General features: G+C 62.9%; 110 protein-coding genes, 1 tRNA gene and 5 pseudogenes (1 of these 116 running past the window's edge). 53 read left to right on the top strand and 63 right to left on the bottom strand.

Translation table 11 applies throughout. The features are described from left to right. The 5 genes in view from ctaD to LB523_RS00565 are tightly spaced (at most 1 nt apart) and all read left to right on the top strand, a layout consistent with a single transcriptional unit that may run on beyond the window. Positions 1 to 807: the 3' portion of a cytochrome c oxidase subunit I gene (ctaD, locus tag LB523_RS00585; protein WP_224600534.1), read on the top strand. Its footprint begins 1170 nt before the window's first position; 807 of the gene's 1977 nt are visible here — the last part of the coding sequence; its start codon lies off the left edge, out of view; the stop codon is at positions 805 to 807. Then, on the top strand, positions 804 to 1409 hold the full coding sequence (locus LB523_RS00580; protein WP_224600533.1) for a heme-copper oxidase subunit III: 606 nt from the start codon (positions 804 to 806) through the stop codon (positions 1407 to 1409). Before ctaD ends, LB523_RS00580 begins: the two co-directional genes overlap by 4 nt. 1 nt (position 1410) lies before the next feature. Next, on the top strand, positions 1411 to 1752 hold the full coding sequence (locus tag LB523_RS00575) for a hypothetical protein (RefSeq protein ID WP_095768540.1): 342 nt from the start codon (positions 1411 to 1413) through the stop codon (positions 1750 to 1752). After that, a complete protein-coding gene (locus tag LB523_RS00570) occupies positions 1749 to 2627 on the top strand; it encodes a cytochrome c oxidase assembly protein (protein WP_224600532.1) in 879 nt (292 codons plus the stop codon). The genes LB523_RS00575 and LB523_RS00570 overlap by 4 nt, the downstream gene beginning before the upstream one ends. Beyond that, on the top strand, positions 2608 to 3024 hold the full coding sequence (locus LB523_RS00565; protein ID WP_224510172.1) for a c-type cytochrome: 417 nt from the start codon (positions 2608 to 2610) through the stop codon (positions 3022 to 3024). The genes LB523_RS00570 and LB523_RS00565 overlap by 20 nt, the downstream gene beginning before the upstream one ends. Here LB523_RS00565 and LB523_RS00560 read toward each other — a convergent pair whose 3' ends face one another. The 12 genes from LB523_RS00560 to LB523_RS00500 all read right to left on the bottom strand — a co-directional run bounded on the left by LB523_RS00560 (position 3025) and on the right by LB523_RS00500 (position 11886). After that, a complete protein-coding gene (locus LB523_RS00560) occupies positions 3025 to 3831 on the bottom strand; it encodes an ABC transporter permease (protein ID WP_224600531.1) in 807 nt (268 codons plus the stop codon). It abuts the gene before it with no gap. After that, complete coding sequence (locus tag LB523_RS00555) at positions 3828 to 4553, bottom strand: ATP-binding cassette domain-containing protein (RefSeq protein WP_224600530.1); 726 nt, start codon at positions 4551 to 4553, stop codon at positions 3828 to 3830. Before LB523_RS00555 ends, LB523_RS00560 begins: the two co-directional genes overlap by 4 nt. Next, positions 4550 to 5512: a PQQ-dependent catabolism-associated beta-propeller protein gene (locus LB523_RS00550; protein WP_224600529.1), complete on the bottom strand. Its 963-nt coding sequence runs from the start codon at positions 5510 to 5512 to the stop codon at positions 4550 to 4552. Before LB523_RS00550 ends, LB523_RS00555 begins: the two co-directional genes overlap by 4 nt. After that, positions 5500 to 6720: an ABC transporter substrate-binding protein gene (locus LB523_RS00545; protein ID WP_224600528.1), complete on the bottom strand. Its 1221-nt coding sequence runs from the start codon at positions 6718 to 6720 to the stop codon at positions 5500 to 5502. The genes LB523_RS00550 and LB523_RS00545 overlap by 13 nt, the downstream gene beginning before the upstream one ends. Positions 6721 to 6902: 182 nt before the next feature. After that, positions 6903 to 7412, bottom strand: a complete 510-nt coding sequence (locus LB523_RS00540) for a ferritin-like domain-containing protein (RefSeq protein ID WP_095768533.1) — start codon at positions 7410 to 7412, stop codon at positions 6903 to 6905. Positions 7413 to 7487: 75 nt separating this feature from the next. Beyond that, positions 7488 to 8321 (bottom strand): DUF3618 domain-containing protein, encoded by an 834-nt coding sequence (locus tag LB523_RS00535; RefSeq protein WP_224600527.1) that lies wholly within the window; start codon positions 8319 to 8321, stop codon positions 7488 to 7490. Then, positions 8318 to 8710: a phage holin family protein gene (locus LB523_RS00530; RefSeq protein WP_095768531.1), complete on the bottom strand. Its 393-nt coding sequence runs from the start codon at positions 8708 to 8710 to the stop codon at positions 8318 to 8320. Before LB523_RS00530 ends, LB523_RS00535 begins: the two co-directional genes overlap by 4 nt. Further along, positions 8707 to 9321 carry a hypothetical protein gene (locus LB523_RS00525; RefSeq protein WP_224600526.1) on the bottom strand — a complete coding sequence of 205 codons (615 nt, stop codon included), beginning with the start codon at positions 9319 to 9321 and terminating at the stop codon, positions 8707 to 8709. The genes LB523_RS00530 and LB523_RS00525 overlap by 4 nt, the downstream gene beginning before the upstream one ends. A gap of 161 nt (positions 9322 to 9482) precedes the next feature. After that, on the bottom strand, positions 9483 to 9938 hold the full coding sequence (locus LB523_RS29430; RefSeq protein WP_224600525.1) for a hypothetical protein: 456 nt from the start codon (positions 9936 to 9938) through the stop codon (positions 9483 to 9485). Further along, entirely contained in the window at positions 9935 to 10360 is a 426-nt protein-coding gene (locus LB523_RS00515) for a hypothetical protein (protein WP_224600524.1), read from the bottom strand. The genes LB523_RS29430 and LB523_RS00515 overlap by 4 nt, the downstream gene beginning before the upstream one ends. 242 nt (positions 10361 to 10602) lie before the next feature. Then, positions 10603 to 11550 (bottom strand): alpha/beta fold hydrolase, encoded by a 948-nt coding sequence (locus tag LB523_RS00505; protein ID WP_224600523.1) that lies wholly within the window; start codon positions 11548 to 11550, stop codon positions 10603 to 10605. Positions 11551 to 11640: 90 nt separating this feature from the next. Next, entirely contained in the window at positions 11641 to 11886 is a 246-nt protein-coding gene (locus LB523_RS00500) for a hypothetical protein (protein WP_095768528.1), read from the bottom strand. Positions 11887 to 12123: 237 nt separating this feature from the next. Here LB523_RS00500 and LB523_RS00495 point away from each other — a divergent pair, with 237 nt between their 5' ends. After that, a complete protein-coding gene (locus LB523_RS00495; RefSeq protein ID WP_140839317.1) occupies positions 12124 to 12318 on the top strand; it encodes a hypothetical protein in 195 nt (64 codons plus the stop codon). Between the two features lies 1 nt (position 12319). Here LB523_RS00495 and LB523_RS00490 read toward each other — a convergent pair whose 3' ends face one another. Further along, positions 12320 to 12646: a DUF768 domain-containing protein gene (locus LB523_RS00490; RefSeq protein ID WP_095768527.1), complete on the bottom strand. Its 327-nt coding sequence runs from the start codon at positions 12644 to 12646 to the stop codon at positions 12320 to 12322. 236 nt (positions 12647 to 12882) lie between these two features. Here LB523_RS00490 and LB523_RS00485 point away from each other — a divergent pair, with 236 nt between their 5' ends. From LB523_RS00485 to pqqE, 7 genes are all read left to right on the top strand, one after another. Further along, positions 12883 to 13212 carry a low affinity iron permease family protein gene (locus tag LB523_RS00485; protein ID WP_095768526.1) on the top strand — a complete coding sequence of 110 codons (330 nt, stop codon included), beginning with the start codon at positions 12883 to 12885 and terminating at the stop codon, positions 13210 to 13212. Positions 13213 to 13356: 144 nt separating this feature from the next. Further along, on the top strand, positions 13357 to 13875 hold the full coding sequence (locus LB523_RS00480) for a ferritin-like domain-containing protein (RefSeq protein WP_095768525.1): 519 nt from the start codon (positions 13357 to 13359) through the stop codon (positions 13873 to 13875). Positions 13876 to 13934: 59 nt separating this feature from the next. After that, positions 13935 to 14030 carry a pyrroloquinoline quinone precursor peptide PqqA gene (locus tag LB523_RS00475; RefSeq protein WP_108702850.1) on the top strand — a complete coding sequence of 32 codons (96 nt, stop codon included), beginning with the start codon at positions 13935 to 13937 and terminating at the stop codon, positions 14028 to 14030. A gap of 126 nt (positions 14031 to 14156) precedes the next feature. Beyond that, a complete protein-coding gene (pqqB, locus tag LB523_RS00470; protein ID WP_224600522.1) occupies positions 14157 to 15095 on the top strand; it encodes a pyrroloquinoline quinone biosynthesis protein PqqB in 939 nt (312 codons plus the stop codon). Further along, positions 15092 to 15850, top strand: coding sequence for a pyrroloquinoline-quinone synthase PqqC (pqqC, locus tag LB523_RS00465; protein ID WP_224600521.1), 759 nt, complete (start codon positions 15092 to 15094; stop codon positions 15848 to 15850). The genes pqqB and pqqC overlap by 4 nt, the downstream gene beginning before the upstream one ends. A gap of 23 nt (positions 15851 to 15873) precedes the next feature. Continuing rightward, a complete protein-coding gene (gene pqqD / locus LB523_RS00460) occupies positions 15874 to 16143 on the top strand; it encodes a pyrroloquinoline quinone biosynthesis peptide chaperone PqqD (RefSeq protein ID WP_224600520.1) in 270 nt (89 codons plus the stop codon). Then, entirely contained in the window at positions 16140 to 17276 is a 1137-nt protein-coding gene (pqqE, locus tag LB523_RS00455; protein WP_224600519.1) for a pyrroloquinoline quinone biosynthesis protein PqqE, read from the top strand. Before pqqD ends, pqqE begins: the two co-directional genes overlap by 4 nt. A gap of 59 nt (positions 17277 to 17335) precedes the next feature. Here pqqE and LB523_RS29425 read toward each other — a convergent pair whose 3' ends face one another. Beyond that, the gene (locus tag LB523_RS29425) at positions 17336 to 17590 is read right to left on the bottom strand and encodes a DUF6894 family protein (RefSeq protein ID WP_095768520.1); all 255 of its coding nucleotides are present in this window, start codon (positions 17588 to 17590) and stop codon (positions 17336 to 17338) included. A 360-nt stretch (positions 17591 to 17950) separates the two neighbouring features. Continuing rightward, on the bottom strand, positions 17951 to 19051 hold the full coding sequence (locus tag LB523_RS00445) for a mandelate racemase/muconate lactonizing enzyme family protein (RefSeq protein WP_224600518.1): 1101 nt from the start codon (positions 19049 to 19051) through the stop codon (positions 17951 to 17953). Positions 19052 to 19285: 234 nt separating this feature from the next. Between LB523_RS00445 and LB523_RS00440 the strand changes: the two genes are divergently transcribed. The 7 genes from LB523_RS00440 to LB523_RS00410 all read left to right on the top strand — a co-directional run bounded on the left by LB523_RS00440 (position 19286) and on the right by LB523_RS00410 (position 27428). Beyond that, on the top strand, positions 19286 to 19954 hold the full coding sequence (locus tag LB523_RS00440) for an FCD domain-containing protein (protein WP_224600517.1): 669 nt from the start codon (positions 19286 to 19288) through the stop codon (positions 19952 to 19954). Positions 19955 to 19978: 24 nt separating this feature from the next. Then, positions 19979 to 21640, top strand: a complete 1662-nt coding sequence (locus tag LB523_RS00435) for a GMC family oxidoreductase (RefSeq protein WP_224600516.1) — start codon at positions 19979 to 19981, stop codon at positions 21638 to 21640. Positions 21641 to 21698: 58 nt separating this feature from the next. Further along, a complete protein-coding gene (locus LB523_RS00430) occupies positions 21699 to 22679 on the top strand; it encodes an ABC transporter substrate-binding protein (RefSeq protein ID WP_095768517.1) in 981 nt (326 codons plus the stop codon). 59 nt (positions 22680 to 22738) lie between these two features. Then, on the top strand, positions 22739 to 24292 hold the full coding sequence (locus LB523_RS00425; RefSeq protein WP_224600515.1) for a sugar ABC transporter ATP-binding protein: 1554 nt from the start codon (positions 22739 to 22741) through the stop codon (positions 24290 to 24292). Continuing rightward, positions 24289 to 25293, top strand: coding sequence for an ABC transporter permease (locus LB523_RS00420; protein WP_140839330.1), 1005 nt, complete (start codon positions 24289 to 24291; stop codon positions 25291 to 25293). The genes LB523_RS00425 and LB523_RS00420 overlap by 4 nt, the downstream gene beginning before the upstream one ends. 4 nt (positions 25294 to 25297) lie before the next feature. Then, complete coding sequence (locus LB523_RS00415; protein ID WP_224600514.1) at positions 25298 to 26266, top strand: ABC transporter permease; 969 nt, start codon at positions 25298 to 25300, stop codon at positions 26264 to 26266. Between the two features lie 199 nt (positions 26267 to 26465). Then, positions 26466 to 27428 carry a manganese catalase family protein gene (locus LB523_RS00410; RefSeq protein ID WP_095768513.1) on the top strand — a complete coding sequence of 321 codons (963 nt, stop codon included), beginning with the start codon at positions 26466 to 26468 and terminating at the stop codon, positions 27426 to 27428. A 224-nt stretch (positions 27429 to 27652) separates the two neighbouring features. Here LB523_RS00410 and LB523_RS00405 read toward each other — a convergent pair whose 3' ends face one another. From LB523_RS00405 to LB523_RS00395, 3 genes are all read right to left on the bottom strand, one after another. After that, a complete protein-coding gene (locus LB523_RS00405) occupies positions 27653 to 27997 on the bottom strand; it encodes a hypothetical protein (protein ID WP_224600513.1) in 345 nt (114 codons plus the stop codon). A gap of 125 nt (positions 27998 to 28122) precedes the next feature. Continuing rightward, positions 28123 to 28620: a response regulator gene (locus LB523_RS00400; protein WP_224543039.1), complete on the bottom strand. Its 498-nt coding sequence runs from the start codon at positions 28618 to 28620 to the stop codon at positions 28123 to 28125. Further along, the gene (locus LB523_RS00395; protein ID WP_224600512.1) at positions 28595 to 31297 is read right to left on the bottom strand and encodes a PAS domain S-box protein; all 2703 of its coding nucleotides are present in this window, start codon (positions 31295 to 31297) and stop codon (positions 28595 to 28597) included. The genes LB523_RS00400 and LB523_RS00395 overlap by 26 nt, the downstream gene beginning before the upstream one ends. 674 nt (positions 31298 to 31971) lie before the next feature. On the opposite strand from LB523_RS00395, the gene LB523_RS00390 reads away from it, so the two are divergent. After that, entirely contained in the window at positions 31972 to 32193 is a 222-nt protein-coding gene (locus LB523_RS00390) for a hypothetical protein (RefSeq protein WP_095768511.1), read from the top strand. A gap of 286 nt (positions 32194 to 32479) precedes the next feature. Further along, positions 32480 to 32701 (top strand): hypothetical protein, encoded by a 222-nt coding sequence (locus tag LB523_RS00385; RefSeq protein ID WP_318011932.1) that lies wholly within the window; start codon positions 32480 to 32482, stop codon positions 32699 to 32701. 91 nt (positions 32702 to 32792) lie between these two features. Here the strand turns inward: LB523_RS00385 and LB523_RS00380 are convergent, their stop codons facing one another. The 5 genes from LB523_RS00380 to LB523_RS00360 form a co-directional block, all read right to left on the bottom strand. Next, positions 32793 to 33080: a hypothetical protein gene (locus LB523_RS00380; RefSeq protein WP_224600511.1), complete on the bottom strand. Its 288-nt coding sequence runs from the start codon at positions 33078 to 33080 to the stop codon at positions 32793 to 32795. A 576-nt stretch (positions 33081 to 33656) separates the two neighbouring features. Then, on the bottom strand, positions 33657 to 34010 hold the full coding sequence (locus tag LB523_RS00375) for a DUF768 domain-containing protein (RefSeq protein WP_095768509.1): 354 nt from the start codon (positions 34008 to 34010) through the stop codon (positions 33657 to 33659). Positions 34011 to 34171: 161 nt separating this feature from the next. Beyond that, positions 34172 to 34942 carry an exodeoxyribonuclease III gene (gene xth, locus LB523_RS00370; RefSeq protein WP_224600510.1) on the bottom strand — a complete coding sequence of 257 codons (771 nt, stop codon included), beginning with the start codon at positions 34940 to 34942 and terminating at the stop codon, positions 34172 to 34174. Between the two features lie 29 nt (positions 34943 to 34971). After that, the gene (locus LB523_RS00365; RefSeq protein ID WP_224600509.1) at positions 34972 to 35337 is read right to left on the bottom strand and encodes a VOC family protein; all 366 of its coding nucleotides are present in this window, start codon (positions 35335 to 35337) and stop codon (positions 34972 to 34974) included. A 70-nt stretch (positions 35338 to 35407) separates the two neighbouring features. Continuing rightward, positions 35408 to 35971 carry a DUF1003 domain-containing protein gene (locus tag LB523_RS00360; protein WP_224523298.1) on the bottom strand — a complete coding sequence of 188 codons (564 nt, stop codon included), beginning with the start codon at positions 35969 to 35971 and terminating at the stop codon, positions 35408 to 35410. A 184-nt stretch (positions 35972 to 36155) separates the two neighbouring features. Between LB523_RS00360 and LB523_RS00355 the strand changes: the two genes are divergently transcribed. Further along, positions 36156 to 36794, top strand: a complete 639-nt coding sequence (locus tag LB523_RS00355) for a hypothetical protein (protein ID WP_224523301.1) — start codon at positions 36156 to 36158, stop codon at positions 36792 to 36794. Positions 36795 to 36809: 15 nt separating this feature from the next. Here the strand turns inward: LB523_RS00355 and LB523_RS00350 are convergent, their stop codons facing one another. Both LB523_RS00350 and LB523_RS00345 read right to left on the bottom strand, forming a co-directional pair. Continuing rightward, a complete protein-coding gene (locus tag LB523_RS00350) occupies positions 36810 to 38327 on the bottom strand; it encodes a PAS domain S-box protein (protein ID WP_224523302.1) in 1518 nt (505 codons plus the stop codon). A 213-nt stretch (positions 38328 to 38540) separates the two neighbouring features. After that, complete coding sequence (locus tag LB523_RS00345; RefSeq protein WP_095813132.1) at positions 38541 to 38735, bottom strand: hypothetical protein; 195 nt, start codon at positions 38733 to 38735, stop codon at positions 38541 to 38543. 208 nt (positions 38736 to 38943) lie between these two features. Between LB523_RS00345 and LB523_RS00340 the strand changes: the two genes are divergently transcribed. The 3 genes and pseudogenes from LB523_RS00340 to LB523_RS00330 all read left to right on the top strand — a co-directional run. Beyond that, complete coding sequence (locus LB523_RS00340; protein WP_224600508.1) at positions 38944 to 39279, top strand: hypothetical protein; 336 nt, start codon at positions 38944 to 38946, stop codon at positions 39277 to 39279. 280 nt (positions 39280 to 39559) lie between these two features. Beyond that, the gene (locus LB523_RS00335; protein WP_140839352.1) at positions 39560 to 40228 is read left to right on the top strand and encodes a DUF1236 domain-containing protein; all 669 of its coding nucleotides are present in this window, start codon (positions 39560 to 39562) and stop codon (positions 40226 to 40228) included. Between the two features lie 160 nt (positions 40229 to 40388). Further along, a pseudogene (locus LB523_RS00330) lies at positions 40389 to 40920 on the top strand (enolase C-terminal domain-like protein); the annotation flags it as partial. A gap of 174 nt (positions 40921 to 41094) precedes the next feature. Here LB523_RS00330 and LB523_RS00325 read toward each other — a convergent pair. Further along, positions 41095 to 43164: an NAD(P)-binding protein gene (locus LB523_RS00325; protein ID WP_224600507.1), complete on the bottom strand. Its 2070-nt coding sequence runs from the start codon at positions 43162 to 43164 to the stop codon at positions 41095 to 41097. Between the two features lie 208 nt (positions 43165 to 43372). Here LB523_RS00325 and argE (LB523_RS00320) point away from each other — a divergent pair, with 208 nt between their 5' ends. Further along, positions 43373 to 44530, top strand: a complete 1158-nt coding sequence (gene argE, locus LB523_RS00320; RefSeq protein ID WP_224600506.1) for an acetylornithine deacetylase — start codon at positions 43373 to 43375, stop codon at positions 44528 to 44530. Positions 44531 to 44536: 6 nt separating this feature from the next. Here argE (LB523_RS00320) and LB523_RS00315 read toward each other — a convergent pair whose 3' ends face one another. Genes LB523_RS00315 through LB523_RS00295 form a run of 5 tightly spaced genes read right to left on the bottom strand, consistent with a single transcriptional unit; the run spans position 44537 to position 49442 of the window. After that, on the bottom strand, positions 44537 to 45472 hold the full coding sequence (locus tag LB523_RS00315; protein ID WP_224514737.1) for a LysR family transcriptional regulator: 936 nt from the start codon (positions 45470 to 45472) through the stop codon (positions 44537 to 44539). A gap of 50 nt (positions 45473 to 45522) precedes the next feature. Continuing rightward, positions 45523 to 47013, bottom strand: coding sequence for an aldehyde dehydrogenase (locus LB523_RS00310; protein ID WP_224600505.1), 1491 nt, complete (start codon positions 47011 to 47013; stop codon positions 45523 to 45525). A 22-nt stretch (positions 47014 to 47035) separates the two neighbouring features. After that, positions 47036 to 47710 (bottom strand): DUF1028 domain-containing protein, encoded by a 675-nt coding sequence (locus tag LB523_RS00305; protein ID WP_224600504.1) that lies wholly within the window; start codon positions 47708 to 47710, stop codon positions 47036 to 47038. Positions 47711 to 47715: 5 nt separating this feature from the next. Beyond that, positions 47716 to 48132: a RidA family protein gene (locus tag LB523_RS00300; protein ID WP_224523308.1), complete on the bottom strand. Its 417-nt coding sequence runs from the start codon at positions 48130 to 48132 to the stop codon at positions 47716 to 47718. A gap of 35 nt (positions 48133 to 48167) precedes the next feature. Continuing rightward, entirely contained in the window at positions 48168 to 49442 is a 1275-nt protein-coding gene (locus tag LB523_RS00295; RefSeq protein WP_224600503.1) for a flavin-containing monooxygenase, read from the bottom strand. Between the two features lie 357 nt (positions 49443 to 49799). Here LB523_RS00295 and LB523_RS00290 point away from each other — a divergent pair, with 357 nt between their 5' ends. Beyond that, on the top strand, positions 49800 to 51419 hold the full coding sequence (locus LB523_RS00290; protein ID WP_224600502.1) for a GMC family oxidoreductase: 1620 nt from the start codon (positions 49800 to 49802) through the stop codon (positions 51417 to 51419). An 83-nt stretch (positions 51420 to 51502) separates the two neighbouring features. Here the strand turns inward: LB523_RS00290 and LB523_RS00285 are convergent, their stop codons facing one another. The 3 genes from LB523_RS00285 to LB523_RS00275 all read right to left on the bottom strand — a co-directional run bounded on the left by LB523_RS00285 (position 51503) and on the right by LB523_RS00275 (position 54305). After that, on the bottom strand, positions 51503 to 52261 hold the full coding sequence (locus LB523_RS00285; RefSeq protein ID WP_210239545.1) for an ABC transporter ATP-binding protein: 759 nt from the start codon (positions 52259 to 52261) through the stop codon (positions 51503 to 51505). 122 nt (positions 52262 to 52383) lie between these two features. After that, complete coding sequence (locus LB523_RS00280; RefSeq protein ID WP_140839372.1) at positions 52384 to 53187, bottom strand: ABC transporter permease; 804 nt, start codon at positions 53185 to 53187, stop codon at positions 52384 to 52386. A gap of 134 nt (positions 53188 to 53321) precedes the next feature. After that, positions 53322 to 54305 (bottom strand): ABC transporter substrate-binding protein, encoded by a 984-nt coding sequence (locus tag LB523_RS00275; RefSeq protein WP_224600501.1) that lies wholly within the window; start codon positions 54303 to 54305, stop codon positions 53322 to 53324. A gap of 51 nt (positions 54306 to 54356) precedes the next feature. On the opposite strand from LB523_RS00275, the pseudogene LB523_RS29220 reads away from it, so the two are divergent. Further along, positions 54357 to 55165 (top strand): annotated as a pseudogene (locus tag LB523_RS29220) (SDR family oxidoreductase). A 489-nt stretch (positions 55166 to 55654) separates the two neighbouring features. Here the strand turns inward: LB523_RS29220 and LB523_RS00265 are convergent. Next, the gene (locus tag LB523_RS00265) at positions 55655 to 56512 is read right to left on the bottom strand and encodes a GNAT family N-acetyltransferase (RefSeq protein ID WP_224523359.1); all 858 of its coding nucleotides are present in this window, start codon (positions 56510 to 56512) and stop codon (positions 55655 to 55657) included. A 278-nt stretch (positions 56513 to 56790) separates the two neighbouring features. Between LB523_RS00265 and argE (LB523_RS00260) the strand changes: the two genes are divergently transcribed. From argE (LB523_RS00260) to LB523_RS00235, 6 genes are all read left to right on the top strand, one after another. Then, positions 56791 to 57915: an acetylornithine deacetylase gene (argE, locus tag LB523_RS00260; RefSeq protein ID WP_224600500.1), complete on the top strand. Its 1125-nt coding sequence runs from the start codon at positions 56791 to 56793 to the stop codon at positions 57913 to 57915. Between the two features lie 13 nt (positions 57916 to 57928). Continuing rightward, on the top strand, positions 57929 to 58852 hold the full coding sequence (locus LB523_RS00255; protein ID WP_224600499.1) for a 2-hydroxyacid dehydrogenase: 924 nt from the start codon (positions 57929 to 57931) through the stop codon (positions 58850 to 58852). Positions 58853 to 58875: 23 nt separating this feature from the next. Continuing rightward, positions 58876 to 59229, top strand: coding sequence for a cupin domain-containing protein (locus LB523_RS00250; RefSeq protein ID WP_224523324.1), 354 nt, complete (start codon positions 58876 to 58878; stop codon positions 59227 to 59229). A 150-nt stretch (positions 59230 to 59379) separates the two neighbouring features. Beyond that, positions 59380 to 60843 (top strand): aldehyde dehydrogenase family protein, encoded by a 1464-nt coding sequence (locus LB523_RS00245; protein ID WP_224600498.1) that lies wholly within the window; start codon positions 59380 to 59382, stop codon positions 60841 to 60843. Positions 60844 to 60853: 10 nt separating this feature from the next. Then, positions 60854 to 61897, top strand: a complete 1044-nt coding sequence (locus LB523_RS00240) for a tartrate dehydrogenase (protein WP_224600497.1) — start codon at positions 60854 to 60856, stop codon at positions 61895 to 61897. 17 nt (positions 61898 to 61914) lie between these two features. Beyond that, positions 61915 to 63372: an NAD-dependent succinate-semialdehyde dehydrogenase gene (locus tag LB523_RS00235; protein WP_224600496.1), complete on the top strand. Its 1458-nt coding sequence runs from the start codon at positions 61915 to 61917 to the stop codon at positions 63370 to 63372. Positions 63373 to 63384: 12 nt separating this feature from the next. Here LB523_RS00235 and LB523_RS00230 read toward each other — a convergent pair whose 3' ends face one another. Both LB523_RS00230 and LB523_RS00225 read right to left on the bottom strand, forming a co-directional pair. Next, a complete protein-coding gene (locus LB523_RS00230; protein ID WP_224600495.1) occupies positions 63385 to 64659 on the bottom strand; it encodes an NAD(P)/FAD-dependent oxidoreductase in 1275 nt (424 codons plus the stop codon). Positions 64660 to 64675: 16 nt separating this feature from the next. Next, positions 64676 to 65344 (bottom strand): haloacid dehalogenase type II, encoded by a 669-nt coding sequence (locus LB523_RS00225; protein WP_224600494.1) that lies wholly within the window; start codon positions 65342 to 65344, stop codon positions 64676 to 64678. A 320-nt stretch (positions 65345 to 65664) separates the two neighbouring features. On the opposite strand from LB523_RS00225, the gene LB523_RS00220 reads away from it, so the two are divergent. The 7 genes from LB523_RS00220 (at position 65665) to LB523_RS00190 (ending at position 74063) form a co-directional block, all read left to right on the top strand. Then, positions 65665 to 66504 (top strand): GNAT family N-acetyltransferase, encoded by an 840-nt coding sequence (locus tag LB523_RS00220; RefSeq protein WP_224600493.1) that lies wholly within the window; start codon positions 65665 to 65667, stop codon positions 66502 to 66504. Positions 66505 to 66518: 14 nt separating this feature from the next. Further along, positions 66519 to 67892 (top strand): aspartate aminotransferase family protein, encoded by a 1374-nt coding sequence (locus LB523_RS00215; RefSeq protein ID WP_224600492.1) that lies wholly within the window; start codon positions 66519 to 66521, stop codon positions 67890 to 67892. 267 nt (positions 67893 to 68159) lie between these two features. Further along, on the top strand, positions 68160 to 68852 hold the full coding sequence (locus LB523_RS00210; protein ID WP_411966431.1) for an HAD-IA family hydrolase: 693 nt from the start codon (positions 68160 to 68162) through the stop codon (positions 68850 to 68852). A gap of 64 nt (positions 68853 to 68916) precedes the next feature. Continuing rightward, a complete protein-coding gene (locus LB523_RS00205) occupies positions 68917 to 70527 on the top strand; it encodes an ABC transporter substrate-binding protein (RefSeq protein WP_224600491.1) in 1611 nt (536 codons plus the stop codon). 85 nt (positions 70528 to 70612) lie between these two features. Beyond that, positions 70613 to 71563, top strand: a complete 951-nt coding sequence (locus LB523_RS00200; protein ID WP_224543068.1) for an ABC transporter permease — start codon at positions 70613 to 70615, stop codon at positions 71561 to 71563. Continuing rightward, a complete protein-coding gene (locus LB523_RS00195; RefSeq protein WP_224600490.1) occupies positions 71560 to 72411 on the top strand; it encodes an ABC transporter permease in 852 nt (283 codons plus the stop codon). Before LB523_RS00200 ends, LB523_RS00195 begins: the two co-directional genes overlap by 4 nt. Next, positions 72408 to 74063, top strand: a complete 1656-nt coding sequence (locus tag LB523_RS00190) for an ABC transporter ATP-binding protein (protein WP_224600489.1) — start codon at positions 72408 to 72410, stop codon at positions 74061 to 74063. The genes LB523_RS00195 and LB523_RS00190 overlap by 4 nt, the downstream gene beginning before the upstream one ends. Before the next feature lie 15 nt (positions 74064 to 74078). On the opposite strand, the gene LB523_RS00185 is transcribed toward LB523_RS00190, so the two are convergent. Continuing rightward, positions 74079 to 74555: an Lrp/AsnC family transcriptional regulator gene (locus LB523_RS00185; RefSeq protein WP_127220635.1), complete on the bottom strand. Its 477-nt coding sequence runs from the start codon at positions 74553 to 74555 to the stop codon at positions 74079 to 74081. A gap of 223 nt (positions 74556 to 74778) precedes the next feature. On the opposite strand from LB523_RS00185, the gene LB523_RS00180 reads away from it, so the two are divergent. Next, entirely contained in the window at positions 74779 to 76104 is a 1326-nt protein-coding gene (locus LB523_RS00180; protein WP_224600488.1) for an NAD(P)/FAD-dependent oxidoreductase, read from the top strand. Positions 76105 to 76106: 2 nt separating this feature from the next. Here the strand turns inward: LB523_RS00180 and LB523_RS00175 are convergent, their stop codons facing one another. From LB523_RS00175 to LB523_RS00155, 5 genes are all read right to left on the bottom strand, one after another. Next, on the bottom strand, positions 76107 to 77474 hold the full coding sequence (locus LB523_RS00175) for an NAD(P)/FAD-dependent oxidoreductase (protein WP_224600487.1): 1368 nt from the start codon (positions 77472 to 77474) through the stop codon (positions 76107 to 76109). Beyond that, positions 77471 to 77770 (bottom strand): (2Fe-2S)-binding protein, encoded by a 300-nt coding sequence (locus LB523_RS00170; RefSeq protein ID WP_224600486.1) that lies wholly within the window; start codon positions 77768 to 77770, stop codon positions 77471 to 77473. Before LB523_RS00170 ends, LB523_RS00175 begins: the two co-directional genes overlap by 4 nt. Beyond that, entirely contained in the window at positions 77767 to 79752 is a 1986-nt protein-coding gene (locus tag LB523_RS00165) for a hydantoinase B/oxoprolinase family protein (protein WP_224600485.1), read from the bottom strand. Before LB523_RS00165 ends, LB523_RS00170 begins: the two co-directional genes overlap by 4 nt. A 4-nt stretch (positions 79753 to 79756) precedes the next feature. Continuing rightward, positions 79757 to 81832 (bottom strand): hydantoinase/oxoprolinase family protein, encoded by a 2076-nt coding sequence (locus LB523_RS00160; protein ID WP_224600484.1) that lies wholly within the window; start codon positions 81830 to 81832, stop codon positions 79757 to 79759. A 90-nt stretch (positions 81833 to 81922) separates the two neighbouring features. Beyond that, positions 81923 to 82828 (bottom strand): LysR family transcriptional regulator, encoded by a 906-nt coding sequence (locus LB523_RS00155; protein WP_224600483.1) that lies wholly within the window; start codon positions 82826 to 82828, stop codon positions 81923 to 81925. Between the two features lie 111 nt (positions 82829 to 82939). Between LB523_RS00155 and LB523_RS00150 the strand changes: the two genes are divergently transcribed. Continuing rightward, positions 82940 to 84058 carry an NAD(P)/FAD-dependent oxidoreductase gene (locus LB523_RS00150; protein ID WP_224600482.1) on the top strand — a complete coding sequence of 373 codons (1119 nt, stop codon included), beginning with the start codon at positions 82940 to 82942 and terminating at the stop codon, positions 84056 to 84058. Between the two features lie 513 nt (positions 84059 to 84571). Here LB523_RS00150 and speD read toward each other — a convergent pair. From speD to LB523_RS00100, 10 genes are all read right to left on the bottom strand, one after another. After that, positions 84572 to 84952 carry an adenosylmethionine decarboxylase gene (gene speD / locus LB523_RS00145; RefSeq protein ID WP_224600481.1) on the bottom strand — a complete coding sequence of 127 codons (381 nt, stop codon included), beginning with the start codon at positions 84950 to 84952 and terminating at the stop codon, positions 84572 to 84574. Beyond that, positions 84952 to 86079 (bottom strand): hypothetical protein, encoded by a 1128-nt coding sequence (locus LB523_RS00140; protein WP_224600480.1) that lies wholly within the window; start codon positions 86077 to 86079, stop codon positions 84952 to 84954. Before LB523_RS00140 ends, speD begins: the two co-directional genes overlap by 1 nt. After that, on the bottom strand, positions 86076 to 87710 hold the full coding sequence (locus LB523_RS00135) for an FAD-dependent oxidoreductase (RefSeq protein ID WP_224600479.1): 1635 nt from the start codon (positions 87708 to 87710) through the stop codon (positions 86076 to 86078). The genes LB523_RS00140 and LB523_RS00135 overlap by 4 nt, the downstream gene beginning before the upstream one ends. 27 nt (positions 87711 to 87737) lie before the next feature. Continuing rightward, positions 87738 to 89249, bottom strand: coding sequence for a polyamine aminopropyltransferase (locus LB523_RS00130; RefSeq protein ID WP_224600478.1), 1512 nt, complete (start codon positions 89247 to 89249; stop codon positions 87738 to 87740). Positions 89250 to 89285: 36 nt separating this feature from the next. Beyond that, on the bottom strand, positions 89286 to 89513 hold the full coding sequence (locus tag LB523_RS00125) for a DUF350 domain-containing protein (protein ID WP_224600477.1): 228 nt from the start codon (positions 89511 to 89513) through the stop codon (positions 89286 to 89288). Between the two features lie 9 nt (positions 89514 to 89522). Then, the gene (locus LB523_RS00120; RefSeq protein WP_224600476.1) at positions 89523 to 89660 is read right to left on the bottom strand and encodes a hypothetical protein; all 138 of its coding nucleotides are present in this window, start codon (positions 89658 to 89660) and stop codon (positions 89523 to 89525) included. A 16-nt stretch (positions 89661 to 89676) separates the two neighbouring features. Next, positions 89677 to 90990, bottom strand: coding sequence for a DUF4178 domain-containing protein (locus tag LB523_RS00115; protein WP_224600475.1), 1314 nt, complete (start codon positions 90988 to 90990; stop codon positions 89677 to 89679). Beyond that, complete coding sequence (locus LB523_RS00110) at positions 90990 to 91535, bottom strand: DUF4178 domain-containing protein (RefSeq protein WP_224600474.1); 546 nt, start codon at positions 91533 to 91535, stop codon at positions 90990 to 90992. The genes LB523_RS00115 and LB523_RS00110 overlap by 1 nt, the downstream gene beginning before the upstream one ends. Positions 91536 to 91744: 209 nt before the next feature. Then, a complete protein-coding gene (locus LB523_RS00105; protein WP_224600473.1) occupies positions 91745 to 92755 on the bottom strand; it encodes an SPFH domain-containing protein in 1011 nt (336 codons plus the stop codon). A 320-nt stretch (positions 92756 to 93075) separates the two neighbouring features. After that, positions 93076 to 94137 (bottom strand): recombinase family protein, encoded by a 1062-nt coding sequence (locus tag LB523_RS00100; RefSeq protein ID WP_224600981.1) that lies wholly within the window; start codon positions 94135 to 94137, stop codon positions 93076 to 93078. 115 nt (positions 94138 to 94252) lie between these two features. Between LB523_RS00100 and LB523_RS00095 the strand changes: the two genes are divergently transcribed. Further along, positions 94253 to 95788, top strand: coding sequence for an L-aspartate oxidase (locus LB523_RS00095; protein ID WP_224600472.1), 1536 nt, complete (start codon positions 94253 to 94255; stop codon positions 95786 to 95788). Positions 95789 to 95790: 2 nt separating this feature from the next. Then, positions 95791 to 96672, top strand: coding sequence for a carboxylating nicotinate-nucleotide diphosphorylase (nadC, locus tag LB523_RS00090; RefSeq protein ID WP_224600471.1), 882 nt, complete (start codon positions 95791 to 95793; stop codon positions 96670 to 96672). A 127-nt stretch (positions 96673 to 96799) separates the two neighbouring features. Here the strand turns inward: nadC and LB523_RS00085 are convergent, their stop codons facing one another. The 7 genes and pseudogenes from LB523_RS00085 to LB523_RS00055 form a co-directional block, all read right to left on the bottom strand. After that, positions 96800 to 97765: an ABC transporter ATP-binding protein gene (locus tag LB523_RS00085; RefSeq protein ID WP_224600980.1), complete on the bottom strand. Its 966-nt coding sequence runs from the start codon at positions 97763 to 97765 to the stop codon at positions 96800 to 96802. A gap of 2 nt (positions 97766 to 97767) precedes the next feature. Continuing rightward, complete coding sequence (locus LB523_RS00080; protein ID WP_224600470.1) at positions 97768 to 98775, bottom strand: ABC transporter ATP-binding protein; 1008 nt, start codon at positions 98773 to 98775, stop codon at positions 97768 to 97770. Positions 98776 to 98779: 4 nt separating this feature from the next. Continuing rightward, positions 98780 to 99696 (bottom strand): annotated as a pseudogene (locus LB523_RS00075) (dihydrodipicolinate synthase family protein). A 14-nt stretch (positions 99697 to 99710) separates the two neighbouring features. After that, positions 99711 to 100583 (bottom strand): ABC transporter permease, encoded by an 873-nt coding sequence (locus LB523_RS00070; RefSeq protein WP_224600979.1) that lies wholly within the window; start codon positions 100581 to 100583, stop codon positions 99711 to 99713. A 17-nt stretch (positions 100584 to 100600) separates the two neighbouring features. Beyond that, positions 100601 to 101560 carry an ABC transporter permease gene (locus tag LB523_RS00065; protein WP_224600469.1) on the bottom strand — a complete coding sequence of 320 codons (960 nt, stop codon included), beginning with the start codon at positions 101558 to 101560 and terminating at the stop codon, positions 100601 to 100603. Positions 101561 to 101631: 71 nt separating this feature from the next. Beyond that, positions 101632 to 103218 carry an ABC transporter substrate-binding protein gene (locus LB523_RS00060; protein ID WP_224600468.1) on the bottom strand — a complete coding sequence of 529 codons (1587 nt, stop codon included), beginning with the start codon at positions 103216 to 103218 and terminating at the stop codon, positions 101632 to 101634. Between the two features lie 20 nt (positions 103219 to 103238). Then, entirely contained in the window at positions 103239 to 103976 is a 738-nt protein-coding gene (locus LB523_RS00055; protein ID WP_224600467.1) for a FadR/GntR family transcriptional regulator, read from the bottom strand. A gap of 91 nt (positions 103977 to 104067) precedes the next feature. Here LB523_RS00055 and LB523_RS00050 point away from each other — a divergent pair, with 91 nt between their 5' ends. The 5 genes and pseudogenes from LB523_RS00050 to LB523_RS29355 all read left to right on the top strand — a co-directional run. Beyond that, on the top strand, positions 104068 to 105039 hold the full coding sequence (locus tag LB523_RS00050; protein WP_224600466.1) for a Gfo/Idh/MocA family protein: 972 nt from the start codon (positions 104068 to 104070) through the stop codon (positions 105037 to 105039). Continuing rightward, a complete protein-coding gene (locus tag LB523_RS00045; protein ID WP_224600465.1) occupies positions 105036 to 106022 on the top strand; it encodes a Gfo/Idh/MocA family protein in 987 nt (328 codons plus the stop codon). Before LB523_RS00050 ends, LB523_RS00045 begins: the two co-directional genes overlap by 4 nt. Continuing rightward, complete coding sequence (locus LB523_RS00040; RefSeq protein WP_224600464.1) at positions 106015 to 106953, top strand: dihydrodipicolinate synthase family protein; 939 nt, start codon at positions 106015 to 106017, stop codon at positions 106951 to 106953. The genes LB523_RS00045 and LB523_RS00040 overlap by 8 nt, the downstream gene beginning before the upstream one ends. A gap of 612 nt (positions 106954 to 107565) precedes the next feature. Beyond that, positions 107566 to 107820, top strand: a complete 255-nt coding sequence (locus LB523_RS00035) for a hypothetical protein (RefSeq protein ID WP_224600463.1) — start codon at positions 107566 to 107568, stop codon at positions 107818 to 107820. A gap of 12 nt (positions 107821 to 107832) precedes the next feature. Then, positions 107833 to 108825 (top strand): annotated as a pseudogene (locus LB523_RS29355) (tyrosine-type recombinase/integrase); the annotation flags it as partial. A gap of 191 nt (positions 108826 to 109016) precedes the next feature. Here LB523_RS29355 and LB523_RS00025 read toward each other — a convergent pair. Then, positions 109017 to 109092: transfer RNA gene (locus tag LB523_RS00025), tRNA-Ile, on the bottom strand. A gap of 220 nt (positions 109093 to 109312) precedes the next feature. Here LB523_RS00025 and LB523_RS00020 point away from each other — a divergent pair. Then, positions 109313 to 110023, top strand: a complete 711-nt coding sequence (locus LB523_RS00020; protein ID WP_095766646.1) for an SIMPL domain-containing protein — start codon at positions 109313 to 109315, stop codon at positions 110021 to 110023. A 266-nt stretch (positions 110024 to 110289) separates the two neighbouring features. Here LB523_RS00020 and LB523_RS00015 read toward each other — a convergent pair whose 3' ends face one another. Both LB523_RS00015 and LB523_RS00010 read right to left on the bottom strand, forming a co-directional pair. Then, on the bottom strand, positions 110290 to 110643 hold the full coding sequence (locus tag LB523_RS00015; protein ID WP_095766645.1) for a hypothetical protein: 354 nt from the start codon (positions 110641 to 110643) through the stop codon (positions 110290 to 110292). Positions 110644 to 110966: 323 nt separating this feature from the next. Beyond that, positions 110967 to 111413 carry a YcgN family cysteine cluster protein gene (locus LB523_RS00010; RefSeq protein ID WP_224600462.1) on the bottom strand — a complete coding sequence of 149 codons (447 nt, stop codon included), beginning with the start codon at positions 111411 to 111413 and terminating at the stop codon, positions 110967 to 110969. Positions 111414 to 111606: 193 nt separating this feature from the next. Here LB523_RS00010 and LB523_RS00005 point away from each other — a divergent pair. Then, positions 111607 to 112154 (top strand): annotated as a pseudogene (locus LB523_RS00005) (flagellar motor protein MotB); the annotation flags it as partial.

Raw genomic sequence — 112154 nt, 5'->3', positions numbered from 1 at the left:
GTCTTCGGCTTCTTCTTCATCTTCGTCATCGGCGGCCTGACTGGCGTCATGCTTGCCTCCGTGCCGCTCGACCTGCAGGTGCACGACACCTATTTCGTCGTCGCTCACTTCCATTACGTGCTGATCGGCGGCTCGGTCTTTCCGCTGCTCGGAGCTGCCTATTTTTGGTTTCCCAAAATCACCGGCCGCATGATGAGCGAGCGCCTCGGGCGTTGGCACTTTTGGCTGGCGATGGTCGGCTTCAACGCGGCCTTCTTCCCCATGCATATCGTCGGCCTGTGGGGCATGCCGCGCAGGGTCTACACCTATCCGGCCGAGCTCGGCTGGGGGAACATCAATTTCTTCATCAGCGCCGGCGCGGCGCTCTTCTTCCTGAGCTTCGTGCTGTTTGCCTTCAACCTCGTCCACAGCGCATTGAGGGGTGCGCCTGCCGGCGACAATCCCTGGGACGCCGGCACGCTCGAATGGGCGACGTCCTCGCCGCCGCCCAGCTACAATTTCGCGCGCATTCCGATCGTGATGAATATCGAGCCGCTCTGGGCCCAACGCGAGGCGCTCCCCGTCGCGATCGGGCTTCGCGTCGACGTGCGCGAGTTGGTCGTCTCGACGGTGGCGGAAGCCCATCCCGACATCCGCGAGAAATCGGCGACGCCGTCGATCTGGCCGCTGCTGGCGGCGATCGCCGTCGGCGGCACCTTCCTCTACTCGATCTTCACGCCCTGGGCGATCGTCTGGGGCGCCGCGCCGATCGCCATCACCTTGATCGGATGGTTCTGGCCCAAGGGCGATCCGGAGGACGAGGAATGAACCAGCGTCCCGCCATGGATCTTTCCGCCCTCCCGACCTTTGGACATGGCCCCCGTAGCCCGACCTGGTGGGGCACGCTTGGCTTCATGGCGTTGGAGGGCACGGGCTTTGCGCTGGCCGCCGGCGCCTATCTCTATCTCGCGACGTTGTGGCCCAACTGGCGGCTAAGCGCTCCGCAGCCCAACCATTGGCCGGGAACGATCGTAACGCTGCTTCTCATCGCCAGCCTCGTTCCCAACCACATACTGAACGGCTACGCCAAGCAATGCGCTATCGGACCGGTGCGGATCGGGATGGTGGTGATGTCGCTGCTCGGCATCGCGCCGCTCGTCGTGCGCTGGTTCGAATTTCCGGCGCTGAACATCTACTGGGACACGAACGCCTACGGCTCGATGCTGTGGGTGCTGCTCGGTCTCCACACCACGCATCTGATCACCGATGTCGGCGACACGATCGTTCTGACGGTGCTGATGTTCACGCACCATGGCTACAGCGGCCGGCGCTTCGGCGATGTCGGCGACAATGTCTTCTATTGGGATTTCGTGGTTCTCACCTGGATCCCGATCTACCTGCTCATCTACTGGCTACCGGGGCTGGGCTGAGATGCGCGCGCTGCGGCTGGGCACGTCCTGGGGAGGTTTGTTGTCGGGGCCTTTGGCCTGGGCAATCTCGACGCAGCTGAACTATTCGCTCGTGCACTGGCAGTGCAATCGCCAGGTTCAGGTCGTGCTCCCGGTGGCGCTGTTGCTCGCGCTGTTTTCGCTGCTCGGCGGCGCGCTATCATGGCGGGCGAAGCGGCAAGGCGGCGCCGCCTTCAAGCCTGAGCGCACGCGCAGCACCGAGCGTTTCGTCGCCGATCTCGGCATGCTCGCGGCGCTGCTGTTCGCCCTCGTCATCCTCATGCAGGGCAGCGCCGCGCTTATCCTCGACGAGTGCCTGCGATGAGCCTTGAGGCCTTCTTTTCGACCTCGATCTGCTATGGCGCCGACGCGCCCGAGGCCGGATGGACGTTGGCGTTTCCCATCACGCTTCCCTTGGCTGGACTCGCGCTCATCTATGGGATCGGCGCAAGGCGGCTATGGCGCCGCAGCGGCCGGGGCCGACCGGAGCGGCTACGACAGGCTCTGTTGTTCGCGGCCGGTTGGGGCGTGTTGACCGGAGCGCTGGTCAGCCCGATACACGCGCTCGGCGAGCGCGTGTTCTCAGCCCACATGATCGAGCACGAGTTGCTGATGGCCGTAGCGGCGCCGCTCCTTATCGCCGCCTGCCCCGGCGCGGCCTTGATGTGGGCATTGCCGGCCAAACTTCGCCGAGGGACAGGAAAGCTCACCCACGGCAAGGTGCTGCAGGCGCTCTGGGCCCTCGCCGCGCGCCCGCTCAACGCGACAGTCATTCATGGGGTAACGATCTGGATCTGGCACATTCCCAGCCTGTTCGAGGCAGCACTTCAGCAGGGCGTACTGCATTATGCGCAGCACGCGAGCTTCCTCGGCACCGCCTTGCTGTTCTGGTGGGCGCTTCTGCCGCGCTCTGGTCGACAGCAAACCTGTGGCAGCTCCGTCATGCATCTTTTCTTCACCTCGCTGCATACCGGCCTGCTCGGCGTTCTGTTGCTGTTATCGCCAAAACTCTGGTATCCGGCGAATGCCTCCGGCGCGGCGATCTGGGGCCTGAGCCCGATCGAGGACCAGCAGCTCGCCGGGCTAGCAATGTGGGTTCCGGCCGGTTTGATCTATGGCGGAGCGGCCTTGCTGCTCGCCGGCCTTTGGATAAGCAACAGTGGAACCAGGGAGGCAACGCATGCGCTCCGACCTGGCTAGGCTGATCGGCGGCGCCCTTGCCGCGATCCTCCTGCTGGCCGCGGCAGTCGGCGCGGCGGCCTTATGGACCGACCGGCGCGAGCGCGTCCGGCACGAGTCGGATGTGGCGACCGGCGGCGTGGGCGCACGCGCCATTCCGATCATGACCGCGAATGGCTGTTCCGGCTGCCATACGATTCCCGGCGTGCCGGGAGCGCAAGGCCAGGTCGGGCCGCGCCTCGACGGCAGCCTAGCCGGCCGTGTCTATATCGGCGGCGTTCTGGCAAACAATCCGGAGAACCTGATCCGCTGGATCCGGTCGGCAAGGGAAATCAACCCGCATACCGCCATGCCGTCGACAAGGATCACCGAGCAGCAGGCGCGCGATATCGCGGCCTATCTCTATGCCCTCAGATAATCAGCCTTCGCCGCCGCGCCGGGACCACAGGCCGCGGCCTGGATCGTAGCCGACCACCGCCGCCAGGAAGAATGCCCCAAGGCAGGCGACAACGACGAGCATGGAAACCACATCGAACCGCAGGTAGAGCGCGAAGCGGATCAGCTCGACCGCCGAGCTGAATGGGTTCCAGGCGGCGATCGTCGCCAGCACCGGGCCGGCTTCGGCGAGCCGCCAGATCGGATAGAGCGCCGTCGAGGCAAAGAACATCGGGAAAATGACGAAGTTCATCACGCCGGCGAAGTTCTCCATCTGGGTCGAGATCGAGGACACCAATAGGCCGAACGCACCGAGCATCAGACCCGACAGCACGAGCGCCGGAAACACGGCAACATAGCCCAGGATCGGCGGCCGCACGTCCCAGAAGCGCGCCACGAAAAGGAACAGGTAGACCAGCGGCAGGCCGACGATCACGCTGGCCAGCAGGCGCGCGGCAAGCAGGTACCAGCGCGGCAAAGGTGCCGTCAGCAGCAGGCGCATGCTGCCCATCTCGCGGTCGTAGACCATGGCCAGCGAGCTTGCCATGGCATGAAACAGCAGCATCATGGCCACCAGCCCGGGCACAACATAGACCTCGTAGAGGACATAAGTCTGGTAAGGCGGCGTGATCGACAGGCCCAGTACCGAGCGGAAGCCGGCGGCGAAGATCGCCAGCCAGACAAGCGGACGGACCATCGCGGAGAACAGGCGCGCGCGCTGCCGCAGCGTGCGCAGCATTTCCCGCTGCAAGATGCCGTGGAGCGCCCGCAATGCGTGATACGTCTTCATGGCGAACCCGTCAGCAAGGCGAATGCCTCCGCGATGCTTTCGACCCCAAGCTCGGGAGAGATGCGATCAGCGCGACCGGCCCAGCGCACCCTGCCCTGATCCAGCACGACGATGTCGTCATCGGCTCCCACTTCTTCGAGGAAATGCGTCGCCCACACAACGGCAATGCCGCGCTCGCGGCAAAGCTCTCTCACATGCCGCTCGAGCGCGCGCCGTCCGGGGACATCGAGCCCGGTGGTCGGCTCGTCGAGCAGCAGCAGGCGCGGACCATGCATCAGCGCCCTTGCGATCTCCACGCGTCGGCGCTGACCGCCGGACAGCGCGCGGGCGGGATGATCGATCCTGTCCAGCACTCCCAGGCGGCTGAGTTCCTCCCTGGAGCGCTGCTTGCTCAGGTCTGTAGGAAGCCCGTGCAGGGCCGCGTGGTAGCGCAGGTTCTCCCCCACCGTCAGGTCGAGATCGAGCGTCGGCAGTTGGAAAACGATGCCCATTTGCGCGAGCGTGGCGGATGGGTTCGCCTCCATCGCCTGGCCAAAGACATGCACAGATCCTGCCCGCGCGTGATAGAGACCAGTGATCAGCGAGAACAAAGTCGTCTTGCCGGCCCCGTTGCGTCCAAGCAGGACGCACATCCTCCCTTCAGCCACAGCGAACGAGACCCCCTGGAGAACCCGCCGGTTTCCGAAACTGTGGTCCAGATCCTCGACCGACAAGGCGTTCATGGGCCGATCACGACGCTCCATGGGCCGCGCCCCACCGGCAGCGATTTCACCACCTCCCGATTCTCCAGGTCAATGAAGGAGATATCGCCCGAGTTGCCGTTGGCGCTGATCAGGCGCTTCTGGTCGTCCGAGAGCGCAACATGCCATGGCCGCTGGCCGACAAGGTAGAGGCGCCGGACCGTCAGTGTCTTGGTATCGACCTCGGCAATCCTATTGGCCGGACCGAGCGCTACATAGGCGTTATCGCCGTCGCGCGACATCACGATACCGACCGCCTGCACGCCCTCGCGCCGAATACCCGGCACCTCGAACTCGACCTTGCCCGTTTGAGCGCGCGTCGCGGCGTCGAACACCGTGGCGGTGCCGCGGATTTCGGACGACACCCACAATTGCTTGCCGTCCGGCGAGAACGTCGCCGCGCGCGGCCGCGTGTCGATGAGCAGATTGTCGATGAGCTCGAGCGTGGCGGCATCGATAAGATGGACCATGCTCGTGGTCTCGGAGGTGCAGGCGACCGTGCGGCCGTCGGCACTAACCGCCATCCCTTCGGGCTCCACCCCGACGTCGACGGTGCCGATAACCTTGGCCGCAGCGATATCCACGATCGAAACCAGATTGTCGTTCTCATTGGCCACAAAGAGCCGTTTGCCATCCGGGTGGGCGATGAAGAATTCCGGATCGGCGCCGGAAGGCAATCGACCGACCACCTGCCGCTTGGCGAGATCGACCATGTCGATGCGGTTATCGTCGCCTTCGGCAACGAACAGCGTCTTCTTGTCGATCGAAAGCGCCATTCCGCGCGGACGCCGGCCGACTTCGATCGTGTCCTGAAGGGTCATGGTCGCCCCGTCGACGACCGCGACGGTGTTGTCCTGCTCGTTGGAAACGTAAATCGTCTCTGCCCAGGCGGAAGGAGCGAGGATCAACATCGAAAGGACGAGCGCGATCAGAACTTGCACGTGCTCTCCTCCAGATCGATGCCCAGAGTGTCCAGCGTCGTACGCTGGTGAAGGAAGCCCGGCTGTGGCGAACTCGAGACGAGCAGGCGAGGGCCAGCGATAAGGATGGGCTGGCGCATCTGCCCGTCCCACGGACGGAAACTCAGCCCCTGTCCCTTGAAGCCGGCGAGAAGGAAATCGTCGCTGCGCAGATAGTTTCCGATCGCGGTCGGATCGAGACTGTGCAGCCGCGTTGCCGCCTCGCCAACGCTTCTGACGGCAAGCCAGGCGGCGTAGTCGCTGGGCAGCATCCAGCGCCCGGCCAGCTTGTGGAAGCGATCCTGGAGCTGCGTGGCGCCCCACTCCTCGTTGACCGCACTCCAGCCGGTTGCGACCAGCCCTTGCGTCCCGGCCACCGGCCTCGGAAGAGCGGTGCGCCCCTCGAGATAGGCGCCGAATTCATCGGCTTCGTCGGCTGCGACCAGAACATCATAGTCGCTGACTTGCGTGGCGGCGGGGATCTCGGTCTGCAGCGTGACGTGCCCCGTGTCCGCGCGGCCATTGGCGGGACGGAACGTCCAGGGCTGGTCGACGGTGATTTCCGCTCCGAAGCGCGTCGCGGCGCGCCGGAAGGCAGCCGCCATCGCCTGATCCTGCGGATGCGGGCCGACCAGCAGGAACCAGTGCTGCCAGCGTTTCCAGATCAGATATTGCGCCAGGGCGTCGGCGAGCATGGCGTGGCTCGGAATTGTATGCAGCACGTTGCTGCGGCAATCCTCCTGACGCAGGCGATCATCGGGCGCGCGGCTGTTGAACAGCGTCATCCGCTCGGCGCCAGGAGCTGCGCTCGCCTGCAGCAATTGGAGGGCATCCAGATCGGCAACCACAAAGCTGATGCGGGCGGCGGCGAATTCCTTGATTGCTTCGGCTGGCGTCTCGCCGGGCTTGAGGATGACTTGCTGCAACCGGAATTGCTGGCCGAGAAAGCGGCCGGTGCTGGCATCGTCGGCGATGCCGAGCCGGGCACCTTGCAGGCCGTCGTCGGTGACGACCTCGTCCAGCGGCCCGAGGGGCAGAGGTGGTTTGCGCATTTCGCCGAGATAGCCGATCACCAACGTCTGCGGCTCGGCCAGACCGGGCAGGGCGATGGCGAGCAGCATGAGAAACGTCAGCGCCAGCCGCATCCGGCTCAGGTCGGGCAAGCCAAGTCGGATGTTCAATATCGGCATGGGCACTCCAGGATGGGAGCGACCCTAATGTTTTGAAAGAAGGAATGTTCCTGGATTCATGCCAACCGGGCCCGCCCCATTAAACCATCGGGGCGGGCCCAGCCTTCGACCGGTAGAGGGAGGACCGACCGCGACCCTAACAGCTGGAAATGCGGATTGTTCCTGGCGGTGGTCTTTCCAAGTCAGCGTTTCGCGCTGTCGCTGTCGGCGTCCGCCCGCGTCAGGAACTTTTGCGTGACTTGCGGCAGGTTGCTCTTCAACCACTCGGCCATGGCTTCTTCTTCGCGCAGGTTCTGTTCGCAAACACGGGCAATCTCAGCCTCGCCCGCGGCGTTGGCCGCGGCGATGAGGATCGTATAGGACGCGATTTCCATGTGCTCGAACGTGTAGCTCGCCAGAGAGCCTTTCATGACTTCGTCGCCGGCGAAGACGCCGCTGATCGACTGCGCTGTAGCGGTCAGCTTGCCGCCTGCGTCTTTCAACATGGAGGAACCTTCATCGAGGCCATCTAGGCAGGTTTTCAGCCGCCTCGCCTGCTCTTTCGTCTCTTCCAGATGGCTGCGAATTCGCTCGCTGAGTTCAGGGTAGCTCTCAATCCGGCTCAATTGCCCCGACAGCATCGTCTCTGCCTGTTCCTCCATGGCGTGAGCGTCCCTCAGCCATTGGACAAGCCATTCGCGCGATTCAGCCATTGCGGTGTCTCCATCTATCTGACGCCGCCCGAACCGAGGGAGGCGCGCATTGTTCCTTGAATGTTGAAAAAGCGGCTACGATTTCCCGGACGAGGACGCGTCGGAATCGGAAAGTTTCTCGCGCACCGATTCGTCGGCCTTGTCGGCCGCGGCTTTGACGACCCCGCCGACCTTGTCGGCCAGCGTGCCCTCGCTCGACGCCTGCCGTCCGGCTTCGTCGCTTGCCGACTGGTAGGCTTCCGCCGCGACTTGCGTTGCGGTGTCGAGGCCTTCTTTCAAAGTGTCTTCCGCACTGTCCCGAAGCCTCTCGCGATAGGTGCCCAATCGCTCGTCCTCGACCTCTGTGTGGGGCAGCATGGCGCCGATGGCAGCTCCGATGGCGAGGCCGACGGCAGCCACTGCGAGAGGCTGGTCCTCAAGCAGACTATGTGCCGAGCGGCTGGCACTCGTTGCCATATCGGCCGCAGCCGCCGCCGAGCTCGCCAGTGTGTCGGCTGCGCTGCTTGCCAGGTTCGACACTGTGCCGGCCGCCCCGCTGGCCGCTTCGGCGACAGCGCCTGCCGCATCCGAGGCGGTCGAACCTATTCCAGCGCCGAACGCTCCATGATCGAGGCCAGGACCGCGCCGCGTCACACCATCGGTACCAGCCGGGGTGGCGGAGGCGCCGCTGCCCAACATCAGCCAGGCCAGGCCCGCGCCGATCACCGTCAGCGGCAATGGATTGTCCCGAACCTGGGCCTTCAGGTTGTGAAGCATTTCGGAGCCCGCGCCGCCTCTGAAATGCCCGGTGAATTCGTCAAAGAGCTGCCCGGGGGTCATCTTGTCGCGAATGGAGTCTGCGGTCGCCACCACTCTTGCGCGCGTGGCTTCCGCTTCGCGTTCGAGCTCTGCTGCGGATCTCTCGGTCATCTCGCTTGTTCCTTGATCACGTTCACGTCACGCTTGAGCTGTTCCTGTGTACGGTCCGGCGCGAGCTCGGAAGGCGCCATGCTCGCCATGCCGGTCCGCAACAGGATCACGCCAAGCACGGCCACGACCACGCCAACGAGCAAAGCGGACCACCCGGCGCCCAGACCAAGGCGGGCCAGAGCGATCACGAGCGCCTGCAACAAAACCAGCAGCGCAGCGAGCAGGCATATCGCGCCGCCCAGCACCTCGACGGCGCCTGCGCCAGCCTTGGTCGCGTTCTCCGAGATCTCCGCTCTTAGGAGCCTCGCCTCCGTTTGCACGAGCGTGCTCACCTGTTGCGCCAGATCGGCGACCAATGTGCCGAGACTTGGATTATCGTGAGTGCTCATTTCTTCAGCTCCGCTGCCTTGCCGGGTATGCCGCCGTCGGAACCCCAATTTGAGGGAGCGCTGTCCCGTCGTGCACTCCTTCCCAGGCCGGTTTGTCCGGAATGTCCAGACTTGGCCGCGGCCTGCGTCGGGCGGCGCGTGCTGGGCGGCGAAGCCTTCATGAAGCGGCCAAGTGCCAATCCCGCCAGAACCGAACCGGCAAGAAGCGCTCCAGGATTCTCGCGGCCAAAGGACTGAACGTCTTCGAGCACTTGTCCGAACGGCTTCTCCTTCAACGAGGAGGACAGCCGCTCCAGCCCGCTTGCGGCCTCCTGCATGAACTTCGAGGCCGCACTCTGGTCGCTGTTAGCCAAGTGATCGCTCGCGGCGCGCAGGGCGCCGCCGAAAGCGGCCAGGCTCGATCCGATATCGCGCTGCGTCTGCTCCGCTTTTTCGGAGACGGCCTGCTGGGCTTCGGCGGCATACGCTCCAGCCCTGCGGGCGACCTCGTCGCCGGCATCGTGGAGAGCTTCGCCGGCGCTTTGCGTTTCTTGCCGGATTCGGTCGGAAACTTCGTCCTTGGCTTTGGCAAAGTCGGCGGACTCAGGGCCCCGATCATTCTCGCGCTGCATGGTGCCTCCTAGTGAAAGCCGAGGAAGGAAAGCACTGCCAGCACGACGACGATCAGACCAATGAGATAGATGACACTGTTCATGGTGCAGCCTCCTCGATTTAGTTCGAACTTCCTGCCGGCTACGATGTTCCCCTGGACGAGCAGCTTTTTAGCGAGTTCTCATTTGCCCATGGGCTTTGCCTTCAAAGCGGCAAGCTTCTCGTCTGGGCAAAGCAGCCTGGGGCGTGTCGGATCGGAAATATCGATCTTGTCCCAGGGAATGCGATAAAGGCCCTCGCGGCGGCTCAGCGCGAAGAAGTCGAGCAATGCGGTGCCGACAGTCGACGCGGACAGTCGCTCGAACGCCGCGAAGATGCCGATATGGAATTCGGTGACGACGAGATCGTCACCATCCTGCTCTGCGATGATCTCCTCGATATAGCCGATGCTCTTGCCGCGCTCGGAGAATACAGGCCTGCCGGCAAGATGCTCGAGATTTACAGTCGCCATCCTCGCCCAGATGAGCTGGTAGCCGAACAATGCACCGGCCTGCGCCGCCGTCGCCATCGAGCCGACCTCCACGAAGCCGCCGACGCTGGTCACGACACCGAGTGAAATTTCGAGCAGCTTCTTCATTGCTGCTGCGCAAAATACTGGCGATAGGCCACAGCGAGATCGCCTTGCGCGGCCCGAAGCTCCTGTTGCGCCTGACCGACCTGGGCATCCTGTTCGGCCTCGACCGCGTCCTTGGCCCGCCTTGCCGCATTCGACAGCCGGGTAACAGCCGCTGCCAACGAATCTCGCTTTCCCCGGTCGGAGGGAGACGCCGATTCCACTTGCTGGCCGGCGGCGAGTGTCTCGGCGAAGGTTTGCAACGCAGAGGACGCATAATGGGACGGCGCGGCGCCGGAGAGCCAGGCGTCGCTCAACAGCACTGCCGCCTGCGCCGTCGAGGCCGCACGCTTCGATTGCTGGTCAATCGTTTTAGACGAGGAGCAAGAGGCAAGCGCCAGCAGGGGCAGGAAAGCCCGGCTCGGCCGGGCAACGGTGCGCGACATCTTCCCCTCGCTGCAATCGCATCAAATCCCGAAGATCAAGCCGCAGCCACGCGAAAGTTCCTCCGTGTTCGGGTTTTGCGCCGCCGATTGCCTGTTGCAGGGCGCGCGCGAAGATCGGGTTCGGCTTTTCCACCCTGACCGGGAATTGCAATTTCTTTGTCGGTAAAATACGTGGCTGGTTCTCCGTTGAAAGCCAGCCGAATCTCGGCCGTATTACGTTGTTCCGCGGACCGCGCACCTAATCATGTCGTGCGAGCCGATTGCTTCGCCATGTCACCAATGTTGGCAAGAGCCGCAACCTTGTCGATCATCGCTAGGATCACCTGCGGATTGCTTTGATGCACCATATGTCCCGCATCCAAAACGATTTCTACGAGCGAGTGGCTTATCTCTGATTGCAGCCGCAGCGCCTCGGCCTTGGCATCGAACAGCTGGTCGCCCGTGCCGGCAATTATCCCGACAGGGACGGCGATGTCGGCATATCGGCGATTTGGGAAGAGTGCCGATACCAGCATCAGAAAGGATTCAGCGGATATGGAGCGCAGCTGCGAGGGCCGGCTCGCCAATCCTCTTGTCATCGCCGCAAAAGGCATCGCGACCGTTGCCGGATGAAAAATCTGCTTCATCGCCCAATGCCAGTTCAGCCTGACCAGCGAAGGCAGCAAAGCGTGGCGCAGCACCGTCCCGAGCAGTGGAACCGCCGGCAGCGCAGAAATGGCAAGGGCCAGTCTCGGCGACGGGTAATGATACCCGGCGACGACAACGACGCCAGCTACCGACCGGCGATGCCGGCGCGCCATCTCGAGCGCCACCGCTGCACCCCAGGAATGGCCGACAACCATGTAGCGCCCGATGCCAAGTTTCGCGACCGCGGCATCGATGACGTCGGCCTGGGCAGCTGCGGTCCAAGGTCTGCCGGCCGGGCGTGGACTCATGCCGAAGCCGGGCCTGTCGAAGGCAAGTACGCGATATCTGGCGGCGGCTCTGCCGAAGATGCCGCTTGTCGTGAAGTCTTCCGCCGAGGCGCCATTGCCGTGCAACAGCAGAAGCGGTTGCCCATTGCCCGCCTCCAGGAAATGCAGCTTCGTTCCCCGGAGATGGATGAAGCGCCCGAGCGGACGTGCGGCCAACGCCCGTCGCGCAAGCTGGCCATTGTACAGGGACAAGCCAACCGCTGCCGCCGCAAGCAACAGAAGCAGGTTCTTCCTGAACTTTGCCGTCATCGTTGGAAATCAGGCGGTGTGGCGGAGCAGGCGACTTTACAGCCGCCCTGCTCGCTATCAGGCCGACCCTTTCTGAGGCAGCTCGGTCTCTTCCTCGACTTGGTCGCGCAGGCTCTGCTCGGCCTCCTTCTTATCAGCCCCGGCCGACGGCTTTTGCCGGGCGAGCTCGCGATCCACAATCTTGCGCGAGCCTTCAACCGGATCTTCCTGCGGCGAATCCCTGTCCGCTCCTGTTTGCTGGCCGGTCCGATCGCTGCTTGGGGTTGATCGCGCGGGATCGTCGTTTTGGCGGGGCTTCGTCATTGAGCACCTTCTCCGCTTTCATCGGATGTCTGCTGACTTCCGGGCAGGTTGGAAGCCGGCCAAACCTCTGTGGCCGGCCTTTGTTCCGTGGGCAGCGGGATCGACCTCGTTACTGCTCCGCAGCCGGGAGAAGCAACAGCCTCTTGCAACAAATGTGGTTGAGGCTGAACCGCTGCACTTCTACGAGTGCGGCAAGCGTCCGGTTGCGTCCTGCGTCCGCCTCGCGAGGAAGGAACCATGACGCGCCACTCTCAACTCAGTCTTTTGGAATTCGAAGCGCTAACGCAGGCAGCTTCGAAACTGTCGAAGGATCACGGCGGAACGCTGGAAAGCTTGGTGACCTCCCTGTTCGAAGCGCTGCGCGAAGGAGAGACTTGCCCAAAGACGGTTCTGGACGCGGTAATTTCGACGCTGACCAAGGAGAACCGCTAGACTAGACAGCCGGCTTGCCGGAGCCCTCGGCATCATCCTGTTCAGGCTCGACATCTTCCAGGGCATCGATGACAGGCGCCAGCGAATTCTCGTGATCAGCACTGGATTCCGACCCTCTGTTTTCCTCGCCGGCTTTGTCTAGTGCACGTTGGATGGCGTCCTCAATGTTGCCCACCTCCTGCTCGCGCACCTCGCGACCGTAGCCGGCGGCATCGGCGTCTTGCTCGAATTGCTGCGCCAGCATCGCAACGCTGATCTCGGTGTCGGTCGGCAAGTTGCCGACATTCTCTTCCAGCCAGCTTCGCAGGAATTCCTTTGTCGCGTTCATGGAGCACCTCCTCCTCGACGCGAGATAACTGGACGATGACGCCGATGTTCCGTAAATCCGAAACGGCGGGGAATGGGCGGATCGCTGCACGGTGGGGAGCTTGAACACTCTGGGGACACACTCGATGGCTTTCCACGGCGAGAGCGCTTGACACGAGGGGGACGTTCCCGCCTCGAGCTAGGTTCCAGCCCAACGTATCCAGCGGGAACCCGGCTTGCGCTCAGCCGTTCGCAGGCATGGCAACATTGCAGCTTCGAGAAGCGCTGACCAAAGTCGGCACACTGACGTCCCGACCGGCGGCCTTTTTGATTTTGGGCGGCTACACTCTTGCTTGGTACGTCTTCGAGCGGGAGACACTTGACTGGCACGGCGCCGCGACGCTGATCACCTGGGCAATGACGCTGTTTATTCAAAGGGCCGAGCATCGCGACACCCAAGCATTGCAGGCGAAACTCGATGAGCTGATCAAGGCGAACGACAAGGCTCGCAACGAGATCGCCGGAATGGACGACAAAGAGCCGGAGGAAATCGAGCGGATGCGCGATGTCGGACGAGTCGGAAGTTGACGTCTCCTCAACCGGACTGCCTTCGGAGCTAAGTCGTTGTGGGCACGGCGCCAGCGATGATGACACTCTTGTCGGAACTTCGGGTCCCCGGACGGATTAGGAAGAGTGCCGCAGGCGCATCCCTACACCCAAGGAGGACCTAAGATGCCGAAAAAAGCTTCGTCCGCGACCTCGAACGGCTTGGAAAGCCTGTTCCTGGACGGACTAAAAGACATTTATTACGCTGAAAAAAAGATCCTGAAGGCTTTGCCAAAGCTGGCGAAAGCAGCACAGTCCGAAAAGATAAGCGCCGCTTTCGAAAAGCACCTCAAGGAAACTGAAGACCAGGTGGACCGCCTGGAACAAGTCTTCGACATGCTCGGCAAGCCGGCCAGGGGCAAGACCTGCCCTGCTATCGACGGAATCATCGAGGAGGGCTCGGAAATCCTCGAAGAGTACAAGGACGAGCCGGCGCTTGACGCAGGGCTGGTTGGCGCCGCGCAAGCGGTCGAGCATTATGAAATCGCACGCTACGGCACGCTGATCGCATGGGCCGAACAGCTCGGTCTCAAGGATGCTCTTCCGCTGCTCCGACAAACGTTGAAGGAAGAATCGGCAACCGACGAGGCGCTCAACGCTCTTGGCGAGAGCGACGCCAATCAACGTGCTTTGCAGGCGGCCTAGCAAAGTGGACCACTTGGCCCTAACGGCCGTCGATCTTATGGTTGCAGAAGGAGAACTCGATGAAGAAGACCTGGAAGAAACCAACCATGTGTCAGGTGGCGGCGGGCTTTGAGATATCGCGATATCTGCCTGCTGAAATCCGGCCGAAAAAGTAGCCCGTGAATTTGCATGCCCTGCTCAACGGGGCATGCAATTCTTTGCGATATCAGAAGACGCGGACGCCAATCGACCGCAGCCGTAAAAGTGGCGCCGGTCAGTTGGCCCGCTGGGCATGCATTGCCATGCGCGTGAAGATCGTCGGATCGGCGGCGGGAGGCGGCTTTCCGCAGTGGAATTGCAATTACCGCCTGAGCCGCGCGGCTCGCAGGGGCATGCCCGGCGTGCGTTCGCGAACCCAATCATCCATCGCCGTATCGGCGGATGGGACAGGTTGGGTCCTCTTCAACGCGTCGCCCGACATCCGCCAGCAGATTGCGCAAGCGTCCGAGCTGCAGCCCGCGGCCGATGCACCGCTGCGCTCGACGCCTATCCGCGCGGTGGTGCTGACCAATGCCGACGTGGACCATATCGCCGGCCTGCTCAGCCTGCGTGAGCGGCAGCCTTTCGCGATCTATGCGACCGCGCAGGTGCTCGCGACACTGGCGGCCAATTCGATCTTCAATGTCCTTGATCCGGCGATCGTGCCACGGCGTCTCTTGGCGCCGACACAGGAGATGGCTATCTGCGGCGCGGACGGCCACCCGACCGGCGTGATCGTCCGCAGCTTTCCGGTGCCGGGCAAGATAGCGCTCTACCTCGAGCAAAGAGGCGATCCCGCCGCCGATTTCAGCTCGGACACCGGCGACACGATCGGCGTCCGCATCAGCGAGACCGGCGGTCGTGCCGCGGTTTTTTACATTCCGGGCTGCGCGCGCATCGATGCCGCGCTGCGCGCGCGCCTGGCCGGTGCTGCCTGCCTTCTGTTCGACGGCACCGTCTACACGGACGACGAGATGATCACGGCCGGCGTCGGCCAGAAAACCGGCGCGCGCATGGGGCACATCGCAATGTCCGGAGAAGCAGGTTCTATCGCCGGCCTGGCCGATGTGAAGATCGGTCGCCGTATCTTCATCCATATCAACAACACCAATCCTGTTCTGGACGAGAATTCCGCCGAACACGCGGCGGTCAAGGCGGCTGGCTGGGAAGTCGCCAGCGATGGCATGGAGCTTGAATTGTGAGCGATTTCCACGACGCGGCCCGAGGCGGACTGTCCAAGAACGAGCTCGAGGCCGTGCTGCGGCAGGTCGGCGACGAGCGCTATCATAACCGTCATCCTTTCCATCACAGGATGACCGGCGGCGCACTGTCGAAGGCCGAAATGCAAGCATGGGCGCTGAACCGTTATTGCTACCAGGCCGTCATTCCGCGCAAGGACGCCATGATCCTGGCGCGTGCCGAGGATCCGGCGTTTCGCGCCGCCTGGCGCAAGCGCATCGAAGACCATGACGGTGATGACGGCTGGAGCGGCGGCATCGCGCGCTGGCTGCACCTGGCGAGCTCTCTTGGGCTCGATGCCGAAGCCGTCAAGGGCGAAAAGCTGGCCCTGCCGGCGACCCGTTTCGCCGTCGGCGCCTATCTTTCCTTCTGCACGAACCATACGCTGCTCGAGGCGGTCGCGTCATCGCTGACCGAGATGTTCTCGCCGACGATCATTGGCGAGCGAGTGCCGGCGATGCTGGCCAGATACGACTACATCACCGAGGATACGCTGGCCTATTTCAGCCGGCGGCCCGAACAGGCATCGCGCGACGCCGATTTTGCCCTCGCCTATGTGCTGGCCCATGCCGACACGGCCGAACGCCAGCAGCAGGCGATCGATGCGCTGGTGTTCAAATGCGACATACTCTGGGCCATGCTCGATGCGCTCCAGCATGCTTACGGCGCGCCGGGAAACATACCGCCCGGCGCCTTCCGCCCAGCGGCGGCCTCATGACGGCACTACGGGAAAGAGCCATCGTGTCGTTGCGGTCGGCGCCATCGCTGCCCAGGCATGTGCGCATCCAGTACGATCCCGTGCGGCAGGCGTTCGCCGTGCTTTCGCCGGAGAAGGTATTCTGGCCGAACGAGATCAGTCTCGACATACTGCGCCGCTGCGACGGCCGGTCCACGGTCGAGCGCATCATCGCCGATCTTGCGGCCGACTATGACGCGGATCCGGAGGACGTGGCGGCCGACGTCATCGCCTTCCTGCAGGAATGGTGGGACAAGCTTTTGGTGAAGCTATGAACGCGCCCCTCCTGCCCCCGATCGGCATGCTGGCGGAACTGACGCATCGCTGCCCGCTGCAGTGCCCTTATTGCTCCAATCCGCTCGAGCTGCTGAAGGCCAACCACGAGCTCGACACGCAGACCTGGCTCGATCTGTTCTCGCAGGCCGCCGATCTCGGTGTCCTGCAGGTGCATCTTTCCGGCGGCGAGCCGACGCTCCGTCGCGACCTCGAGCAATTGATCGCCGGGCTTTCGGCGCGCGGCGTCTACACCAACCTCATCACCGCCGGCGTCGGCATTGCCGAGGGCCGCATCGAGGCCTTTGCCGAAGCCGGTCTCGACCACCTGCAACTAAGCTTCCAGGGCGCCCGTCCGGCGACCACCGACGGTATCGGCAACCACCGGGGCAGCCACGAGAAGAAGCTGGAGACGGCACGCTGCGCCCGCGCGGCCGGGCTGCCCCTCACCATCAATGCGCCGGTACATCGCCACAACATCGAGGAAGTGCCGGAATTCATCGATCTCGCCCTCTCCCTGGGTGCCGAACGGCTCGAGATCGCCAATGTTCAATATGCCGGCTGGGCCCTTGCGAACCGCGACCGGCTGATGCCCGACCGTACCGCGGTCGACCGGCAGGCCGACATCGTCGCGGCCGCTCAGGAAAGGCTAGCCGGCATCATGAACATCGACTTCGTCACGCCGGATTATTTCGCCATCTACCCGAAGCCATGCATGGGCGGATGGGCGCGCGACGCCTTCATGGTGGCTCCCGACGGCACCGTGTTGCCGTGCCATGCCGCCCAGACCATTCCCTCGCTGCGCTTCGAGTGCTTCGGAGACCGTAGCCTCGCCGAAATCTGGACCGACTCACCGGCATTCAACGCCTTCCGCGGCACCGACTGGATGCAGGAGCCGTGCCGAAGCTGCGAGCGGCGTGAGATCGATTGGGGCGGCTGCAGATGCCAGACGTTGGCGATTGTCGGCGATGCCGCTGCAACAGATCCGGTGTGCATCAAGTCGCCGATCCACAAGCGAATGGCGATGCTGACCGACGCCGCGCAGGCAGCGCCGGAGGGAAATGAAAGCTTCATTTTCCGGCGGATCGGCGCCACAACCCCACGTGACGCGCGCACTGATCATGGCCCCCGATGACGGCCCACCCAAGAATGTTCGGCGGCGGACCACTTCGACGCAACGTCCTATGACGCTTCTCACCGGCCAACCAGGTGCAAGAGCGGCAACGATTGTGAGACCGTGAGAGTTGCTGAATATATCGCCCTGCCGGTTTCATCATGGACCGAGATCGCCAGGGTCTCATCGACGTCGCTCTCAGCCATTTCGTCGACGGCGATGTCGTGCAGCGTCTTAAGCGCTTCTCGTCGCATGTCGCGCAGGCTGTCCAGTTCAACCCACGCATCGGCAAATCGCTGCCCGTTTCTCGTAACTTCGAAAACGTACCGTGGCATTCAGCCATTGTGAGCACTTCGGATGCCAGCGCATTTAAATTTGAGTGATCGCAATGAGCAGAGGGACGAGGTCTCGCAAAAAAGTTGATACCTTGCGCGTAGTAGCAGTCGGACATTTGCTTCATTGGCCAGGTGCTCCGCTTCGCCTGCGACAGCCCAATAGCGATATGTCATTCGCCTCTGCCGGGAGATCACTTGACCGGCCGCCGTGGACCCCCCACTCGCCGTTCGGCGGGTGCTGCTTATTCGCGGCGCGCTCCTTTTCCAGCGCGATAGCCTCTCGACGCTTCGAAGCGACCGTGGCTGGTCCGCTCGGCAAGCTGGCTCTTTCCGGCCAGGTCGGTCCGTTACCGATCTGGCTTAGACCCTCTCCTCAAAGCCATCCAGCTTACGCCAGTCAAAGCTGACACCAATGCCTGGCTCGTCTGGGGCGACTGCCAGCCCATCCTGCAGCCTGAGCGGACGAGTGGTGTACAGGTCGATGTCGAAACTGTGCGCCTCCACCCAACCAGCGTTTGATTGGCCTGCGACCAAACTGACATGTAGTTCCTGCATGCCGTGGCTGCACACCGGAATTCCAGCCTTGCGCGCAAGCTCGGCGACCCGCAACCAGCCTGTGATGCCGCCACAGTTCGACGCGTCTGGTTGGATGTAGGATAGCTTCGACCACGCGACGGCATGCTCGAACTCCTCGATCACATGCAGGTTCTCGCCCATGGCCAGCGGCATGCCCGTCGCCTCGGCAATGGCAGCGTAGCCCTGGTAATCGTCCGGTATGATGGGCTCCTCGAACCAGAGCAGCTCGTAAGGCGCGAATGCTTTCGCCGCTTCGATCGCCCGATGAATGTCGAGCGCGTAATTGGCGTCCACCATGAACGGGGTGTGCGGCCCGATGCGCTCGCGGATCGCCTTAACTCGGGCGACATCCTCCGCGAGGTCGTCTTTGCCGACCTTGATCTTCACGGCATTGAACCCGGCGGCGAGATAGGAGTCGATGCTCGCCAGCAACTGATCGAGGGAGAAGTTCAGGTCGATGCCGCCGCGATATGCCTTGGCCGTCTTGCCGGCCCTGCCTGCCATTTCCCAGAGTGGCCGGCCGATGCGCCGGCCCTGCAGATCCCAGAGCGCTATGTCGAGCGCAGAAATCGCAAAGGACGCGATGCCGCCGCGTCCAACATAATGGATGTGCCATAGCATCCCATCATGGAGCGCCTCGATGTCGGTCGCGTCCCGTCCTTTCAGGAACGGCGCCAGATCGTGCACGATCATGGCTCCGATCGCATGCCCACCTTTACCTCCAGTGTAGGTGTAACCAGTCCCTTCGCTGCCGTCCGCCAGCCTCAGGGTCGCTGTCACCAGCTCAAAATGCGTGTGAGCACCATGCTTGGCGTCGATCATTACTTCACGCAGCGGCACCCGGAAAAGCCGAACCTCTACGTCCGTGATTATTGTATCGCCCATTGCGAGGCTCTCATCGTCTGGCCTATTTTCGTCATACCATAATTGCACTCTATCGGGCTGATCGCAACCAGATCGGGGATCCACCGCGATTTGGTCCGATGATAACTCGCTGGGCCTTGTGCTTTGGTCCGATCTGCGCATTAATGACTGCGTGAAGTGGAGGACGGCTTGTTAAGTACATCACAGCATCTTGGAACGCGGGCCGCGAGCGGAGCTGCTCGCGCGGCAGACGCCATGGTGATTGGAATCGAAGCGGATATCGTCTCCGGCAAGCTCGGTGATGGCAGCTTCCTGCCGGCCGAGCGCGAGTTGATGGCCGAGTACGGGGTTGGCCGCGGCGTGGTGCGTGAAGCGGTCGCTCGCCTGGCAAGCCGCGGTTTTATCGAAGCGCGTCCACGCTTTCGCCCAGTGGTCCGCCGGCCGGGGCTGGACGCGGCGCTCGGCGCTTTGGAAGGTGTTGTCGGCCACCTGCTAAGCGCTCAGGCGGGAGTGAAAAACCTCTACGATACCCGGGTCTTTCTTGAAGCCGCTCTTGCGCGCAACGCCGCCATCCATGCGCGCAAGGACGACGTGGCCACGCTCAGATCAGCGCTCGAGATGAACGAGGCGGCGATACCGGATTCGGAAAAATTCTATGCCACCGACGTAGGATTTCACGCCGTGCTCTACCAGATTACGCGCAACCCGGTGATGCCCGCAGTGCACAAGGCCTTCACCGCGTGGCTGTCGCCGCATTGGATGCGCATGCCCCGATCGCCCGAGCGCAACCGCATCAATTTCCTGAGCCACCGCGAAATCTGCATGGCGATCATCGAGCGAGATCCGGATGGCGCCGAGCGGGCGCTGCTCAATCATCTTTCCGCGGCTTGGGAGTATGTCCGTGGCACATTTGAAATGTCGTGAGGGCCGGAGGGAGGACCGGCGAGAATGACGCAGACTTACGATCATATCGTGGTGGGCGGCGGAGCAGTGGGTTGCGTGGTTGCGGCGCGGCTGGTGAGGGCAGGACGGCGGGTCCTGCTTCTCGAAGCTGGGCATTCGCATCACCACCCGCTGCTCGATATGCCGCCGGGGATCTTCAAGATGATCAATGGCTCGAAGTTCATGCGCTATTACCGCACCGAGCCGCAGCAGCATCTGGACGGACGTCAACACGAAATCTCGCAAGGCAACGTGCTGGGCGGCGGCACCTCGGTCAACGCCCAGGTCTATATGCGCGGCCGTGCCTCGGACTATGACGAATGGGATGAGTTGCTGCGCGGCAACAATGCCGGCATCCGCTGGAACTGGCAGGCGGTGCTGCCCCACTTCACGGGCATGGAAGGCAACAACCGCCTCGGCGGCGAGTTGCATGGCAGCGAAGGACCGTTGCTTGTCTCCGATCCCGGTCACATTGACGACGTTTCGCGTTGGTTTGTACAGGCGGTCCAACGGCTCGGACTGCCCTACAATCATGACTTCAACGGGCCGTCGCAACGCGGAGTGGGCTTCTATCAGTTCATGAACCGGCGCGGGAAGCGTAGCAGCGCTGCCTATGCGTTTATCGAGCCATTGGCTAAGGATCCCAGGCTGACGCTGAGGCTGAATTCTCCCGCGAGGCAGTTGCTGATCCAGAACGAGCGCGCAAAGGGTGTAATCTACACTGACCAATCGGGAACCGAGCACGAGGCCTATGCGGACGGCGACGTGATCGTCTCGTCGGGCGCGCTGGTATCGCCGCAACTCCTTATGCTGTCAGGTATTGGCCCGGCCGAGGAACTTTCCAGACATGACATTGCCTGCGTCGTCGACCTTCCAGGCGTCGGCCAGAACCTGATCGACCATCCGGAAGTGCCGATCATTGCCACAGCAAACGGCCCGTATGGCTACTTTAAACAAGGCCAGGGTTGGCGGATGATCAAGAACGGCTTGCATTTCAAGCTGTTCGGCGCCGGTACGATCCTGTCCGCGGGAGTCGAGGCTGGGGCTTTTGTCAATCCGGCCGACCCGGATGGCGAACCGACGATCCAGGCGTTTTGCGTGCCCCATGTGTACCTGGACCGCGATATCCTGACCCTGGTCGAGAATACCTACGGCCTCACTGTGACGACCGTGGTCGTCAAGCCGAAGTCCCGTGGCTTCGTGAAGCTGCGTTCGGCAGATCCGAACGACATGCCGGTCGTCTCTCCGCACCTGCTCAAACATCAAGACGACATGAAGCAGATGATTGCCGGCCAGCGCTATTTCCTGAAGGCATTCCACGCGAAGCCGCTGGCGGATCGCATCAAGGCTGTAGCCGTCCCCCGGGAAGACGACCTCAGCGACGCGGCGCTCGAAAAGCACTGCAAGCGCTTCGTCAAAACGAATTACCATCCGGCCGGCACATGCCGCATGGGCCCGGACAGCGATCGAATGGCCGTTCTGGACGCGGCCATGCGGGTGCGCGGGATAGAGAACCTGCGCGTTGCCGACATGTCGGTGTGCCCTAACATCAACGCCGGCAACACGGCTGCACCCGCCATGATGCTGGGCGACCGCTGCGCCGATTTCATTTTGGAAGCGGGCGCAGTGACTCAATCGAGGGCGGAGTCTGCAAGCGAGCTGACCTAGCCCGCCATAGGCGAGGAATATTCAACGGCGTCAAAACGCGACAACCAAGGAGGAAAGCATGATCATTACCCGTCGGAAATTGTTGGTAGGCTCCGCCGTCGGCGTGGCCGCTCTTACCCTCGCTCCACGCGCCTTCGCCGCGCTCCCGCCACTTGCCAAGAAAGACAAGTATAAAGTTGGCTTCGCCCAGACCGAGAGCAACAATCCATGGCGGCTAGCGGAAACCAAAAGCATGCAGGATGAGGCTGCAAAGCTCGGCCATCAGCTCGTTTATACTGATGCCGCCGGATCCTCGGCCAAGCAGGCCTCCGACGTAAACTCCATGATCGCGCAGGGCGTCGACGCGATTTTCCTGCCTCCCCGCGAGGACAAGCCGTTGGTGCCGGTCATCCTGGCCGCGCGTGATGCCGGCATCCCGGTCTTTCTCATTGACCGCGACGTGGATCACACCATGGCCAAGCCTGGACAGGATTACGTCACCTTCATTGGTTCCGACTTCATCAATGAGGGTAATCGCATCGCCGAATGGGTGGTGAAGAACGCCAATGGAAAATCGAAGATCATCGAGCTGGAAGGCACCACCGGTTCCTCGCCAGCCAACGACCGCAAGAAGGGGTTTGACGACATCATCGCCAAGCATTCGGAATTCAAGATCGTCGCCTCACAGTCGGGCGACTTCGCTCGCGACAAGGGCCGCCAGGTGGCCGAGACGTTGCTGCAGGCCCATCCTGAAGCCGATATCATCTATGCCCATAATGACGAGATGGCGCTCGGCGCGATCGCAGCTCTCGAGGCCGCCGGCAAGACGCCCGGAAAAGATGTGCTGATCGTCTCGATAGACGGCGAAAAGGACGGCGTGCAAGCAATCGTCGACGGCAAGATCGGCGCCATCTGCGGCTGCAGCCCGCTTTTCGGACCGAAGGCTTTCGCCACGATGGCCGACTATGCCGCCGGAAAGCAAATCCCGCCTTTCATCAAGAACGACGACGACTTCTACGATGGCACGAACGCAAAGGACAAGATCAGTACGGCGTTCTGAGTTGTCTGGATAAAGGAGCCTCCCCGCCTCGGCGGGGAGGCTTTTTCGGAGCTTTGCCGATGACGCGGCCGCCGGACGGACCTTCCACGCTGCTTCTCGACATGCGCGACATCCAAAAGCGTTTCGCAGGCATACCGGCGCTGGCGGATGCGTCGCTTTCCGTGCGCTCAGGCGAGGTCCATGCCCTGATAGGCCAGAACGGCGCGGGCAAATCAACGCTGATCAAGGTCTTGACCGGATACTACCGCAAGGATGCCGGGCAAGTGCTGTTCGAAGGCGAGCCCTTTGAGGTCCACTCGCCCCACCAGGCACAAGTCAACGGCATCAGCACGATCTATCAGGAGATCAATCTGGTCCCGCTACGGTCAGTGACGGAGAACATTTGCCTGGGTCGGGAACAGCGCCGTTACGGCCTGCTCGACTGGAATGCCATGCACGCGGAAGCCGAGCGCCTGCTGAGCCGCTTCGCAATTGGCATCGATGTTCGCCGTCCGCTTGGCGAGTTCAACACTGCAACACAGCAGATGGTCGCGATCGCGCGGGCTATAGGGTTCTCCGCTCGCCTTGTCATTATGGACGAACCGACCTCGTCGCTCGACGAACGCGAAGTGGGAGTGCTGTTCAGCGTCATTCATCAGTTGAAGGCTGAAGGGGTGTCCGTCATTTTTGTAAGCCACAAGCTCGACGAGTTGTATGAGGTCTGCGACCAGGTCACGATCATGCGCGACGGCCGCACCGTGCGCAGCGCCGCAATGGAAGAAATCGGCAAGCTGGAACTTGTCGCAGCTATGCTTGGCCGCGATGTCGCGGCTGTCGAGGGTCACGCCACAGCCTTCGGCGAGCGCGACCGCTCTAGAATCGGGGATGTGATGTTTTCGGCCCGAGGGCTTGGGGCCGGGCAGGCTGTCCGCAATGTGAACTTCGATCTCCGGCGCGGCGAGATCGCGGGGTTTGCGGGCCTCCTCGGCGCGGGTCGCACCGAAACTGCAAGGCTCGTGTTCGGTGCCGATCGCCCAAGCGCCGGCCAGATGACGATGGAGGGTGCCGCGTACCACCCCGACCGTCCCGCCGACGCGATCGCCGCCGGCATGGGTTTCTGCACCGAGGACCGCAAGGGAGAAGGTATCGTGCCGGAGATGACGGTGGCAGAAAACCTCACTCTTGCCTTGCTTCCGAAAATCAGCCGCAACGGCGTGCTGGACGACTCGCGTCAGCGCGAAATCGTCGAGCGGTTCATCCGCGAGCTCGGCATTAAATGCTCCGGACCCAATCAGAAGGTGCGGGAGCTTTCGGGTGGGAACCAGCAGAAAGTGCTGCTTGCCCGCTGGCTGGCGATGAATCCGAAGCTGCTCATACTCGACGAGCCGACAAGGGGAATCGATGTGGGTGCCAAGGGCGAGATCCAGCGTCTGATCCGGAGACTTGCAGATCAGGGCCTCGGCGTGCTCATGATCTCGTCAGAGCTGGAGGAAGTGATCGAAGGTGCGGATCGCATATTCGTTTTGCGCGATGGTGTCAGCGTGACCGAGTTGGAAGCTGAAGCCGCTAACGAAGAAAAAGTGCTGACCGCGATGGCGCACGGGACAAGCGCTTCCTCGGGGGCCACGACATGACCGAGCTGCCGAGGTCATATGCGGAGCGGGATGCCGTCGCGCGGAGCTTCGACCTCTTCGGCTTTCTGTCACGCTACGGTACCTTGATCGCACTTGTCTTGCTGGTTGCGTTCAACCTCGCCTTCACACGCAATTTCGCGACAATGCAGACGCTGAACGTCAACCTCACCCAGGTCTGCACGATCGTCATCGTAGCCGTCGGGATGACGCTCGTCATTGCCACGGGCGGCATCGATCTCTCCGTCGGATCGCTGATGGCTATTTCGGGTGCGCTGGCTCCGATGATCTTCATGGGCAAGATCCTTCCGATCGGAAGCATCTACCTGGGCGTGGCGGCCGCGATGATCGTCTCAGTATTGGTAGCCGGGCTGTTGGGACTCTTCAATGGCTGGTTGGTCGCCCGCTTCCGAATCCAGCCCATTGTTGCGACACTGGTTCTGTTCATCGCAGGCCGCGGCATCGCTCAGGTGATGACGAACGGGAACCTGCAGACCTTCCGCGTACCGGAATTTCAATGGATCGGCCTTGCCCGACCCTTGGACATCCCGGCCCAAGTCATCATCATGGCTGTCATTGTCGCGGCAGCTGCATGGGCGTTGAAAAAAACGCTGTTCGGGCGATGCATATTGGCGGTCGGCGGCAATGAAAAGGCTTCCGAACTCGCTGGTATTGCAGTCTCCAAGATCAAGCTTGCTGTCTATGGCATAAGCGGCCTTTGCGCCGGGCTGGCCGGGCTAATCGTGATTGCAATCAACTCCTCCAGCGACGCCAACCTGGTTGGCCTTGGTATGGAGCTCGATGCCATCGCGGCAGTTGCCGTGGGCGGCACTCTGCTCAGCGGCGGCAAGGCCACCATTATCGGTAGCCTGCTGGGCGCGCTTACCATTCAACTAGTGCGCTACACCCTTCTGGCGAATGGGGTGCCTGACGCCGCTGCCCTGGTGGTCAAGGCAGGGATCATCGCGCTCGCTGTGTGGCTGCAACAGCAGCATCGCGGGTAGCCCTATGAATCGTGCCCGCCTCGTCCGCATCATTGGCACCTATGGCGTATTGATCGCCCTGGCTGCGCTCATTCTATTCGGTTTCCTGCGTTATGATCGGTTCCTCAGCTTCTACAACGTGATGACTCTCCTACGTTACAATTCCATGTTCGCACTGGTGGCGCTTGGTATGTGCTTCGTCATCATGACAGGGGGAATCGATCTTTCCGTGGGCTCCGTCGCTGCCTTGGGTAGCGTGGCTTCGGCATTGGCAAGCCCTTATGGAATCGTTCCTGGTCTCGCGGCGGGTATAGGCGCTGGGCTGGCCGCCGGGTTCATCAATGCGACCCTTGTCACACGCGCCAATCTGATGCCGTTCATAGCCACTCTCGCCACGATGCAGGCCGCCAGTGGCTCGGCCCTCCTGCTTGCGGGCAACCAGACCGTTTCGGTCTCCTATGAATCGGGCTTCACTGCCATCGGCCAAGGCAATTTCTGGACGTTTCCGATCCCGGCGGCGATCGCCGTCGTGGCATATCTCATTGGTTCCCTTGTCTTGAATTACACCGGCACCGGACGGGCGGTGCTGGCAATCGGCGGCGGCGAGGATGCTTCGCGTCTCATGGGCCTGCGGACCGATCGTGTGAAGTTTTTGGTCTATGTCGCGAGCGGGGGACTCGCAGGGCTCGCCGGCGTTATCCTGGCATCGCAGTTTGGGGCGGGACAGCCCATTGAAGGAGTGGGGTGGGAATTGTTCGCCATCGCAGCCGTTGTGGTCGGCGGGACGCTGCTCACCGGCGGCTCGGGTTCGGTTTTGACCACGCTCGCCGGCGTGCTCCTGCTCGGCATCCTTTTCAATGTTCTGAATTTCGAGAACGGGATGGGATGGATCTCGCTTTCGGCCTACTGGCAATCAGTGATCCGAGGACTGTTCCTCCTGGTGGTAGTTCTCCTTCAGGCCCGACTGACACGTCGGCGCCTCAACGCGCTCTGATCGTCTCGGTCCTCCCACTCAAGTATTGCAAAAGGTTAGCTTGCAGGAATTCTCGTGCAAAGTCGGATCCGGGTGAGCACGCGACGTCAACGCGGCTCCGCGGATTCAGAAAACGCACGTTTTAAGTCATTCTGTCTTAAACGCAGGAACATTCCAGGTGTTGGGAGGTTACGGAACGCCAACCCTTGGAGGAAGCCTCATGTTCATGCACAATAAACGACTGCAATACACCGTTCGTGTTTCCGAGCCGAATCCGAGGCTGGCGTGCATGATCATGGAGCAGTTCGGCGGCGCCGATGGGGAGCTTGCCGCCGCAATGCGCTATTTCACCCAAGGGCTAGGCGAAGACGATGTCGGCCGAAAGGACATGTTGCTCGACATAGCGACCGAGGAGCTCAGCCATCTCGAGGTCGTCGGCTCGATCGTCACCATGCTCAACAAAGGCCTGAAGGCGCAGCTGGCCGAAGGGCAGATGAAAGAAGCCGAACTGTACTTGATGGTCGGCGCAAGCGGCACGACAGCCAAAGAGTCCATCTTATTTGGCGGCGCACCTGCGTTGTGCGACTCGGCCGGAGTCCCGTGGACTGCCGCCTATGTCGATTCCCGCGGCGAGCCTACCGTCGATCTGCGATCTAACATTGCCGCCGAGGCGCGTGCCAAGATCGTCTATGAGCGACTGATCAACATCACCGAAGATCCCGGCGTCAAAGACGCCCTCGGATTCCTCATGACGCGCGAAATCGCGCATCAAAAATCTTTCGAGAAAGCACTCTACGCGATCGAGAACAACTTTCCGACGGGCAAGCTCCCCGGCATTGAGAAATATGCGAGTATGTACGTCAACACGTCGCAGGGTGAAGGGGACACGAATGGGCCATGGAATTCGGGAGACGAATGGGACCGCGTGGACGATCTTGAGGAAGTCATGCCAGCGGACGATGGCGATGGGACAGCAACAGTCAAGCTGGCGGCCAAAGACATGAAAGTGGTTACAAAAATGGGAGAGCGGACGCTTTCGGATCCCTCCTCCGATCCGACCACAGGCGCGGATATAGGCGCCGGGCCGGGGGCCGGACGAACCAAGAATGGCGACATGGGCGGCGCGGCCAATATCAACGAGGCGCCTGTGCGCGCCGAAGCCGCCGCTCGCAAGAAAAAATAAGATTCGGGCTGATTGAACCTGCCGACCTGACGAGGCTCGGTTTCGTCTACCCGTCACCGTCCTGACGGGTAGACGAGCCTGCAAGAGCGGAGAGGCGGAATCGTCTCCCGCACCTGTCTGCACTTTTCGCTTGATGTTTCGAGCACCTTGGGTGCGAGACGTTAGTCAGCGTTGGTCGCCAGACGTTGTCGTTGCGTTTCGGTTGCGCAGGGTTCGCGAACCCTTCAGAACAGCTCGATTGCGGACCGTGTGATCATCAGCCAACAGATTGCGGCCACGCGTGCAAAGGCCCCGATCATGCGCCCGGCGAATTCGGCGCGCGATGGCTCGATCTCCCCAGCAGCGGCTCGTACATCAACCTGTTGTTGGTGTCGAGAATCATCCGGAGCGGAGGCAATCCCGCAGCGTTCGTCGGCCCTTCCATATCCTGCTCCCACCAGATCGAGCGCATGGGCGCTGTCACGCATGTCGAGGAAGGCAGGGTCACGATATATCCGGACGGCCTTGCAGATCTTCCGAAGATGGGGCGCGACAGCCCCCAAAACGTTAAAAGCCGTGATCATGTACAAGCAAGGCCGCGACCGAGATGAACCTGCCTCAAGGCGAAGAGAGCAGAGCACCTTGGCACCCAAAATCAAGCACTGATGTGGCGCGCTCGGCGGATCCAACTGCTTAATTGGCCCTCCCCGCGCGTTCAGCTCTCCTTCTTGAGCTCCTGAAAGGCATCTCGAATGGCTGCGACTAGCGTCGCTATAGAATAGGGTTTCTGCACCCAGCCCAGCGGTCTGGCCGCCTCGGCTCGAAGCCTCAAATCGCGATCACCGTGCGCCGTCGTAAAGATACATCGTATGCCAAGCTCGCGGTACAATTCCACGGCCGCGTCGATGCCGTCCCGCTTGCCAAGCAAGCGGATATCCATCAGGGCAATCACCGGCTTGGTCGAGAGCGCCATACTTATCGCCTCATCGGCGCTGGTCGCGACGCCCGCTAGCGAGAAGCCTTCGGCCAGCAGTCCGGCCTCTATATCCAGCGCGATCAGGTAGTCGTCTTCGACGACCAAGATCGACTGGTTCAGAGTGGTTTCAGCGTGTCCTCCGCTCACATCATCTCGGGAGAAGACGACCTGCGGCCCGAACGATCGATTAATATCCCCCGCACGGCTCAACTCAGGTATCGCTGCTTTCGGTCGCAAGGCCAATCTCCTGGGGCATCAGACAAAAGGTCACGGTGCATCTGGACGGGTGCCGGCTAACTTCAAAAGTCCCGCCGATCTGTCGCACTAGGCCTTCGACAAGTCGCAGGCCTGACGACGACGAGCGCACCGAACTCAGTTCGAAGCCCGGGCCCTCATCCTCGACCACAAGGCTAATGGCTCGGCCGTTCTGTCTGATGGAAACACGGATGGTTCCAGGCCCATTTCCCGGCAAGCCGTACTTCACGGCATTGATCAAAAGCTCGTTGATAGTGAGCGCCAGCGGCATCGCAATGTCGTTTGGCAGTTGGATCGGATCTGCCTCGCAGAACAACTGAACAGCCGGGGGGAACATCTGTCTTGCGGTCTCGCAAACAGCTCCCAAGAAAGGTCCGGCACCGAAGTTGATGGCGTCGGGCGTGTCATAGAGGACTCGCTGAGCGGCAGCCATGGCGGCCACCCGCTTGCTGGCCTCATCCAGAACGGTCCGGGCCTCTGAACTCTTGCTGGTCCTCGCCGCAACCGAAAGCAGGGACTTCAGCATCATCATGTTGTTCTTCACGCGATGATTGAGCTCGTCGAGCAAGATCCGTTGCTGGGTTTCGGCCTGCTTACGCTCGCTCACATCGACCAGCATATTTATGGCGCCGGTGATGTTTCCAGCGGCATCGCGCATCGGGGTCGGATAGGGAATGAATGGAACCCGGGTTCCATCCGGCCGCTCGGCCACCGCTTCATATCCTCGGACGGGCCGCCCTTCGCGCAACGAGATGGCCATGGGACATTGATCGTGGGGAAGCGGCGTTCCGTCCGGCCAGTAGAGCTTCCATGTCACGCACCATTCGTCGGTGCCAATCACGGGCGTTCGGCCGGCGAGTTGCATCGCCGCTTCATTGAAATAGGTGATCTTGCCGTCGCGATCGGTGGTGTAGATCGCGGCAGGAATGGCAGCGAGCAGGTCTTGAAGGTGGCGCTCGCTGTCTTGTATCTTCGCTTCCGCTACCTTTTTGTCCGTTATGTCTCGGGCTATTTTGGAAGCTCCGACGATACGGCCTGACGCATCCCGCACCGGCGATATTGTGAGAGAGATATCCACCAGCGTTCCGTCTTTGCGGCGGCGAACCGTCTCGAAATGATCCACGAGTTCGCCGTTGCGGATGCGACCTAATATCAGCGGTTCCTCACCCAGCCGATCCTCGGGAATGATGGTGGTGATGGGCTTGCCTACCATCTCCGCGGCCGTATAGCCGAAGAGGCGCTCGGCGCCGCGATTCCAGGTCGAGACGATGCCTCTGAGATCTTTGCTCACGATGGCGTCATGGGACGACTCCACGATTGCTGCCAGTCGCTGGGCCGCATTCTGCGCCTTGACACGCTCAATGCCGAACCCGAGCTGACGCGCGATTGTCCGGGCGACTTCAATCTCTTCTGCCGAGCATTCGTGCGGCTCGTCGAAATAGGCCATGAACTTGCCCAGCAGACGCCCGCCTTCGATTATCGGAATGAAACAGACCGCGCCGATGCCTTCTGTTCGGATTGCGTCTCTTAAGTTGCTGGGGAGCTCGGCCTGTTCCACATCCCGCAAACAAATTGGCTGCGGATCGTGGTCTGCTGCGGACCAGGGCGAATGGCCTTCCACGGCACTTCGATACGCGTCCGACAAGCCCCGCCAGGCGACAAACTTCATGATCCCGCCTTCCAAAAGCAGAATAGAAGCGCGCTGACATCTTAGCCCGCGCTGGATCGCATCGAGCGCAGCCTCGTAGACGTCTTCGCGGGTATAGGCGTGCTGCAGCATTTCCGTCAATTGATGCAGCGCAGCCTGCTCCTCGGCCCTTTGGGCGAGTGTCGCCTCGATCTCTTTGCGCTCGGTGATATCGTGCTGCACCCGTACCGCGTAACGAAAGCGTCCGCTGTCGTCGTGGACGCTGGAAGAGGTCACGACAGCCCAGAAAAGCGACCCGTCCTTGCGGACGAACCGCTTCTCGATCGTGTAGCTTTTGATCTCCCCGGCGACCTGTCGGCGATATTTCGTGCGATCCGCCTCGACGTCGGAAGGAAAGGTCTGATCGAAAATCGATCGGCCGACAAGCTCCTCCTGCGTATAGCCCAAAAGACGGCACAAATGTCCGTTCACCCGCAGCAGCCGGCCTTCGGCGTCAGCTTCCACGATTCCCACACCAGCGCTGTGATAGGTCAGGGCAAGCCTCTGCTCCTGTTCGCGCAACAACTCTTCCGCTTCGACCTTGTTAGTTACGTCGAGGGTGACGCAGCGCGTGTTGAGGAACCGACCACCAGCCGAACGAACATTTGATGTTATCTCCACCCAACGGATGGAGCCGTCTTTGGCGCGCAACCTCGCGCGATAGTGTTGAAGCTGCTCATGCCGAGAAAGGCGGTTCAAAATGTCGTCGATTGCGGCGGCATCGGCGTGAAATTCCCGGATATTGCGGCCGACGTATTCCTCCGCGGAATAGCCGAGCAAGTCCAGTTCGGCTCGATTGGCGCGCAAAATGGTGCCGTCATTGGCCACCAGGTGGAGAGCCACGGCTGCATTCTCGAAGAAATCTTCCATCTCGTTGCCGAGGAGCAGGACCGCACGGGGCCCTTCGACCTGCTCGCCATGGGCCAGGGATTTCGCGCCAGAAATGCTGGAGGGCAAGACTCGTCGTTCCATGAAAGGTTGAATTCCCCTGAACGCAGCTTAACACCCGGTTTCGCAAGAGGTTCCAACGCGCTGGGCAATTCACCTGGCCAGTAGCCGCAAGGGTTGATGCTGGAAGGCGTTCGCCGGTGCTGGGCCCACAAATCCGGCAACTCGATGACGCCGCTATTTTCTAGTCGTTTGCCGCTCGCTTGCACGACACCGCGACCTGACCAGACCCCATTTGGAAAGCAGCCAGTCAAAGATCCGGTTCCCGGCCTGGCTTCTGCCGAGAGGCTGCCCGCTCCAAGGACGCAACCGATGCTGCGGAGCGTTAATAATTCTGGACGCTAATACAAGTCGCTACATATTTAACGGTCGTGCAGTTGTCGGAGACTTAATAGGCACACGACTGCTGCCAAGGGATGACGCGCTGATTTCGGGATGGAGGGAAGATCACGCCGGCTCGGCGCCTAATGTAGCTGATTTCGTCATTCACAAGATTCTGGACACGTTCGAATACTCCGAGCGCGGCGCGGTGATCACGATGGTCGATCCAGGGCTGAACTACAGTCGCGCGAATTCATCATTAATTCATAATATCAGAAGATTCTCACGAGCTTGCATGCTGATGCTCCTCACTGTGGGCAGGCTGCGAATTCGGGCGGCGGCGAAACAGATACGAGCGGGGGGAGGAGGACTGACCAATGTCGAATAGAGAAATCGGAACATCCCGGTCGCTCGGGATGCGTGTCGCCGATCTGAGAACCAGGATGCGGGACGCCAGGATCACCGAGCATGAGATCAAGACCTTCCAGAAGGTCGCGGCCATCATGGGGCGCGGCGAAGGCTCCTTACGCATCGACGCGGACGATTTGATCGCCGCGTCCTTTCTTGCCGAGACGATGGGCGAACCGACGCTGAACTGACAGTTTCAGGTATCCCGGGTTCAGAAGCGGAGAGCCCGCGCCATGGTAAGCCTCCATTACGGGGTTGCTGTCGGCGCGGGCTTCGCCATCGTCCACGCCTTTGCCAGATTGATCAGAACGGGCGCATGCCGCGGATTTTCGATAAGCCGCGACTTGTCCGCAAGGCTCACGGTCATGGCTCTCGGCCCTTTTGCCGAACCGACCGTCAGCGCGCTGGAACATGTGCAGGGCCCGCAAGCGGCCGAAGCGAACATCCACGTCATGAGCAAGCCGCGGCTGGACGCTGGTGGCCACACCCTTCCCGTTCTACGTGCATGCGCGCCAGCATGACTACTACCGCTGGACGCCAGCTGGGCTCAAGCAGCTAATGGTCGACGGCGGCGTCGCCGAGGAGGATGCGCAGGCGTTCGGCTGGGGTAGCAAGGCGTGCGCCAAGGCTATGTCGGTGGGCCGGTGCGGGCTCACGCCCTATGGCGAGATCTCAGCAACGATGCGGAATACTCGCTGACGGTGTAAAGCCTGGTCGAGGGGCAAATATCAGCATAATTTTTAGAGTAGCCGAGTTGGGCCGCGAACCAGCTCCAACGATTGCGCTAACTCTATGTTGCCCTCACGATCCTTGGCTTGGTCGGGCGGCGGGATTGAGTTCGTCCTTCGAGAGCCAAGGCCAGCCGCTTCTCGTCTTCGATGGCGCGATCAACTGCCTCAATTTCTTCTTGGAGCGCTTTCAGCTGAGCACCATAGCTGGAGCCTTCGCTATCCCCGATCTGAAAGCCACTTGCCCGCATTGCGTCGCGCGTATGGTGCACATTACGGACGCCTTCGCGTCGAGTCGCGACCAGGATTTCCCTGAACTCTCCAAGACGTTCAACGTGAGTGCGGGTCATTGCGTTCTCCTATCGTCGGCATAGTAAGCCGGCGGCGATTCACAACTGCCGAAACTCATAGCGCAGACGCTATAAAATCTATCGGAAAGACTCTAGACAAATCATGATCATGAAAGGTCAAATTTGAACTTCTAGCAACAGGGCACAGGCGCGGCTGGTGAAAGTTAGCTTGTCGTCTATCTACGGCGTGCTGGTCTTTTTCATAGACCGCTTGTGCTGGCCCATCCAGCTGCCGATTCTACGCTTTGATTGTCCGCTTCCAGCGAAAGCGACGCGGTCAAGAAGTTCGATATGAGGCGCTTACCACTCGGAAAAATGGAGCCCCGTTTGGACTTCCGTTGGGCCGTCTGACCGGGGCCTCACGATCCGGCGAACCCGCCTGCCTGAACCAAGCCGGGGCTAGCCTGCCTTTTCAAGTTCGTCCGAATCAGGTCGAGGTCAACAGACACTGTTGGAAAAGGTAGAGGATTTCGCACCCTGTTCCCCGATCGTCCGTCCAGACGATTTGGTGCTTCGCGCAGGGGTCACCGCACCGAAGAGATATTTATTCCTGCTCTAGCCTGCCTTCAAGCTCCTTCAGAAAATGCGCTTCGTTAAGGAGCGAGTCCCAGTCCGTGCCGATGCGCTAAGCAGTTCGCCAGCTTGGTCATCTGAGATGCCGGCCTCCCTGGCCAGCCGTGCCGCTAACTGATCCAACACGGCTTTCTCAGCCTCGGGCAAGCTGCCTTCCCGATGATGCATCGCCTCGAAGATCACCCCGAACACACTATCAACCTCCTCGTGGATTTCGCTGGCCGGAATGCCTTCTCGCTCTGCCGCTTTCATCATCTCATCGGCGAGATCACTGACGGCCATGGGATCATCTGTCATGGCGTTCGGCAGGTGCTCTGCCATCCATTTATCGAGGAAGTTGATGCCTCTGGTGCTCATTCCGGCATAAGCGGCAGGCGAACATTAGGTTCCGCTTGTGAAGGTGCGCTGAGCCCGCCACCCGCGAGGGGCGTCTGGAACGCGGTTGACATGAAGGCCTATCCGAGAAAGACCGGACGAAGCGCAAGCACCTTGTCTTTTGAGCGGTCAAGCAAACTGTCTTAACCGAGGTCGATCCAGGCGGGTGCGTGATCGCTCGGCTTTTCCCATCCACGGGTCTCGACGTCGACACCTGCGGCCAGAATGCTCTCCGCAAGGGACGGGCTTACAAGCAGATGATCCATTCGCAGGCCGGAGCTTCGATCGTAGCCGCCGCGATACGAAAAATTCCAATAGGTGTAGATGCCCTTGCCCGGGTGGATCCGACGCATCGCATCCACCCAACCCAGGCCCAGCATGCGGGCATAGGCTTTCCTGCTTTCCGGGAAGAAGACGGCGTCACCCAACCAGCGGCGAGGTACTACGGCATCGATCTCAGTCGGGACGACGTTGAAGTCACCACAAAGCACCGTGCGCTCGCCCAAGAGCGATTTGCTGTAGTCGACAAGACGCTCGAACCAGCGCAGCTTATAATCGAATTTCGGGCCCGGCGCCGGATTGCCGTTCGGGAGGTAGATGCAACCGACGACCAGGCCGTCGATTTCAGCCTCCAGATATCGGCTGTGCGTGTCGTCGGGATCGCCAGGCAAGCCCCGGCGACGTTCGACCGGATCCCTCCCTCGCGCCAGCACCGCCACTCCGTTGTAGGATTTCTGGCCGTGCCAGATCGCGCCGAAACCGGCGTCCCGAATTGCTTCGATGGGAAATTTCTCGTCGGATGTTTTCAGTTCCTGAAGACAGACCACGTCATAGTCGGTCTCGCCAAGCCACTTCAGGAGCACCGGCAGCCGGCCGTTGACACCGTTGACGTTGAAGGTCGCGATCCGCGTCACAATGTTTTCCTTACGTGGAGTGCGCTGCTTCAGACATCTGCGGCGAAGGCTACGGCTTCGACATTGTGGCCGTCCGGGTCGAGCACAAAAGCTGCATAATAATCCGGTGCGTATTGGGCGCGAATGCCAGGCGCGCCATTGTCGCGACCTCCGGCGGCGCGGCCTGCCTTGTAGAACGAGTGCACCATAGCGCGGGAGCCGGCTCGGAACGCTATGTGGATAGGTGCAGGAGGAGGTCCGAATGCCCCTATCCAGAGACGACCGGCATGGCCACCCAACATTGCCCAGCCCTCTCCGGATTCGAGCACGCCAAGATCGAGAGGAGCGAGCACTGCTTTGTAAAAGGCGAGCGATTTTTCTAAATTCCCGACGTTGAAGCCGATGTGGTCGAACATGCTCCTATCCTCTGATTGACCCAACCTGGTAGCGCCTCAGTTTCAAATTGCCGCTTCTATTGGCGAGCTGTCACTTGGGCGTCCGACGGTCATCCACCTCTTCAATCTTGTCCAGAACCGCCTCCGGCGCCACATCGCGCTTGAGTTCCTTGAGCTCGTGATCCGCATCGGTATCTATGTTCAGACGCTTGGCAATCTCCTCCACCAGCTTGATAAGCTTGGTGGTTTCGTGCTCGTTCAGCAGACTGACCTGCAGATCGAGGTCTGCCCTGGAATTGTCCTCCGCACTCATTCGGTTCTGATTGATCAGCACGAAGGTCGAGAGAAAGATGGCCTCGACCGAGGCGAACATAGCCAAGATGACCAGTGATGGGTCCCAGGGTCTGACAAAGCTCAGGATGCCGAGATTGAGGGCGATCCAGATCCCGAAGAAGACAATGTGCAAGTAGACGAAGACCATGCTTCCTGCGAAGCCGCTTATCGCTGCGGCCGCGCGCTCCTCCAGCGATGCGGCCGTGGCTTCTCGTTTACGCCTCTCGATCAGCGCCTCAATGTTTCGCGCCAGGGCAGGGGCAAGGCCTTCCGGCGCCGCCTTGGTTGGCGTGAAGTGACCGTTGCTTTTCGATGCTGCCATCCGTCCAATCCAGTCTCTTCCGTCTAGCCAGCCTAACTCGCCGATCGACAATTCGCTCCGTTGAGGGTTCTCAGATGGCGGATATTTGGAAGAATCCTCTGTCCAAGATCGGTGGCGCCGCGTCACACCGGGTTGCCTCTTGCACCGGCGTTGTGCCAGGCCCAGCCCGGCCTATTTATGGGACATGCCCGGGCGCCGAAAAACCGAACCGACCGCCAAATTAATGGCTGAGTGGCCGCTTTCACCGGCGGCGACTCTGGGATCGTCCATGCGGGCCAGGGGCATTTTCCTCGAGATCCGCGCGCGCCTTCCCGCGCCCCTGAGAAAGCTGCTTCACATCGAATCCCGCGTGCTCACCTTGCGCCTGCCGGAGGGCGTCGATGCCGATGTGCAAGCGGCAGCGGCTATCGTGTCCAAAGCCATGCGCGACATCGAGGACCTTCCGGTCATCCCTCGCGAAGTCGAGGACATCCTGACGATCTCGTCGGGCGAGCGGCACCGCTGGCTGAAGGATGGTCGGTTGCAGAGCTCGGGGACCAGAACGGTCAAGCTTCGCGGCCGCGCCAGAAAGATCACCTTCCACGTCTTCGACCCGCGCCACATCGAGGATGTGCTCGATTGCGATCTGGTCACCGTCTGGCGCGAAGAAGACGACGCCACCCGCACCGAGAACCGGCGACGCGCTGCCGCCAAGGCGGCAGTCAAGCGTGCGCAAAAGAAGGGCCGCGAGGTTGCCCATTCAGCCAGGAATGGCCGAGACGAAAACTCGGAGGCCAAACTGCGCGGATGGGAGGATTTTGAGAGCGACGGGCTGCTGCGCTGACAAGCGGCTCGGGCATCAGACCGAGAATCTTTCACTATCGATCGTGATCTCAAGGACAATTCCGGCGGGGTCCCAATCTCGCACGACTCCGCCGAGCTCATTCGCGGCGGCGCGGATCAGGCGGCTTCCGAAGCCTTCGTCTTCGGTTGCGACCGGAGGTGGTCCTCCTACCTCTCTCCACTGGACACTCACCTTACCGTCTCTATTGGAGCAAGCGATCTCGATCGAGCCGGCGGGCGCCGAGAGGCTGCCATGTTTGGCAGCGTTTGTGGCGAATTCGTGTAGCAGGAGAGAAAGCGGCGTGATCATCGCTGGAGGCACCGGCAGATCGATGCCACTGATCGCGAAGCGGGGCTGCTCGTCAGTTCCATGCCGGTATGGCGCGAGGATTGCGGCGATCAATGCATGTAGGCTCGTCGCGCCATGAACAGACGGGCCAGTCGAGGGGAGCATCGTCAGCGCATGGGCCCGCGCGAGGGCGCCGAGGCGGTCAGAAACGGTGGAGGCGAGCGCGGCCGGAGTTTCAGCAGCTGGCGCGCTCAAATTGACGATGGTCCTTGCGATGGTAAAGAGGTTCTTCACGCGGTGGTCCATCTCGCGAAGCAGCAACTCCTGCTGCTCCTGCGCCCGCAGCCGCTCGGAAATGTCACGGCCGATCTTGGAGACACCGACAATTGCGCCAGACGCATCCGCGATGGGGGAAGCGGTCAAAGAGATGGGAATGCTGCTGCCATCCTTGCGCAGGCGAACGGTCTCGAAGTGCTCGACATGCTCTCCATTGCGAATGCGCACCAGGATCTGCCGCTCCTCGATCTGCCGATCGGGCGGTATCAGCAACATGAGCGGACGTCCGACCATTTCCTTGCGGCCGTAGCCGTAGAGACGCTCAGCGCCGCTGTTCCAGTCCGTGACGATGCCATCCAAATCGGTCGCGATGATTGCATCATCCGAGGATTCGACGAGCGCGCTCAGTCGCATCGCACTGGTTTCCGCCCGCTCCCGTTCGATCGCAAACCCGAGCTGACGGGCAATGGTCAACGCAAGTTCGCGTTCACGATCCCCGAAGCGATGGCGTGCCGGATAGTAGACCATGAACTTGCCGATGAGCTCGCGGGAGGTGGCAAGCGGGATGAAAGCCAGCGCTTCGATTCCCTCGCCAAGGACCGTGTCGATGATCTGCTGAGATTCACCGCTGAGACGAATATCCTCGACAAAGATAGGCTCGGCATCGTGCTCCCCGCGCGTCCACGGCGTGTGACCGTTAACTGCCTCGCGGTATTCATTAGAGAGTGAGCGCCAGGCGACGAAGCTCATGACGCCGTGGCTGTCAAATCTCAGGATCGAGGCGCGTGACGAACCGAGGGCGTCGCATATGGCATCCAGCGCCGCATCGTAGATCTCGCCAAGGCCGTTGGCACGGTAAAGTCGGTCGGTGAGACGAAAGAGGACGGCCTGCTCGCGGACAATATCGCCGTCGGCCGCCTCAAGCTGGCCTCGGCCCATGCCCGGATCACTCACGGCTCCGTGCTGCATGGCTCTGTCCCACGGATGGCTCTATTGAAAGTTCGGCCATCCTCGACCAAATAGCACCGCGTCCAGGGTCCAGGTCCTTGGACTGCTCGATCAAGACCCCATGCCAAAGAATATGCGCCTTGCGCAGTTTCGCAATAGGGACTTGGGGCATGACGTTGATTAGGACCGTCAGTCGTTGTCCGTGCGGCTTTACGCTGACTGCGACTCAGCCTGTCACGTCTTCGGCGGCCCGCAGCGTCCTTTCAGCACGGCGATCTCGGTCTCATGGTCGCCGCCGGACATTGATGAGACCGGCACGCCAATGAGGAAGACGCCAAGCGCGTCACCCGTAGCCGCCTTGTTCTGCTGGTTTGTCAGAACCGCCAGGCGCTCTTTGTCGGCTTGCGTGCAGGGGCCAGCATTGGGCACGCCTGCTATTTTGTCCGGTGGTGTAGCGCAGCCTGCAACGCAAACGATCGTAGCAACGGTTAAAGCAAACCGCTTTATAGTCCCCCCCAAAATCTCAAACCCGCTGCCAACGTTGCTTAGCTTGGCACGGATGGCAAGCGGTCAAACTCGAATTCGACAACAAAATGCAAATGGAGCATTATGCCAGCCGGTGTCGGGGAATGCCTCAATGGATTTGCGATCGTATTTTGCCGCGGCGAGCGTAACACTTTTGTCGGGTTGTGCTGCCGACTATTTCAACAATTACGGCACGATGACGCTTGCGTCCGGCGACGCAAACAACACCAATTCGCTTTTGCAAACGGTCGATCCGTTTAATCCGCACAGCAACAACACGCATATCGAAGGCGTCGGGCAACGCAGCGTGGCTGTTGTCCAACGCTATCGCGTGCCTACAGCTTCGCCGCGCATGTGTTTCATTCGCCCTATTAGACCCGGCCGAACCCATTGCGTGGCGGGCCGCTTCATGCCCTTCGGCATGGCATCGGCTGGCGCGAGCCGGTAGCGTCAGTAATGCCGACATTTCAATACCTGTCCGGCTTCGCCCGCAACGATGGCTGTCCCACCGATCAGACCTCAGCGACTCCAGGGCCGACCGCGCAGGGTGCGGCAAGATCGGCCGCTCCGATGATGGCAACCCGACCATATCTCGACTCAAGCGGGAGCAGCAGAGCGACCCGATGGTGACATTTGGAATCTAGCCGTTCCGCGATCCTGCCAGCGGAACGCACGTGGCTCTTCCTCGTTTTTGGCTCTGAAGGGAACCATGAAACGGAGACAGAACGATGAGAAAGCTTTTGTTACCCGTTGTGACAGGCGCCCTTGTCGCCTTGTCTGGCGCAGCTTTTGCCGACACTCCCGTATCAGCCGCTACAAACCTTAATGTTCGCGCCGGTCCAGGCTCGCAATATCCGGTCATCGGCGTGCTGCGGGCAGGCCAGACGGCCACATTGAACGGCTGTCTGCAAAACTCGAAATGGTGCACCATCGCCGAAGCTGGTGGTCAGGGCTGGGTTTATTCCGACTACGTTACCGCAGAATTCGGTGGCAATCGGGTCGTCTTAACCGAGCGACCGGCCAATTCCGGCATCGCGGTCGTGAAACCTCCTCGCGATCAGGCTGATGCCGGAGCCGTCGCTGGTGGCGCCACCGGAGCGATCGCCGGCGCTATCATCGGAGGACCGGTAGGCGCTGCTGTGGGCGGCGCGGCGGGGGTCGTTGGCGGCGGCGCAGCCGGCACCGTGATCAATCCGCCCGAACAGGTGCGCACGTACATCAGCGCGCATCGGGTCAAGCCTGTTTACCTTCAAGGAAAGGTTGTAACCGGCGCGACCTTGCCTGAGACGGTGGCTCTACAGAAGATCCCGAACTACCGCTACCGCTATGTCTATGTGAACAACCGACCGGTGCTGGTTGAGCCGTCGACGCGCCGCATCGTGTATGTGGAACGCTGAAAGTGCCAATCGGCAATGAATACCGACCGCCGGGCGGGTTGCACGGCGGTCAAGCCGAGGCGGGTGTTGACGGCAACACACGACCGCGAACAACGACACCGTCGATTTATGGTGAACATCTCCGGCGTTGGCTGCGTCGTTCACGCAATGCCGCCGAGACATCGGCGGCGACCGGCCGGCGGAAGTGGCGGCCGGCGCTAGGAATGTGGCGGCGCACGGCTTCCAGGCGCTCAAGATGAACGGCACCTCGGAACTGCAGATCGTCGACAGCCACGACAAGATAGACACGGCTATAGAGCGCGTCGCCATGGTGCGCGAGGCGGTCGGGCCGAATATCGGCATGGCCGTCGATTTCCACGGCCGCGTGCACCGGCCGATGGCGCGCATCCTGGTCAAGGAGCTGGAGTCATACCGGCTGATGTTCATCGAAGAGCCGGTGCTCAGCGAAAACCGCGAGGCGCTGAAGGAGATCGCCGCGCTCGGCTCGACGCCGATCGCGCTCGGCGAACGGCTCTACAGCGGGTGGGACTTCAAGTCGGTGTTCGAGGAAGCGGTGTCGGCCGGATCTGTCGCACGCCGGCGGCATCACCAAAAGCCGCAAGATCGCGGCGATGGCCGAAGCCTATGACGTGGCTGTGGCGCCGCACTGTCCGCTCGGGCCGATCGCGCTGGCCGCATGCCTGCAGCTCGACTGAAGCGACCGTCGACGGAAGAGGTCGCCACCGGGAGAGGCAATCGAGCTCCTCAACGCGAAGCTCCCCCGACTGTTGTCGGCAGCATTCTATTGGATGATACCTGCTGGAAATACGCGCTCCGCTTGCGGGCAGAATAGAGTGGAAGGGAAGTTGCGGCTGCCCTCTTCTATCCTATTGCGCCGCCAGCGCCGTCACTTCCCGCCGGAAAGGCAGGGCGTCACCAATATCGGCCTCGTCCAGCTCGCGGGCGAAGCGGTGGCCGGCATAGGTTGCCCAAGCGATCGGCCCCGGCGCTTCGGCATCGCCGATAACCTTGATCGAACGGATGCCGTTGCCGGCCCACTCGTTTTCCCGGGCTTTCAGCGCGCGCCAAACGGCATCGTCCTGATTGCGCGACGTGACCAGGACCACGGCATCGGCTGCCACCTCCTGCCGCGCGCCGGTATAGACGCAGGCCGTCACGACGCCACCTGACGCGATGGTCGTGAGAGTCCTGTTGAGGACGATATCTGTCCCCAGCGCCGCCAGGCGGCGGTGGATGGCACCCTGCTCTAGCGTGTTGCGGGTCCAGTCTGAGACATAGGCAGACGGCGTTACCAACGTCACCTGCGCACCCTGCCGCGCCATCAGCTCCGCCAGCACGCCGCCCATGTAGTAGTGATCGTCGTCGAACAGCACGACCTTGCCGGAAGGCACCTTGCCTCCCATCAGATCGTCGGGCGTGTAGACCGGCATGGCGGCGTCGATCGGCATTGGCACGACATGGGCGCGCGCGACGCCGTCGCGCCGCCAAGTCGATCCAGTAGCGATGGCGACGTTCTGGAAGCCGAAGGACAGGACGTCGTCCGCCGACAGCCGGCTTTCGAAATAGATGTCGACATTCGGCATCTGGCTGAGCTGATACTGGCGATAGTCGCGCACCCTGCCCCAGGCCGACAGGCCCGGAAGCAGGCATTCACGCGCCACGCGCCCGCCGAGCGCGGTGCCGGCTTCCGCTATCGCGACCTGATAGCCGCGCAGGCCGAGCGCGCGGGCGGCCTCCAGTCCGGCAGGCCCGGCGCCGACGATCAGCGCGCTGTCGCTATCGCCCTTGGCTTGCATGCGCTCCGGATGCCAGCCCTTGCGCCATTCCTCCATGAAGGTCGGGTTCTGCGTGCAGCGCGAGATCGACATTGTCATGTCGCCGGTGATGCAGATGTTGCAGCCGATGCATTCGCGGATGTCCTCGATGCGGCCCTCCTCGACCTTCCTTGGCAGGAAAGGATCGGCGATCGACGGGCGAGCGCAGCCGATGAAATCGAGCGTGCCTGATTTGATCATCCTCACCATCACGTCCGGCGAGGTGAAGCGGCCGACACCGACGACCGGCTTCGAGGTCAGCTCCTTGACGCCGGAGACCAGGCTTTCTTGCGCCGCCTCTTCCTTGAAGCGCGACGGCCCGGAGCAATCTTCCCAGGCGCCGTGAGCGAGGTCCCAAAGATCAGGCAGCTCAGCATGCATCTCGATCATGTCGCGGACTTCCGAATTGGCGAAGCCAAGCTCGCCGATCATCTCGTCCAGCGACAGCCTGAGCGTCAGGCCGCACGTGTCGCCGATCGCGTCGCGCCCTTCCTCGATCAGCTCGCGCATCAGTCGCGAGCGGTTTTCCAGCGAGCCGCCATATTCGTCGCTGCGCTGGTTGGTGGCGGTCGACAGGAAGTGCTGGATGATGCCGAAGCCATGCGCGCCGTAGAGGCATACCAGGTCGAAACCCGCCTGCCTGGCGCGCGTGAAGGCGTTGCGGTGCCAGCGGCGCAGGTCGCGGATATCCTGCTTGTCCATGGCGCGCGCCTGAACCGGATCGTTGGTGAAGGTGCGGATCGGCAAGGCCGAAGGGCCGCGCGGGACCTCCTTGGTGTAGAGGTTGGGACCGTTGATGCCGGAATAGGCAAGCTGGATGCCGGCGAGCGCGCCATATTCGTGCATGGCTTTTGCCATCTTGGCCAGGGCCGGAATGTCGGCGTCATCCCACAGCCTGAGCTCGATGAAGGGCGTTATCTCGGAGGTGTGGTGCATCTCCGTCTGCTCGGTGAAGATGACGCCCCATCCGCCTTCGGACTTCATGCGCCGCATCTCTGCCGCCGCCGAGGGATCACGATAGCCGCCGCCATTGCAATGCGGAACCTGGTAGAAGCGGTTCTTGGCGGTCACCGGACCGATCTTCATCGGCTCGAACAGAATGTCGTAGCGTGGGTCGCGCATAGTAGCTTCCTTCATGCCGGCTGCTCTGGAGATTACCCATAAGTTGGCGCGTGCGCGGGAAAACTACGGATTTCTTCTGTGCGGATTAGGACGCGCCTAATCGCCCTTGCATGGATCAGTCTCAGGTGAAGTAAGGCTGAGACAAATGCGACTTCAGGACCGCCGCGGCGCAATGTAAACAGCCGATTGCGGCAATGGGACAAGAGACATGGACAGCATCAGAATCCTCGAAAAGCTGATTGCCTTCCCGACGGTGAGCCGCGACTCAAACCTCGACCTCATCTTCTATGCGGTGGACCTGCTTCAAGCGAACGGCATCGCCTCCCAGATCATCCACAGTCCGGACGGGCACAAGGCCAATCTTTTCGCCACGATCGGACCGGCCGACAAGCCTGGCATCATGCTCTCCGGTCACACGGACGTCGTTCCCGTCGACGGCCAGAACTGGACGCTGCCGCCATTCGCCATGACCGCGCGTGACGGCAAGCTTTACGGGCGCGGCGCGGCGGACATGAAGGGCTTTGTGGCCTCGGCTCTCGCGGCATGTCTCAAGGCCTCGAAGATGACGCTGCGCACGCCCTTGCATCTGGCGCTCTCCTACGACGAAGAAGTCGGCTGCCTGGGCGTCCGCGACCTGATCGAAATGCTAAGCGCGGCACCCCAACGCCCGCTGCTGTGCATCGTCGGCGAGCCGACCAACATGCAGGTGGCGACCGGGCACAAGGGCAAGCTTGCGGCGCGCGCCATCTGCAAGGGACGCGAAGGCCATTCGGCGCTTGCTCCGCTGGCACTCAACGCCATCCATCTCGGTTGCGATTTCGTGCGGGCGCTGCGCGACGAACAGGACCGGCTGGCCCGCGAAGGCGCCCGCGACGGCGACTACGACATTCCCTACACGACCGTGCATGTCGGCAAGATCAATGCCGGCGTGGCGCTCAACATCGTGCCCAACGTTTGCGTGGTCGATTTCGAGATCCGCAACGTCTCCGCCGACGATGCCGCCGGCATTCTCGACAGGCTGCGCAGCGCCGCGACGCGCATCGCCGCGGATGCCGCTTCGATCGCGCCCGAAGCGGCAATCGACATCGAGATCACCAACACCTATCCGGGTCTCGACACACCGGCTGCCTCGGAAGCCGTCGCCTTCGTCAAATCGCTGACCGGCGCTAACAGCACCATGAAAGTCGCGTTCGGCACGGAAGGCGGATTGTTCAGCCGCGATCTCGGCACGCCGGCCGTCGTGTGCGGACCGGGCTCGATGGCGCAGGGGCACAAGCCGGACGAATTTATCAGCGTCGAACAGCTGCGGCGTTGCGACGAGATGCTGGAGAGGCTGCTGTCGCGGCTCGCCGACGGCTGGCCGTGACCAGGCTTATTTGACGATACGTTCGGTGCCGAAGACGCCTTGCTCGACGACGAAGCGGCGACAGTGGTCGATGAAGGCTTGCACCGTCAGCGTGCGATGCTCGGCGTTCGGCAGCGCAATTCCCATGGTCAGCGGCCTGAGGTCGCCCAGCAAGGGCACGAAGACCAGCAGCTTGCCGTCCGGCGACATGGTGTTGAGCGGCCGCATGTTGGCTATGCCGTAGCCGAAGCCATTGGCGACCATCGAGCGCATCACGGCGATGTCCCCGGTGCGCTCGGCGATCTTTGGCCGCAGGCCCTTGGGCTGGAAAGCCGACAGGAAATATTCGCGGCTGTAGGGCAGATCGAGCAGCACCATCGGCTCATCGACCAGTTCCTCGGGGGTGATGCCCGCCCTCCCCGCCAGGCGATGCGCGGCCGGCAGCATCACATAGGCCGGCAGCTGCATCAGCGGCTCGAACGTCATGTCCTGCGACAGTTCGAGATCGTAGGTCAGTGCTGCGTCTATTTCGCCACGCTGCAGCATCTCGAACAACTGCCCCTGGTTGCGCTCGAACTGGCGGACGCGCACATCCGGATAGGCATCCTCGAACTTCCGGCGCAACGCCGGCAGCACGATCTGCGCGAAAGTCAAAAGGCAGCCGATCGCCAGCGGTCCGCGCACCTTTTCAGCGATATCGCCGGCAATGTCGTGCAGCGCATCGGCATCGTTGAGCAGCCGCGCGGCTTCCTTGAGGAACAGGCGCCCGCCCGCCGTGAGGGCAAGCGCGTGCGAGTGCTTGCGCACGAAGAGCTGGACGCCGAACTCCGCCTCGAGCTGGGCGATCGAAGCCGAGATCGACGGCGGCGAGACGTTCACCTGCTCGGCCGCCTTGGCAATAGAGCCCGCTTCGCCGACGGCGACGAAGTACTCGAGTTGTCTGAGCGTGAAACGAAGCGGCATGGGCTTCTATGATGCCCGTTTGGTCGCTGCAATCAAGTCGCGGCCGCTTCTCAGTACTTGATCCAGGTGGTTTTCAGCGCGGTGTATTTGTCGAGCGCGTGCAGCGACAGGTCGCGCCCGAAGCCGGACTGCTTGAAGCCGCCGAACGGCGTCATCGGGCTCAGCGCATCGACGGTGTTTATTGACACTGTGCCCACGCGCAGTCGCTCCGCAATGCGGTGTGCCCGCGACAGGCTGTCGGTCCAAAGCGATGCCGCAAGGCCGTAGACGCTGTCATTGGCAATCCGGAGCGCCTCCTCTTCGCTATCGAAGGCGATGACCGACAGGACCGGACCGAAAATTTCGTCGCGTGCGAGCGGATCCTCGGGCGAGACATTGTCGAAGATCGTCGGCTGCACGAAGCTGCCGCGCCCGTCGACCGAGATCCGGCCGCCGCCGGTGACCAGCCGTGCCGACTGCCTGCCGCCATCGATGAAGCGCATCACCGTAGCGGCGTGCCGCGCATCCACCATCGCGCCCATCCTGGATGCCGGGTCGAGAGGGTCGCCGGGTTGCGTCGCCGCCGCGCGCTCCGCTAGCTTCTCGACCAGCGCATCCTTGATGCCGCGCTCCACCAGCAGCCGGGAATTGGCGGAGCAGACCTGGCCCTGGTTGAAGAAGATGCCGAAGGCGGCCATGTCGGCCGCCGCATCCAGATCGCCGCAATCCGCGAACACCAGATTGGGACTCTTGCCGCCGGTCTCCAGCCAGACCTGCTTCATGTTCGACTGGCCGGAATATTGCAGGAACAGCTTGCCGACGGCGGTCGATCCGGTAAAGGCGAGGCAATCGACATCCATATGCCGGCCAAGCGCCTGGCCGGCGGTCTCGCCGAGGCCCGGCACCACATTGAGCACGCCGGCGGGCAGGCCCGCCTCCATGGCGAGCTCGGCCAGCCTGAGCGCCGAGAAAGGCGATTGCTCGGCCGGCTTCAGCACCACCGAATTGCCCGCCGCCAGCGCAGGCGCGCATTTCCAGGTGGCCATGTCGAGCGGGAAATTCCAAGGCACGACGGCGCCCACGACGCCAAGCGGCTCGCGCCGCACCAGAGCTAGGTCACCCTCGCCCGTCGGCGCCACCTCGTCATAGACCTTGTCGATCGCTTCGGCGTACCACTGGAAGATCGTCGCCGAGCCCGGCACGTCGATGGTGGCGGCATCCTTGACCAGCTTGCTCATATCCAGCGATTCCAGCAGCGCGAGCTCCTGCAGGTTCTCGCGCAGCAACTCCGCCAGCCGCAGCAGCACCTGCTTGCGATGCTGGGGACTCGTTCGCGACCAGACGCCGGCCTCAAAACTACGCCGCGCCGCCGCGACGGCGAAATCGATATCCTCCTCCCCGCAGGAGGCGACTTCGGCGAGCGTCGCTCCCGTGGCCGGATTGACGCTGGCGAAGGTCCGGCCGGAGCGCGCCGGCACCGGCTTGCCGTCGATGAACGCCTTGTCGCGGAAGCGAATCGCGGACGCCTTGCCGACCCACTCCTTGTGGCTGAGTTCGCTCATGCTCGCTCCAGAACTGGTCGGACTACTCGTCACCGGGGACGCCGTAGCTCGGCGCGTCGGACGGATTGAGGGCGCGGGTGACATAGGCATCGAGCTGTGGCTTGTAGATCTCCCACAGCGTTGCCAGCTGCTCGATCGGACACGCTTCGGTCCAGTCGCAACGCAGGTCGGCGACGGGCCAGGACACATCGCGGACCAGCTTCATGCCGGCGGAGCGGACAGGCCCCGCCTCGCCGCCGGCATGAAGCGCGGCGCGCATCGTGACGATCAGCCGGTCGCCGAGATGGCCTTCGGAAGCAAGGAAGGCGTCGACCATGGCACGCGGGATGCCGTCATTCGCGAGCAGGTTGCCTCCGCAGGCAACGTCCTCGCCGTGCGCCTCGGCCCAGATGCCGAGCGCTTTCGGCCCGGAGTGGATCGCGCTGACGCCTGCGGCGTCGACCGCCAGCACCTGACGGTATTTACTGAAGGCGGCCGTGCGCTTCAGGATCGCGACAGCCTCCGCGGCGGAGGCGCCGCGCGCCATCAATTCCAATGCCCGCGGCCCGAGTGTCGGGTCAGTGACGTTCTGGCTGGCGACCGCGCCGACGCCCGCCTGCGCATAGGCGCAACGCGCCGCGACCGCGGGAGACGACGACGACACCGCCACGCCGAACATGCCTGTGCGCCTGCAGCGCGCGACGATGGAGAAGGTCATGGCGCTTAGTCCGGAATGACGGCGGTGCCGTCGATCTCGACCAGCCATTCCGGCCGCGCGAGCGCCGACACGACCAGGCCGGTCGAAACCGGATGTACGCCCTTGATGTATTCGCCCATCGTCCGGTAGACGGCTTCGCGGTGGCGGACGTCGGTGATGTAGACCACCACCTTCACCAGATGCTCCATCGTGCCGCCGCACTCCTCGATGAGCTGCTTGATGTTCTGCATGACCTTATGGGTCTGCTCGACCGGATCGTGGCTGTCGATGTTCTTGGCGGTGTCGAGATCCTGCGGGCACTGGCCGCGCAGATAAACGGTGCGGCCGCCGCGCGTGACGACCGCCTGGCAGAGATCGTTGTCGAGCTTCTGCTCGGGATAGGTGTCCTTGGTGTTGAATTTGCGAATTCGCGTGTGCGCCATCTTGGTCTCCATGAGGGATCGGCTCGCAGCGTTGGTCAGGCGTCCACGGTCTCGCGCGTCGTGGCGGCGTGGTAGGCCAGATATTTGCGCTGCGTCGAAATACGGTCGGCCACGTGCTTGGCATCGTGCCAGACGCCCCAGATGAAGCTCGAGCCTCTGCGCGACTGCCAGGGCAGACCCAGGAAATAGATTCCGGGCTCTGTCGAGACGCCGCGCTGATGCCTTGGTCGGCCCCTCTCGTCGAAAGCATCGACCTTCAGCCAGCTGTAATCGACGGCGAAGCCCGTCGCCCAAATGATCGTCGCTACCTCGGCTTCGGCAAGATCGAGCTTGAGGATCGGATTGGTCACGCATTCCGGGTCGGGATCGATTTTGCGAAGATCAGGTTCTTCCGGAAGGTCGAGACCATTGCGCTCGACATAGGCGTCGGCCTCGTCCAGCAGCGACATCAGGCTGGCATCGCCCCGGGCAATGTTCTTCGCAAGATCCGGCGCGAAACTCATCACGCCGTCCTGGTACGTCTTTGTCATGCCGACAAGCGTAAGCCCCTGGGCCGCCAGACGGCGGAAATCGATCGTTTCGCCGCCGCGCGCGCCGCTCACCGCGATCGTGACATGCTCCGTGCCAGGTCCCGGGGTTTCGAGATCCCACTTGCCGAGCACGCCCAGCCACCAGCAGAAGTCGCGCCCGCGATAGGCGCGCGGCGGCCGATCGTGCGGGCCGACCGAGAGATAGACGCGCCTGCCTGAGCGCTGCAGCTCATCGGCAATCTGCACGCCCGAGGATCCCGCCCCGACCACCAGCACCGCGCCCTTCGGCAATTGCGCCGGGTTGCGGTAGGCGCTGGAGTGGATTTGCAGGATGCCGGCATCGCCAGGAACGAGAGGCGGGATGACAGGGACCTGGAAAGGCCCGGTCGCGGCCACGACGCTGTTGGCTTCGATCACGCCATGCGAGGTCTCGACGCGAAATCCTGGACGGCCGACATTCCTCTGCACTAGTTTTACCTCCACGCCGCAGCGGATCGGCGCATTGATCTGCTTTGCGTAGGCGACGAAATAGTCGGCGACCTCCTCCTTGGAAGGAAAGCCGTCGGGACCCGTCACGGGAAACTCCATGCCCGGAAACCGGTCATGCCAGGCCGGGCCATTGGCGACCAGGGAGTCCCATCGCTGCGAGCGCCAGCGCTCGGCGATCCGGCCGCGCTCAAGCACAAGATGAGGCACCCCGCATTTGCTCAGATGCTCGCTCATCGCCACCCCGGCCTGGCCGCCGCCGACGACGAGCGTGTCTACCTTCTCAACCGACATGCTCGGTCCTCTTCTGACCATCCGACAGCTTCCGCCGCGTGGGATGAAAACGATCTCCGGCAGTTGGTGGATGCAGCCAGGCTGCGCCATCCCACCGCTCCTCTGCTGGCGCTCACAAGTAGCAGCACGTGCCGGCGGGCGCCCATAACGAATCTCCGAAGTCACGCGTAACCATTTCCGAATTTCTCGCACCGATAGACGCACCTAGAGTCCCGGCGGTCGGATCGACAGCGCTGCATGAGGTGGCGGGCGAAGCCGGACATGCGTCCGCGCGGAACTGGTTCCGGAACAAGGATACGCCTTCGCGGCGGCCGGTTCTGCCATGCCTCGAGCGCCGGCATTCTCGAGGGGCTGGGCATGAAAACCGAAAGCTTTGACTACATCGTCGTCGGCGCCGGCTCGGCCGGTTGCGTGGTCGCCAATCGGCTGAGCGCCGATCCGTCGGCCACAGTGTGCCTGATCGAGGCCGGCGGCAGCGACAACAGTCTGCGCGTCAAGGTGCCGGCGGGCATCCTCTCGCTCTACGGCAACCCGAACTACGACTATTGTTTCGTCGGCGTGCCGCAGCCCCACCTCAACAACCGCAGCATTCCGGTCAATCGCGGCAAGGCGCTGGGCGGATCGAGCTCGATCAATTCGATGGTCTATATTCGCGGCGCCGCCCAGGACTATGACGAGTGGGCCGAACTCGGCTGCGCCGGCTGGGCTTATGACGATGTGCTGCCGGTATTCAAGAAATTGGAGCGCAACCTGCTTGCCCAGGACCCGCGCTATCACGGCAGCGACGGCGAGCTTTTGGTCGACAATCCCCGTGATCCGAACGAGCTTTCCGCCATGTTCGTAAAAGCAGGCGCAAGCGCCGGTCTGCCTGCCAACACCGACTTCAATGCCGCAAGCCAGTTCGGCCTCGGGATCTACAACGTCACGCAGGATCGTGGACAGCGCTTCAGCAGCTTCAGCGCCTTCATGCGTCCCGTCCTCGATCGCAAGAACCTGACGCTGCTCAGCCAATGCGAGGTGATCGACCTCGTCATCGCCGGGGGTCGCGCCACGGGAATGCGCGTGCGGCACGAGGGCCAGCAGAAGCAGCTCTCGGCCAACCGCGAGATCGTGCTGTCGGCCGGCGCCATCAACTCGCCCAAGATCCTGATGGCATCCGGCATCGGGTCGGCAGCCGAGCTCAAGCAGATCGGCATCGCGCCGATCCTCGACCTGCCGGGCGTCGGCAAGAACCTGCAGGACCATGTCGATGGCATGATCACCGTGCGGTCTAGAAGCACCAGGACGCTCGGCCTCTCACTCGCCAACCTGCCGCGCATGGCAGCGGCGCCCTTCCAGTATTTCGCCCGCCGCAAGGGCATGCTCACCACCAACTACGTCGAAGCCGGTGGCTTTGCGAAGACCAAGCACGCGAACGGCCTGCCCGACATTCAGTTCCATTTCGTGCCGGGCTATCGCAGCCATCGCGGCAGGCTGATCGAATACGGCCACGGCTACGCCATTCACACTTGCGTGCTCAGACCGAAAAGCGTGGGCGAGATCAGGTTGTCGCGCGACAATTCTCGCCGCGACGTCCTGATCGACCACCGCTTTTTCACGCATGAAGACGACGCCATGGTGCTGGTGGAGGGCATCAAGATCGCGCGCCGGATTTTTGCCTCGTCCGAGTTCGACGCGGTGCGCGGCCAGGAGATGCTGCCGGGCAAGGATGTCCGAACCGACGACGAGATCCTGGCCTATCTGCGCGCCGAGGCGCTGACCGTCTATCACCCGGTCGGAACCTGCAAGATGGGAACGGACGACATGGCCGTCGTCGATCCGGCGACACTCAAGGTGCGAGGCGTGGACGGACTCCGGGTCGCCGATGCCTCCGTCATGCCGAAGCTGATCGGCGGCAACACCAACGCGCCAAGCATGATGATCGGGCAAAAGGCTTCGGAGATGATCCTCGGCCCGGCGCGCAACGGCGAAAGGTAGAGGCCGTCTCACCCTTCAACATCGGGGCAGATCGGCGTTCAGCACTGCTGGACTGCCTCGACTTTTGCTCTTGGAAATTGCGCTCAGTGATCCTCGTCGATCTCGTCGTGCAGAAGGCCAAGGATACGGCGCTTGAGCGCGATGAAGTCGGGTTCGAGGATGACGTCCATCGAACGCGGCCGTGGGATGTCGACTTTGATCTCGGCCTTGATCTTGCCGGGCCTTGCCGTCATCACCAGAACGCGGTCGCCGAGCACCAGCGCCTCGTCGATATCATGAGTGACGAAGAGCACCGTCTTCTGCTGCCGCTCCCAGACGCGCAGAAGCAGCTTCTGCATGGTGCCGCGCGTCTGGCTGTCGAGCGCGCCGAACGGCTCGTCCATCAACAGGACAGCCGGGTCATTGGCCAGGGCGCGCGCGATCGCCACGCGCTGCTTCATGCCGCCCGACAACTGGGCGGGGTAGTGGTCCGCAAAGGACGCGAGGCCGACCTCGTTGAGATACTGGTCGACGATCTGCTTGCGCTGCTCCGCAGGCAGCCCCTTGCGCTTCGGCCCGTATTCGATGTTGGCGCGCACCGTGAGCCACGGGAACAAGGTGTAGCTCTGGAAGACCATGCCTCTGTCGGCGCCGGGTTCGATCACTTCCCGGCCGTCGACCTTGATGCTGCCCGAGGTCGCGTCATTGAGGCCGGCGGCGAGGTAGAGCAGGCTGGATTTGCCGCATCCCGAAGGACCGACGATGACGCAGAATTCGTTCTTGGCCACCTTCAGCGACACATCGTCCAGCGCCAGCACGCCATTGGCATCGCCATAGCGCAATGTCACGTCCTCGATGGCCATCGTGGTGCCGGCCGAACGCGGATCGCCGGCCGCATGGGCCGTGCCGGCCAAATTGTTCGCCTTGACGGTTTCGGTCATCACTACCCTTGATCCGGCTGCGTTTTGCGAGGATGCGTTCAAGATCAGGGTGCCCATGGCGCGACCCTTGCCCGGAGAATGCGGAATGCCGTGTCGGTGATCAGGCCCAGAAGCCCGATTGCGGCGATCGCCATGAAGATCACATCCACCTGGAAGCCGCGCATTGCCTTGAGGCTGATATAGCCGAGGCCGCTCGACGCGGCGACGAGCTCGGCAACGACCAGATAGGTCCAGGCCCAACCCATGGTGACGCGAAGCGTGTCGAGGATCGCCGGAAGCGCTGCGGGGAAAATGACGTGCCACACCGCTTCTGAGCGCTTGGTGCCCAAAGTGTAGGAGGCGTTGACCAGGTCCCTGGAGACGCTGCGGGCGCAGTCGGAGATCATCACCAGCTGCTGGAAGAACGTGCCGAAGAAGATGACCGCTATGCGCTGTTCGATGCCGATGCCGATCCAAAGGATGAACAGCGGCACGAAGGAGGTCACCGGCAGGTAGCGGATGAAGTTGACCAGCGGCTCCAGCGGCGCCTGCACCGCCCGGTAGGTGCCCATCCACAGTCCCAGCGGCACCGCGATCAGTGACGACACGATGAAGCCCAGGATGACCACTTTGGCGCTGGTCAGCGTGTGGTAGAAGAGGCTGCCGTCGAGCGACATGCGGTAGGCCGTCTCGAGCACGGTTCCGGGCGTCGGCAGGAACATGTTCGGCACGACGCGGCCATAGGACAGCAAGGCCCAGCCGCCGATCACGACGACCCACATCGCCAAAGCGAGCGTGGTTGCCGTGCTGGCGGGGATATTGGCGAATGGAGTCGTCAGGCGCGTCCACGCCGTCCGCCTTTGTGCCATAAGATGGCCTCCGTGATTTGAGCGCGAAGCTGAAGCTTTCGGGAAAAGGGAGGCCGGCCCCGGAGAGGCCGACCAGATCCGGCTTTTGGAAGATGGGACCGGCCCGGCCGGGCGGGCCCCGCCATTCCGATGGCTCACTGTTCCTTGATGAAATCGGTGTCGAGGATGGTTTTCGAGTCGATCGTCATCTTGAGCTTGCCGGCCTTGCCCCAGACGTCCTGCGCGAAGTTCACCAGGTCGGCCGCTTCGCTCTTCTGCGGCGTGCCGAAGAATTCCAGGTTGCGGGCGCGGTCGTAGTAGCGCACGCCCTTGGCGCCGGCCGCGAAATCCTCAGGCTTCTCGAGATAGCCGCCAATGCCCTTGGCCATGATCTCATAGGCCTTGTCCGGGTTGGTCTTGATGTATTCGACCGCCTTGTAATAGCCCTTGACGAGGGCCTTCACGTCCTCGGGGTGCTTCTCGATCAGGTCGCATTTGAGCGCGATCACATCGACGATCAGGCCGGGCGTGGTCGTGGAGTCGATCAGCACCTTGCCCTTGCCGCCCTTGCGGACTTCGGTGAGGTGCGGCTCCCAGGTCACCGCGGCGGCAACCTGTCCGGCGATGAAGGCCGTCGCGGCGTCATCGGCGGTCATGTTGGTGACGCTGACATCGTCCTCGGTCATGCCTTCCTTTTTCAGGAGCACATTGAACCAGAATTCGGAAACGGAGCCCTCGTTCAGGGCGACGGGCTGGCCCTTCAGATCCTTGAGCGACTTGACGTCGGCCTGCGTGACGACGCCGTCGCCGCCATGGCTGTCGTCGAGCGCCACGACATATTTGAAGCAGAGCTCGTCGGAGCGGTATTTCATGAGCTCGTCGACGGTGGAGGCAGCGCCGTCGAGATCGCCGCCGGCAACCGCCGCCATGTAAAGCGCCGATTCTTCGATGACCTTCAGGTCGACATCGACGCCGGCCTCCTTGAAATAGCCGAGGTCGCGGGCGAGAAACAGTGGCCCATAACCCACCCAGGTGGTCATGCCGAGGCGAATGGCGCCGGCATTGGCGGGAGCGGCAAGCCCCAGGCTGAGCAGGCCTGCGCTGACCGCCGTCATCAGGCAATTGCGGAATGTCTTCATTGTCGTGGTTCCCCATGGCTGTTGCCGGCATCGGCCCCTTTCAAGCGGCCTATGCCAGGCGGCGTTTTGCGGCCGCTCTCTTGTTATGCGTCGCCTCCCGGGCGCGCCTTATGTGTTCTAGACCTGCAAAAGAGCATCCGGGCCGGATCGCCAAAAGAAGTCTTTTTCTGTCCTTTGCTTCGCCGAAACCGAAGCAGCGGCGATCTTGGCTCACTTGTAAAGCGAAGCAGCGAAGGAGCCTGGCCGACAGGCCGACATCATGACTGGAAGCTTTTGAGATGGATCAGCGACTTTCCAAGCGTCGCGGGTCTTGAGATGCCGATTGATCCCCTTGAGACGCCGACGCAGGCTTTTCGAGCAGCAATGTATTTTTTGCCGGTCATCTGTTCAACAAGATATCCGCTGCTGACGCTGGAGGCCTGGAACAAAACCATCGCCGTCAACCTGACCAGCGTGATGCTTAGCGTGCGCGCCTTCCGCCCGACAATGCGCGATGGCGGCGCGATCGTGCTCTTGATGCCACTCGCCGATGCCTACACGGCCTCCAAGGCCGCGCTGGTGGCGCTCACGCGCTTGTGGTCGGTCGACTATGGCGTTTCGGCATCCGGGCAAACTGCATCTGCCCGGGGCCGACCGCCGCGGAAATGATGTCCGGCGTCATGGAGGCGGCCTTATCGACCAACCAGCAACTGCAATTACCGCAGCAACGCATGGCCCGCCCGGAGCAAGTGGCGAACCTAATCGTGTTCCTGGTCTCGCCGGAAGCGTCTTACATTTCCGGCGCCATCATCCCGGTCGATGGCGGCGCAGCCGCCCATAGTCCCGGCATGCCTTTCCCTAAGCGCCGTGACAATAAGTAAATGCCAACACTCAACCGCGGCATTCGCAAAAGCCCGACGTTTTCCAGGTGCGTCAATCGTTCGGCCTGCTTTTGGGCAGGGCTGAGATGCCCGTGTACGTCAGAACAGGCGCAAAGCTGCCGTTCCGTAGAAGATAAATGCGGTCGGCGAGTGGCAGATCAGCTTCTTGAATCAACTTTGGCGAACTGCTTCCTAGCCCCTTGGCGAATAACGATTTTGTTAGTCGCCGAGGCCGTCGTTTCCTACAGGAAATCAATACGTTAGCGGCTGGTTCGCCACCCCATTTCCTTCATATTCTCTCGTATGGTCTGGCGAACCTTATGACGATGAACGAGATTAATGCTGGCTAGGGATATCGATTAGCGGAGAGCCAAGAATTCTCCTGGTCAATGGCCGAAAGGGGCCGCAAGCGGGCTGGCGGGTTATGGCGTTGTCCATGTTTGGACGTTCAGATTGCAAAGGCTAAAACCTTCCAAGTCGAACATCAACCTACCCGAGAGTTTGGCTCGCCAGAGCATAGGTCTTCGGCATAACCGGGCCACCTGCAGCAAAATCGCTGATGCGTTTGCCCATCGACATAGTGAGCACCGTATCGAAAACTGGCATTCCAGCGTGCGACAGAAAGGCGGCGAACTCACCACTGTCCATGTGGGTGTCGACCCGAAGGAAAGTCCCCGAATGGTCGGCCACGTGCGGCCGGACGATCGCCACAGCGTCGGCGTCGCTTTCGGCCACGACCGGCCCCACGACATGGCCCCGCCCGAACGGCCGGCAAAGCGCGAAAGCGGTCAGCTTGTTTCCGTCGAAAAGCCCGTAACCGAGCGAATGCTCGAAGAGCTTTTCAATCAGCGCCGTCCGGCTCACGCCGAACGCCGACGCGTCGAGAGCGATCGCCGCGGGAACATCGCTTGCGTCCAGCGTCCGGATGTCGCGACGCGCCTCAGTCGGGTCGCCCATCACCGGCAGGCGGACGACGCCCTGGCATTGAAACACGGTCTTCTCAGGCTGGAAGTCCAGCGAAAGATATAGCCGCCGCGCGGCGCGGGTCGCGTTGAGGCGCAGGTCGCGCCCAGGGATCTTGTCGAAGACCCGCTTCATCAGCCATTGCGCCGCTCCCAGCGTCTGAAGTCGTGGCGAGGTGATGACCATGCCGACCGTCGCCAAACCGGCGCCGTGAGCGAACCACATGGCGGAACCCAGAACGCGGCCGATCTCGTCGAGCGCCACGAAGCCTTGTCCCGTTTCGCGCAGGAATTGCCAGTCCTCGGCCCGATGCGGCCACCCCACCGACAGGGAGAGCGCATGCAAGCGGTCCAGCTCGACGGCTTCGATGTCGGCGATCCGCATCGAGAAGGCATCGATTTTCAAGCTTTCGGACGGCTTCAATTCCTTGCCTCTGAAAGATTGCGCAGCGGGTGACGCAAACGCCCCTTGCCCTGCCAACGCTAAACAACCAGACCGATACGATTTGCTCGAATGCCGCGCGCCAACGCAAGATTCGACTGAAACACTTCCGCTTTCGGCACGCAATCGCGAAAGAACGCGCCCATGCTCTGCGGCAATTCTGCAGTTATGGCCAGCGGGACCGAGCCCGTAAACCCAAAAAAATGCCTTGAGGGTCTGGAATGGACGTCTTTGACATCCTCGACCGTCTTGTCGCCTTTCCGTCGGTCGCCGGCAAGTCGAACGGCGACATTGCGGGCTGGATCGCGGCCTATCTCCACGAACATGGCGCTGAGGTCACCCTGCTTCCCGGGCCGGAAGGCGACCGTTCCAATCTTTTCGCGACAATCGGCCCCGCCGATGTTCCTGGCCATGTCCTTTCCGGCCACATGGACGTCGTCCCCGCCGGCGAGCCGCAATGGAGCTCGCCGCCTTTCGCCCTGCGTCGGGAGGGCGAACGGCTGTATGGACGCGGCACAACGGACATGAAGGGGTTTCTCGCCGCCGCGCTTGCGGCCGCGCCCATGCTCGCGGGACTGCGCCTCGCCCGGCCGATCCACCTCGCCTTCTCCTATGACGAGGAGGTCGGGTGTCGCGGCGTGCCGCATCTGATCGCCCGCCTTCCCGAACTTTGCGCCAAGCCGCTCGGCGTCATCGTCGGCGAGCCGAGCGGCATGCGCGCTGTGCGCGGCCACAAGGGCAAGGCGGCCGCCCGCGTGACCATAAGAGGGCGCTCTGGTCATTCCTCGCGACCAGATCTGGGGCTCAACGCCATCCATGCGATGGCCGATGTCCTGAGCACGGCCGTGAGCGAAGCCGGAGGGCTGATGCACGGCCCGTTCGATGCGGCCTTTGAGCCGCCCTATTCCTCGCTGCAGGCCGGCGTGATCGCCGGCGGCCAGTCGGTCAACATCATCCCCGATACCTGCACGCTGGATCTGGAGGCGCGCGCCGTACCCGGCATTGATCCGGCCAGCCTGCTCGCGCCCGTCAAGGCGAGGACCGGGGCCATTGCCGCCAAAGGCTATCGTGTCGAGTGGACGCCGGTCAGCGCCTATCCGGCGCTGTCGCTGCCGCAGGACGCGCCGCTGGCGGCGCTGTTGCAAGAGCTGACCGGCCAGACGCCGCTCGCCGCCGTCAGCTACGGCACCGAGGCCGGGCTGTACCAGGCCGCGGGGCTGGACGCGATCATCTGCGGCCCCGGCGACATCGGCCGCGCCCACAAGCCGGATGAATACATCTTCGCCAGCGAACTTACCGCCTGCCGGCAGATGATCGACGCGCTGGGCGCGCGTTGCGTGGGCTGAAGGAGCAGCCGGAATGACCTTCCTGTTCAACTCCGATGCGCAGCGCGGTGCGGTCTTTGCCGAGGTCTTTGCTAGCGAATTGCCCGACCTGCCCTTCGCGATGGACCCGGCGACGGTCGATCCCGACGCCGTGCGCTATCTGATCACCTGGACCGTTCCGCAGGACCTCTCCCGCTACAGGAATCTAGAAATCCTGTTTTCCATCGGCGCCGGCGTCGACCAGTTCCGCTTCGATGCAGTGCCTGCGAGAGTGAAGATCGTGCGCATGATCGAGGAAGGCATCGTGCGCATGATGCAGGAATATGTGACGCTCGCCGTGCTCGCTCTCCACCGCAACCTGCCGACCTATCTGTCACAGCAGCGCGCCGGACAGTGGCGCGACATCCCGCAACTCCAGGCAGCATTGCGCCGGATCGGCGTGCTCGGCCTGGGCCAACTCGGCCAAGCTGTCCTCGACCGGCTGAAACCCTTCGGCTTCCCGCTCGCCGGCTGGAGCCGCTCGCCACGGCACATCGAGGGCGTGGCCTGTCATCATGGCGAGCTCGGATTAGAGCAAATGCTGGCAACCAGCGACATCCTGGTCTGCCTGCTGCCATTGACCGAGGAGACGCGTGAACTTTTGAATGCCGGCCTGTTTGCGAAACTGCCTGAAGGGGCGTCTCTCGTTCATACGGGTCGAGGCCCGCAGCTCGACCAAGAAGCGCTTGTCGCCGCGCTCGATAGCGGCCATCTGTCGTCGGCGATGATCGACGTGACCAATCCCGAACCGCTGCCCGCGGGACATCCGTTCTGGTCGCATCCGAAGATCATCCTGACTCCGCACATAGCCAGCGTCACCCAACCCGCGAGCGCCGCGCGCGCCGTAATCGACAACATCAGGCGCCACCGCGCCGGTCTCGATCCCATCGGGCTCGTCGACCGGTCGCGCGGTTATTGAAATTCAACTGGAAAGGCCATCCTTTGTCCCTGCTCAAATCCATCGATATCAACCCAAGCTTTTCGCCCCGCGAATCGAACGCGTTGCCAGAGCGGCTGATTGCCGGCGACCCCGCCTTCAAGACCTGGGCTCAGGACGTCGCCAAGGACGACCTTGTCCATACCGGCGTCTGGGAGGCTACGCCCGGCGAAACGCGCTCGATCAAGGGAGAGACTTTCGAGTTCTGCCATATCCTCGCCGGCGTGGTCGAAATCACGCCCGACGCCGGCGAAAAGGTGACCTACCGGGCCGGCGACAGCTTCGTCATGAAGCCGGGCTTCACCGGTGTTTGGAAGACCATCGAGACCGTGCGCAAGATCTACGTCACGGTGGGCTAGCGAGCGTCTGTACAGGCCACGATCTCCGCGGAAGATTTTGCCGTCTCTTGTCCCCGGCACGCAACATTCGTCGGCGGCGGATCACCGAACAGCGCATGCTGCGTGCCGGCACGGGCTAGGCTCAGGCCAATCCTGCCAAGTGGGTTTCCCATGAGCCTGAGCTTCAATCCCGATACAATTCCTCTGCCCGTCGGCCACTTCATCGATGGAGAGCTGGTTTCGGCCGAGGGAGCGATGGAGATGCGCCGTCCGTCCGATGGCAAATCCTATGCCGCCTGCCCCGTGGCCGGTGTGGATTTGGTCGACCGGGCGGTGGAAAGCGCGAAGGCCGCGCTGAAAGCCAGCAACTGGGGCGGCGTCCGGCCGCGCGAGCGCACCAAGGCGCTCCACGCCTGGGCCGATCTGATGGAGGCGGAGGCCCAAACGCTCGCCCGGATCGAGGCCCTGAGCTCGACCCGGCCCGTGGGCCAGCTCGTCGCCGGCGACATCGCCGTCACCGCCGAGCAGATCCGCTTCTTCGCCGAATTCGCCGACAAGGAAGGCAGCGAGCTAGCGCCGACAGACGACGCCAGTCTCGGCATGATCATGAGCGAGCCCTATGGCGTGGTCGGTGCGATCACGCCTTGGAATTTTCCGATCTCGATGGCCGGATGGAAACTCGGCCCGGCGCTGGCCGCGGGCAATGCAGTCGTGCTGAAGCCGTCGGAAATGACGCCCTTCTCGGCTCTCTACATGGCAGAGCTTGCGGTCAGGGCCGGCCTGCCGTCGGGGCTGATCAACGTGGTGCTCGGCGACGGCCCGAAGACCGGCACGGCGCTCACCAGTCATCCCGAGATCGCCAAGGTCAGCTTCACCGGTTCGACCCGCGCCGGCTCAGCCATCATGGAGAACGTCGCCCGCACCGGTGTCAAGCCGATGACGCTGGAGCTCGGCGGCAAGAGCCCGCAGATCGTCTTTGCCGATGCCGATCTCGACAAAGCGGCGACTGCAATCGCCGGCAGCGTCACTTTCAATGCCGGCCAGGCCTGCGTGGCCGGCACGCGCCTGATCGTCGAAAAGAGCGTGGCCGACCGGCTGACGGCCTCGATCCTGGAAAAGATCAAGGCTATGAGGCCTGGCCCGACCTGGGAGGAGGCGACGCAGTATTCGCCGATCATCTCGGAACGGCAGCGGGCGCGTGTTGACGGCATCGTGCGGGCCGCTGTCGCCGCCGGCGGCGAATGCCTGACGGGCGGCACCTTTATGGAGAGCCGCGGTTATTTCTACCAGCCGACGCTGATCACCAATGTCCGCCAGCACAATCCGGCGATCGTCGAGGAAATCTTCGGCCCGGTCCTGACCGTCCAGACCTTCGAGACCGAGGAAGAGGCGCTGGCGCTGTCCAGCCATCCGGCCTACGGGCTGGCCTCCGGCCTGTTCACCGCCGACCTGTCGCGCACGATCCGTTTCGCGCGCAGGCTCGAGGCGGGCACCGTCTGGGTCAACCGCTACAGCCGCTCGCGCGACCACATCCTGCCGACCGGCGGCTACAAGCGCTCGGGGATTGGCAAGGATCTTGGCCGCGAAGCCTACCTCGCCAATCGCAGGACCAAGAGCGTCCTGATCACCCTGTGAAGAGATGTCGATGAAAACCTACTCTATTGCCCTGATCCCCGGTGACGGCATCGGCCCCGACGTCATTGCCGCTGCCTGGGCGATGTTGGAAACGGTAGCCATGCAGGGAGGCTTTTGCCTTGCAGGCACGGAGTTCCCCTGGTCCTGCCGCTTCTTCAAGGAAACCGGCCGCATGATGCCCAAGGACGGCATCGAGACTTTGCGCGGCTTCGATGCCATCCTTCTCGGCGCGGTCGGCTGGCCGGCGGAGGTGCCGGATTCCGTCTCGCTGCACGGCCTGCTGCTGCCGATCCGCAAAGCCTTCGTGCAATACGCCAATATCAGGCCGCACCGGCTGCTGCCGGGCGTCAGAGGTCCGCTGCGGGCCGAGAGCTTCGACATCCTCTGCATCCGCGAAAACACCGAAGGCGAATATTCCGGCGCCGGCGGGCGCGTGCATCAGGGCACACTGGACGAGGTCGCTGTGGAGACCTCGATCTTCACCCGGGCCGGCGTCGAGCGCATCCTGCGCTTCGGCTTCGAGCAGGCGCGGTTGCGGCACGGCAAGCTCGCCTCCGTCACCAAGTCCAATGCGCAGAAATACTCGATGGTGTTCTGGGACGAGATCACCCGCAAGCTGGCGGCGGAATATCCTGATGTCGCCGTCACCAGCTATCATGTCGACGGGCTCGCCGCGCGGATGATCATGGCGCCGGAAAGTCTCGACGTGGTCGTCGCTTCCAATCTCTTCGGCGACATCCTGACGGATATCGGCGCGGCCATCCAGGGCGGACTCGGCTACGCGGCTTCCGCCAACATCAACCCCGACCGCTCGGCGCCGTCGATGTTCGAGCCAGTGCACGGCTCCGCGCCCGACATCGCCCATCTCGGCATCGCCAATCCGATCGCCACCATCTGGTCCGGCGCCATGATGCTCGATCACCTTGGCGAGAAGGATGCGGCCGGCCGCGTCATGAAGGCGCTCGAGGCGACGACAGCGCAAGGCATTGGCACCGCCCCTGGCAAGGACAGCACGGAAGCCATCACCGCCGCCGTCGTCGCGGCGCTCACCTGATTTGCGAGGTCGTATTGATGAAAAACCTGAATGACAAAAGTCTCTTCCGCGAGGCCGGCCTCATCGGCGGGAGATGGGTCGCGGCAGGTTCCGGCAGGACGGTCGATGTGATTGATCCTGCAACACAGCTATCGGTCGGCACAGTGCCCGACATGGCTGGTCCGGAGACGCGCACGGCCATACAGGCCGCGGCTTCCGCCTATCAGGATTGGAAAAAGAAGACCCATGCCGAACGCGCCGCCCTGCTGGAGGCCTGGCATGGCCTGATGCTCAAGCATCTGGACGATCTCGCATTGATCCTGACGACCGAACAGGGCAAGCCGCTGGACGAGGCCAAAGGCGAGATCCGCTACGGCGCCTCCTTCGTCAAATGGTTCGCCGAGGAGGCGCGCCGCATCAACGGCCACACTATCCCCGCGCCCACGGCCGACCGCCGCATTATCGTGCTGAGAGAACCGGTCGGCGTTTGCGGCATCATCACGCCGTGGAATTTTCCCAATGCAATGATCACCCGCAAAGTCGCGCCGGCGTTGGCCGCCGGCTGCACCGTGGTCATCAAGCCGTCCGAGTTCACGCCCTATTCGGCACTGGCGCTGGGCGTGCTCGCCGAACGGGCGGGCATTCCGGCCGGCGTCATCAACATCGTCACGGGCATGCCGGCCGAGATCGGCAACGAAATCATGGCGAACGAGACCGTGCGCAAGATTTCCTTCACCGGTTCGACCAGGGTCGGCTCACTGCTGATGCGCGGCGCGGCCGACAGCGTGAAGCGGCTCAGCCTTGAGCTCGGCGGCAACGCGCCCTTCATCGTCTTCGATGACGCCGATCTCGACCTCGCCGTCGAAGGCGCGCTCGCGTCAAAATTCCGCAATGGCGGCCAGACCTGTGTCTGCGCCAACCGCATCCTCGTTCAGGCCGCAGTCTATGAAGACTTCGCCGCCAAGCTCAGCGCCCGCGTCAGTGCGTTGACGGTGGGACCGGGCACGCAGCCCGGCGTCGCGATCGGACCGATGATCAACATGGCGGCGGTCGAGAAGATCAATCGGCACGTCGAGGACGCGCTCGCCAAGGGCGCGACGATCGTCACCGAGAAGCCGGTGCTGCCGGAGGGCCCTCAGTATGTCGCGCCACTCGTGCTGGCCGGCGCCACGGCTGAGATGCAGCTCGCCGGCGAGGAGACTTTCGGTCCGGTCGCACCGCTTTTCCGTTTCGAGACGGAAGAGGACGCGATCGCACTGGCCAACGGCACGCCCTATGGGCTTGCTTCCTATTTCTACACCGAGAATCTGAAGCGCGCCTGGCGCGTCGGCGAGGCGCTGGAGTTCGGCATGGTGGGTCTCAACACCGGCTCGGTCTCGATGGAGATAGCCCCCTTCGGCGGCGTCAAGCAGTCCGGCCTCGGGCGCGAGGGCGCGCGGGCCGGCATCGAGGAATATTTGGAGATGAAGAGCTTCCACATAGGCGGGCTGGGCTAAACCCCAGCCCGATCACTGGATCCGGTCGAGCGCCTTGTAGTAGAGACCGACCATGGGCAGGAACCAAGGCTTGCCAGAATAGCCGGGAATGGCAGGCCACTCGACCCCCTTCACCGGATTGCGGTCCTCGCGGCCGAGCATGGCATCGGCCATGATCATGCCGAGATGGGTGGAGAGCTGCGCGCCGTGGCCGGAATAGCCCATCGCGTACCAGACCCCGTCATGGTAGCCGGCCCGCGGGAACCGGTCCTTGGTCATGTCGACCAGCCCGCCCCAGCAATAGTCGATCTCGACGTTCGCGAGCTGCGGGAAGATCGCCGCGAGGCTTGCCCGCAATATCTGTCCGCTCCTGGCATCGGAGCGCTGGTCCGATGTTGCCGAGAAGCGGGCGCGGCCGCCAAAGATCAGGCGCTTGTCCGGCGAAAGTCGGAAGTAGTTGCCGATGTTCATCGAGGTCACGCATGTCCGGTTGCCCGGCATGGTCACGGCGATCTCGGCGTCGAGCAGCGGCCGCGTGGCGATGATGAAGCTGCCGACGGAGATAAGCCTGCGGCGGAAATAGCCGAAATTCGATGTCGTGTAGGCGCCCGTGGCCAGCAGCACATTGTCGGCGCTGATGCGGCCGCGGGAGGTGGTCAGCTGATGCCGCGTGCCGGACTGCCTGTGATCCGTCACCGCCGCATTCTCGTGGATAACGGCGCCATGGCGAACCGCGGCTGTCGCCAGCCCAGCCACATAGCGGCCCATATGCATCATGGCGCTTTTTTTCGACAGCATTGCGCCATGGAAGGGCGAGCCGATCTCGGATTTGAGGTCGACTGCTGAAAGCAGCGCCGTATCCGGATCCACTTCGGCATGGACGGCTTCGAAGTTGCGGGCGATCGCTTCGAAATGCTGCGGCTTGGAGGCGAGCTTGAGCTTGCCGGCGCGGCGGAAGTTGCAATCGATGCCTTCCTCGGCGACCAGCGCCTCGATGGTGTCGACGGACTCGTCTAGCGCCCGGTAGAGGGCTATCGCGCGTTCCTTGCCAAGCTCCGCCTTGGCCGAAAGATAGCTGTGGGCGAGACCGTTGTTCAGGTGACCGCCATTGCGCCCCGACGCGCCCCAGCCCGCGCGCTCCGCCTCCAGCACAATCACCTTCGCCCCGGCCTTCGCCAGCTGGCGCGCGGCGGCGAGACCGGTGAAGCCGCCGCCGACGATCGCCGCATCATAGTGCCCCTCGACCGGGCCTTGCGCCCCGCCGGAAAAGACCGGGGCGGTGTCGTGCCAGTAGGAGACGAACTTCATCGGTAACCCGCCTGTTTCAGAGCCCGACCACACCCGGCAGCCCGGAAATATCGGATATCTCCACGTAGCCGTAATAGGGATTGGCCGGCTCGTGGCCGCGGTTGACCCAAACCTTGTTCTTGATGCCGAGATCATGGGCCGACATCAGGTCGTAGCGGAACGAAGACGAACAGTGAAGGATGTCTTCCGGACCGCAGCCAAGCCTGTCGAGCATGTATTCGAAGGCCTTGAAGCGAGGCTTGTAAGCCTGTGCCTGCTCGGCCGTGTAGACGGCATGGAACGGTGCGCCGAGCTTTTCGACGTTGGACATGATCTGCGCGTTCATGGCGTTGGAGAGGATGACCAGCGGAATTTCCTTGGCGACCTTGGCAAGGCCGGCCGGAACGTCGGCATGTGGCCCCCAGGTCGGCACGCGCTCATAGACCATTTTGGCGTCATCGGGGCTGAAGCCGACGCCATTGCGTTTGCAGGCGCGTTCCAGCGCATTGTGGATGACCTCGGCATAGGGCTTCCAGTCGCCCAGGATCTCATCCAGCCGGTACGCCGCGAAGTTCTTGATGAACTCCTGCATGCGCGGCTCGTCAAGCCGGCTGCCATAAAGATCGCGTGCCGCCTCCGCCATCTGGAAAAAAGTCAACGTGCCGTAGCAGTCGAAGGTGATGTATTGGGGCCTGAAGGAAGCCATGTCCGTCGATCTCCGGTGGAAACGCACCCCGCTTTGGGATTTCGTCATCATATGCGGGCGGGCGGCCGGTCACTTGACCGAAATCGGCCCCGCGAAAGCAGAAAGTTGCGTATCCGCCCGCTGGTTTGGCACGCTGTAGCATCTTGCGGTCGGTCGAGAGGGTCGTCCGCGGCTTCCCGAGTTTCCGCCCGCGGCCCGCGCCAGCACAAGATGCGGCGCACCCCCTGCGCAAAGGCGAATGATACTGCCGAAGTCGAAACCTTCAGACGATCTGCAGCCCGCCGATGGCCGAGACTTGGGGCCAGATGGAAAGGTGCCTCATGCAGCAAGGCGAGATCGAACTCCAGGACTTTGGGCCAGATCATATCGAGGGTGCAGTCGCGCTTTCTCGCCAGGAGAACTGGCCGCATCGCCCGCAAGACTGGCAGATGGCGCTGCAGCTCTCCAGCGGTGCGGTCGCGCTCGACGACCAGGGCCGGGTCACCGGGACCATCCTGGTGACGCCCTACGGCGGCGATTGCGCCATGATCAACATGGTTATCGTCGACAGGAACGCACGGGGCAAAGGGCTCGGGCGCCGGCTCATGGAACAGGCCTTTGCCCTTGCAGGCGACCGTCCACTGCGACTTGTCGCGACAACCGACGGGATGCCGCTCTATCGGAAGCTCGGCTTCGCGCCCTCGGGCACGATCCTGCAGCATCAGGGCAACGTCGCCAAGCTTGGCGCACCCGATGAAGTGGAAGCAGCAAGCGCCAGTGACCAGCCTGAGATCAAGGCGATGGACCGTGACGCCTACGGAGCTGATCGCCAAGCTTTGATCGACGCGCTCGCCGAGCGCGGCCAATTCGCCGTCATCCGCCGCGATGGCGCTATCAAGGCCTATGCCGCAATCCGCCCATTCGGACGCGGCGAGGTGATTGGCCCCGTCATTGCGGACAGCGCCGCGGACGCCAAAGTGCTGATTAGCTTCTTCGCCGCGTCGCGCCCCGGCGCCTTCCTGCGCGTGGATACCGACAGCCGCACCGGCCTTGCGGGCTGGCTGACCGAAATCGGCCTCGCCCATGTCGGCGGCGGAGTCGCCATGGACCGTCCTGCCAGGGCGGATGCGGCAACGGTCAGGCCGAAAGTTTACGCCCTCGCCAACCAGGCGCTCGGATAGTCCGGAGGACAACAATGCTCGCCAATTCCCTGATCGAACTCGACCGCGCCCACCTCATCCACCCGGTCTCCTCCTATCGCGGCCACGAGGCGCTCGGCGTGCGGGTGCTGAAATCGGCGAAGGGCGCTACCGTGACCGACGCGTCCGGCAAGCAACTCGTCGATGGCTTCGCCGGGCTGTGGTGCGTGAATGCAGGCTATGGTCATGACAGCATCGTCGAGGCGGCGGCCCGGCAGATGCGCGAGTTGCCCTACGCCACCGCCTATTTCGATCTCGGCTCGGAGCCCGCCATCCGGCTCGCCTCGGAGTTGGCGGACCGCGCGCCCGGCGATCTCAACCACGTCTATTTCACGCTCGGGGGATCGGACGCGGTCGACAGCACAATCCGGTTCGTCCGCTATTACTGGAATGCCAGAGGCGAGGCTCAACGCGACCAGTTCATTTCCATTGAGCAGGGTTATCACGGATCGTCGGTGGTCGGCGCAGGCCTGACCGCCCTGCCCGCCTTTCATGCCGGTTTCGGCATTCCGTTCGAATGGCAGCACAAGATCCCCTCGCCCTATCCCTATCGCAATCCGGTAGGCGAGGATGGTAGCGCGATCATCGCCGCATCGCTTGCGGCGCTGCAGGCCAAGATCGAGGAGATCGGGCCGGAGCGGGTCGCCGCCTTCTATGCCGAGCCGATTCAGGGCTCGGGCGGCGTCATCGTCCCGCCGAAGGGTTGGATCAAGGCCATGCGCGAACTCTGCCGTGAATACGGCATCCTGTTCATCGCCGACGAGGTGATCACTGGTTTCGGCCGCACCGGCCCCCTGTTTGCCTGCACGGAGGAGGATATCGTTCCCGACTTCATGACGACCGCAAAGGGCCTGACCTCGGGCTATGTCCCGATGGGCGCCGTGTTCATGGCTGATCACGTCTACAACGTTATCGCCGATGGCGCGGGCGCTTCTGCGGTCGGCCATGGCTACACCTATTCCGCCCATCCGGTCAGCGCCGCCGTCGCGCTCGAGGTGTTGAAGCTCTATGAGGAAGGCCTTCTGGAGAACGGCGTCAAGGCCGGCGCCCGCCTGATGGCGGGGCTATCAGGGTTGAGCGACCATCCATTGGTCGGCGACGTGCGCGGTCGCGGCATGCTTGCCGCGATCGAGCTGGTGGTCGACAAAAAGAAGAAAACGGCGCTTCCAACCTCGGCCATGCCGGCGCGGCGCGTCTTCGACAGGGCCTGGGACAATGGCCTGATCATCCGCGCCTTCGCGCACGGTGTTCTCGGCTATGCCCCTCCGCTCTGCTGCACGGACAGCGACATCGATGCCATTATCGAGCGCACGCGGCGAACGCTGGACCAGACGCTGGATGATGTCGATGTCCGCCGAGCCCTTGCATGAAGGCGACGCATTTTTCGCATCTCGAAATATCGCTGGGGTGGACGATTTCGCAATTTTGTGCCGCTACCTCGCGCCTTTTCGGCGAATCCAGCGCGGGGGAAGTGCCAGACTGCTTTTTAAGACAAGGCCAGAAAGCCCGAATTTCTGGGCTTTCGAACAAGGCCGACGCCCCGGACAGCACGGAATATTGTTCTGTTCAGCATGAGTAATTCGGCCGCGCGCAGAGGAGAGCCAGTCTTGGCCAGGGGCTTTAACGAGTTCAAGTACATGACCTTCGACGTGGTCGGTACGCTGATCGACTTCGAAGGCGGCATCACGACCTGCCTGGCCGAGATCGCCGCGGAGGCCGGTGCTTCCGTCGACGGCGAAGAAGCGCTCGCCCTTTACCGGCAAGCCCGCTACATGCCCGATGCGAACCTTTTCCCCGACGATCTCGCGCGTGTCTACATGGTCGTCGCGCCGCGGCTCGGCCTGCCGGCCGAGGAGAAATACGGCGCCCGCCTCCGGGATTCGGCGAGCGGCTGGCAAGGCTTTTCCGACAGCAGGGCGGCGCTGGCCGAGCTTGCGAAGTCCCATAAGCTGATTGCCATGACCAATGCCCGGCGCTGGGCTCTCGACCATTTCGAGAAGCAGCTTGGATCGCCCTTCTTCGCTACCTTCACCGCCGACGATACCGGCACCGAGAAACCGGACCCTGCCTTCTTCCAGAAGGTCCTCGACTTCGTGGCGTCCCGCGGCGACAGCAAGGACGACATCCTGCACGTTGCACAAAGCCAGTATCACGACATCGGCATATCCCGGGCGCTCGGCATGACCAACTGTTGGATCGAGCGCCGCCACGCCCAGAAGGGCTATGGCGGCACGATAGAGCCCAAGCACTTCACCGTGCCCGACTACCACTTCACCTCAATGGCCGACTTTGCGGCGGCCGTGCGGGAAAGCCTGAAGGAACGAACCTGAGCTCAAGACCCGGAAAGCCGCAGCAAGACGCGCATCCCGGCCAAACAACAGAAAGGGGAATGACATGAGCGACAAGATCACCAACTGGACCGGAGCAGACGATGCGATGGTCGAAAACGCCATCCGGCGAGGCGCGAGCCGCCGCGAACTCCTCAAAATGCTGCTGGCAGGCGGCGCCGCCTTTGCCGCGGGAAGCGCTGTGCTCGGCCGAGCCACCAATGCCGTCGCCGCCACGCCAGTCTCAGGCGGCCACCTCAAGGCTGCCGGCTGGTCGTCCTCGACGGCCGATACGCTCGATCCGGCCAAGGCGTCGCTCTCCACCGACTATGTCCGCTGCTGCTCGCTCTATAACCGCCTGACCTTCCTCGACAAGGATGGCAAGACGCAGATGGAGCTGGCCGAAAGCATCGACAGCAAGGACGCCAAGACCTGGACGGTGAAGCTGCGCAAGGGCGTCACGTTCCATGACGGCAAGGACCTCACCGCCGACGACGTCGTCTTCTCGCTGAAGCGTCACCTCGACAAGGCAGTCGGCTCCAAGGTCGCCAAGATCGCCGCGCAGATGACGGGCTTCAAGTCTGTCGACAAGTCGACCGTCGAAATCACGCTCGCCGACCCGAACGCCGACCTCCCGACCATCCTGGCGCTCCATCACTTCATGATCGTAAGGGACGGCACCACCGACTTTTCCAAAGGCAACGGCACGGGCGCTTTCGTGCTGGAGACCTTCGAGCCGGGCGTGCGCTCGGTGGTCACCAAGAACAAGAACTACTGGAAGTCGGGCAAGCCTTATCTCGATTCCTTCGAGTTCATCGCCATCAGCGACGACAGCGCGCGCGTCAACGCGCTTCTGTCGGGCGATGTCGGCTTCGCCGCCTCGATCAATCCGCGCGCGATGAAGCTCATCAGCGGCCAGCAGGGTTTCGAATTGTCGAAGACGACCTCGGGCAACTACACCGACCTCAACATTCGGCTCGATATGGACCCCGGCAGCAAGGCCGACTTCGTGGCCGGCATGAAATATCTCGTCAACCGCGAGCAGATCGTCAAATCGGCATTGCGCGGCCTTGGAGAGATCGGCAACGACCAGCCGGTCTCGCCGGCCAACATCTTCCACAATGCCGACCTCAAGCCGAAGGCTTTCGATCCGGACAAGGCGAAGTTCCACTTCCAGAAGGCAGGCGTGCTCGGCCAGTCCATCCCGGTGATTGCCTCCGACGCTGCCACCTCCTCGATCGACATGGCCGTGATCATCCAGGCGGCCGGGGCGGATATCGGCATGAAGCTCGATGTCCAGCGCGTCCCCTCCGACGGGTACTGGGACAATTACTGGCTCAAGGCGCCGGTCCATTTCGGCAATATCAATCCGCGCCCGACCCCGGACATCCTGTTTTCGCTGCTATACGCATCGAATGCGCCCTGGAACGAAAGCCAGTACAAGTCGGAGAAGTTCGACAAGATGCTTGTCGAGGCGCGCGGCTCCCTCGACCAGGCCAAGCGCAAGGAGATCTACGACCAGATGCAGACCATGGTGTCCGAGGAGGCGGGAACCATCATCCCGGCCTATATCTCGAACGTCGATGCCCTCTCCAGCAAGGTGAAGGGTTTGGAAGCGAACCCGCTTGGTGGCATGATGGGCTACGCAATGGCCGAGTATCTCTCGCTCGAAGCCTGAGAGGCGCCTGCCGGGGGCCGGTCAGCCGGCCTCCGGCACCGCGTCGAGCAATATTTCGGCCGAACGCAACCGCAGGAGCGCTTCCATGACGTCTGGGGTTTTGAACCTCGTGGTGAAGCGGCTGGGGATCGCGGTCGTCACCCTTCTGATCGTGCTGTTCGCCGTGTTTTTCGCCACCAGCATGCTGCCTGGCGACACCGCGTCCATGCTGCTCGGCCAGGCGGCGACACCGGAAGCGGTCGCCGGCCTGCGCGAGGCCATGCACCTCAACGATCCGGCGATCCTGCGCTTCCTGCGCTGGCTTCTCGGCCTGCTGCATGGCGACCTCGGCACGTCCTATGCCAACAACATGCCGGTGGCAGTGCTGATCGGCGGCCGTCTGGTCAACACCATGAAGCTCGCCGCCATCACAACGCTCTTGTCCGTGCCGCTGGCGCTGACGCTCGGCATCACCGCCGCGATGCTGCGCGGCTCGCTCTATGACCGCGCCGTTACCGTGCTTTCGATCGGCGTGATCTCGGTGCCGGAGTTCATGGTCGCGACGCTGGCGGTCCTGCTCTTCGCGGTCTATCTCAAATGGCTGCCGGCGTTGTCTTCCGTCAACGAGGCGCATTCGCTGACCGACTTGGTGCGCATCTATGCGATGCCGGTGATCACGCTCACCTTCGTCATCTCCGCCCAGATGGTACGCATGACGCGGGCCGCGGTGATCGAAACGCTCTCCACGCCCTACGCCGAGATGGCGCTTCTCAAGGGCGCTTCGCGCGGCCGCATGGTGCTGAGGCACGCGCTTCCCAATGCGCTCGGCCCGATCGTCAACGCGGTTGCGTTGTCGCTGTCCTATCTGGTTGGCGGCGTCATCATCGTTGAGACAATCTTCAACTATCCCGGCATCGCCAAGCTGATGGTCGATGCCGTCGCGACGCGCGACCTGCCGCTGATCCAGAGCTGCGCGATGATCTTCTGCCTCGGCTATCTGCTGCTCATCACGGCCGCGGACATCGTGGCCATCATGTCCAACCCGAGGCTGAGATGACGATGGCACGCGCTGCAGCCCCCCGACGATCTCTGCTCGGCCACAGCTACAGTCTTGTCGGCGTCGTGGCTTCGCTGGTTATCCTGGCGTGGACGCTGATCGCCATCTTCGCGCCCTACATCATCCCGCATCCGATCGGCGACATCGTCGATGACGACTATTTCGGCCCGATGCGCCAAGGCCTATGGCTGGGCTCGGACTATCTCGGCCGCGACATGCTCTCGCGGGTGCTGATGGGCGCGCGCTACACCGTGGGCATATCGCTTGCCGCCGTCTTCATCGCCTGCTTTTCAGGTGTCGTGCTCGGCATGGTCGCGGCCGTCACCGGCGGGTGGTTCGACACCTGCCTCAGCCGCTTCCTTGACGCCATGAACTCCATCCCCAGCAAGCTGTTCGGGCTCGTCGTCGTTGCCGCGGTCGGCTCGTCCATCCCGGTGCTGATCCTGACGCTCGCGGTGATCTATATCCCTGGCGCCTACCGTTTTGCCCGCGCGCTTGCCGTCAACATCAACACCATGGACTTCATGACCGTCGCCCGCGTGCGCGGCGAAAGCACCGCCTACCTCATCGGCTCGGAGGTCCTTCCCAACATTATCCGCCCGGTGCTCGCCGATTTCGGCCTGCGCTTCGTCTTCATTGTGCTCCTGCTTTCCGGCCTGTCCTTTCTCGGGCTCGGGCTGCAACCGCCTCTGGCCGACTGGGGCGCGCTGGTGCGCGAGAATATCGGCGGCCTGCCGTTCGCGGCGCCGGCAGTCATCGTACCTTCGCTGGCGATCGCCAGCCTCACCATCAGCGTCAACCTGCTGATCGACAACCTGCCGCAAAAGATCAGGGACAGGGACGCATGACCAATCTCGTCGAGATGAGGAACCTGAGGATCGAGGCGAAGACCGATTCCGGACGGATCGTCGAAATCATCAAGGGCGTCAGCCTCGACATCGCCGACGGCGAGATCGTCGCGCTGATCGGCGAGAGCGGCTCCGGCAAGACGACGGTGGCGCTCTCGCTCATGGGGCACACACGCCCCGGCTGCCGGATAACCGGCGGCGAGATCAATGTGAACGGCAAGAACATGGCCGCACTTTCCGAAAAGCAGCGAGCCAAGCTGCGGGGCACCGACATTGCCTATGTTCCACAAAGTGCCGCCGCCTCGTTCAATCCCTCGGCGACCATCATGGAGCAGGTGATCGAGGTCACGCGCATCCACAGGCTGATGCCCCCCGAGAAGGCGCGAAAGCGCGCTGTTGAGCTGTTCAGGGCCTTGTCGTTGCCGGACCCGGAAGGGATCGGCGCCCGTTATCCGCACCAGGTTTCCGGCGGCCAGTTGCAGCGGCTATCGGCGGCCATGGCGCTTATCGGCGATCCCAAGCTGGTCATCTTCGACGAGCCGACGACGGCCCTCGATGTGACGACGCAGATAGACGTGCTGAAGGCGTTCAAGTCGGTGATGCGGGCTGGCGGGATAGCAGGTGTGTATGTTTCACACGACCTCGCCGTCGTCGCCCAGATCGCCGATCACATCGTAGTGCTCAAGGGCGGCGAAGTGCAGGAGGCCGGCAGCACCACCGAAATCCTTTCTGCGGCCCGCCACCCCTACACGCGCGAATTGCTCGCGGCCTTCGAGCCGAAGCGGCGGCAAGCGCACGCGGACGCAGACGCCGGCGCGAAGCCGTTGCTGCGCATCGACAATGTGACGGCCGGCTATGGCGCGGTGCGAGACGATGGGCTGCCACTTATCCGGGCTGTCAATGCCGTCAGCCTGGTCGTCGAGAAAGGCCGCAACCTCGGCGTCATCGGCGAATCCGGTTGCGGAAAATCGACGCTCGCGCGCGTCATCGCCGGCATCCATCCGGCAGCGGCCGGCGATATCATCTTCGACGGCAAGCAACTGGAGCGCGCCGCAAGCAAACGCAGCCAGGACCAACTGCGCGAGATGCAGATCGTGTTCCAGTATGCCGATACCGCGCTCAATCCGGCCAAGCCGGTCGAGGACATCATCGCCCGGCCCCTGGCCTTCTATCACGGGCTCGACAGGCACGCGCGCTCGAAGCGCGTCGATGAACTGCTCGACATGGTGCGCCTGCCCAAGGCACTGCGCTATCGTCGTCCGTCGGAGCTCTCGGGCGGCCAGAAGCAGCGGGTGAACTTTGCACGCGCGCTGGCAGCCGATCCCAAGCTCATCATCTGCGATGAAATCACCTCGGCGCTCGACACGGTGGTGGCAGCCGCGGTGATCGAACTGCTCAAGGAGCTGCAGCGCGAGCTTGGCCTTTCCTATATCTTCATCAGCCACGACCTCTCCGTCGTCGAGGCCATCTGCGACGAGATCATGGTGATGTACAATGGCCAGCGGGTGGAGCAGATCACGCCCGACAAGGTCAAGGCGGCCACCCACCCCTATTCCAAGCTTCTGTTCTCCTCCGTGCCTAAGCTCGATCCGACCTGGCTCGACGGCCTCGTCCGCGACCCCGAGCTCGTCAGCCAGTACGGTCACCGCTGAGGAGTCAACGGAGTCTCACATCGGGAACAGGCTAGGCAGCGGCATGTGCGCCTTGACGATGGGAGACTTCAACACGACGAAGCTGAAATATTTGTCGATGCCGATATCCATATCGGTCAGCCGCTCCATGATCGTCTGGTACTCGCCGATGCCGGCGGTGACGAATTTCATCAGATAGTCGTAGCCGCCCGAGACGAGGTGGCATTCGATGACCTGATCAATCTTTTCGACGACGGCGAGAAAGCGGGCGAAGTCGACCTGGCGGTGGTTCTTCAAGGTGATCTCGGTGAACACGGTGAGCGTCTGTCCGAGCTTGCCGATATTGACCTGCGCCGAATAGCCCTCGATGTAGCCTTCCGACTGCAGCTTCTTGACCCGCATGAGGCACGGGCTCGGCGACAAATGCACCAGCTCGGCCAGTTCGACATTGGTGATGCGGCCATTCTTCTGCAATTCGTGCAGAATCTTGATGTCGATCCGATCCAGTTTCACAGCCGTCTCCGTAGAAAGCGCGCCATAGCACAAAATGCTGCAACGCTGGTTACCATTGACACTACCACGGCTCGCTAGCCTGTCCATCAGGGCGGATACCGCTTTGAAACGCAGCGGCTCCCGATTTCAACAGGGTTGCCGGAATAAAATTCTGCCTCTGCCTCAACTGCAGCAGCGCCTGCCTGCGCAATACGCTAGACTGGCGCGTCAAGGTGGAGAGACGATGCGCGCGCCGCTGCAGCAAATCGAGACGTCCGGCGAACTGCCGCAGTCCGCGGATGCGGTGGTGATCGGCGGCGGCATCGTCGGCGTCTTCGCGGCCTACTACCTGGCGAGGCGCGGCATGAAGGTCGCGGTCGTCGAAAAGGGACGCATGGGCGCCGAGCAGTCCAGCAGGAACTGGGGATGGTGTCGCCAGCAGAATCGCGACGCCCGCGAGCTGCCGATGGCAACCCGCAGCCTTGATCTGTGGGAGCGCTTCGCCGCGGAAGCCGGCGAGAACACCGGCTTTCGCCGCTGCGGCCTGCTCTATCTCAGCAATGACGAGGCGGAACTGGCCGGCTGGGCGCACTGGCGCGACTTCGCCAGAACGGCCGGCGTCATCACGCATATGCTTGACAGCAGCGAAGCCAGCGAGCGTGGCGGCGCCACCGGCCGGAGCTGGAAGGGCGGCGTCTTCTCCCCGAACGACGGCACCGCCGATCCGTCGCAAGCCGCGCCCGCGGTCGCCCGCGCCATCCTCAAGCTTGGCGGCAGCGTGCATCAGAATTGCGCCGCGCGCGGCATCGAGACCGAAGGTGGGCGCCTGAGCGGCGTGGTCACGGAAAGTGGAACAATCCGCACGAAGATGGCGGTGATGGCTGGCGGCGCCTGGGCGTCGTCCTTTTGCCATCAGTTCGGCTTCCGCTTTCCGCAGGCGTCGGTCCGCTCCTCCATCCTGTCCGTCTCGCCCGGCGCCGAAGGCCTGCCGGATGCGCTGCACACGGCGAAGATCTCGGTGACGCGCCGCGGCGACGGCGGCTACACGCTCGCGATCAGCGGGCGCGGACGCGTCGACGTGACGCCGCAGCAACTGCGCTTCTCTTCGCAATTCGTGCCCATGTTCCTGAAGCGCTGGCGAAGCCTCGCGCCCGGCGGCCTGCAAGGCGCGCTTTCGGGCCATGAAACGCTGAAACGCTGGCGGCTCGACCGGCCGACGCCGATGGAGCGGGTGCGGATCCTCGACCCGGTCCCGGATCAGGCGACGATCCGCCTCACCCACGCCCGGGCGCTCGATCTTCTGCCCGACCTCGGAAAGACCAGGATAAGTGCTGCCTGGGCAGGCTACATCGACAGCACGCCGGACGGCGTGCCGGCCATCGGCGAGATCCATTCCGTTCCGGGCCTTTTCCTGGCCGCGGGATTTTCCGGACACGGCTTCGGCATCGGACCTGGCGCCGGGCACCTGGTCGCCGATCTGGTGACCGGGGCGGAACCGATCGTCGATCCGGCATCCTACGATCCGCGGCGCTTCGACGCTCCGTCCTGGGGCAAGGTCGCCGACTTCTAGCATCAGTCCTCTCGAAGGAAGGCGCCGACAGGCGCCGGCCGGACTGGCGCCTGCCCGCGAAACCGGCCGACATCCCTTGACGCGCATCCGGCCTTCGCCGCCACGAGTTCGACGGCAGCCAACTGGCAATAGCGGCCCTGGCAACGTCCCATGCCAGCGCGCGACAGCGACTTCACCCTGTTGGCCTCGCCGCCGCCGAAATCCGCGCCCTCGCGCACTGCTCCGGCCGTCACGTTCTCGCAGCGGCAGATGACTGTTTCGTCGGGCAGTGTTCGGACCATCTCGGCCGGCCAGGGAAAGGCACGAGCCAGACCGCGGGCAAAGCGCTCGAGCCGCGCCAGTTTGCGCAAATCGGCTTGGATGGGAGGCGCTACATGCCCGAGATCCATGAGACATGCCACGGCCGAGAGACGCCCCGCGATCTCCGCTCCATCCGCGCCGAGGAGACGAGCGCCGTCGCCCGCAAGGTAGACTCCATTGCCGGCCCGACCCATCGCGTCGGTCTTCGGCAGCCATTGCCGCCACTTCTCATCATAGTCGAAGACGCATCCAACCAGGTCTGCCAGATGCGTCTCTGCCCGCAGGTGCCAGCCCATGCCGATCATGTCGCATGGGGTGAGGCGCTCCCGGCCGCCGGCGTCGCGCCAGCGCATCGCCGTGACGCCCGACGCGTCGGCCTCGATGCGCTCCAGCGTCACGCCCGCACGATAGCGGCCGCCGAGCCTCGCCCGCAGGACCAGGCCGCGCAGCGCAACGACCGGACGGGCCGCAAGTCCCCAGAGCCCCGACATCTGCTGGCGCCAAGGGGAGGTGTCCAGCACCGCCGCCACATCCGCTCCAGCCTTGAGAATCTGCGCGCCGACCAGCGTCAGCAAAGGCCCCGATCCGATCAGCACGATCCGCCGTCCGAGCGCCACGCCCTGCGCCTTGAGCGCGATTTGCGCCGCGCCGAGGCTGTAGACGCCGGCGATCTGCCAGCCAGGAACCGGAGCGACACGGTCGGACGCGCCGGTGGTGAGGATCAGTCGGTCATAGCCGATCACCTTTACGTCGCCCTCCCCCAGCACGTGCAGCCGACCCTCATGCACGGCGATGACCGAGCTGTCAGCACAATGGGTAAGCCGCCCTTCCTCGGCCAGCCGGTCGAAGAGAGCATGCAGCGCGCGCGCCTTCGCCGCCTCCGACCCGTAGAGCTGTTTCAGCGTGCGGACGAACCCATCCGGTGGGCGCCGATAGATCTGCCCGCCCGCGCGATGCCCTTCATCGATCACCACCGGGTGAAGCCCTGCCTCGACCAGCGTCGCCGCGGCCCTTATGCCGGCCGGACCGGCGCCGACGATGACGATCCTCGACGATGAGGCCTCGCTCACGGCCAGCTCTCCGGCGGGGTCGTGCGCAACCGCATGCCCTCAATAACCGGCGTGGAACATGTGCGCAGGCGCGGTCCCTCTTCCTGCCACACCCAGCAATCCTGGCAGGCGCCCATCAGGCAGAAGCCGGCGCGCGGCTCGGGCCCGAACTCGGAGTTTCGTAACGCGAGTCCGGACGCCAGCATGGCGGTCAGCACGGTGTCGCCGGCAAGCGCACTGCATGTCTCACCGTCGATAACAAAACGCACCTCTGGGCGGTCGCGCTCGGCCAGCCGAACGATGCGGCCGGTATTCATTCCGCGGCCTCTCGCACCGGCCTCGGGCGTGGCAATTCAGGGAAGCGTTCGCAGACCGCATCGAAGGCGGCCTGGACGCCATGCGCCCCAGAGCGGTCTTTCATGCGCCGAAAAATCTCCGTCTTGGCGAAGAACCGCCAGTGGATCGGCAGGGCGTCCAATATGGCATGAAATTGGTCGTAGGCGGCCGGAGTCCACTGCGCTTCGTAGCCTTCGCGCTCCGGCCCGAAATGGAAATAGCTGGCGGCCGGCTTATGCCGCGCTCGCAGTTGCGCGGTCGCCTGCTCGTCGACCTCGCCGCCGCGGAAGACGACGCCATAGTCACACTCGGCTGCCGCCGGTGAGACATACCCGCGCCGCACGTCCTGTGCAACCCGCCACGGCTCGCGTTCATACGGATCGCCGCGCCCGCCGCCACCGGCGGAGCGGATCTCGAGCACATCGCCGGGCTGCAGCACCGCCGTATCGATGTTACCCAGCCGCCGCTCGTGCTCTGTCCCCGGATTGACGACCATGTCCGACAGGCCTGCCGCCTTGCCGCCCAGCACGCCCCACGGACGGAAGAAGCTGCGGTCGCGGTTGCGCGCCGTGATCCTGGAGTCTGGAGCGAAAACGCGAAAAGCCATTTCGGTCGCCAGCCCGCCCCGCCAACGCCCGGCGCCGCCGCTGTCCCTGGCGAGGCCGTATTTGACGAACTCGACCGGGGTCTCGGTCTCGGTGATCTCGATCGGCGTGTTCTTGAGATAGGCGGCATCGGCGCCCGATCCGTTGGTGCCATCGCGATGCGGCATCGCGCCGCCGCCGCCCACCACTGGGTTTACCGCCGCGATGACGGTCCGGCTGGTGCGCTCGTCCGTGGTCATGACGTTGACGATGCAGTTGTTGCCCGCCGGTGCCGCGGGCAGCCGCTCCGGTACGGCCTGCGAAAAGGCGCCGAAGATCACCGAGCGCAATCGGGCGCAGGTGAGCGAGCGCATGCCAACGGCGGCTGGGTGGACCGGGTTCAGCACCGAACCTTCAGGCGTGATGCAGGTGAAGGGCCGGGTAAGGCCCGTGTTGAGCAGGATCTTCGGGTTGAGCGTGTAGAGCACGTAGTAGACGCCCACGAGCAGCATGGTGTGGCGCGGGTCGCCGCCCGAAGGCACGTTGAGCGAAGAGCCGAGCTGCGGATCGGAACCGTTGAAGTCGAGCACCGCCTCGTCGCCCCTGATGGTCAGCGTCAGCTTAAGCCGGCAGGGATTGGCCTCGACTGAATCCTCGTCGGCGTAGTCGGCGAATTCCCATGTGCCGTCGGGCATGGAGCGCAACACATCGCGCGCCTGCGCCTCCGCATGGTCGAGGAGCGCGGCGACGCCTCCGATGAAGCCGGCCTTCCCGAACTTTCGCACCATCGCCTGGATTTTGCGCTCGCCGGTGTTGAGCGCGCCGACCAGCGCCTTGATGTCGCCGATGTTGAGGTCGGGCTTGCGCACATTGGTGCTCATGATCCTGAGGATCGCGCCGTCGAAAACGCCTTCCCGCACCAGCTTCATCGGCGGAAAGCGGATGCCTTCCTGATGGATCTCGGTAAGCGCGCGGCTGAGCGAAGCCGGCACCGCACCTCCCATGTCAGTGTTGTGGATATGCCCTCCGGTCCAGGCGACGATCTCGCCGTCGACGAACACCGGCTTCCACAGATGCGTGTCGGGCGCATGCGTGGCGACGTGACCGGAATAGGGATCGTTGGTGAAGGCAACATCTCCGGGCCGGTAGTCGTCCACCATCGCGATCGCGCGGTGATAGGAAAGGCCCGGATACCAAGTGGCGCCGAGTTCCATCGGGACGGCGAAGGTCGCGCCCGAGCGGTCCATCAGCATCACGGTAAAATCCTGCGTCTCCTTGACGAAGGCCGAATGCGCCGTCCGATGCAGCGTATGGGCCATGTTCTCGGCCGCCGCGCGGGCATGGTTAGCCAGAACCTGAAGATTAGTGCGGTCGAACATGGCGTCACTCCGCGAAGGTCAGCAGAAGGTTGAGATGGCGGTCGACGCGCGCCCGCGCTCCGGCGGGGATGGCGAAGGTCGTGTCTTCCTGGACGACCACGGCAGGTCCGTTAAACGTACTGCCAGGCACCAGCGTCTGCCGGTCGTGGAGGTCGACGGTCTCGACGCCAAGGCCCGTATAGACCGGCAGCCGGCGCGTCGGGCTGGCCAAGGCTTCGATCTCATCGGCCTCCGGGAAGGAGAGCGCAGGCCCTGCGCCGATTGCCGACAGCCGGACGTTCACAAGCTCGATCGCGCCGTCGGGATCGTGGAAGTAGTAAAGCTGCTGATGAGTGAGGTGGAAGGCCTGCGCGATGGCCGCCGCATCATCCGCCAGCCATTGCGGCGACAGCACGACCTCGATCTCGTAACTCTGCCCGATATAGCGCATGTCGCAGGTGAGGTTGAACTGAGCCACCGCGTCGTGCCCCTGCGCGGCGAGCCAGTCGCGGCCCTCTTGCGCGAGCGCTTCGAAGGCCTCGCGGATGACGGGGAGCGACGCGGTCGACAGCGGCGCGAAGATGGTGCGGATGAAGTCGCCGCGCAGGTCCGCCACCAGCCCACCGAGCGCCGAAACCACGCCCGGCCGGCGCGGCGCCATCACTCGTTTCATCCCAAGCTCTCGGGCGAGGAAGGCGCCGAGCATCGGGCCGCCGCCGCCGAAAGGCATCAGCGTGAAATCGCGCAGGTCCACACCGGCGCGCGAGGCGAGCTTCTCGACCTCGACGAACATTTCCGACACCGCGACGTCGAGGATCGCCTGCGCGGTCTGCTCGACCGAGCGTCCTAGCCTGGCGGCGAGTTCACCGATGGCGCGATGCGCCAATCCGTTGTCGATCCTGAGCTGGCCGTAGGCCATCTCGCTGTGGCCGAGCCATCCGCACACCACCATGGCGTCCGTCACCGTCGCCCGGTCGCCGCCGCGGCCGTAGCAGGCCGGCCCCGGCGTCGAACCGGCCGATTCCGGCCCGACCCGCAGCACGCCTTGCGCGTCGACGCTGGCGATCGAGCCGCCGCCGACGCCGATCGAGCTCACCGACACCGATGGGATGTGGAGCGGAAACTCGCCGATCAGCTCGCCGGTGCCGAACTGCGCCTCGCCGTCGATGATGAGCGCAAAGTCTGCCGAGGTCCCGCCGATGTCGAGGGTAAGGACCCTGTCCTCGCCGGCCTGACGCGCCAGCCACGAGGCGCCAATGACCCCGGAGGCGGTTCCCGACAGGAGCATGTTGACGCAGGCGCGCTTGCCCTCGGCGGCGTTCATCAACCCGCCATTCGATTTCGTCAGCATCGGCCGGGCCGGCACGCCGCGGCGGTGTAGCCGCTCTTCCAGCGCCGTCAGGTAGCCGGAGACGCGCGGATGGACATAGCCGTTCAGAATGGCGGTCGAGCTGCGCTCATATTCGCGGATCACCGGCCACACCTCGGCCGAGGTGAAGACGAAGAGCTCGGGCGCGAGCCGCGCGATCGCCGCCTTCACCGAAGCCTCCTGCGCGGCGTTGCGCCAGGCGTGGAGGAAGGAGACGATGATCCCCTGCGCGCCATTCGCCTTCGCCGCGCCCACTGCCCGCTCCACCGCCGCCATGTCCGGCGCCTGCGATTCAGCTCCATCGGCGCGCATGCGGACCGGGATACCGAACACCATGTCGCGCGAGACCAGCGGCTCCGGGCGCGCGCAGAACAGCGAATACATGTCCGGCATGCGAAGCCGCGCCAGTTCGATCACATCCTCGAAGCCCGCATTGGTGAACAGCGCCAGCGGCGCGCCCTTGCGCTGGATGATGGTGTTGATCCCGACGGTGGTGCCATGCACGAAGCGCGTCATGCGGGTCGGATCGAAGCCTTCGCGTTCAGAGAGAAGGCCAAGACCCGTCATCAGCTCGGCGCCTGGATCCTCCGGCGTCGTCAGCACCTTCAGCGAGGCGACTCGTCCGGAATTGGCTTCGAGCGCGCAGAAGTCGATGAAGGTCCCGCCGATATCGACGCCGACCTTCCAGTCGGCCCCGCTTTGCGTCTCACCTGTCGCGATGGCACGATCCATGATGCGTCCCTTCCTATCTGCCCGCAGGAAGCTGGCACGACCGGACGGTCCGGGTCCAAGATGGATGATGGGCAAGCATATAAGCCTTGCTTATGCAATCGTCTCGACGCCACCCAGTGCAACTGAACAGGCCAGACGGATCTGGTCGCGCATCATCTCGTCGGCCCGCGAAAGCGCCCGCGTACGCGAGGTGAGCAGCGCGATAGGAAATTCCGGTCCGGCCGCGAGTGGCCTGACGGCAAGCCCGGCAAACTGGTGCCAGGGCAGCAGCGCGTCGACCAGGCCAATGCCCAGACCGGCCTGGACGAAACTGACCGCGGAGATGGAGACATCGATCTCCAGCGACGGCGAGAGCGCCACACCTTGCGCGCGGGCAGCGTGGGCCAGTTCGTCAGCGGGACGGGTGTTGCCGCGATAGGATATCAGCTCCTCGCCGACGAGATCGGCCAGCGTCAACTCGGTTTTCCCGGCCAAGACATGCCCGGCGGGCAGCAGGCAGGCGAAGCCGACGCTGCCGAGGACCTCAGCCTCGATATCGGGAGGCAGACGGTCGTCCAAGGCCACGCCGAGGCTGGCATCGCCGGCGCGCAGCATGTCGACGATCGCGGCGATCGGCGCGCTGTGGGAACGCAGCAATATGTCGGGATGCTGCGCCCGGAATGCGGTGAAGGCGCGCGGCAAGATCGCCATGGCCGGCGGCGGCGAGGCCGCCACTCGCACCAGCCCGGTCCGGCCAAGCCGCAGGTCGGTGGTCTTGCGGCGCAGGCCGTCGAGCCCCGCCGACAAACGCTCGGCATCGGCGAAGAGCTCGAGCGCTTCCGGCGTCGGCCGCAGCCGGCCCTTCACGCGCTCGAACAGCGTGAAGCCGAGCTCATCCTCTGTATGGAGCAGGATTTGGCTGAGCGCAGGCTGCGAGATGTTCAGCATCCGCGCCGCGGCAGTCACGGTGCCCGCGCGCATGACGGCAATGAACACTTCGAGCTGCCGGGCCCGCAATTCCAACTCCATAGGTCGAGCTTATGGCTTTCGTCCAAACCTATCTTTGACGCAATGAAGCGGCGCGGACAAGATCGCGTGAGGATCGAATGCTATTTGCAAGGAGCCGCCATGGATGTGATCGTGCTGGGCGGCGGCCTGATAGGGACGGCTTCGGCCTATTTCCTCGCCCGGCGAGGCGCGCGCGTGACGCTGATCGAGCGCAACCGGATCGGCAGCGGGGCGACCATCGCTTCGTTCGGCAACATCCGGCGCACCGGCCGCCATTTGTCCCAGCTGCCGCTTGCCCATCGTTCGCTCACGCTCTGGGGCGAGGCCGAAAAAATGCTTGGCCGCGACGTGGAATTCCGGGCCACCGGTCACATCCGACTGATCTTCGATGAGGGAAGTCTTGCCGACATGCGGGCCTACGCTCAGGCGGCACGACCCTGGGGGCTCGAGCTGGAGGAACTGACCCCGCGCGAAATCCGCTCCCGGTTTCGCGGCCTCGGTCCTGAGGCGATCGCGGCGTCGTTCTCGCCGCATGACGGCAGCGGCAATCCGCGGCTGATCGCGCCGGCCTTTGCCGAAGCCGCCCGTAAGCTCGGCGCGGAAATCGTCCAGGACGCCGAAGTCGAGACGACGAAGCGCACTGGCTCCGGCTTCCTTGTCAACACTTCGAAAGGTGCGTTCGCCGCGGAGTGCCTGCTCAACGCCGCCGGCGCCTGGGGCGCGCGCGTCGCCGCGCAGTTCGGCGAACAGGTGCCGCTGGACGCGCGTGGCCCGCAGATGGGCGTGACCGAGCCGTTGCCGCACCGAATCCTGCCGGTGGTCGGCATCTGGACGCGCGACAAGGATCATGGCGCCTATCTGCGTCAGGTCGAACGCGGCAACATCGTCTTCGGCGGCGCGGCCGAGCGGGTGGCGGTGGACCTCGATCCCGGTTACGCAACCGCCGATCCCATGCGCCTTCCGGTGCAATTGCACGCAGTCGCGCGGCTGTTGCCGGCGATCGCGCGGGTCGCGGTCATTCGCACATGGTCGGGCTGCGAGGGCTATGTGCGCGACATGCTGCCGGTCATGGGACGCTCAATGGCGACGCCGGGCTTGTTCCATGCCTTCGGTTTCTGCGGGCATGGCTTCCAGCTCGGCCCGGGCGTGGGCGACGCCATGGCCGAGCTTATGATGACCGGCCGCTGCGAAACGCCGCTCGACGATTTCAGGATCGACCGCTTCGCCCGCGCAGCCTGACGAAGCGAATCGATTGCGATTGGCGTCCCCAGGCCACTAGCAATGACCGTTTTTGGGAAACGCCAGAGCCTACGCGGCGGCCGATATCAGCGCAAAGCTGCCATTCAGAGAAGATAATAAGATCGTCGAGTGGCTGGATCAGCTTCTTGAATCGACTTTGGCGAACTGCTTCGCAACCCATTGGCGAATAACGATCTTGTTAGAGTCTTTCATGTTTTGACGGGAATCCCTTCCGATTCAATCAAGCGATGAAACGCTCTAGTCGCTGAGGGACGGCCTTTACCACGGAAAATCAATAGTTTGCGGGCGGTTCGCCAGTTCATGTCCTTCGTATGATTCTGTGTGGTCTGTCGAACTCATTTTTGGCACTTTGGATTAAGACGTCGGCCGCAGCACGAAGCGGAGCATATAGCATCGCAAGTAGGTTGGTTGCGGGGACTGGCTTCCCTGCCCCGCCTCGGGAACAGCGTGTGGAATAGGGTGCTTGTGCCCTCGTCTTAACCCATTCGCGACCTACCCTCGCTTTTGCTCCGTGATCCTCCTTCTGGCGGGTGAGAACCACTTATCCAGCACGGGCAAGGCTTTGCGAGGGTCGCAGTGGCCGCACGTGAAAATATCGATAGCCGCATATCCGGTCTCGGGCCAAGTGTGGATGCTGATATGGGATTCAGCGAGCAAGGCGACCCCGGTGACGCCGCCGCTCTCACCGAAATTGTGCAACATGACGTCCAGCACGGTGGCGCCGCAAGCGGCAGCCGCCTCACGCAACGCGTGCCCGATCTCCTCGGCATCGCGCAGGCCGCGGCATTCCCAGAAATCGACGAGCAGATGCAGGCCGGGGGCGAAGGGGTGATCCTGCGCGCTCTGATGTTGACCGGTCGAATGAGCATCCATCACAACCGCCCTTGCCCCTGCGCGAACAGCACCTGCTTCCAATTGGTGTCCCTGGTCTGCAGGCGCCAGATTACGGCGTCGAGGATGTAATGGGTGGCCTGGGGCATGGCGAGCAGCGGCGCCAACCAGATCAGCGCATCAGAGGAACCTAGCGAAGGCAGAGTGCCGAATAAGCCGAAGAGATTGCCATGCTCACGCCAGACGAAGCCATCCCACAATCCCTCCTCCAGGTAGGCGAGGCCAAAGAGTGCGGCCATATAGAGCGGTACGGCTCGCCAGGTGAACAGATACGCGATCCACGGCGACACGAAGGAACTGCGCCTCCCCTGCAGCCGTGCCTGATTGCGGCCATAGCCCCAGATCAACGCTATGTAGGGGATGCCGTGGGCGATAATGTTGGTGCCCGTGAAGAGGAGATCGTTGTCAAACAGAACGATGCCAATGAACCAGGACGCCACAGTGCCGGCCAGCAGCAGATTGCGCGGCAGATTGAAGCCGATGCCCCGTCGGAGCAGCGCGGCTTCCTTGACGGCGTATGCAGCCAGGATGGCGCCATAAGCGAGGCCGGTAACGGTGGCGAGCAGAGGCAAATCCAGCCTGACGAAATCACCTTCGATGAACCAGGAGAATTGCCGATAGTGGCAGTGCCAGTAGATCAGCGGATAGAGCGTGGCGCCGTAAATCGCGGCCTTGTCGATGCGGCGGAAAAGCGGTGGCAGGCCGCGTTCCTTGCGCGCATAGATCATCATGAACCCATATTGCTGACGCACGAAGTGGAAGACGGCGGCATAGGCGAGCACACGCCAGAAGACCATGCTGCCGCACCAGTAGAGCAGGCAGCCGCCCAGCCAGGCCAGCAGCGGCGTCAAGCCGTAAAGCAAGGGCCGCGCGCTCAGCTCGGAGCGGTCGAGATAGGTGCGGAACAGCGTCGAATAAACGTGCGCGACGTCAACACCGACCACAAGCACCAGCCAGATCCAGGGCGACGTCTCGCCGGCCGCGCCAACAAACAGCGACCAGACTACGGCCGCCAGCGTTACCAGCAGCGCCGGCGCCAGGATAAAGCCCAGGTCGAAGCGGGCGGAGAATATCCAGGGCTGGGCCTTGAGGAAGGAATGCGCCATCATAGCACCGTCTCGAAGGGATGGCCCAAATAGGCCATGACATTCTCGGCCGCGCGAGCCCCATGCGTATAGGCTTCCTCGAAGATGGAGATGCCGCTCATATCCGAATGCGCGGTGAAGATGGGCGGCCTCTGGGCGAGGCTGGCGCGCCGCTCAGCGCCCCAGATGAAGCCCGGTACCGGCCGGATCATCGCGTGTCCCCACACCCAGACGTCGACCCGCCGGACATGGCCTTCGAGTTCGGGATGGACCGCAAGAAGCTCCTTGAGGAAAATGTCCTGCCAAGCATGCAGCGGCCGCGCAATCGCCTCCTGGCGCGCCTGCTCCGGCGGCAGGTGGCTGAGCGGCCAGTAATAGGTCAAAACCGTCTTCGTCGGGCGCAGCTGAGTGATCTGGTGGGTGGCCACGACATAGCCAAGCAAAGGGCTGTCGAAGACGACATTGTCCCAGCTCAGGCCGGCTCCTGTGCCGCCCGGCAGGCTGTCGAGTGTGATATTGGCCACCGCCCAGGGCGCATAGGAGAAGCCGGCGGCAAACGCCGCATCCTTCATCAGCCGTGCCGTGACGAAATGCGGCGTCGCGAGCACCACCGCTTTCGCCTCGACTCGGAAGGTCTTGTCCGCAGCCGCATCCCACACGTCGACGGCCACGCCCGTTCCATCTGTTTCGACGGCAAAGGCCAGCGCCCTCGGCTGCACGCGCGGGCCGAGGACCTTGGCGAGGCGCTGCGCAAGGTAGCCGTTGCCCTCCGGCCAGGTGACCAGGCCTTGATCCTCGGCATCGGCCGCCCTGCCGTTGCGGGAAGCAAAATAATGAATCCCGGCCCAGGCCGAGACATCCTTCGAGCGCGTGCCGTAGTCGTCGCGGCAGCAATAGTCGACATACCAGGCGAGATCTGGCGAACGATAGTTTTCGCGCTGCATCCAGTTGGTCATGGAGATGGCGTCGAGCGCCATCAAGTCGGCATCCTGCGAACTGAGGTCGATCGGGATGGCGAAGGCGCGGCGCCCGTCGCTGCCGACGCGCCGGCGAAAGTCGCGCATTGTGGCAAAGAAGCGCCCGATCTCCGAATCTTCCTGTGCCGTTATGCCTATCGCCGGCACTAGGCCGTCCTGCCAGCGCCCGTAGCGGTAGAGGCGCTCGGAAGGTGCCGCGCAAAGGGCGTATTCGTCGTAGACCGGCGCGCCATTGGGACCTTGACCGGTGATGATGCCGAAATCCTCGAACAGCGCCCGCACCGCCTTGGCTTCCTGCGTGAGCAACGGCACATAGTGGGCACCCCACGGAAAGGCCGAGACCTCGTTGCGGCCGCTGGCGGCATTGCCGCCGGGGGCGGCTTCGAGATCGAGCAGCAGAAAGTCGTCATAACCGGCCTTGGCAAGGCGGTAGCCAGCGGCCAGCCCCGCTATGCCGCCGCCCACAATGACGATACCGGTCCGGTGGATTTCGCCCGGAGCGGCGAAGGTGCCGCCTCGCAGCTTGTGGCCAACGGAGGAGGAGGCGCCGACCAGTTTCCCGGGCACCGCGCCGCTCTGCTCGCCGCCCGAAAGCGCCCGCGCGGCCAGCCCGGTACCGGCGAGGCCGAGCGAGGCGACGCCGAGCGCCAGGAACTGCTTGCGGGTGATGCGGCTCATGGCAAGGCCACCCCCGTGCGCCGGCTGTTAGTAAATGAGGTAATCGCCCCACTCCTCATCGAAATAGCGCACGAGGGGCTGGTCATCGAGGCGCTGTATGGCTGTGGCGACATGCGCCATGTCGGGTGGAAATTGGAACATCGCCTGCATGGTCGGCAGGTCGAGGAAGCGCAAGCCTTCAGGCAGATGGTCCGGCACCCTGTAAGGCGAAAACGAGCCGATGATGAAGCCCCACTCGCCGAAGGACGGCACGAACAGATGATAGGCGGCGGTCTGGTAGCCAGCCGCGGCAAGCGTGTTGTCGACGCACCAGAAGGATTTGCGCGCGATGAGCGGCGAGGTGCTCTGGATGACGACGATGCCGTCATCGTTCAGTGCCGATTTCAGCTGGCGATAGAACGTGAGCGAGTAGAGCTTGCCGATCGAGAAATTGGAAGGATCCGGCAGGTCGATTATCACGGCATCAAAACGCTGATCGGCTGGTTTCTGCTCCCGCAGCCAGAGAAAGGCGTCGGCGTTGATGAGCGTCAGTTTGGGCGACAACAAGGAGCCGCCATTCAACGCCTTCATCATCTCGTTGCTGGAAAATAGGCGCGTCATGGCGGGGTCGAGATCGACCATGGTCACGGCTTCGACGGCCGGATATTTCAACACTTCGCGCAGCGCCAGCCCGTCGCCGCCGCCGATGATCAGCACCTTGCGCGGCGCATTCAGCGCGCTCATCACCGGATGCACCAGCGCTTCATGGTAGCGATATTCGTCCAGCAACGAGAATTGCAGGTTCGAGTTGAGGAAGAGTCGGATATCGTGCTGCTGGCGAGTGACCACGATGCGCTGGTAGGGCGTGGACTCGGCGAAGATCACCGTGCCCGGATAAATGGCTGCCTCCGAGATCGACTGGATGCGTTCCGACCAGACGAAGCCGGCCGCCAGTAGGGCCAGGAGGATGAAGCCTGCCGCCTTATGCGCGTTCCGCCGCGGTATCATCTCGGCCTTGAGGGCATACAGCATCCAGATCGCCACCATAGTGTTGAGGATGCCGAACAGAAAGGCGGAGCGGATCAGGCCGAGATGCGGCACCAGCACCAGCGGGAAAAGCAGCGAGGCGAAGAGCGCGCCGATATAGTCGAAGGTGAAGACCTTGGAGACCAGATCCTTGAAGGCAAGCCGCCCTTCCAGAATGCGCAGAAGCAGGGGAATTTCGACGCCGACCAGAATGCCGATCACGCCGACCAGGAAATAAAGCCAGAGGCGGAAGGAGGCGACCTGATCGAACAGTATGAAGAGCGCGGCAGCGGAGGAACCGCCAATCGCCCCGACCATCAATTCGATGCGGACAAAATAAGCCAGCAGGTTGCGTTCGATGTAGCGCGAGAGCCATGACCCTACACCCATCGCAAACAGATAGGCGCCGATGATGGTGGAGAACTGCGTGACGGAATCGCCGAGCAGGTAGCTCGCCAGCGTGCCGGCGATCAATTCGTAGACAAGCCCGCAGGTCGCGATGACGAAGGCCGAAAAGAGAAGCAGGATTTCCACGAAAGCGCCTTACGCCAACTCGCCCAGGATCGTCCGTCAGCCGTGAATGGCCGAGGCGATAATGATGGCGATGCCGATCGCTACGGCCCCCAGGAAGATCGCCAGCGCCATGTTCTGCTTCTCGCAGATTTCTTTCCAGACGTGCACCTTCGGGGTGAGCAGATCAAGCAGCACGAAGGCAATGACGAAGACGACGAGGCCCAGGCCTGAATAGACCAAAGAGGCAACGACGAGTTTCAAATCGATCAGGCCAATCACATTCATCGAAGCCCCCTATTTGTGATATTCGTTGACGCCACGGTTGGCGGTCTGCTTGCCGTTGAACATCGCGGTCAGCGCATAGCCGCTGAAATTGGCGGTGGACATGCCGAGCACGACCAGCGCGGCGTAGATCATCTGCAGCTTGCTCATGTGTTTCCCCTTTGCATTACTCGGCCACGCCACCCTTTTCCCAACGCGACTTCTCGAACAGCATGCGCCGGACCAAGCTGATGCCCGGTACGGCCAGCAACAGCGCAACGGCGATCAGATAATTCGACCAGACAGGTACATCGTAGAAGATGCTGATGTTAACGGGCTGCGCTGGCAAGGGCGCCGACGACAGCGGCAATGCCGACGATGTGGCGAACAGTCCGGCGTCGGGGTCGATCAGCAATTTGTAGGTGCCGGGCGGCACCGGCGGCAGCAGCGTCGAAGCGCTATTGCCGCCTTCCTCCCAGGCGCCGTCGGAATCGGTCCCGCTATAGTGCTCTATCGATTGAAAAACCGGATAGCTCTCGTTGGTTTCGACATTGACGAGCGACATGTCGAGCTCGAGCCAGTCATTGTTGAGATAGGAGTTGGTCTCGATCTCGATGTTGCCGCTCCTGTTCAACCGAAACGTTCCGGATGACAGGGTTTTGTCCTTGTCGGCCGCCGTCAAATTGTAGGTCTGCGAGTTGACGAGCGCGTTCGCCGAGATCGCCAGCAAGGTGAACTGCAACATGGTGGCCGCGATCAGCGCCAGGACAGTGACCGTCAGTGAGGGTTTGTGCGGATTGACCTGGCTCGCTCCGACGGACGAGGGCGCGCGCATGGACACATTGAAGGCGGCGCCGATGAGGCGCGCGTCGATATACTCGCCTTCGGAGACGATGATCTCCTCGTCGTTTTTCTCCACCATCAACCGGTAGGGCGGCGCGATGTAATCGGTCGCGGCGGTGACATCCGAGGTCGATGCGCGCCAGAAGAATTCCCCGGCCACATAAGTGGTAAGCGCGAAGCCTTTGCTGAAGAACTGGTAGCTGCGCCCATTCGCGTCGATCCAGCCCTGGTTGCCCGCACCCGGCACATCGCGGTTGAGCATTTTGACTAAGGTCCAGTGGCCATATTCCTCGGCAAGGAAGCGGTAGCCTTGGTAGGGATTGAACAGCAGGTACTCGGTCCACTGGAAATCGCCCGGGCCGTCGCAGCGTCGCATATAGCCGACCACTTCCCACTCGACGTCTTTGAGCCGCCCCCGCGCACCGATTGGGATCTCGGCGACTTGCATCGCCGACTGTGCCGTCTGGATGATGCTCAGGTTCTCGTCGGCCACATCGATTAGAGACGAGCACTGGCTGCAGGTGGCGGTGACCGATTGGCCGACCGCGCGCAGGGTGACCGGGCCGCCGCAGTTCGGACAGGCGAAGGTGCGCGGCCGGCCGAGTGGACGCGGCGGAACCGGCTGAGCGGACAGCGGGAGGGAGGGCTGGCCTTCCATCACCATCCCTCTAACGGTCGCAGATTGGTGAAACGGAAGGCATCCCATTCCACATAGCGGCCGACATAAGCGCGGGCCTCGTGGCCATCATGATCCAGCGTGGCGAACTCGCCATCCTTGCCGATGCAGTCAATTGCAACCGTCCGCCGGCCCTTGGGCGCGGTGAAGGGCAGTTCGCCCTCCGATCCCAGACAGGTCGCGAGCTTGATATCGACCGCGCGCAGCGTAGCGCCGCCGAGTTGGACCATGAAGCCGGGCCTAGCCTCGGTGGCTGGCTTGCCGCCCGTCAGCAACGCGTGGCAGTGATTGAGCGTTACCTCGACGTCCCGGGGCAAGGCACTTTGCAGTTCGAAGCTTATGGAGAAGGATCCTTGCGCTTCGCCGATCCAGCCGCGCCGGCCATCTGCCATCAAAAGGTGCCACTCGTTCCACAACCCGTCGCGCCAGCCGATCTTCAGCCGCCCGATGAGCGCGAAGGGCTGCTCCTCGAAATATCCACCGCTGCCGATCTGCAGCGGGCTCATGTCGTCAGGCAGCGCGGCCATCACCCCGATCGACCTCACGTCGACATCAGTGCGCACCACCATCGACTGGCAATAGGCGCAGACGGCATAAACCGATTGCGCCGATCGGAAGACGACATCCGCTCCGCAGGACGGGCAGTGGAACTTGCGCATGAAGACCCTGAGTTTAGCGATTGGCCGCGCCGGGAATCCCAGCACTGCAAGCTTCAAAAACTCAACCCCCCGAGGGCTCACTTGATCCGTGACAGCAGTTCGGCCTTCTTGGCGTCGAATTCCTGCTGCGTCAGAATTCCCTTGGCCAGCAGGTCGCCAAGCTTTTCCAGAAGCTGGATCGGATCTTCAGCCGGTTGGGCCGAAGATGGACTCTGCGATGTGCCAGCGGCGGCATTGCCAAGACCCTGGGCCATCGCCTGGCCGATCGCAAGCCCGGCCCCCAGACCCGCTCCCGCACCAGCCAGGCCGCCGGGATTCTCGGCGGCAATCGGTATCGATTCGGCGGTCTGGAACTGGGCGTAGCGATTGAGATCGCCCAGGATGTTCATCGAACTTACCTTGTCGAGGATACGTTGCAGTTCCTCAGGCAGCGATAGGCTCTGCACGTAGAAGCTTTTGACGTCGATGCCGTAGGCCCGGAGCACCGGCTCGATCGCCTCCTCGAGTTGCTTCGAGAAGGCTTCCTGATTGGCGGCCATGTCGATGAAACCGACGCTGCTCTGGCCGAGAGCCGTGGCGATGGCGGTGAGGATGATGCCGCGCAACTGCCCTTCGATCATTTCGGACGTGGAGCGCTCGGCCGTACCGGCAAGGCGGGACCAGAACAGCTCTACATCGCCAATGGCATAGGAATAGTTGCCAAAGGCGCGGATACGGATTGGCCCGTATTCCTTGTCGCGGATGGTCAGGGGCTGGGTGGTGCCCCATTTGCGGTCGATCTGGTCCCTGGTATCGAAGAAATACACGTCCGACTTGAAAGGCGACTCGAAGAACTTGTCCCAGTTCTTGAGATAGGTCAGGACCGGAAGTGTCTGGGTGGTCAGTGTATAGGTGCCCGGCCCGAAGATGTCGGCTATCTTACCTTCATTGAAGAAGGCCGCCTTCTGCGTTTCTCGCACAACGAGCTGGGCACGGTTCTGTATTTCCATGCCGGACATTGGAAAACGATAGGCCAATACGCCCGGCTCGTCTGCGGTCCACTGGATGACGTCGATAAATTGTTTGGAGATGAAGTCCAGAATGCCCATGCCCGTTTGCTCCGTTTCAGCGAACGTAAGACAGCCTATTCACCCAGCACGGCTGCAATAGGGAAGACTGACCTAGTTTTCAAAGCACCGCACAACTTTAGTAACTGGTGGCCAGCACCGAACACAACCAATTTGTGAGATTAGCCCCACTCTGTTTTTGCGTCAGTTGAGGGACAGGATTGAGGGCATGATGTCGCTGAGGCGTTCGGGTCGACCGTTGGCCTGAACGGCTCCCGGCGAAGATGCGACCTAAGGCTCGAAAAGCTTCCAAGCGTCAGACGCCCTAGGCGACGGTCCCCGGAACGCAAAAACCGCCCCGGTCAGACCGGGACGGTTATAGATTTACGATAAAATTGGTTGCGGGGACCCGCAACCCCTTTTGTCATAACACCGTCAGGCTTCTGACTTTGGTCAGGTTTGGCGAATTCGAGAATGCCGAACAACTCGCCACGCACCTCGGCATGAACCTGGCCGCGCTTGTCGCCGGGCGTGAGCACGATCTCTCCGATCAACGAGCGCAGCGCCTCGGCGGCTGGACGCCCGCCCTCATGGTCAGCGAGCGTTTGCGTGAGTTGCTCGACCCGCCTGGCGTAAAGAGTGGCGATGCTGGGATGCAGGTCGGGCACGCCAGTCGGCGCCAGTGCTAGACGCGCGGCGATCTCCGCCTTCTGCCTCTCCAGGTCTTCCATTCTCGCTTTCATTGAAGGTTGGTAAAGGCCATCCTCGATCGCGGCCATAATGCCGGCAATGACGCGCTCGATCTTGTCGAGCGCCTTGCGGTCCTGTTCGCCTTGTGCGCGACGCTCCTGGTTGAGGCGGTTGGTCTCCTGCGCATAGGCTCTGATTGCCTCGGCCACGGCATCGGCCGAGACGAGCCTCTCCTTCAGCCCAGCGAGGACGCGCTGCTCGATCTTCTCGCGCGCGATAGTGCGGCCGTTGTCGCAGATGCCACGGCGCTGGTGATTGAGGCAGGCATAGCGCTCGCGTGTGAACAGGCCGTAGCGCCCGCCGCAGCAGCCGCAGATGAGCAAGCCGGAAAGAAGGGAAACCGGCCGCTTCATGGTATGCAACTTCCTGGCACGGGCCTTGCGCGTGGCGATGGTCACCGCCTCGAACTGGCTGGCGATGGATTTCTGTCTCTCCTTCACGGCCTGCCACAATTCGTCATCGACGATCCTGAGATGCGGCACCTCGGTGCGGATCCATTTGGCGGCCGGATTGGCCCGGGAGACGCGCTTGCCGGTGGCGGGATCCTTGATGAAGTGCAGGCGGTTCCAAACCAGCACACCGGTATAGAGTTCGTTGTTGATGACGCCGGTGCCCCGGATCACATGTCCCCGCACGCTGGTATCGCCCCAGTGACCGCCGAGCGGACCAGGAATGTTCTCTTTATTAAGGTCGACGGCGAGCCGCGCTCGAGGAGAACCGCCACGTCGTGACTATCGATCCGCGTGTCGCCGAGCGGGCGCGCTGGGCGGTCGAGCGAATGCTGACAATATGAGCGTGCTCGACCTCCATGGTCGACCAGTCGTTATTGGCGGCGGCACTGCGGGACTGATGACAGCGCTTCATCTCGCACCGGAGCCGGTCGTCATCATCTCCAAGGCCTCTTTGGGCGATGAAACCTCCAGCGTGCTTGCCCAGGGCGGGCTGGCGGCAAGCCTCGGCGGCGACGACAATCCAGACCTTCATCTTGCCGACACGCTCGCAGCCGGGGATGGGCTTTGCGACGAGAAGGCCGCGAGGCGCGTCGTCGAAGCGGCTTCTCAAGCGATCGAATTCATCGAGCGGTTGGGCGTTGGCTTTGACCGCGGGCCGGACGACTCGTTGCTGCTCGGGCTCGAAGCCGCGCATTCGCGCCGGCGGATCGTTCATGCCGGCGGCGACGCCACCGGCCGGGAACTGGTGCGTGCGCTCGCAGTCGCTGTGCGGCGCACACCTTCGATAACGATCCTCGAAGGCGTCGAAGCCCGGCGCCTGTTCATCGAGGACGGCCAAATCACGGGCGTGCTCGTGGTTGGAGACGGCGACGCCGTCTCGCTTCCCACGGGCCGCGTGGTGCTCGCGACCGGCGGCGTTGGCGGGTTGTTCGACCACACGACGAACCCGCTCGGTTCGTTCGGCCAGGGCCTGGCGCTGGCCGCGCGTGCCGGCGCGGAGCTCGCCGATCTCGAGTTCGTGCAGTTCCATCCGACCGCGCTCGACGGCCCGCGGCGTCCGATGCCGTTGGTCAGCGAAGCGGTGAGTGGCGAAGGCGCGGTGCTCGTCGACGAGCACGGCCGGCGCTTTCTTGGCGACACACCAGGCGGCGAGCTCGCGTCGCGCGATGTCGTGGCGCGAGGCGTTTGGCGCGAGCTTCGCGCCGGACATCGCGTGTTCCTCGATGCGCAGCAGTGTCTCGGACCGAGATTCGCCGAACGCTTTCCGGCGATCGCATCGCTCTGCCGCGAGGCCGGAATCGATCCCGCCTTGCAGCCGATCCCCGTGCGTCCCGCCGCGCATTATCATATGGGCGGCGTGGTCGTGGATGCCGAGGGCCGCAGCACGGTTGCCGGCCTGTGGGCCTGTGGCGAGGTTGCCCGGACCGGGCTGCACGGCGCCAATCGCCTTGCCAGCAATTCGCTCATCGAAGCCGTAGTGTCCGCCGCCTGGGTCGCGGCAAGCGTCGCCGCCGCCTCTCCGGGCATGCCCAGGCGGCTGAAGCCCGCGATCGTGCCGCCGCGAGCTGATGCCTCGCGCATCCGCCCGGTTGTCTCACGCGCGCTCGGCATCGAACGCGACGGCGAAGCGCTGCGTAATGCTGCGAGAGCCCTGGCGCCGATTGCCAACGCAGGCGAAGCGGCGTCCGATCCCGCGCTTGTCGCGCTGATGATCACGATCGCCGCCCTTCGCCGCGAGGGAAGCCGGGGCTCGCACTTTCGGAGCGATTTCCCGCAGCGCGGTGCACGGCCACGATCGCTGCCGTTGACGCTCGACGAGGCCTTCAAGGTGTCAGTCGCCCTTAGCAACCCAGCCCCAGCAAGGATCGCTTAACAATGACGTCACCATTGCCTCTACCCTCGATCGTTATCGAACCGATTGTGCGCAGTGCGCTGCTGGAGGACCTAGGCAGAGGCGGCGATCTGACAAGCGATGCAGTTATCCCTTATGACAGCACCGCTACGTTTGCGCTTACCGCGCGGCAGGCCGGCGTGATTGCCGGTCTCGATTTGGCAGCCTACGCCTTCCTGCTCATCGAATCGACGATCGACCTGCAGATACAGCGCCCTGACGGCAGCGAAATCGCGGCGGGTGAAACCATCGCCAGCGTGAGCGGGCCGGCACGCGCCCTGCTCGCCGCCGAGCGCACGGCGCTCAACTTCCTGTGCCGCCTCAGTGGCATTGCGACGGCAACAGCAGCGCTCGTCGAGGCCGTTCGCGGCCATAAGGCTCGAATCGTCTGCACGCGAAAGACAACACCTGGCCTGCGCGCCCTAGAAAAATATGCCGTGCGAGCCGGCGGTGGGGCCAATCACCGCTTCGGCCTCGACGACGCCATGCTCATCAAAGACAACCATATTGCAATTGCCGGCGATATTCGCACGGCCATCGAGCGGGCGCGGGCAGCTGCAGGCCACATGGTGAAGATCGAAGTCGAGGTCGACACGCTTGAACAGCTCGATGTCGCACTAGCGACGGGAGTCGACGCGGTGCTGCTGGACAACATGTCCGTCGAGCAACTGATTCACGCGGTAGCGATGGTGGGTGGGCGCGTCATTACCGAAGCGTCTGGCCAGATAACCGCGCAGACTGCACCCGCAATCGCCGCAACCGGGATCGACCTGATTTCCGTTGGCTGGATCACGCATAGCGCGCCGATCCTCGACATCGGCTTGGACGCGGTCGTCGATGTGAATAAGAACAAGTTTTTGAACTGAGCACAGCGTAGAAAAAGACGCTGAAGCTCGGACCACATAGCCGCGCCCGGTTCGGCGGCCTCTCCAGATACTCGATCATCACCGGATCTTTGTTGCGGGCATGCGCAGCGGACATCAACAATTCGCTTCACTCGATGTCGTCGCGGATGCAGGCCTTCCGGTGCCGGGGAGCGACCTCTGTCAAGGCAGGCGCCACCTCAGCGCAAGCTTCGACGGCGTACGGACAGCGCGTCCGGAAAACGCAGCCCGACGGCGGATTTGCCTGGCTTGGTATGTCGCCGTTGAGAACTTGTCGCCGCCGCTTGACGGCGGTGTCGAGCGAAGGGATCGCGGAGAGCAAAGCCCGGGTGTAGGGATGTCGCGGGCTCGCATAAAGCTCCGCGGCGGGGGCCACTTCCATGATCCGCCCCAGATAGAGCACCACGACCATGTCGCAGATATATTCGACGACCGCGAGGTCATGCGAGATGAACAGCATCGTCAGACCAAGGCGAAGCTTGAGGTCGTGCAGGAGATTGATGACTTGCGCCTGGATCGAGACGTCGAGCGCGGATACCGGCTCGTCAGCGACGATGAATTCAGGCTCCAGCGTGAGAGCGCGCGCAATGCCGATGCGCTGCCGCTGACCGCCGGAGAATTCGTGCGCATAGCGGTCGAACGCGTCTGCAGACAGCTCGACCGCGAGGAGAGCCTCCTTCGCTCGCGCGCGGCGCTCGGCCTTACTGCCGATGCACTGGATATCCAGGCCTTCGGTCAGGATCTGTCCGATCGTCATGCGCGGCGAGAGGCTGACGAAGGGATCCTGGAAGATATACTGCATCTTGCGCCGCTGCCGGCGCAGCTCGGTCGCGCCGAGCTTGGTGATGTCGATCCCCTCGAATCTGATCTCGCCTGAAGTCGGCTCGATGAGCCGGAGCACCGAGCGTCCGATCGTGGTCTTGCCCGAGCCGGATTCGCCGACGAGCCCGACGACTTCGCCACGCACGATGTCGAAAGAAACATCCTGAAGTGCCTTGACCACCGGACCACGGGAAAAGGCTTGAGGCGCGAAGTGCTTGGTCAGGTTGCGGACAGAAAGATAGGGGGCCGGCATCGCTAGAGTTCCTCCCATCTGAGACACCGGCTCTTCTGGCTCGGCGACACCTGATAAAGTTGCGGCACGGCGGTCCGGCAGGCATCGATCGCCATGCTGCAGCGTGGCGCGAAGGCACACCCCTTTGGCAGCATGGCCAGCGAGGGAACATTGCCGGCGATGGTGGGCAGCGGTGTGCCGGCGGCCTTCAGCGCGGTCGCCTCGCCGAGGCGCGGCGCGGAGCGCATGAGGCCAACCGTGTAGGGGTGACGCGGATGGGAAAACACCTGCGCCACCGGTCCGGATTCGACGATGCGTCCCGCATACATGACGGCGACCCGGTCGGCGATCTCGGCCACGACGCCGAGATTGTGGGTGACGAAAAGAATGCTCATGCCGCGCTCGGCCTGCAGTTTTTCCAGAAGCTCCAGGATCTGTGCCTGGATGGTCACGTCGAGCGCCGTCGTCGGCTCGTCGGCAATGAGCAGCGTCGGGTCGCAGGCAAGCGCCATGGCGATCGTCACGCGCTGGCGCATGCCGCCCGACAACTCGTGCGGGTATTGGAGCGCCCGTCGTTCGGGATCCGGAATGCCAACCTGCACCAGCAGCCGCACTGCATCCAGCGCGGCCTCGCGTCGCGATTTGCCGAGATGGATGCGGATCGGCTCCGCGATCTGCTCGCCGACCGTGAAGACCGGATTAAGGCTGGTCATCGGCTCCTGAAACACCATGCCGATGTCATTCCCCCTGATGCGCCGCAACCCTTCGGCATCGAGGGTGGTCAGCTCAGCTTCGGTGCCGTCCTTGCGCCTGAGCCTAATCGATCCCTCGACGATCCTGCCGACGCGTCGCGGCAGCAAGCCCATGATCGACAGGCTCGTCACCGACTTGCCGGATCCCGACTCGCCGACGAGAGCGACGGTTTCGCCCGGCGCGATCGTCAGGCCGATGTCCTGGATTGCAGCAATCTCGCGCCCCGCGATGCGGAACGCGGCGCGCAGGCCGGAGACGTCGAGGGTAGGCGCGCCCACGGCTTCAGCCAAGCAATCCAACGTCGCGCAGGATGGTGTCGATCTTCGCCGCCTCCTCGTCGTTCAACGTGCGCTGCGGGCGCGCCATCGTGTGCGAGGCGATGATCCCCAGGCTGCGCATCGCCGACTTGAAGGCGCCGACGCCGGCCGAGCCGGCGCTTGTACGGCCAAGCGAGATCGTCACGATCTCGAACAGCTTCAAGAGGCGCTCCTGTTCGGCCCGAGCAGCCTTGTGGTCACCCGCCTGTAGAGATTCCAGAGCTTGACGTAGCCACGCGGGTCGACATTGGCGAGCCCCGGAACGACACCATGAGCGCCCATCGACAGCGCGGTGTCGACCATGATCTCCGACCCGGTCATGCCGAAGAAGCCGCGGTCGCTGGCCATATCCTGCAGCACGTAGCGAAGATTGCCGTCGTCGCCGCTGGAGTCCTTAAGTCCGGCCACGATCCCCTCCCTGGCCATGGTCACGGTCGTCTTGCGCTCCAGTTTTACGTGGACGCAGACCGGAATGTCATAGGCGATGATCGGGATATCGACCGCATCCCTGATGTAGCGGAAGTGATCGATGATTTCGGGCTGGCTGGTCCGTGTGTAGAACGGCGCGGTGACGACGATGGCATCGGCACCAGCCGCCTTGGCAATCCGGGAATGCTTGATGACGCGATCTGTTGTCGGGTCGATGACGCCGACGAAGAGAGGCACTCGCCCGTTGTTGACCTTGACCGCATGCTCGACGATCGTCTGGCGGGCGGTTTCATCGTGGAACACGACCTCGCTGGTCGAGCCGAGCACGAACAGGCCGTGCACGCCACCGTCCAGGAGATTTTTGACACTCCGCGTGAAGGACGGGAAGTCGACGCTGAAATCGGGATTGAGCGGGGTGACGACGGGTGGCACGACGCCGGTGAAGAGAGGCATTTTGAACCTTTTGGTCAGTTGAGATCGGATCTGGGGTCGAAGGCGTCGCGCAGGCCGTCACCGATGAAGTTGATGGCCAGAACGGTGAGCACGAGGGCCGCGCCGGGAAACATCCATTGCCAGGGATACTGCTCCAGCACGATTGTCGAACGGGCAAGGTTGAGCATGTTGCCCCAGCTGGCCTCGGGCGGCGGTATGCCGAGCCCAAGAAAGGAGAGGCCTGCCTCCAGCAGGATCGCATTGGCGATCTGCAAGGTAGCGTAGACGACCAGTATGTCGATTGAGTTCGGCAAACCATGGCGTAACAGGAGGTGCGGCATGCGCGCACCCATCCCGCGCGCCGCAACGACGAAATCGCGTTCGCGCAGTTCCATGAGGCGTGCGCGGACCATGCGCGAGAGCACCGGCCAGGACAGCAGCGAGATGACGAGGATGGTCGGCATGATCCCCGTCCCGGCGATCGAGGCGAGCACCAGAAGAAAGATCACCGGCGGCAAGGTCATTGCGAGATCGACGAGGCGCATGACGGTGCTGTCGACCACGCGGCCGCCGAAACTGGCGATCGCACCGACCAGAAAGCCGATGACTGTCGAGATTGCGACCGAACCCACGGCAACGATCAGGGAGATGCGACCGCCCTCAAGGACACGCGCCATGACATCACGGCCGACGCCGTCGCTGCCCAGCCAATGCGCCACCGACGGCCCTTTGTTCATTGCCCTGAGATCGATTGCATTCGGCCCGATTGGCCACCACAGGTGATAGGTCGAGACGGTAAGCAGGATGGGGATCAGGATGATGAGACCGGCGCGTGCGGCGCGGTTTGCGATGAAGCGGCCAAATGCCCGGCGCAGTGGACCCTTTGTCCGTGGCACTCCCTGTCCCATGCTTATCGTTAGGGCCATCACGACACCCGAATGCGCGGGTCGACAAACGCATAGGCGATGTCGGTGAGAAGATTGACGAGGATGACGCAGGCGCCGACCACCAGGGTCGCGCCCATGATGACCGGATAGTCGCGGGTGCCGACGGCGTTCACGAGCAAAAGCCCCATGCCCGGCCAGTTGAAGACGCTCTCGAGAAAGATCGCTCCGCCCACCGCGATGCCGATGGTCGAGCCGATCAAGGTGATCACGGGAAGCAGCGCGTTGCGCGTGGCATGTTTCATGATCACCCAGAACTCGCGCACGCCCTTGGCCCGCGCAGTGCGCACATAGTCCTGACCGAGAACCTCGAGCAGCGAGGAACGCATGTACCGCATGATCATGGCCGCATGGCCGATCGACAGCAGACAGGCGGGAAGGGTGAGATGTGTAAGCACGTCAAAGACCGAGAATGGCGTTCCGGGCGTCTGCATGCCGCCGGATGGAGCCCAGCGCAGCAGAACCGAGAAGAAATACAGGCCCAGCAACGCGGTCAGGAACGCCGGACTGGAAATGCCGACAAACGACAGCACCGAAAGGGAAATGTCGGGCCATGCGTTGCGTCGAACAGCGCTGACGATGCCGCCGGCGATTCCGACGACAACCGCTATCGCGAGGCCGGTCCCCATGAGAAGCGCAGTCGGGCCGACGCGTTCCAGCACCAGCGGAAGCACCGCGTCGCCGCTCCGCTGGATCGAATAGCCGAAATCTCCCGACAGGGCGGCGCGAAGCCAGCCGAGATACTGGATCGGCAGCGGCTGATCGAGGCCGAGGCGCAGGCGCAGTGCCTCCAGGTCTTGCGGCGACAGTGGCACCGACGGATTGATATAGGCGTCGATCGGATCGCCGGGCGCGAGCCGCAGCAGGAGGAAGATCAGGACGCTCAATGCGAGCACCATCAACAATCCTGCGGCGCTGCGGCGGGCGATGAAGCTCAGCATGGCTTTCACGTCTGGCGGCTGACCAGGCCGGCACCATGGTGATGCCGGCCTGGATGGCGAAGTTATCTATTTCACTGGATGTCCCAGAGTTCGGGATGGGCCGCATAGGGGCCGCCCGCCGGAGCCGGCGTCCACACGAAATCCTTCAACTTCTTGGAAGCGACGCCGTAGCGATTTGCTACCCACAAGGTCGCCCAGGGCAGGTCCTTGTTCATCGCCTTGCAGACATCCTGCCAGGAAGCGTTGACCTTTGCGGGATCGGTCTGCCCGAGAGCGGCATCAAACGCTGCGCTCAGGTCGTCGAACTCGATGCGCATGGTGTTGAAGCCCGCCGGGGGGAGCTGCGACTTGTTGAGGCCAGGATTGAGCCCCGCCGGATTCGGACCGTTCTGCAGGCCGGCATAGATCATCGGAAACGCGTTCCAGTCCGGCGTGCCTTGCTTGTAGACGATGCCGTTATAGGTTGGCGTATCGACGACACGCGGCACGATGTTGACGCCGACCTGGCCAAGCATCGACTGGATGGCGGCCATGACGTTGGCGGCCTGCGGCGAGCCGTAATAGGTCAGCAGGGTGATCGGCTTGTCGCCGTTGATCTTGTCCCAGCCGGCCTCGGCGAGCAGTGTCTTGGCCTTTTGCGGATCGTAGGCGTAGGGCTCCAGCCCTTCAGGCACCAGATGCGGCGCGACGTAGCCGCAGTTCGCGACCTTGGCGGCACCGCCATAGAGGCTCTTGACGATCGCGTTTCGGTCGATCGCATACATGATTGCCTGGCGCACCTTCAGGTCCTTGAAAAGGTCCACCTTCTGGTTGAGGCCGATGTAGTTGACCACGTAGGAGCCACCTTCGATCAGCGTGTAGTTGCTGTCGTTCTTGAATGTGGCGGCGTCGTCCGGCTCGACATAGGTGAACTGGATTTCGCCGGCACGAAGCGCGGCGACGGCCGCCGCCGGGTTCTCGAAATAGCGGTTGATGAGCGTGTCGACCTTGGGCTTGCCGCCGCGGTAGTCGTCATCCGCGGAGAGCTCGACATATTGGTCCGTCACGTATTGCTTGAATTTGAACGGACCGGTTCCGACCGGCGTCGTCGACCACCATTTGCTGTTGGCCAGCTGTTCGGGCGCGATGCCGGCAAGTGCGTGCTCGGGCAGGATCAGCACCTGGGTGATGACGGCGAGGAAGGAGCCATTGGGCTTCGACAGCTTGATCACCACCGTGCGGTCGTCCGGCGTCTCGACCGACTGGATGTCGCCCAGGCGGGCAGCAAAGAGGCTGCCCGACGCCTTGTTCCTCGCAAGATCGAATGTGAACTTCACGTCCTTGGAGGAGAAGGGCTTGCCGTCGTGCCAGGTCTCCTTAGCAAGGTTAAATGTATAGGTCAGCTCGTCGTCGCTGACCTTCCAGTCCTTGGCAAGACTGCCTTTCAGCTCGGTCAGCTCGGCGTTCCAGACGACCAGCGGCTCGAAATAGGTGCTGAGCCAAGTGAAGCCGGCGGTCGACACGAGCGGGTTGAAATTCTTGGGCAGGCCGCCCGGACCGACATCGAAGCCGCCGGCGATGGTCTTGCCGGACTGCGCCTCAGCGACTGTGGCAAACGCGGTGCCGGCGATCAGCAGGCCGGCAAGGGCCAGACGACACGCAGTGTTCCTTATGCCCATGATTTCCTCCCTTGGCATTTTCACGTGTTTCGGTTTTTGGCTATGACTTGCTGGATTCCCCGATAGTGATCGTCGAGGCGCTGGCGCGCTCGCTCGATATCCTTGGCCGCCACGGCCTCAACGATCTCGTGATGGTCCCGCCACGTGGCGAGTGGCGTCGGATTGTCCAGGTTCGCGAAGTTCGATGCCTTGTTGAACGCGATCCAGAAGATGTCGATCAGCGCGCTCAGCATGCGGTTGTTCTGGCAACGGAACAGCAGCTGGTGGAACTGCTGGTCCTCGGCGGCGAAGCTTTCGTTTCGCTCTGCGCGCCGGCGCATTTCCTCGGTCAAGCCGCGCAAAGCCTCGATGTCCTCGGCGCTTATCATCTCGACCGTCTTGCCGATGAGCCCCGTCTCAAGCACGCGGCGCATTTCGCGGAGCTCCTCGACGTCGCGCAACGAGTCCTGCAAGCCATAAGCGAGATTGTCGAGCAGCGGCTTGAAAGAGAACTCCTTGACGAAGACGCCGATGCCCCGGCGCGTCTCCAAGATGCCGATCGACTCCAGCGCCTTGATGGCCTCACGAACTGAGTTGCGTCCGACACCGAGCTGCTGGGCAAGGAATGTTTCCGGGGGCAGCGCGTCCCCGGCCTTGAGCTTGTTCGCCTCTATGTAGTTCCTGAGGCTCTCCTGCACCGTGACATGCAGCAAGGGTGGGCGATTGAGTGGCTCGAGCGACTTCATCGCCTGCACGTTTGCTTCTTCCTCCTTGGCCATTTCCGCATGCTTCCACGAAATGAGCATTGTCGGCCTGTACTGATAGCGACTTGTAGGATATCCTGCAAGCAGCAAAGGAAAGCGCCTGCACATGAAGATCATTCTTGCCGGTTCGAGCCACTGGCACGCCGGAATGCACCTGGACGCTGCCCGCGCCGCCGGCGGCGAAATCATCGGTGTTTGGGACGAGAATCAACAACACGCAGAGATGTTTGCGCGGTCGAATTCGCTGTGCTCAATCGATCGCTTCGACGATGTGCTCGCGGCCGGAGCCGACGTCATTCTTCTGATGGGACATCCCCGCAGTGTGCCGGAGCGGGCGCGCCGGATTATTGATGCAGGCATTCCCTTGATCCTTGAGAAGCCGGCGGCAAGCAACACTGAGATTTTGTCGGAACTGCTCGAGCTGAGCCGGCGTCGAAGTGCCTTCGTGAGCGTGCCGTTCCCCAACCGCTTCGGACCAGCGGTCACCGCGTTCCGCAAGCTGCAGCAGCAAGGCCGTGCCGGGACCGTTGCGCATGGCCATTTCAGGATCGTCAACGGCCCGCCCGAACGCTATGCGCAAGATGGGGTAGCCTGGATGGCCGACCCAGAAATCGGCGGTGGCGGCGCGTTGCGCAATCTGGGCATCCACGGCATCGACGCCGCGCTCGACCTCGCTGCCGGCCGCCTCAGGCTGACAACGGCATACGTGGGCAACCGCATCCACAATTCACCTGTCGAAGACTATGCGCTGCTGATGGTTGAGGACGAGACCGGTGCGATGTTCACCGTCGAGGCGGGCTATACCTTTGCATCCATGCGCCCCGGCGGTGATTTCGAATGGCGCATCGTCAGCGCCAACGCGACTTTGATCGATCACGGCGACAAAGCTATCTCGGCCAGCCTGGATGATGGAGCAGGCACAGAGCTCACGCCGGAACCACCGGCGACGCGCTACCGCCTTTGCATGCGCGACACTTTCGACCGGCTGGCGCGAAACGAGCCGGCGACGATCTCTCTCAATGACTACGTCGCGGCAATGTCGCTCATCGATACCGCTTACCGGAAGGCACGAGAATGATTGGAGTTGGGATTATCGGCGCCGGGCATTTTGGCGCCGCGCACGCGCATGCGATCGAAAAGGTAGATGGCGTCCGCCTTGTCGCGGCATGCCGCAATGACGAGCCCGCGCTTAGCGCCTTCACCGCCGAGCACGGTGGCCGCGGCTACAGGGACTGGCGCGCCCTCGTCGAAGACAGGGATGTCGATGCCGTTCTCATCGCCACGCCGCACCATCTGCACACGGAGATGGCGATCGGCGCGGCACAGGCCGGAAAGCACATCCTGCTGGAGAAGCCGATGGCTCTGACCGCCGCCGCCTGCGACGCGATCAATGCCGTGGCCGCTGCGAATGGCGTCAAGTTGATGGTCGGCCATCTGATGCATTTCTCACGCCCTTGCATGGCGGCAAAGGAGGCGCTCGCCGAGGGGTCGCTCGGCCGCCCGCTGATCGCTTCAAGCTGGATGATCAAGTTGTGGATGGAGCAGAACCGGCGGGATTGGCATCTCGGCTATGGAACCGGCGGCGGCATGCTCATGACCGCGGGGATTCATGCGCTCGACCGGCTGGTCTGGCTGATGGATGACGACGTCGTCTCGGTCGGCGCCATGCTCGGCGCCAAATTCCATGACCAGGAGGCGGACGACGCCTCGATGCTCAGCCTCCGCTTCGCAGGCGGTGGCATCGGCCAGGTCCAAAGCGTCGGCTACCGCGACGGCGTCGCCAGCTTCGCAATGGATTTGGTCTGCGAGCACGGCACGCTGCGGATCGACATGGACCGGGGCACGTCGCTCGGTCGCGGCACCCGATTGACCGATCTGCCGAACTCATTCGAGCCAAACTGGATGCACAATGCCGTTATCCGCGAATGGACGCATTTGCGCGACGCGATCCTTAACGATGCGCCGGTCACCGCGATCGGCGACTATGGCCGCAAGATCATCGCCATTATCGAGGCTGCATACCGATCGAACAAAAGCCGCAGGGAGGAAGAACTTGCCTGACCATCTCGCCGCCCTGCCCGCCAACGCGCCGCGAGGCATCTGGGGCGCCGTCCTACTTGCTGTCGGCGAGGATGGTGAGATCGACTGGAGCGCGACGCGCGAAACCGTTGCCAGCCTGTGCGCCTCCGGCGTCGACGGCATCTATTCGAACGGCACGGCATGCGAGTTCCACTCTCAGACCGAGGACGAGTTCGACAGATTGAGCGCGTTGGTCGCGGAGGAGGCAGATCGTGCCGGTGTTCTTTTCCAGATTGGCATTAGCCAGTCGAACGCGCGCGTAGCGCGCGAGCGTCTGCGGCGTGTTGTGGAGTTGTCGCCTTCAGCCATCCAGTTCACCCTGCCCGACTGGTGGCCGCCGAGCGACGGTGAGATTTGGCGTTTCGCGAAGGGCCTCGCCGAGACGGCGCCAAGCCTCCCCCTTGTCCTCTACAACCCGCCGCATGCGAAACGACGGCTTACGCTGCAGGCTATAGCGCGCCTCCGTGAGGCAGCGCCGACATTGATCGGCGCCAAGCTACCGGGAGGCGACGAGAACTGGTTCGATGAGATGCGAAAGCTGCTGCCGGGGTTCTCGGTATTCGTGCCCGGGCATACGCTGGCGACTGGTTACGCTCAAGGCGCCCACGGCAGCTATTCCAATGTCGCCTGTCTCAGTCCAAAGGGTGCATTGTCGTGGTGGCAGCAGATATTGAGCGGCGCACCGGATGCTATCGAGATGCAGGCGCGCATAGGGGCATTCCTGGCCGATCACGTATTGCCGCTCCGCGAGCGTTGTCAGGTCAGCGACGCCGCGCTGGACAAGGCAATGGCTGCGGCCGGCGGCTGGGGCAACATCGGCCCGCGCCTTTTGTGGCCATACTGTTGCGTCCCCGATGCTGAGATCGTGCCGTTGGCAACGGCGGTTCGTACGAGCTTTCCGGAGTGGTGGTAGAGGGCTGCACCATGAACCCAGCAGATCGGTGTCTTGAGCAAAATATTGACCTGACGTCGCCGGCTGAAGGCGTGCGTGGCGCGGTCGCTCTTCCTTGCACTACGAGGCAATCCAACGTCTCGACAGATTGGCGCGCAGGTCGGCTGGATCTTATCCCGTGCTGCTGTTCGTCATCTGCGGCTGGTTGGACTTCACCTTCTGGAGAGTGGGATGTATGCGCAATATTTCACCTTGCGGACCAGACCCTTGCTGTCGGTGATTTCAACGGAAAAGCTTTTCCGTCGAGCATAGATTGTTTTAACGTGCGGCAGAGGCTTACGCCTTCCTCGGCTACAACAACGTGATACCGAGCGGTGCTATGCGGCTCGTCACGTCCATAGCGCCGCTGAACGGCCTGCTGCTGCTTCTCCCGTCGGCGGGATAGTGGTAGCGGACCTTCGACTCGACTCCTCGAGGTTACATTGCGGACGGCCAAACGATCCCGTTCATACGCCTCGACAGTAATTCACCGCACAGTCCGTCCCACGTCTCTTCCGGTGGTTGCCGTCACGATCTAGATCCCAATCGCTACACAGAAATCCACCCGCAAAGTCGCGGGGACCGCAGGTGGGCATGGTCATGAAAAGCGACTCCTTCTCCTATCGTCCTCGGGGTCTGTCGCGTGAAGAAGCCGCCCGGTACGTTGGCGTGGGCGTGACCAAATTCGATCAAATGGTCGCTGACCACCGCATGCCGAGGCCGAAGAAGGTTGACGGCCGCGTGATTTGGGATCGCTTGAAACTCGAAGCGGCGTTTGCCGAACTACCTGGAGACGATGATGAGAATATCGTCGACTTCCTGTTGCAAGGGAATCATCGCAGGGAATAGATTCATTCTGCCATGACCGACAAATATCCCGGCCTCTCCTCCTACACCGATCGCCATGGAAAACTGCGGTGGCGCTATCGGACGAAGGAGCGTGTGGTTAGTCTGCCGGCCCCCAATCAGCCGGGATTCAAGGAGGCCTACCAAGCAGCGGTAGAGGGCCGGAAAGTCCCAAAGGCTGCTGTGGTCCGTATGCCTGGAGCCGCCCTGCCCGGCACATTCGGAGCTGCCTTTCAACGGTTGAAGATCTCAGTCAAGTGGCTGGCGCTTGACGAAGCCAGCAAGCGCAAGAACACGCAGCTGATTGAAGAGTTCCTTGAACTCCGGGTGGTCGCAGATCACCCGCTCGTCTGGCGGGACGTAGCGGTAAAGAACCTTCGACGTATCCATATTGAAGAGCTTCTTGGCCGCTTCATCGCCACGCCCCATAAGGCCAAGCATCTGCTGGTGGGCATACGCAAGCTGGTCTATGTCGCGCTGCGGCAAGACTGGATCGAAATAGACCCCACAGCAGCGGTCGAGTGGCGCCCTGCCTATGCCGGTTGGAAAGCCTGGTCGCGCGAAGCGATGGCGCAATTCGAAAACCGTTGGCAGCTCGGCACCGCGGCACGCACTTGCTACGGTTTGGCGCTTTGGCTGGGCAATCGCCGCGGCGACGTGGCGGGCCTGCGTTGGGACCAAAGGGTCACCCGCCGTGTGTTCATCGATGGCGTCGAGCGTCACTTCGACGGGTTTGATATCGTTCAGGCCAAGAACAGGGGACGAACTGGCGGCAAGCGGCTTTTCGTGCCGATCACACCAATGCTCTCCGAGATTTTGGATGCGGCCGACAGGCGCGGCGAGACCGTGTTGGTCAACGGCTATGGAGAGCCGTTCTCCGCCAAGTCCCTGACTGGAATGATGGCGCATTGGTGCAAGCTTGCCGGCCTGCCGAAGGGGCTGACCCTGCATGGACTAAGGAAGTCGCTTGGCGTCTATCTGGCCGAGGCAGAGGCTTCGACCAGGCAGCTCATGGATGTGCTCGGTCACGACGACATCGATCACGCCGAGCTCTATTCGCGCGAGGCATCGCAAGTACGGCTAGCGGTCCAAGGGATGGATCGAGTCGTACGGCTCGTGACGCGCAAGCCGATGCTTGGCGAACCTGTTGGCGAACCTCGTGGCGAACCACCCTCTAAAGCATTGATAAATAACGACAATGGTGGGCCCGGAGGGACTCGAACCCCCAACCAAGCGGTTATGAGCCGCCGGCTCTAACCATTGAGCTACAGGCCCCACGCGGGCTGGCTTAGTGTTTTTCTTGTCGTCGCACAAGGCTTTCGAAAGCTCTGGCGCAAAACGCCAAAATCAGCCCATATTCGCGCCGTAGAGCGGCCTGCGCCCATATGGCGCGAGAAAGGTCCAGCCCTTGCACCGCACTGCAGGAATCGGCGCCCTTTGCGGGTCGAGGCAGATGCGGCACGGGGGAGGCGGACCGCAGACTTCGAGGAGTTTCATGACCAGACAACTTTTGCCCATCGCGCTCGCTGCCGCGGTCGCGTTCCCGGCGCTGGCGAGCGCCGCCGACATCCAGCCTCCGCCACGCATCATCGTGTCCGGCGAAGGCGAAGCGACCGTGGCGCCGGACATGGCGATCCTTTCGCTCAGCGTGATGCGCGAGGCCAAGAGCGCGCGCGAAGCGCTCGACGCCAACAACGACGCCATGGCGGCGGTGATCGCGGCGATGAAATCCGCTGGCATTGCAGAACGCGACCTGCAGACCGCCGGCATCCAGATCAACCCGCGCTACAACTACACCAACAAGGCCGACGGCAGCCAGGAAGCCGAGCTCGTCGCCTATCAGGTGACCAACACGCTGTCGGTGCGCGTGCGCGACGTCGACAAGACCGGCGAGATTCTGGACAAGGCGGTGTCGCTCGGCGTCAACCAGGGCGGCGGCATTGCTTTTACCAACGATAATCCGAAGGCCACGATCACCGAGGCGCGCAAGAAGGCCGTCGCCGACGCGATGGCCAAGGCAAAGACCCTCGCCGAAGCGGCGGGCGTCAGTCTGGGCAAGGTGCTCGAGATCGCCGACCAGAATGTCGCGCCGGTGCCGATGCCGATGGCGGCCAAGTCGTTCGATGCGGCCCGTTCGGCCGTCCCCGTGCAGGCCGGCGAGAATTCCTACAACGTCCAGGTCACGGTCACCTTCGAGCTGAGGTGACATCCGTCCCAGCCGCGGACATGCCGTTAGAGCAATTCCAGGAAAAGTGTGAGCGGTTTTCCGTCCGGAATTGCGTCAAAACAAAGAGATAGAGCGGTTCGCCGTTTCCGTGAAACGGTGAAACGCTCTAGCAAAACGCCCCGCAGGATCATCCTGCGGGGCGTTTTCGAGCCGCGCCTCATCTTGAGGGGCTCAGCTACTCATAGGCGATTCTCGCAGAGGATCGTCCGCATAAGCGATCCTCGAACGGGATCGCCCTTTCAGCCTCAGCGGTAGATGATCGGGCAGCCGCGCTCGTTGGCGAACACCACCACGACACGGTCGCCATACTGGCGACCTGCCACCTTCACGGTACGGCGGCTGATGTCGACGATGCGGGCGCGGTGCAGACCCATGCGCTCGGCCTTGTCGAGGGCGCGGTCCGGCGAACAGCCGCGCCAGTCGCGGTCGCGGCGCCAGTCGCGGCGATAACCGTCATCGTCGCCGGTGTAGATGCCGAAACGCGGGTCGTGCCTGTCCCCGAAACCGAGATAGAGGCTGTCCGCATGCGCCGGAATGGCGGTCAAAGTGCCAAGCCCGACAAGGGCCGAAAGGGCTGCCGTCCTGATCGTGTTGAACATCGTCTTCTCTCCTTATTGTGGGCTGTCGCCCGTAGAACCGATGACTGGAAGATGCCCTTTTGCGTCTGAACCTTCCGCGAACCGGCCATTCATGTCCGGTTCATATAAGCGCCAACCCGCCAGGGTTCGTCGCTCGTGCCAAAATCGCGAACCCCTTAGGCGCGAACCCGCCAGGGTTCGTCGCTCGTAAGTGCGTAAAAGCGAGGCCCCTCAGGTTTCTAAACGCGAACCCGCAGGTTTCGTCGTTCCTCGTCAAAAGCGCCTCGTCAGCGTTCGTCATCTAGAGGCGAACCCGTCAGGGTTCGTCGTCCAGACGCGAACTGCTAAGGTTCGTCGTCCAATATATAATCAAAATAATCGTCCGGGTCGGCCAGATCGGTTTCCTTGGCCTTCACCCGACCCCGGATCGAGATGCCGGCCTCGTGCACGGTCTCAGCGCTTCCCGAAACAAGTCTGTGCCACCAGTAGAGATCATGGCCCTCGGCAATAAGCCGGTAGGCACAGGTTTTTGGCAGCCAGGTGATGGTGCGCACATTCTGTGGCGTCAGGCCGACGCAATCGGGCACCCGCGCCAGGCGGTTTGCATAGTCGGAGCAGCGGCAGTTCTCGGCGTCGAACAGCCTGCAGCCCACGCTTGTCCAGAAGATCTCGCCCGTATCCTCATCCTCGAGCTTGGACAGGCAGCATTTGCCGCAGCCGTCGCAAAGCGATTCCCATTCGGCCGGGGTCATCGCATCAAGCGTCTTGGTTTTCCAGAATGGCGCGGTCATTTGGCTGGATTTGGCCCTCCGCGGTCTTCCGGTCAAGCGCTGTGTGGCGGCGACCCAGTATCAACATTAGAAAAACACGAAATTGCCTTCAAAAGGCCGGCCAGGCATCCTTGGTTGGCGCCAATGCCTGACGGAACCAATTATGGTTGATGAAAGTTTGGGCAGGGATGGGACCCCATTAGGAGAAATCGATATGAAACGCCAACCACGGATTCTGGCGGGCACGGCAATCGGCCTGCTTATGGCATCCGCGCCGTTGGGCGCGTACCCGCTTCAGGGGAGTGTCGCTTCCGGCGGCCTGCACGGAGCGCCGCTCGTGCTGGCTCAGGCCGCCTGCGCCGAAGGCCAGTCGGCCGAAGAATGCGCGCAAGGCGGAGCCGAACAGCCGCGTAGAAAGAAGCGCGAGCAGCAGCAGCAAAGCGAATCGGCGCCGGCCGAACAGGCCGCGCCCGCCGAATCCGAGCAACAGCCGCGCAAGAAGCGGCACGAGCAGCAGCAGACGGAGGGCGCCCAGTCCGGGGAAGCTGCACCGGCCGAGCAGCAGTTCAAGCCACGCAAGAAGCGCGACCAACAGCAGCAGATCGAGGCGGCACCCGCCGACCAGGGCGGCCAGCCTGCGGCCGACGAGCAGCAATTCAAGCCGCGCAAGAAGCGCGACCAACAACAGCAGATCGAGGCGGCACCCGCCGACCAGGGCGGCCAGCCTGCGGCCGACGAGCAGCAATTCAAGCCGCGCAAGAA

Origin of the sequence: Mesorhizobium sp. ESP-6-4, from assembly GCF_020164735.1 — a bacterium.
Taxonomy (GTDB): Bacteria; Pseudomonadota; Alphaproteobacteria; order Rhizobiales; family Rhizobiaceae; genus Mesorhizobium.
This window is presented reverse-complemented; position numbering and strand designations above follow the sequence as displayed.

Bases quoted from the DNA above. Each gene is read 5' to 3' on its own strand.
- LB523_RS00580 (WP_224600533.1), top strand. From the start codon at position 804: ATGAACCAGCGTCCCGCCATGGATCTTTCCGCCCTCCCGACCTTTGGA.
- LB523_RS00575 (WP_095768540.1), top strand. From the start codon at position 1,411: ATGCGCGCGCTGCGGCTGGGCACGTCCTGGGGAGGTTTGTTGTCGGGG.
- LB523_RS00570 (WP_224600532.1), top strand. From the start codon at position 1,749: ATGAGCCTTGAGGCCTTCTTTTCGACCTCGATCTGCTATGGCGCCGAC.
- LB523_RS00565 (WP_224510172.1), top strand. From the start codon at position 2,608: ATGCGCTCCGACCTGGCTAGGCTGATCGGCGGCGCCCTTGCCGCGATC.
- LB523_RS00560 (WP_224600531.1), bottom strand. From the start codon at position 3,831: ATGAAGACGTATCACGCATTGCGGGCGCTCCACGGCATCTTGCAGCGG.
- LB523_RS00555 (WP_224600530.1), bottom strand. From the start codon at position 4,553: ATGAACGCCTTGTCGGTCGAGGATCTGGACCACAGTTTCGGAAACCGG.
- LB523_RS00545 (WP_224600528.1), bottom strand. From the start codon at position 6,720: ATGCCGATATTGAACATCCGACTTGGCTTGCCCGACCTGAGCCGGATG.
- LB523_RS00540 (WP_095768533.1), bottom strand. From the start codon at position 7,412: ATGGCTGAATCGCGCGAATGGCTTGTCCAATGGCTGAGGGACGCTCAC.
- LB523_RS00535 (WP_224600527.1), bottom strand. From the start codon at position 8,321: ATGACCGAGAGATCCGCAGCAGAGCTCGAACGCGAAGCGGAAGCCACG.
- LB523_RS00530 (WP_095768531.1), bottom strand. From the start codon at position 8,710: ATGAGCACTCACGATAATCCAAGTCTCGGCACATTGGTCGCCGATCTG.
- LB523_RS00525 (WP_224600526.1), bottom strand. From the start codon at position 9,321: ATGCAGCGCGAGAATGATCGGGGCCCTGAGTCCGCCGACTTTGCCAAA.
- LB523_RS29430 (WP_224600525.1), bottom strand. From the start codon at position 9,938: ATGAAGAAGCTGCTCGAAATTTCACTCGGTGTCGTGACCAGCGTCGGC.
- LB523_RS00515 (WP_224600524.1), bottom strand. From the start codon at position 10,360: ATGTCGCGCACCGTTGCCCGGCCGAGCCGGGCTTTCCTGCCCCTGCTG.
- LB523_RS00500 (WP_095768528.1), bottom strand. From the start codon at position 11,886: ATGACGAAGCCCCGCCAAAACGACGATCCCGCGCGATCAACCCCAAGC.
- LB523_RS00495 (WP_140839317.1), top strand. From the start codon at position 12,124: ATGACGCGCCACTCTCAACTCAGTCTTTTGGAATTCGAAGCGCTAACG.
- LB523_RS00490 (WP_095768527.1), bottom strand. From the start codon at position 12,646: ATGAACGCGACAAAGGAATTCCTGCGAAGCTGGCTGGAAGAGAATGTC.
- LB523_RS00485 (WP_095768526.1), top strand. From the start codon at position 12,883: ATGGCAACATTGCAGCTTCGAGAAGCGCTGACCAAAGTCGGCACACTG.
- LB523_RS00480 (WP_095768525.1), top strand. From the start codon at position 13,357: ATGCCGAAAAAAGCTTCGTCCGCGACCTCGAACGGCTTGGAAAGCCTG.
- LB523_RS00475 (WP_108702850.1), top strand. From the start codon at position 13,935: ATGAAGAAGACCTGGAAGAAACCAACCATGTGTCAGGTGGCGGCGGGC.
- pqqB (WP_224600522.1), top strand. From the start codon at position 14,157: ATGCGCGTGAAGATCGTCGGATCGGCGGCGGGAGGCGGCTTTCCGCAG.
- pqqE (WP_224600519.1), top strand. From the start codon at position 16,140: ATGAACGCGCCCCTCCTGCCCCCGATCGGCATGCTGGCGGAACTGACG.
- LB523_RS29425 (WP_095768520.1), bottom strand. From the start codon at position 17,590: ATGCCACGGTACGTTTTCGAAGTTACGAGAAACGGGCAGCGATTTGCC.
- LB523_RS00445 (WP_224600518.1), bottom strand. From the start codon at position 19,051: ATGGGCGATACAATAATCACGGACGTAGAGGTTCGGCTTTTCCGGGTG.
- LB523_RS00440 (WP_224600517.1), top strand. From the start codon at position 19,286: ATGGTGATTGGAATCGAAGCGGATATCGTCTCCGGCAAGCTCGGTGAT.
- LB523_RS00435 (WP_224600516.1), top strand. From the start codon at position 19,979: ATGACGCAGACTTACGATCATATCGTGGTGGGCGGCGGAGCAGTGGGT.
- LB523_RS00430 (WP_095768517.1), top strand. From the start codon at position 21,699: ATGATCATTACCCGTCGGAAATTGTTGGTAGGCTCCGCCGTCGGCGTG.
- LB523_RS00425 (WP_224600515.1), top strand. From the start codon at position 22,739: ATGACGCGGCCGCCGGACGGACCTTCCACGCTGCTTCTCGACATGCGC.
- LB523_RS00420 (WP_140839330.1), top strand. From the start codon at position 24,289: ATGACCGAGCTGCCGAGGTCATATGCGGAGCGGGATGCCGTCGCGCGG.
- LB523_RS00415 (WP_224600514.1), top strand. From the start codon at position 25,298: ATGAATCGTGCCCGCCTCGTCCGCATCATTGGCACCTATGGCGTATTG.
- LB523_RS00410 (WP_095768513.1), top strand. From the start codon at position 26,466: ATGTTCATGCACAATAAACGACTGCAATACACCGTTCGTGTTTCCGAG.
- LB523_RS00395 (WP_224600512.1), bottom strand. From the start codon at position 31,297: ATGGAACGACGAGTCTTGCCCTCCAGCATTTCTGGCGCGAAATCCCTG.
- LB523_RS00390 (WP_095768511.1), top strand. From the start codon at position 31,972: ATGTCGAATAGAGAAATCGGAACATCCCGGTCGCTCGGGATGCGTGTC.
- LB523_RS00380 (WP_224600511.1), bottom strand. From the start codon at position 33,080: ATGACCCGCACTCACGTTGAACGTCTTGGAGAGTTCAGGGAAATCCTG.
- LB523_RS00375 (WP_095768509.1), bottom strand. From the start codon at position 34,010: ATGAGCACCAGAGGCATCAACTTCCTCGATAAATGGATGGCAGAGCAC.
- LB523_RS00365 (WP_224600509.1), bottom strand. From the start codon at position 35,337: ATGTTCGACCACATCGGCTTCAACGTCGGGAATTTAGAAAAATCGCTC.
- LB523_RS00360 (WP_224523298.1), bottom strand. From the start codon at position 35,971: ATGGCAGCATCGAAAAGCAACGGTCACTTCACGCCAACCAAGGCGGCG.
- LB523_RS00355 (WP_224523301.1), top strand. From the start codon at position 36,156: ATGCCCGGGCGCCGAAAAACCGAACCGACCGCCAAATTAATGGCTGAG.
- LB523_RS00350 (WP_224523302.1), bottom strand. From the start codon at position 38,327: ATGCAGCACGGAGCCGTGAGTGATCCGGGCATGGGCCGAGGCCAGCTT.
- LB523_RS00340 (WP_224600508.1), top strand. From the start codon at position 38,944: ATGGATTTGCGATCGTATTTTGCCGCGGCGAGCGTAACACTTTTGTCG.
- LB523_RS00335 (WP_140839352.1), top strand. From the start codon at position 39,560: ATGAGAAAGCTTTTGTTACCCGTTGTGACAGGCGCCCTTGTCGCCTTG.
- LB523_RS00325 (WP_224600507.1), bottom strand. From the start codon at position 43,164: ATGCGCGACCCACGCTACGACATTCTGTTCGAGCCGATGAAGATCGGT.
- argE (WP_224600506.1), top strand. From the start codon at position 43,373: ATGGACAGCATCAGAATCCTCGAAAAGCTGATTGCCTTCCCGACGGTG.
- LB523_RS00315 (WP_224514737.1), bottom strand. From the start codon at position 45,472: ATGCCGCTTCGTTTCACGCTCAGACAACTCGAGTACTTCGTCGCCGTC.
- LB523_RS00310 (WP_224600505.1), bottom strand. From the start codon at position 47,013: ATGAGCGAACTCAGCCACAAGGAGTGGGTCGGCAAGGCGTCCGCGATT.
- LB523_RS00305 (WP_224600504.1), bottom strand. From the start codon at position 47,710: ATGACCTTCTCCATCGTCGCGCGCTGCAGGCGCACAGGCATGTTCGGC.
- LB523_RS00300 (WP_224523308.1), bottom strand. From the start codon at position 48,132: ATGGCGCACACGCGAATTCGCAAATTCAACACCAAGGACACCTATCCC.
- LB523_RS00295 (WP_224600503.1), bottom strand. From the start codon at position 49,442: ATGTCGGTTGAGAAGGTAGACACGCTCGTCGTCGGCGGCGGCCAGGCC.
- LB523_RS00290 (WP_224600502.1), top strand. From the start codon at position 49,800: ATGAAAACCGAAAGCTTTGACTACATCGTCGTCGGCGCCGGCTCGGCC.
- LB523_RS00285 (WP_210239545.1), bottom strand. From the start codon at position 52,261: ATGGCCATCGAGGACGTGACATTGCGCTATGGCGATGCCAATGGCGTG.
- LB523_RS00280 (WP_140839372.1), bottom strand. From the start codon at position 53,187: ATGGCACAAAGGCGGACGGCGTGGACGCGCCTGACGACTCCATTCGCC.
- LB523_RS00275 (WP_224600501.1), bottom strand. From the start codon at position 54,305: ATGAAGACATTCCGCAATTGCCTGATGACGGCGGTCAGCGCAGGCCTG.
- LB523_RS00265 (WP_224523359.1), bottom strand. From the start codon at position 56,512: ATGCGGATCGCCGACATCGAAGCCGTCGAGCTGGACCGCTTGCATGCG.
- argE (WP_224600500.1), top strand. From the start codon at position 56,791: ATGGACGTCTTTGACATCCTCGACCGTCTTGTCGCCTTTCCGTCGGTC.
- LB523_RS00255 (WP_224600499.1), top strand. From the start codon at position 57,929: ATGACCTTCCTGTTCAACTCCGATGCGCAGCGCGGTGCGGTCTTTGCC.
- LB523_RS00245 (WP_224600498.1), top strand. From the start codon at position 59,380: ATGAGCCTGAGCTTCAATCCCGATACAATTCCTCTGCCCGTCGGCCAC.
- LB523_RS00240 (WP_224600497.1), top strand. From the start codon at position 60,854: ATGAAAACCTACTCTATTGCCCTGATCCCCGGTGACGGCATCGGCCCC.
- LB523_RS00235 (WP_224600496.1), top strand. From the start codon at position 61,915: ATGAAAAACCTGAATGACAAAAGTCTCTTCCGCGAGGCCGGCCTCATC.
- LB523_RS00230 (WP_224600495.1), bottom strand. From the start codon at position 64,659: ATGAAGTTCGTCTCCTACTGGCACGACACCGCCCCGGTCTTTTCCGGC.
- LB523_RS00225 (WP_224600494.1), bottom strand. From the start codon at position 65,344: ATGGCTTCCTTCAGGCCCCAATACATCACCTTCGACTGCTACGGCACG.
- LB523_RS00220 (WP_224600493.1), top strand. From the start codon at position 65,665: ATGCAGCAAGGCGAGATCGAACTCCAGGACTTTGGGCCAGATCATATC.
- LB523_RS00215 (WP_224600492.1), top strand. From the start codon at position 66,519: ATGCTCGCCAATTCCCTGATCGAACTCGACCGCGCCCACCTCATCCAC.
- LB523_RS00210 (WP_411966431.1), top strand. From the start codon at position 68,160: ATGACCTTCGACGTGGTCGGTACGCTGATCGACTTCGAAGGCGGCATC.
- LB523_RS00205 (WP_224600491.1), top strand. From the start codon at position 68,917: ATGAGCGACAAGATCACCAACTGGACCGGAGCAGACGATGCGATGGTC.
- LB523_RS00200 (WP_224543068.1), top strand. From the start codon at position 70,613: ATGACGTCTGGGGTTTTGAACCTCGTGGTGAAGCGGCTGGGGATCGCG.
- LB523_RS00195 (WP_224600490.1), top strand. From the start codon at position 71,560: ATGACGATGGCACGCGCTGCAGCCCCCCGACGATCTCTGCTCGGCCAC.
- LB523_RS00190 (WP_224600489.1), top strand. From the start codon at position 72,408: ATGACCAATCTCGTCGAGATGAGGAACCTGAGGATCGAGGCGAAGACC.
- LB523_RS00180 (WP_224600488.1), top strand. From the start codon at position 74,779: ATGCGCGCGCCGCTGCAGCAAATCGAGACGTCCGGCGAACTGCCGCAG.
- LB523_RS00170 (WP_224600486.1), bottom strand. From the start codon at position 77,770: ATGAATACCGGCCGCATCGTTCGGCTGGCCGAGCGCGACCGCCCAGAG.
- LB523_RS00165 (WP_224600485.1), bottom strand. From the start codon at position 79,752: ATGTTCGACCGCACTAATCTTCAGGTTCTGGCTAACCATGCCCGCGCG.
- LB523_RS00160 (WP_224600484.1), bottom strand. From the start codon at position 81,832: ATGGATCGTGCCATCGCGACAGGTGAGACGCAAAGCGGGGCCGACTGG.
- LB523_RS00150 (WP_224600482.1), top strand. From the start codon at position 82,940: ATGGATGTGATCGTGCTGGGCGGCGGCCTGATAGGGACGGCTTCGGCC.
- speD (WP_224600481.1), bottom strand. From the start codon at position 84,952: ATGGATGCTCATTCGACCGGTCAACATCAGAGCGCGCAGGATCACCCC.
- LB523_RS00140 (WP_224600480.1), bottom strand. From the start codon at position 86,079: ATGATGGCGCATTCCTTCCTCAAGGCCCAGCCCTGGATATTCTCCGCC.
- LB523_RS00135 (WP_224600479.1), bottom strand. From the start codon at position 87,710: ATGAGCCGCATCACCCGCAAGCAGTTCCTGGCGCTCGGCGTCGCCTCG.
- LB523_RS00125 (WP_224600477.1), bottom strand. From the start codon at position 89,513: ATGAATGTGATTGGCCTGATCGATTTGAAACTCGTCGTTGCCTCTTTG.
- LB523_RS00120 (WP_224600476.1), bottom strand. From the start codon at position 89,660: ATGAGCAAGCTGCAGATGATCTACGCCGCGCTGGTCGTGCTCGGCATG.
- LB523_RS00115 (WP_224600475.1), bottom strand. From the start codon at position 90,990: ATGGAAGGCCAGCCCTCCCTCCCGCTGTCCGCTCAGCCGGTTCCGCCG.
- LB523_RS00110 (WP_224600474.1), bottom strand. From the start codon at position 91,535: ATGGCCGCGCTGCCTGACGACATGAGCCCGCTGCAGATCGGCAGCGGT.
- LB523_RS00105 (WP_224600473.1), bottom strand. From the start codon at position 92,755: ATGGGCATTCTGGACTTCATCTCCAAACAATTTATCGACGTCATCCAG.
- LB523_RS00095 (WP_224600472.1), top strand. From the start codon at position 94,253: ATGAGCGTGCTCGACCTCCATGGTCGACCAGTCGTTATTGGCGGCGGC.
- nadC (WP_224600471.1), top strand. From the start codon at position 95,791: ATGACGTCACCATTGCCTCTACCCTCGATCGTTATCGAACCGATTGTG.
- LB523_RS00085 (WP_224600980.1), bottom strand. From the start codon at position 97,765: ATGCCGGCCCCCTATCTTTCTGTCCGCAACCTGACCAAGCACTTCGCG.
- LB523_RS00070 (WP_224600979.1), bottom strand. From the start codon at position 100,583: ATGGGACAGGGAGTGCCACGGACAAAGGGTCCACTGCGCCGGGCATTT.
- LB523_RS00065 (WP_224600469.1), bottom strand. From the start codon at position 101,560: ATGCTGAGCTTCATCGCCCGCCGCAGCGCCGCAGGATTGTTGATGGTG.
- LB523_RS00060 (WP_224600468.1), bottom strand. From the start codon at position 103,218: ATGGGCATAAGGAACACTGCGTGTCGTCTGGCCCTTGCCGGCCTGCTG.
- LB523_RS00055 (WP_224600467.1), bottom strand. From the start codon at position 103,976: ATGGCCAAGGAGGAAGAAGCAAACGTGCAGGCGATGAAGTCGCTCGAG.
- LB523_RS00050 (WP_224600466.1), top strand. From the start codon at position 104,068: ATGAAGATCATTCTTGCCGGTTCGAGCCACTGGCACGCCGGAATGCAC.
- LB523_RS00045 (WP_224600465.1), top strand. From the start codon at position 105,036: ATGATTGGAGTTGGGATTATCGGCGCCGGGCATTTTGGCGCCGCGCAC.
- LB523_RS00035 (WP_224600463.1), top strand. From the start codon at position 107,566: ATGGTCATGAAAAGCGACTCCTTCTCCTATCGTCCTCGGGGTCTGTCG.
- LB523_RS00020 (WP_095766646.1), top strand. From the start codon at position 109,313: ATGACCAGACAACTTTTGCCCATCGCGCTCGCTGCCGCGGTCGCGTTC.
- LB523_RS00015 (WP_095766645.1), bottom strand. From the start codon at position 110,643: ATGTTCAACACGATCAGGACGGCAGCCCTTTCGGCCCTTGTCGGGCTT.
- LB523_RS00010 (WP_224600462.1), bottom strand. From the start codon at position 111,413: ATGACCGCGCCATTCTGGAAAACCAAGACGCTTGATGCGATGACCCCG.